The following is a 108,639-nucleotide window of genomic DNA, read 5'->3' as shown; positions in this document are numbered from 1 at the left end:
CGAACAGGCGCAAGCCGCCCCGGAGGAACGCGACGACGACCTGCTCACCCGAGCCGAGGCGTCAGCCTATCTGGCCCGGCTCCAGATCCGTATGAAGCCGACCACCCTCGCGCGAGTCTGGTCCGTCGGCGGCGACGGCCCGCCCTGCACCCACATTCGGAAGAAGCCGTGGTGCCCGCGCGGCGAACTTCGGAAATGGGCCGAGACCCAGAAGACCAGCCTGCGCCGGTCACGACGCCACGGGGAGGGCTGAGGATGCCTCATTGGCGAGACTTCCTGGACGCCGACGCGCCCCGCGGGGCCTTGCTGCCTTGGAAGAAGGTTGAGCCCCGCGTCGGCATCAGCCGCACCACGGCGTGGCGCATGCAGAAGACCGGCGACTTCCCCACGCCCTATGTCGTCTCGCCGGGCCGTGTGGCCTACCGGGAAGCCGAAATCGACGCCTGGAAGGACTCACGCGGCCCGCGGACCGCCGGCGCTCGTCGAACGCAGCGCCCGCGAGCCCACACCCAGGAGAATGTCCAAGCCCGTCCTGAGCCGCTCACCTGGTCGCCGGCGCCGCCGCAGGCCCTCAACCCTGAGCCCGCGCCTCCACCGACGTCCCTGACCCGCTCGGACGGCGCTGGCGTCAGGCGCCACCCCGCTCGGACGCGGCGCAAGGCGCTGGATCGTGACCAGATGACCTTTGAGTTCTAGCCCGTCGGATGCATCAGGTGCTCCTCGCCGTCGCTTCCTCGAGCGGCGGCGCTCGCTAACCGCGCTCGCAACGGACGGGCTTGTTCCGCCGCTCCATTGAGCTTCGCCGCTCGAGGCCCGTTGCTGGCGCGATGCAGAAGTCTTCGGACTAAGTTGAAGGGGAGGGGCGTAGGCCAACGCAGGAGGCGTCCATGGCCAGACGTGACCTCTTCATCCTATCCCGCACACCATGGAATTCAGGCCGTACCATTGGCCCTAAACCGCCCCTGAAGCCGAAGCATATTTGGGCCATCCGCCAGCAGCTCAAGAACACCCGCCGCGTACGGGATCTCGCCCTGTTCAACTGCGCGATCGACGCGAAGCTGCGTGGCTGTGACTTGGTTCGCCTTCGCGTGAGCGACGTCGCGCCTGGTGGGGCCCTCCCGGCGAGAGCGACCGTCATACAGCAGACGACCGGCCGACCCGTGCCATTCGCGATCACGGAGCCGACGAGCGATGCCTTGTGAGCATGGCTTCAGAAGCGCGGCCGCAGAAGTGACGACTGGCTTTTCCCAAGCCGCAGTCGGCCCGGTGCCCACATCAGTACGCGGCAGTACGCACGGCTGGGCGATGAGTGGGTCGGGATGATCGACCTAGAGCCCGCCGCGTTTGGCACCCATAGCCTCAGGCGCACCGAGGTCGCTCTCGTTTACAGGAAGACCGGCAACTTGCGAGCGTGCCAGGTCCTGCTGGGCCATCGCAAGCTCGAAAGCACGGTCCGCTACCTTGGCATCGAGGTGGGCGACGCGCTCGAACTCTCCGAGCAGCTTGACCTCTGACGGTACCCGCCGGGCTCGCGGAGAGCGGGCCCGGCGAACGTGGACGGCTCTCCACCACCCGCGGGAGCATAGCTCTCGCAGATTGGAGGAGGAGAGCGATGGGTCAGGTGGTTACGATTGGTCTGGATCTCGCCAAGTCGGTGTTCCAGGTCCATGGCGTTGATGGGTCTGGTGAGGTGGTGCTGCGGCGGCAGTTGCGCCGGTCCCAAGTGCTTCAGTTCTTTGCCCGGCAGCCGAGCTGCCTCGTCGGCATGGAGGCGTGCGCCTCTTCCCACCACTGGGCGCGGGAGCTGAGCGCGCTGGGGCACGAGGTGAAGCTCATCGCCGCCGCGGTCGGAAATCACCTAGCCGCCAAGCGAACGGAACGGCGCAGACCGCCGGCGGGGCGCTTTGTCACAGTGGACGGGGTTCGCCTGCATTACCAGGAGCGCGGACAGGGGCCGACGCTGGTGCTGATCCACGGAAACGGCGTCAGTTCGGAGGATTACGTGCTGTCCGGCCTGTTCGCGGAGCTGGCGCAACGCTACCGCGTCATCGCCTTCGATCGGCCGGGCTTCGGCTACAGCGAACGGCCGCGGAACCGGCCCTGGACGGCGGAAGACCAGGCGCGGCTGCTTCTCGGCGCAATGGCCGCCCTGAGCGCCGGAGAGGCGGTTCTCGTGGCCCACTCGTGGGGAACGCTCGTCGCCATGCAGGCGCAGCTGACCGCACCGAAGCGGATCCGCGGGCTGGTGCTGATGTCAGGCTACTACTGGCCGACCGTGCGCCTCGACGCGCCCCTGCTGGGCGGTCCCGCAATTCCAGCTCTCGGCGACGTGATGCGGTTCACCGCGTCCCCCCTGCTCGGGCGGCTGATGATGCCCCTCATGTTCAAGCAGATGTTCTCCCCGGCCAAGGTTCCGGAGCACTTCCGGCAGGGCTTTGCGTCCGACATGTCGCTGCGGCCCTCGCAGCTACGGGCGACCGCCGCCGACACGGCCATGATGCCGCTGGAGGCCGGCAAGCTGGCGCCGCAACTGAAGGCCGTCGTCGGCCCAGTCCTGGTGATGAGCGGCGATGGCGACAAGATCGTCAGCTGCGAGCATCAATCCCGGCGGTTGGCCCGCGAACTGCTCGGCGGCGAGATCCAGGTGATCGAGGGCGCGGGCCACATGGTGCACCACACGGCGCCGCAGGTTGTCGCCGAAGCTGTCCTGGGCTTCCTGCGCCAGATCGCGTTCGATACGGGCGGTGGCGGAGAACGCCGGGCGGACCCGGAGCCGCGCCAGCTTGCTGAGCCGCTTCCGGCCTGACCGGGCGCAAGGGTCACCGCTTGAGGACGGCCAGCAGAACGGCCGTCCAGTGCACGGCCGCAGCCGCCACCACGTGGCCGTGCCAGATCGCCCGACGGAACGGGAGCCGCTTGTTGGCGTAGAAGGCGACCCCGAGCGTGTAGAGCAGCCCGCCGACGGCGAGCAGAACCAAGGGCGCGAGGCCGACGCTGCTCAGCAAGGGCTTCACGGCGATCAGCATCAGCCAGCCGAAGATGAGGTAGACGGCCAGCCAGAAGCCTTTGCCGAGACCGGGAAGCAGCAGTTTGGCGGCCGCGCCAAGGCTCGCGATCGTCCAGACGCCGCCCGTCATCGCCCAGGCCCAGGCGCCGGTGAGATGATGGGTCGTGAAGGGGGTGTAGGAGCCGGCGATCATCAGGAAGATGCCCGCATGGTCGAGGCGCCGCAGCAGGGGTTGATGCCGGGAGGTAGAGAAGTTGTAGGCCGTTGAGAGCGCGAGCATCGCCAGTAGCCCCAAGGCGTAGACGCCGACCGCCCAAAGCCGCCCCGCCTGGCTCGTGCCGATGGCGATTCCGGCCAGCATGCCAGCGCCCAGCAAGGACAGGGCGAGGCCCGACAGATGCACGACAAGATCGGCGCGCCGCTCGGCGGGCCGCCCGTAATGGGGCAGGCCTTGGGCGGGTAGGCGCGGCGAAGCGCGACCAAGAGAGCGATCAACACCCACGTGAGGCTCCCGAGCGCGAACGACGAGGCATAGAACGCCAGGTCGGCCTGCGTGGGTTCCGCACTTGGGGCGGGAAGTCCAAGCCCCGAAGCTCGCGATCATTCGGATGCCGCCGTTCGCCGCAATCTATGTTAACATTCTCCATCGTCAGCAACGACCCTCCGGGCGCTGGCGGCTGAGAGACTGGCCCGACGGACTTCATGCTCTCGCCTTCAGGCTGAGGTGAGCTGATGTCCAGATAGTCGATGCGAGCCTACGAGCCGAACGGCTCGTTTGCGTTTGGCGCGACCTTGAACGGCTGGGATGCGGAGACTGCGATCGCGCGGTTCGACCTTCTGCCCTTGAACGGGCGGCGAGCGGAACTCCTGAGGGGCGGCACGGTGATCGCCAGGCGCGGCGTCGGCGATTTTTCTGCACTTCGGAACCGCGGGACGAAAGCTGAACGCGCTAGCGCGCCGAACTTCGAACCGTGCTAAGCTCCCTTATTGTTGGTGTTCTCGCGGTTCCAACGACTGAGAGATCGGGCTGCCGCCCGCGCACTCCCGCCTCCGCGTCGGAGCCATCACCATGTCCCTGTACGTCTTCTACCCGACACGCCCGAACGGCGTCTCTTTGACCTTCTGCGCGGTGGACCTTGAGAACGACCGCGCGGCAGGTGATTACGCCGAAGGTTTGCTGATCGAATATCCCGCGTGCGTGTCGGTCGCCGGATGGCGAGGCGAGCGGAAGGCCTTGCTTACCCGTCGCGACGGCCCTCCCCTGGCGTTGCCGGCGAGCGCAGGCACGACAACGCATTAGACGCTCTGATGAAGGTCGCTGCCCGTCCCTGTGGGCAGGCGGGATGAGCCCTCCCCCTCGCTCATGGCGCGGAGTCGCTTGTCGTGACCAAGCAAGGGCACCGCCTTCAGATCAAGAGCTGTTGGCGCATAGCTGACCTGAATCTCGGCGTCGGGGCGGGCGCGACACTCCTCGTGCTGGCAGCCGTGACCTTGACGGAGGCGGTGCTGCCGCAGCGCCAGGACGCTGATCTCAAGATCCGCTACCGGCGGGACAGGCCCGTAACCCAGAAGGCCTTCCGCGAGATGCTGGCGGGTCACGGACTGCGCCCCCAATCCGTCACCCAACACGTCGAGGCGGAGGTGCTGGAGTACAGCGCCACAGTGGAAGGCTTTGGCGCGAAGGCCGAGGCGCTGAGGGCGGCCCTGCGCCGCGACCCCACCGTGCTGGGATTCGCCTGCCAGCCGCACAAGGCCTGAGCGCGCACAGCAGACTGTCCCGTCATGTAGGGGCGCGGGCCCGCTCCGCTGGAATTCTGGGCGCGCGGAACGCGCCGACAGTGAAGGCGCTCTCCTCTGATGCGGCGACTGCTGACCGGCGTCCGCGCTCCGGCGACCGCAGGCCTTGCTGCTCTGGTTCGCGGCCGGCGCCGCGACGTCCCTCACGGTCTTCCTCGAGATCGCAGAGGAGATCTCCGAAGGCGAGCAGATCTCCATGGATCGTCGATTGATCCTTATGCTCTGGGAGCCGACCGACCTCTCCGATCCTGTCGGACCGCGCTGGTTCGAGGAGGCTGCGCGGGACGTCACCGCCCTGGGCCGCTTCACCTTCCTCAGCTTGCTGACGATCAACGCGGCCCTGTACTGCGCGAGGCGCTGGAGCTTGAGGCGTTGGACCGACAGAGCTGAACCGCCTCGACCGGGAGCGGCAGTCAGGGTCCGCTTTAGGCGCCATGCTAAATTCGCTCCTGGCGCAGGGCTGACCAAGATGCCGAGCAGTGCCGCGCGAACCCAACAACTCGCTAGCGCCTCGCCATGCCGATCAGTGCGGTGGAGGGGATCGGGAGGATGAAGCGGTCGCCCGCCATGCTACGCACGTCCGCGACCACGGCGGCTTTCTCGGCGTCATCGAGGCCGGTCCAGTCCGGCGACATGCTGAATAGGGTGTCAGGGTCCTCGAGCGCGGCCACGTCCAGGTCGTAGTCAAACGTCACCGCCTCGATCTGTGACGCCGGCGGCCCACATCTCGCGCGCAAAAGTCCTGCGGCTCGCTGAGGGCGGCCACCGCCTCAGGCATCTTCATGCCCTCGCGGCCCGGGAACGGTTTGCGGCGCACCTGGTTCAGGAGCAGGAAGGTCGCCGCGCGGCGTCGCGCCAGGTTCCGACGACGCCGTACCCCCGGGCCGGTGACCCGCGCCATCTCGTAGAGGCCCTTCCGCGAGTCCGCGGGAACATGATCACGCCAATGCTCCGGTGCCGGCCGCCACGTCCAGAACCCGGGCGCCGGATGCGCGGTCTTCTCGTCGTGCGCCTGCTGGTCGACAGGATCGGAAGGTCCTCGACTGGCGCGTATCGAACCTGCCGATCGTGTGACTGTGACGGTCACTCGGCCGCCGCGCGATGGAACTCGGGGTCCTCCCGCGCAAGCCGCCGCAGGTGGCTGTGCCATTGCTCCAGGGCGGCCCGCTTCTCCGGGATGTAGGTGTGCCGGTCATAGACGCCGGTGACCGCGGCGCCTTCGCGTGGGGTGTGGCCCAGCAAGAGGCCGGCGACGAGGCGGCTCACGCCGTAGCGGCCGACCAGGGTGGTGGCGCCGGTCCGGCGCACGTCGTGGGGCGATCCGGCGCCGAGCTTGTGCCGAGCCGTGATGCGCGCGAACGCCCGCGTGATCGAGTGCGGGTCCATGTGCTCGGCCGTCGGCCCCGATGACGGGAAAAGGTAGGGCCCCTCCGGATTCAGTTCCCGGATCTGGTCGAGGACCGCCTCCATGTCGTCCGTGATCGGCACCACGTGGATGTGCCTGGCCTTCGCCCGCGCCTCAGGGATGGTCCAAAGGCGCGCGTTGCGGTCGAACTCGTCCCAGCGCGCCCCCGCCACTTCGATGCGTCGGGTCAGGGTGAGCAGGAGCAGCCGGATCGCCAAGCCCATGGCGGGCCCAAGCCGCGCCAGGGGATCGTTCGGCGCCTCGCCGGCCGCGCGCAGACGTGAGGCCTCGAGCGCCGCCCGCAGAATCACAGCCAGGGCCTCGTCGGGGAACATGCGGGTGCGCGAGCTCACGGCGAGCGGTCGCGTCAGTCCCACAGCCGGGTTGGCCTCGAGCCGGTCCTCGTGAACGGCGAAGCCGAGCACCGCATGGATGAGCGCCCCGACGTCGGCGATGCTCGCCGGACTGAGGCCGCTGTCGGTGACGAGGTCGCGCATGAAGGACTTGATGTCCGCGCGCCGAATGTCGGCGAAGCGCCTGTCGCCCAGCTTCGGCTCGATGTGGCGCCACCATCCTCGTTCCTTCGCCAGCGTCGAGGCTCTCTTCGGGCGCTTGCGGCCGCCGTGCAGCCCGACCGCAGCGGCCTTCCAGTAGGCCTCGACAAGCTCGCTCATCGTCTCGCCCGTGCGGGCCCGCTCCTTTTCGGCCGCGCGCTCGGCGGCGGGATCGCCGCCGTCCGCGACCTCCACCCGGAGGGAGGCCGACTTCCCGCGAGCGTCCGAGAGGGAAAGATCCGGATAGGCTCCCAGCACGTGCCGGCGCCGGGCCCCGTTCCGCGCCGTATAGCGGAACTCGAACATCTTCCCGCCGCTCGGGTAGACCCGCAGCGACAGCCCACGGCTGCCCTCGATGCCGACCTCGTAGCGCGCGTCGCCGGGCTTCAGGGCGGCGATCTGACGGTCCGTCGCAACCTGTTTCACGGGCATGGCTCACCTCCACCACCAGGAGTCCTTGCCCTCCGTCCCCCTTTCTCACTGACCCCTACGTGGAAGCCAGTGACCCCTACGAACCAGTGACCCCCGCACACAGTGATTTACGGGTGTCCAGTGACCCCTACGGAGGGGGGTTCATGGGGGCGCTAGGGGGGCGCCGGATGCAGAACTCGGTGCAATGAGGCGACCAAAATGTAACGGTCCCGTCAACCTAAGTTGTTGTTTCATATAGAAAATGAAACGCGGTGAAACCGCTTGGGATGACCCTTGATGGCCTTGACATCGTAGGGGTCGCTGGTTCAATCCCAGCCGCGTCCACCATTCTTTTCTTATAAATTCAAACACTAAGGGGTGGGCGGGTCTCAGGCCGAACGCCCGCGCCTTGCAGGCCTCCGCATATCGGTGGCGGCGCATCCTGGCGCCGGATTCGCCGGGCCTCATCTTCGACGGGGAACGCCGGGGCCTGGGTTCAGCGGGCCGTGCTGCGGATATGCTGCGCCAAGGCTTCGACCGCCGCGCGGGGGTTGGTTTCGTCCACGGGGATTGGGACGTCGGGTAAGACGCCCCGCTCGCAGCCTTCGCCCGACGGCCGTGTGAACGCAGCGCGTGGGGCGAAGGCGTTCAGGCCGGTATGCAGCATCGGCACGGCTTGTGTCTGGCCGGTCTGGCAGGCGAGGGCGCCCGTCTCGACGCCGGCGATCTTCGCCACGCTGAAATCCTGAGCGGCGACGGCGAACTGGATGGCCGCCGAATAGGTGAACGGCCCAACGAGGATATAGACCGGCGCGGACATGCGGTTGGGATTGTCGGCGCTCGGCCGGAAGCGATCCTCGAAGTTCGAACGCCGGATCGCGCCGATCGTCTCGCCCGGCCGGGCGTTGCGCGCGGTGACGCGCACAGCGTAGCGCGAGACGTGGGCGTAGGGGGCGGCCGTGATGTGATCCATCAGACTTTCCTGCCAGGGCGGGTCGTCGCCCCCGTCGTTCTCCCGGATGTCGACGATCAGCGCCTGGACGCCCCGGCCCCGGAATTCCGCGAACGACTCGCGGGCGAAGCGCGCCAGGGCGTCGCGATGTTCGCCGGCGAAGGAGTCGATTCGCAGGTAACCGATGTCTCCAGGCAAGGTTTCGCGACTGTAGAGCTGCGCGGCGGGCGGCGCCGGCTGGGCCGAGACCGGGAGTGCGCGAGCGCCGGGTACGCGGCGCGCAGGCCTAGCTTCGAGGCCGATCTCGTAGTCGCCGGGATCTCCATAGATCTGCCAGTACAGCAAGGGGAACCGGCGACTGACCCAGGCTTGGCGGAAGCGGAGCGTATCGCCGATGGCCAGCGCCAGCAGGCGCTCGACGACCGCCCCCGCCGGCCGCCCCTCGATCGTGCGGATCCGCCGAGGTCCGGCTGGATCCGCATCCAGGGCGTAGAGCTCTCCCGCTTCGGAGATTCGCACCTCGAACGGAAACACCCGCCCGCCGCCGTCCAGGTGGGCCTGCACGCGCCCTCGATAGTCCGCCGGCAGCACGCCATTGTGCCCGTCGCGGAGATAGGGATTGAGGCGGGCGAAGAGCCGCCAGGCCTCGTCTGCGGTCATAGGTTGGCGGATCGCCGCCCGGACTTCCACCTGCGCCCGCCGCAGCTCGGCCAAGTCGACGCGGCCGGCAAGGTCCGGGTGAGTGGCCGCCATTGCGGCTATCCAGCCGTCGAACTCGCGCCGCAGCGTCTCGGGCGACAGGTGGACCTCGGCCGGCGGTGGCGCGGTCGGATCCGCGCCCACAGCGCTCCCCGGCGCGCCCGACAGCGTCGCAGCGACGGCCAGCGCCACGGCGATGCGTCGCCGCCTAGGCATGGGCCCCCTCGCCGACACGCCGGCTGAGCGGCTGGTGCTGCAGGGCCGCCAGAGCTTGGTCGAGGGCGCCGACGAGGTCGACCCCCAGTTCCTTACCGAGCTGCTCGACGGCGCGGCTGAGGTCACGGGTCAGGGACTGGATGCGCGCCGCCTCCCGCCGGCCGGCCGCGGTCAACCGATAGGGCTTGCGCCGCCCGTCTTGCGGATCCTCGGTTCGTTCGATGAGGCCGAGCCGCTCCAGCGGGAGCAGCCGCGAGGCCAGCAACTGATGCGACTGGCCGTCGGTCTGAGCCATCTCCGTCAAGGTCGCAGGGCCGCGCTCCGCCAGGAAGAGGACAGCGGAGTGGGACCGGACCGGGGTGACGATCCCGCGGCTGGCGGCCAGGGGGGCGGTGTCCTCGCAGATCAGGTCGCTCAACCGCGTGGCGAGATGAGCCACGAAGGCGCTCCGCCTGGCGCCCAGGAACCCCAAAGCCGGTTCGGTCATGAACAAGATACTCCAAAATTTGCGCAAATATTTGCGGATATTCCGCGACGCGTCAACGGTTCCACCTGCGCCGATCAATGCCGAGCTGGAGCTGTGCGCCGGCGTAGTGAACCTGGCCGATAAGAAGCCGGCGACGCTCGATCTCCTGGGACGGCGCTTCTTCATCGGCTTGAAGGCGAGATTCTGAGCCTCGGCGGACTGGGGGCGAAGGGCGCGCGCCAACCTCCGGCGGGAGGCGGCTGAACAGGCCGCCGCCCTCTTGCCGCTGTTCAGGCCGGCGGGCGTTCGGCGCTCATGTGACGCGCCCGCGCGCCAGGCCTCGTGCCGTCCGCCCGGGCCAGCGGGCCGGTCAGGCGTCGTAGCCGGGCAGCTCTCGATCCAGCCGGCGCAGGCAGCCAGGCCAGGCCAGGCCGCCGCCGACGCCGCCGGAGGTCTGCATCCTCACCTCGTCCTGGGCGGTCTGCGGCGCGATGAGCACGTTCTCGCGGCCGGCGGCCAGCGCCATCATCTGCTGAAGGCAGGCGCGTTCGAGGAAGAACATCCCCACCCAACAGTCGGCGGCCGTGGCGCCGACCGACAGCGTGCCGTGGTTCCTCAGCAGCATCAGGGTCTTGTCGCCGAGGTCGGCGACCAGACGCTCGCGCTCGTCGAGGTTCAGGGCGATGCCTTCGTAGTCGTGATAGGCCAGGCGCGGCCGGACGATCAGGGCGTGCTGGCTAAGCGGCAGCAGGCCGTCCTTCTGGGCCGCCACGGCGACCCCCTGGTCGCTGTGCAGGTGCATGACGAACCTGGCGTCCTCCCGGGCGGCGTGGATCGCGGAGTGGATGGTGAAGCCTGCCGGATTGATGAAGTCCGCAGTCTCCTGCAGGACATTGCCGTCGAGGTCGATCTTCACCAGCGACGAGGCGGTGATCTCGTCGAACAGCCAACCATAGGGGTTGATCAGGAAGTGGTGTTCAGGCCCGGGAATCCGCGCCGAGATGTGGGTGTAGATCAGGTCGTCCCAGCCGTGCAGGGCGACGAGCCGGTACAGCGCCGCCAGATCGACCCGCGCCTGCCATTCCTCCGGGCTCACCTTGCCCTTGAGCGAAGCCGTCGCCGCCGATCCATCCGTCATCATCGGGTCCCCTGAGCCTAGACCTCCCTCGCTAGCCGCCGTCGCGCGCCGTCTCCAAGATGGCTTTTGCATCGAACGATGCGCCGGATATACCCGCGCCGGCCGATGGCCCAAGCGTGATGCGGCGATCGACCGTGCACACACTATATGTCGGGCCGGTCGTGGATTGTCGGAGGCGTCGTGCGTATCGATCGACGGAGTTTGCTGGTTGGGCTGGCCGGGGGCGCAGCGCTCCATCCCTTCATGCCGGCCTGGGCGCAGAGCGGGCGCGCCTCGTCCGGGCCCGAGGCCCTGACGGGCGATGAAATCGCGCTCACCATCGGCCACTCCCACCTGTCGATCGACGGGCGGCAAGGGCACGCCATCGCCATCAACGGAACGGTTCCGGGGCCGCTGATCCGGCTGAAGGAAGGCCAGAACGTCCGGCTTGCGGTGACCAACCGGCTGGATGAGGACACCTCCATCCACTGGCACGGGCTTCTCGTGCCGTTCCAGATGGACGGCGTGCCAGGCCTTAGCTTCCCCGGGATCAAGCCCGGCGAAACCTTCGTCTACGAGTTCCCGGTCCGGCAGGCTGGCACATACTGGTACCACAGCCATTCGGGGCTGCAGGAGCTGGTCGGCCACTACGCGCCGATGATCATCGACCCGGCGGGTCCGGAGCCTGCGCCCTACGACCGCGAGCACGTGATCGTACTGTCGGACTACAGCTTCATGCACCCGCACCAGCTGATCGCCCGGTTGAAGCAGGAGGCCGGCTTCTTCAACCGCCAGAAGCAGACGGTGGGGGGGCTGCTCTCCGGTCGCGACCAGCCGCTGAAGGATCGGCTGGCCTGGGCGCAGATGCGGATGGACCCGACCGACATCCTCGACGTCACCGCCTCGACCTACAGCTACCTGGCCAACGGCCACGGGCCGAAGGACAACTGGACGGGACTTTTCGCGCTCGGCGAGCGGGTGCGCCTGCGGTTCGTCAACGCCGCGGCCATGACCATCTTCAATGTCCGCATCCCGGGCCTGTCCATGCGGGTCGTCCAGGCCGACGGGATCGACGTGGCGCCGGTGGAGGTCGACGAGTTCCAGATCGCCAACGCCGAGACCTATGACGTCATCGTCCAGCCGGCCGAGGACCGGGCCTTCACCATCGTGGCGGAGGCGGCGGACCGCTCGGGCATGGCGCGCGCCACGCTCGCGCCGCGGCCCGGCATGGCCGCCGCCGTCCCGCCGCTGCGCAAGCGGCCCCTGCTGTCGATGAAGGACATGGGCATGGGGAGCATGGACCACGCCGCCCACGGCGGAGCCATGGATCACGGCTCCATGGGCATGCGCGATCCGGCGAACGCGCCGGGCGTGCCGCTCAATCCCGGTGTCCAGATGATCTCGCCCATGCCCGTGGACCGCGTGGCCGACCGGGGGACGGGGCTGGAGGATGTCGAGCATCGGGTCCTGACCTATGCGGACCTTGTGGCGCTGGAGCCCAATCGCGACACCCGCACGCCGTCACGGTCGCTGGAGATCCACCTGACCGGCAACATGGAACGGTTCATGTGGTCGTTCGACGGGGAGAAGTTCAGCGAGGTGGTCGAGCCGATTCCCTTCCGCTTCAACGAACGGGTGCGGGTGACGCTGGTGAACGACACCATGATGAACCACCCGATCCATCTGCACGGCCATTTCGTGGAACTGGTCAACGGCCATGCCGGCCGCCATCCGCGCAAGCACACGGTGAACGTCATGCCCGGCGGCAAGCTGACCTTCGACCTGACCGCCGACGAGCCGGGCGACTGGGCCTTCCACTGCCACATGCTGCTGCACATGCATGCCGGCATGTTCAAGGTGGTCACCGTGCGGCCGCTGGACGGGGGCGCCGCGTGAGAGCCCTCATCGCGCTGGCCGCCGCCGCGCTCGCCGCCCCCGCCTTCGCCCAGACCGAAGATCCTCATGCCGGTCATGGCGCGCCTTCGCCGGATCCCCATGCCGGGCATGTCGGCCATCCGGCGCCTGCAACGCCGGCGCCGGATCCCCACGCGGGACACCGTACGGCGGCCCCGGCGCCCGGGGCGGATCCCCATGCGGGCCATGGCGCCCACGCCGAACCGGTCGGTTCCGAGCCTCCGCCGGCCCCGCCGACCGACTGGGCGGCCGAGCGCTACTATTCCGCCGAAGCGATGGCCGCCGCCCGCGCCCAGCTGCGCAAGGAGCATGGCGATCTGCGTTGGACCAAGGTCATGCTGGAGACCGCCGAGGTCCGTGTCGCCGACGGCCAGGACGCCTTCGCCTGGGAAGGCTCGGCCTCGTTCGGCGGCGACATCAACCGTTTCGTCCTGAAGACCGAAGGCGAGGTTGAGGACGAGGTTCGCGAGGCCGAGGTCCAGGCCCTCTATTCCCGCGCCATCGATCCCTATTTCAATCTGCAGGCCGGCCTGCGCCACGATTTCGAGCCCGGGCCGGCGCGGACCTACGCTACGGTGGGCGTGGAGGGGCTGGCGCCCTACTGGTTCGAGGTCTCGGCGGCGCTCTTCCTCTCGGAGAAGGGTGACGTCTCTGCGCGACTCGAAGGCTCCTACGACCTCAGGCTCACCCAGCGCCTGATCCTGGAGCCCAGGGCGGAGCTGAACCTCTCTGCGGGCGAGGTGCATGAGCTCGGCTTGGGCTCGGGGCCGACGGACGTCGAGGCGGGGCTTCGCCTGCGCTTCGCCGTTCGGCCGGAGTTCGCGCCCTATGTGGGCGTGCACTGGGAACGCAAGCTCGGGGGCACGGCCGACCTCGCTCGCGCGGCCGGAGAGCATGTGGAGGAAACCCGCTTCGTGGCCGGCCTGCGCGCCTGGTTCTGACGTGGTGTGAAATCTGCACGGCCGCTGCCGGGAGACTTGCGCGGATCCGCGGGTCGAAGCATAGTCTTGCGCAACTTTCGCTAGCGCTCCGCCATTCCAGGTCGTGTGCGCGGCGTTTCCTCGGATCGACGTCAGCCGGGTCATTCTTCCTCCCCGGACGTCGCAACTGAGGATCGCGGGGGGTTTTCACCGCGATCCTCCCTTTATTCGCGATCGGGGCCGTCGGCGATGCGCCGGCGGCCCTTTTTCTTGTTTGGGCCCCATCCGCGGACTCGCCTCGCCGACCATACCGCGAACCCGAAAAAGGCGTCCTCTTGGGTGATGAACGGGGGCTCTTGAGAGTTTTTTCTACGGCGCGGCATGGGCGCCACACCCGCGCTTGCCGCAGAGCGCCTTCCGCAGCGGAAGTGGGTCGAAAATTTGACGGACCGGAATGATCCGTACGGCGTTTGGTTGTTTATGCGTTCAATTTATTCTTGTAGAAACAAAGAGATGTGTGATCTTTGGAGCGGTTGGTTCAGAAAGTTCGATGGGGGTATGTCGCCCAAAATCAAAGATCGATGTTCTGTCGAATTTGTTTCGCTCGGCGTATTCATTTCAATGATGAAACTTCCTCAACATCTTGCTGGCGCCATGGCCGAACCGGCCCGATGATCCACGAACTCGGGCTCCAATAAGCGTCGCATTTCAATCGGGACGCACGCTCGAGGGGGAAAGGAAACACGATGTTGAAAAGCAGATACTTCTGCGGCGGCTCCCTACTGGCCGTCGCCCTGTCGCTCGGTATGGCCGGCCAGGCCGCGGCGCAGAGCGAACCGGCCATGGTGGAGGAAGTGATCGTCACCGGCTCGTTCATCGCCGGCACCCCGGAGGACGCAGCCCTCCCGGTCGACGTGATCGGCTCGCGCGAACTAGAGCAGCGCGGCTCGCCCTCCATGGTCCAGTTCATCAAGACTATCCCGTCCTCCGGCGCCGTGATCGGCGAGAACAACCGGTTCGGCTCGGGCTCCGGCGCGGCCACGATCAACCTGCGCAGCCTCAACTCCGCGGTCACTGGCGCGCGGACCCTGGTGCTGTTCAACGGCCGCCGCGTTCCCGTCTCGCCCCAGGGCCTGAACTCGGTGGACATCAACCTGCTGCCCACAGCGGCTATCGGGCGGGTCGAAGTGCTGAAGGACGGCGCGGCCGCCACCTACGGCTCCGACGCCATCGCCGGCGTCGTCAACTTCATCACCCGCACCGACCTCGACGGGCTGGAACTGGCGGGCCAGTACCAGCTGATCGACGGCTCCAACGGCGACTACGAAGCCTCGGTCGCCTGGGGCAAGAAGTGGGACAGCGCCGATGCGCTGGTCACCCTCGGCTATCGCCGCCGGTCCGAGATGTCGATCTTCGAACGCGACTGGGCCCTGCGTCGCGGCGTCGAAGGCTATCTGCAGAACCCGCTCGGCGGCTGGGCCGGCACCGGGAACCCGGGGCAGTACAATACCGCGACCAGCGCGGCGGCCGCGGCGGCGGGCAGCTTCACCGGCGCTCTGCCCGACATCGGCTGCGCGGTCAATGGCGGCGCGCCCTACATCATCGGCAGCTCCATCGTCAGCCCCACCTCGTGCAACTTCCAGTACACGACCTTCGACAACCTGGTGGAGGACGAGCACCACTACCAAGCCTACGGGAAGTTCAACTTCGACGTGACGGACAACATCACCGCTCACGTCGAGGTGCTCTATGCGATGCACGAAACGCCGCTGCAGAGCTGGGCGATGACCGGCCCGAACCAGTTCCCGGCGCCTCAGATGGCCTCGGGCGGCTCCCCGGGCGGCGGGGTTTCGCCGATCCCGGCGACCGGAACGAGCGAGCAGTCGCGGTTCTACGTCCCCAACACCAACCCGGGCCTGATCGCCCTGGTCCAGCAGATCGGATCGGCGTCCTGCACCAGCGGGCCCCTGCCTTACGGGACCAATCCCACCAACTGCGCGACGGCCCTGGCGCTGGCTCAGAGCCAGGCGGCCAACGCGCTAGCTCACGGCGTGGCGACCAGCCAGACGGCCTGGCGCCCGATCGGCTTCGCCGGCAATCCGTATACCGAAGACCGCCATTCGCACTACACCTACAAGGTCGACACCGCGCGCGTAGCGGGGGGCTTCAAGGGGCGGTTCGAGAACGGGATCGGCTTCGACCTGTCGCTGACCTACCAGAAGCAGGACTACAACTATAATCTCGAAGACACGTCGGTGAACCGGCTGCAGCTGGCCCTGCGCGGCTACGGCAGCCGAGACGGCGACGCCAACCAGTGCACGGCGGCGGAGACCAACAACTTCACCACCGGCGCGGGCAACGCAGCCCTCGGCTGCTACTACTTCAACCCGTTCACCAACGCCTTCGCCGACAGCCTGGCCAATGTTGGGCCCAATCCGTTCCACGTCGCCTCGAGCGCCATTCCAGGCTTCAACGAGGCTGCGGCGGCGCGGGCCGACGTGGTGGCCTGGATGGACGAGAAGCAGCGCAACGAGATCTCTTCTGAGCTCTTCGTCGCCGACCTCGTGCTGAACGGCGAGCTTCCCTGGGAGCTCGGCGGCGGCGCGGTGAAGTGGGCCGCGGGCGCCCAGTACCGCTATGACCGTGTGATCCAGGATCCGGACGTCTTCTACGACGCCAACGCCACGCCCTGCGTGGACTCCCCGCCCTACGGCGACGGACAGCCCTTCTGCCCGACCACGGCGAACGGGCCGTTCCTGTTCAACGCCAACCTGCGGCCCTACGACGTGAACCGGAAGATCAGCTCGACCTTCGCCGAGTTCCTGCTGCCGATCACCGACAACCTCGAACTGACGCTGGCGGGCCGCTACGAGTACTACGAAAGCCAGGGGGAAACCTTCAATCCGAAGGCCTCCGTCCGCTGGCAGGTTCTCGACTGGCTGGCCCTGCGCGGCTCGGTCGGCACCACCTATCGGGCGCCGGCGGCGACGATCACCACCACCAACTTCACCCGCGGGCTGACCAACGCCAGCGGCACCTATCGGGCCAACGACCTCTACGGCAACCCGAACCTGGAGCCGGAAACCGCCTTTACCTACAACGTCGGCGCGGCGGTCAACTTCAGCGGCGTCTTCAAGGCGACGGTGGACTACTGGAGCTTCGACTTCGACGACGCCCTGACCTCCGAGGCGACGGCGGACTTGCTCAATGTGGCCCTGCCGCTGAACTCGCCCAACCAGTGCGCCGCCAATCCCGCCGCGCTCGCCCGCATCACGCTTAGCACGCCGTGTCAGCCGGGGATCAACAACCGGCCCAACATCCTCTCGTACCGCACGCAGTATATCAACGGCGGCAACATCAAGACGAGCGGGATCGACTTCCAGGCCAACCTGAACGTCGGCGAAGTGCTAGGCGGCGACTTCTCGGCGGGCTTCGACGGCACCTACCTGCTGAAGTTCGACGAGACGCCCTACAGCATCGAGGGCACCCCGGTGGCCTCGGGCGTGCAGGAGCGTGCGGGCACTTACCGGGCCTCGCTGTTCACCGGCTACAACCGGCTGCGGGCCAACGCCTATGTGAACTGGTCGCGGGACATCCATAACCTGCGCTGGCAGGTGCGGCACGTCTCCTCGACCACCCAGTCCGAGGCGACGCCGATCGCCATCGCCGCCCAGGTTCAGGGCAGCACCAAGATCGCCGAATACTGGCAGCATGACCTGACCTATCGCGTCGAGCTGCCCTGGGAGACGGTGGTCACGGCGACGGTCATGAACGTCTTCGACGAAGATCCGCCGTTCGCGATCGGCACCCAGTACAACTATGACCCCGGCAGCGGAAACCCGCTGGGCCGCGTCTACTCCCTCGGCGTCAAGAAGCGCTTCTAAGCCGCGCCGAACAGAGCACTGCATTTGCGCCGCCCTCCGATCGGAGGGCGGCGTTTTCTTTGAAGGCTTAAGGCTTAAGGCTTCTGCTTCGGCGACAGGGCGGCCGCTTCTTCCGGCGTAAGCTTGCGGATCGACTTCACCGGGCAGCGTTGCGGCCCAAGCGGGCCGTTCACCACGATGGTGGCGTCCAGGCCGGTGCATATGTGGGACCCGCCGCGGGAAACCAGCCCGATCTGATGGCTCCAGTCCACGTCGGGGCAGATGCCCATCAGCTCCATCCGATAGACGTCGCGGACGCCGACCCGGACGTTCACCGTCTGATCGTCCACCGGCGTGTAGCCGGAGACGTTACGGGTCCAGAAGCACTGGCGGTCGGCCTTTGCGGCGGGCTGGGGATCGGCGGCTTGGGCGGCGGCGGCCCCCGCGGTCGACAGGACGGCCCCCGCGGCCAGGGCGAGGGGAAGCAGGTAACGGCTCATGTGAATGCGCTCCATGCGAATGGCGGCAATCTAGCGGCGCGGTAGGACGGAATCGTGGCCGCGCCGCGCCGCACGCCGGCGGAACCGTTCGGGATCCACGAGGCCGGCCAGCGGCGCGGGCAAGGGGGAGGGCGCGCCCAGAGCCAGAGCCGCCACATGCTCGGCCAACAGAGGCGCCATGGCGAAGCCACGAGAGCCGAAGCCGGTCAGGACGAAGAGCCCAGGCGGCGCGCCGGGCGCAGTCCCGGCGGCCGGCAGCCGGTCGGGCGTCGTCGCCCGCACTGAGGCGCGGGACCGAAGCTCCGCTCCTTCCAACCGCCGCGCCAGGTGCGGCAGGGCCTCGGCGAGGGCGTTCAGGTTGCGCTGGTCGTCGGTCGGCCGGAGTTCGGTCTCCGCATCGCCGCGATCATGGGTGGCCCCGAACAACACGCCCTCGCGCAGCGGCAGCACATAGCCGCCCCAGGCGGCGGCCGGAGGAGCCGGCGGGCTGGACGCCCAGCTCGCCTGGCCACGCACCGGCTCCAGGGCGGGCTCGGGCCAGAGGCTGGCCGCGCGATGGCCGGCGGCGATCACCACGGCGTCGACCTCGGCAAGCAGGCGCTCTTCATCCCCGACCAGCCGCCACCCGCGGTCGGTGAAGTCCAGGCGGTTCACCGCCTCCCGGCGAACCGGCCCGGTCCAGGCGGCGAGGATGCGGGCCGGCTCCACCACCTGGGCCTGGGCCATGTCGAGCGCTGCCGGGACGGGCTCGCCCAGCCGCTCACCGGCGGCCTCCGGCGACAGCAGGGTCAAGGCGCCTGGCTCGAACAGGTCGCCGCCGGCGATCTTCCCGAACCGTTCCGGGTCCCGCGGCCCCTGCGAGAGCTGCAGGACGCCGCGCGCGACCACTGCGCCCGGCACGCTGTCGTACAGGCGCGCCGCGCGCGCCAGCCCCTGGGCGAACAGGGCCGCAAGGGACCCGAGCCCCGCGTCCAGCCGCGGAGTGACCAGGGCGGCCGGATTGCCCGACGCGCCAGCGCCAGGCCCCTCGGCGTCGAAGACCAGCGGCTCGCAGCCCAGGGCGCGCAGCGCTCGCGCCGCCGAAGCGCCCGCGATTCCAGCGCCGATCACCGCAACGCGACGCGCAGGCGGCTCCGGCTGGGCGGCGGCCGGAAGCCAGGCCTCCAGCCGTTCGCGCTTGCGGCCGAAGCCGGGCCGCTTGGCGATCTCGAAACCCGCAGCCTGCAGGCCGCGGCGAACCTCGCCGGCGACGGTGAAGGTGGCCGCCCGCGCACCGGGCGCCGAACGGGCGGCGACCAGGGCCATGATCTCCGGCCGCCACATGGCGGGGTTCAAGGCGGGGGAGAAACCGTCGAGGAACCAGGCGTCGGCGCAGCCCTGCCAGGCCTGCAGCGCCGGTTCGACATCCATGACCGCCAGATCGAGGCTCGCGCCGAGTTCCGGAAACTCGACCCGATGGAAGCCGCGGGCGCGGCCCGGCCAACGCTCGGTCAGCAGCCCGGCAAGGTCGGCGAGTTCCGGCCACCGGGACAGCGCCTGGACGGCGTCATCCGCTTCGATCGGGTGGGCCTCGATGGAGAAGACGTGCAGCCGCGCGTCCGAAGGGCGTGTTCGCCGCCAGAGATCCAGCAGCGCCAGGATGTTCAGCCCCGTGCCGAAACCGAGCTCGCCCACCACGAACCGCCGCCGCCCGGCCCAGGCGCCGGGCAGGCCACAACCATCCAGGAAGACCGCGCGCGATTCGGCCAAGCCGTCCTCGGCGGAGAAGTAGACGTCGTCATAGAGCCGCGAGCGCGGCTGTCCGTCCGGCGTCCAGGCCAGGGGAGAGTTCGGCTTCATGCCGCGAGCTTATAACGCAAACGAAAAGGGCCGCCCCAAGGGGCGGCCCTCGCCATAGGACGCGGATGCGCCCGAAAGGCTTACTTCGTGGCCGGAGCTTCGGCCGGAGCGGCAGCGTCGGCAGCCGGAGCAGCGGCGGCGTCGGCCGGAGCAGCAGCGGCGGCGTCGGCGGCGGCGTCGGCGGCGGTGGCCGCGGCGTCGGCGGCGGTGTCGGCCGCGGCTTCGGCGGTCGCGGCTTCAGCGGAGGCTTCGGCGGCGGCTTCGTCGGCCTTCTCGGCCGGTTGGCCGCAGGCGGCGACGGAGAGGGCGGCGACGGCGGCGCCGGCGACGAGCAGCTTGCGAAGGATGTCGGTGGTCATGTCCCTGGTCCCCTAGAACGGAGGTTGAAGCGCCCCAGGCGGCCCCTGGCGGGGAATTCCGTAAGCGCTGCTCTGGAATATGCCGCGGTTCGCGGGGAGGGCAAGGGTTTAATTCACGGGACCGTGATCACATTTGCAACCTTTAAGCCCGGCCGCAGGCTTGCCGGCCCCGGGGGGAGCGGTGGTTCACTGAGTCAAGAGCTGCGGGAACGCCGCCGAAAAAGGGGATGCTTCATGGATGCGTATGCGACGCGCCCGCTTCGCGAGCGGCGGATTCCGCTGCCAAGCCGGGGCGGAGCCATGGCGGGGATCGAATTCGGCGACCCGGCCCGGCCGATCGACGTCGTGTTCCTGCACGCCAACGGCTTCAACGCCCGCACCTACGCCGCCGTTCTCGAACCGCTGGGCGAACGACTGCATGTCCTGGCGGTGGACCAGCGCGGCCACGGTCGGACCGACCTGCCGGCTGCGATCGAAGGCCGCACCTCCTGGTACGATTTCCGCGACGACCTGCTGGCGCTTCTGGCGGCGCTCGACCTGAAGAACGTGGTGCTCTCCGGCCATTCCATGGGCGGGGCGGTCAGCCTGCTCGCACAGGCCTGCGCGCCGGAGCGCATCAAGGCGCTGGTGCTTTTCGATCCGGTGGTGATGCCGCCCCTGCAGGCGGATTTCGATCCCGCCGCCTTCGCTGAATCGCCGCTCGTCCAGGGGGCGCTGCGGCGGCGGGCGATCTTCCCCGACCGGGCGGGCGCGTTTTCCGCCTATCGCGGTCGCGGGGCCTTTCGCACCTGGCCGGACGAGATGCTGGCGGACTACCTCGCCGATGGCTTGCGGCCGCGCGCCGACGGCCAGCTGGAGCTGGCCTGCGCGCCGGAATGGGAAGCCTCGAACTTCCGCTCCCATGGCCATGATCCCTGGGCCGCATTCGCCGCCGCCCGGGCGCCGATCCGCATCCTGCGGGCCGAGGCGGGCTCCACCACACGTGACGCCCCGGCCCTGGAGGCGCTCGTCGCCGAGGGTCGCGTGCGCATGGAGACCATCCCGGGGACGACGCACTTCCTGCCGATGGAGCGGCCGGACCTGGTGCGCGCGGCCCTCCTGAAAGCCGCGGCTCAGTAGCTCAAGCCCGGCGCCACTCGCGCCTGGAAAGCCGCCATGGCTTCGGGCGTCAGCTCGACCACCTTGCGCGCATCGAGGTCGAAGGAGATCACCACGGCCTCGGAGCTCACCCACGGCTTTCCGGACACCGGATCGACCATCCAGTGGAAGACCCGCCGGGTCTTGGGAGCGCATTCGGCGAAGCCGGAGCGCACCTCCACGGCGTCGCCTGCCCGCGGCCAGTCGGCGAACACTGCGCGATATTCCAGCACCGCCCCGCCGATCCGGGGCTCGGACCCGCCCGGCTTCAGGGCGGGCGGAGGGCGATCGAACAGGCGGGCGACGCCGTCCGACACCTGGCCGATGAAGATCTCCGGCCGCATCCGGCCGAAGGCGTCGAGATCGCCGGGGCCGATCGCCGAAAGTCCGATGCGCATCAGGCCAAGCTCCTCGGCGCGGTTCAGGCTGGCGGCGACCGCCACCGGCGAGAGATCGATGGAGCGGGCTGCGGCGTGGGGCGGAACTTCGACGCGCAGCCCCTCTGCCCGGGACCGCACCCGCTGCGGCCACGGGAAGGCCCGCAGGTCGCGAGGCGTGGCGTGGGCGACCACGCACTGGAAGGTGGCGGCCGGCTCGCCCGACACATGCCGGATCACGAGCAGCAGGCGCGCCTCGCATTCGTCGAGGGAGACCACGCCGCCGGTCATGTCCAGGGCCGCGCCGGGCCGCGCTTCGCGCAGGAAGCGCATGTGTAGGTCGCGCAGGACCAGGGTCGCCTCGGCGTCGGGGGCGAAGGCGTGCGGCATGCCCATCTCGCGCGCCAAGCCAACGAGGCCTTGCAGCGCCTTGGCCACCCAGAACCGTACGTTCAGGTGACCCATCTCATCGCATTCCCAGGTGTTGACGCCGCCGCGCCAGACCTCGATCCCCTCTTGCAAACGCCGTCCCCTCTAAAACGCGGCGGGGACCTTAGGCGAGCGGGGAGCGCAGGGGAACGCCCGCCGCGGCGTCAACCTTCGTCGCGCTTGCCTTCGCTGGGATCGGCGGCCGGGCCGAGCCGGCCCTCGTTGGGCGAAGCGGCCGGCGCGGTCTCGTTGCGGACCTTGGGTTCGAAGCTGCGGTCGAGCCCGTCGTCGGCGCGAGTCGGAGGATAACGCTCGGCTCCGGCGTTGTCCGCGGCCGCATCCAGCGGCTGGGCGGCGTTCTCGTCGCGGCCTTGGGACTGCAGGCGGTCCTTGCCGGTCTCGGCGTCCTGGCGCGGTTCGGCCATGGGAGGGCTCCTCACTTCGGGGTTCGCCTTCAGAACGGTGCGCGCCGGGCGGTGTTCCGCGCGCCGCCGGTGGTTCGCCGCTCGGGCTCGTGGCAGACTTGGCCCTTCGGGAGACGAGATGCCGACAGCCGCGCCCCTTCTGATCCGCCGCCACAGCCTGCTGGTGCGGGTCACCCACTGGGTGAACGCCGTGACCCTGGCCGTGCTTTTGATGAGCGGGCTGCAGATCTTCAATGCCCATCCCTCGCTCTACTGGGGCGAGACCTCCACCTTCGCCACCCCTTGGATCGCCATAGCGCTCGGCGAGCGAGGCGGGGAGCCGGTAGGCGTGCTGAAGGTCGGCGACCGGCTCTACGACACCACCGGCGTGCTGGGCTGGTCGGGCAAGCCTGGCATGCGGGAGCCCCGCGCCTTTCCGGCCTGGGCGACCCTGCCCAGCTATCGCAGCCTCGCGGACGGCCGGCGCTGGCACTTCTTCTTCGCCTGGGTGCTGGTGCTGAACGGGCTCGCATACCTTTCCGCCGGGCTCGTGGGCGGCCATATCCGCCGCGACCTGCTGCCGAGGCGGGGTGAGCTGGGGCCCCGGCATCTCTGGCGGGAAGCCCTCGACCACGCACGCCTGCGTTTCCCCAAGGGCGAGGCGGCCCGGCGCTACAACAGCCTGCAGAAGCTGGCCTACCTCCTGGTGATCTTCATCCTCCTGCCCCTGATGCTGCTGACCGGCCTGTCCATGTCGCCAGGGATGAACGCCGCGTTTCCCTGGCTCGCCGACCTGTTCGGCGGGCGGCAATCGGCGCGCACGATCCATTTCCTCACCGCAGGCGCGCTTGTCCTCTTCACGCTCATCCACGTATCGATGGTCGTGCTCTCCGGACCCTGGAGCGGCCTGCGTTCGATGATCACCGGCCGGTTCGCGATCCGCGCCGAAGGTGGCGCATCATGAGCCTCCGCCGCCGCGACTGGCTGAGAGGGGCGGCGCTTGGCGCGGCCGGGCTCGCGCTGGGCGCCTGCAACCGCGTCACCCTCGATCCGAGCGTGCAGCAGGGCCTGGCCCTGGCCGAGGGGCTGACCCGCCGCGCCCAGCGCCTGATCCTGAACCGCACGGCCCTGGCTAAGGAGTTCCCGGCCAGCGCCATCTCGCCCGACTTCCGCGCCAACGGTTCGACCGCGCCGAACGATCCCGCCTATCTGGCGCATCTGGAGACCGCCTTTGCCGATTGGCGCCTCGTCGTCGACGGCCTGGTCGAGCAGCCCCTGGCCCTGGGCCTGGCCGAGCTGAGGGCGGCGCCGGCGCGGACCCAGATCACTCGCCACGACTGCGTGGAGGGCTGGTCGTCCATCGGCCAGTGGACCGGCGCCCGGCTGGGACCGCTGCTCGACCGCGCGGGCCTGCGCCCCGAGGCGCGCTACGTCGTCTTCCATTGCGCCGACACGCTCGATCCCGGCGCGCGTGACGGGCACGGCGTCTATTATGAGAGCATCGATCTGGTCGACGCCTATCACCCCCAGACCATCCTCGCCTACGAGATGAACGGCCAAGCCCTGCCGGTCGCCCACGGGGCTCCGGTCCGCCTGCGGGTGGAGCGGCAGCTCGGCTACAAGCACGCCAAGTACGTGATGCGCATCGAGGCCGTGGCCGATTTCGCCCATCTGGGCCGCGGCAAGGGCGGGTTCTGGGAGGACCGTGGCTACGAGTGGTACGCCGGGATCTGAGTCACCAGGCCGGCGTGGCGAGGAGTTCGGCCTCTGCCGCGCAGTGCGGGGCCGGCGCGCCTGCGGTGCGGCGCGCGGCCTCCACCTCCGCCCGGGCGGCGTCCAGGTCGAGGCGGAACTGCGGATCGGCGCGCAGAGCCGCGACCATCGCCGCCCCGTTGGTGCGGCCGGCCTCGACGGCGCTCGGGGAGTGCACGCCGCAGACCACACGGCTTTCGCCATAGGCTCGTGCGCGGGTCAGGATCTCCGTGGCGCGGTCCGGAGCGAGCTCGGTGAGGATCAGGCCGATGGCCCATCCCCAGCTGGCGTGGCCGGACGGATAGTCGGGGCTGGCGGCGAGATCCTCGCTCTTGGCCACGCAGATCGGGCCGTCCTCGATCAGGTAGGGGCGCTTGCGCTGGAAAACGTCCTTCACGGACGCGACCTGCCGTCCCACGTCCAGGCCGACGCGGGAGAGCAGGTTGGTCAGGCGCGGCGCATTGTCCGGGGTCAGGTCGGCGCCCACGGCGCAGGCGAAGGTCTTCAGCATGGCCGGCGGCAGGGTGGGCACATCGGCCTCGGCCAGGCTCCAGCGCGGTTGTCCCTGCAGGCTGCGGGTGGCGCGGAACACCGCCTGGTCCTGCGCCTCGCGGACGGATCCGATTTGCGGCGCCGGTGGCAGGATGCGCGCGGCGTCGGGCCAGCGCTCGGCGCCGAGGTAGCCGGTGGGCAGGACAGGCGCGGTCTGAGCCAAGGCCGCCCCCGCCAGAGTCAGCCCGGCCGCCGTCCCGATCAGTATGCGTCGCATCGTCCCCTCCCTTGGAATTTTGCAGGGATCATGCACCGGGGATCGCGCAAAAAGAAAGCGGCCGGGGCGAACCCCGGCCGCTCGATAATTCGGTTTCAGCGCGGTCAGACCGCCTTGTCGAACAGCTTGGCCCAGCGGCGCTTCTCGCGGGTCTTCCACGAGCCGCGGTGCCAGGCGTCGGAGGCGATCAGCGGCACCACCGTGGTGGCTTCGGCGAACACCATCTGCTCCCAGGTGACGTCCACCTTGCCCCAGGAGCAGGCCTCCTTCAGCGTCGAGGACGAGCAGGCGCCGTCGCGCACGTCCGCCACCGTGATCTGGACGGCGTATTTGTGCATGTCGGCCTCTTCGCCAAGAATCTCCGCGCAGACCACGGTGTCCTGGGCGAAGTTCTTCGGCACGCCGCCGCCGACCATGAACAGGCCCGTGGTCCCCGCCGCGATCTTGATGTCGGTCAGCTCGCGGAAATCGGCGATCGCGTCGATCGTCAGGTACGGCTTGCCGGCCTTCATCCGCTCGACCTGATGCTTGACCAGGCCGAAGCCGGCCGAGGAGTCCACGAAGGCGGGGCAGAAGATCGGCACGCCCTCGCGATAGGCGACCTCGATCAGGCTGTCGGGCTTCTTGGCGTTGCCCGCCGCCAGCCACTTGCCCATCTCGTGGATGAACTCGCGGCTGGAATAGGCGCGGGGCTCCAGGGCGTTGGCGATCTCGTAGATCGTCGCATCGCAGGCCTGCAGCTCTTCCTCGTCGATATAGGTGTCGTAGATCCGGTCGATATAGAGGTCGCGCAGGTCGCGGTCGTCGACATTGGACTGCGCCTGGTAGTGCTTGAAGCCCAGGGCTTCGAAGAAATCCATGTCGACGATGGAGGCGCCGGTGGCGACGATCACGTCGATCATCCCGTACTTCACCATGTCGCGGTAGATGTGCATGCAGCCGCCGGCGCTGGTGGAGCCGGCGAGCGTCAGCCAGGTGGAGCAGTCCTTGTCTTCCAGCGACATCGACCAGATGTCGGCCGCGCGCGCAGTGTCGCGGCTGGTGAAGCTCATCTGGCGCATGGCGTCGATCACCGGACGGGCGTCGTACTGGTCGATCGCCACGTGCTCGACGGTGTTGGCCAGCAGTTCGGCCTTGCGGTTCGACTTCTGAACGTCAGCGTTCATTCCCTTGATCCCTTAAGAGTTTGAGCGCCCGTCCAAAGGAAAAGGCGCGGCCGGGACGGAGCGACCGACCGCGCCTATAACTTTTCCGCCGCCGGCTTATTTCCGCCGACGCTTCTTTCCGCGGGCTCGCGACAGCTTCACGACGTTCTGGCTTTCCTGCCGGGGCAGGGGGATGGAACGCCGGGCGAGGCCGAACATGGAGGCCATGGGCGCGTCTTCAACGGCGACCGTTTCGGCGTCGCCGAAGCCGTTGAAGCGCGTGTTCATCGCCACGCCATAGGCGCCCATCATGCCGATCTCCACATAGTCGCCCTCGCGGACGTCCTCCGGCAGCCAGAACGGCCCCGGCATGTGGTCGATGGAATCGCAGGTCGGGCCGTAGAACCGAAAGGGCTTCAGCGGGCCTTCAACCTCGATGGCGCCATCCTCATCCTTGCGGAGGAGCTTGACCGGAAAGGGCCACTTGGTGTGCGCCGCGTCGAACAGCGAGCCATAGGACCCGTCGTTCAGGTAAAGCGCATCGCCCTTGCGCAGCTCGACCTTGGTGAGGATGGAGGAACCTTCCGCCACCAGCGCCCGGCCGGGCTCGCACCACAGCTCGGTCGTCTCGTGGACCATCATCTCGGCGAAGCCGCGCTCGATGGAGTCCGCGTAGTCGGCGAGCGCCGGCGGCACCATGCCCGGATAGACCGACGGGAAGCCCCCGCCCACGTCCACCACGTCGGCGAAGACGCCGGCGCGGACCAGGGCGCGCGAGGCCTGGGTCATCGCCGCCTGGAAGGCGGTCGGCCGCATGCACTGGCTGCCCACGTGGAAGGAGACGCCCATCAGGTCCTGGGTCGCGCGGCGGGCGGCCAGCAGCAGGGCCGGCGCCTGGTGCGGATCGACGCCGAACTTGCCCGACAGCGAATAGGCCGCCCCGTCCGCCGAGACGCCCAGACGCACGATCAGGTTCAGGTCCTTCGCATCGCCGGTGGCCGCGAGGATCTTGGCGAGCTCCTCGTGGGTGTCGAGCGCGAAGGTGCGGACGCCGTGGTCGAAATAGGCGGCGGCGATCGCCGCGCGGCTCTTGACCGGGTGCATGAAGGCCATGCGGGAGCCCGGCGCGTGCTGCGCGACCAGCTCGATCTCAGGGATCGAGGCTACATCGAAGGACGTCACCCCGTTCGCCGCCAGGGTTTCGATCACCCACGGCGAAGGGTTCGCCTTAACGGCGTAGAAGACGTCGCCTTTGAAATTGTCCTGGAACCAGCGCGCCGCTACGGCCACCGCGTCCGGTCGCGCAATTGCGACAGGACGTTCCGGCGCCCGCATGCGGACCAGGTCCAGGGGCGTATGGTACCTTTGCACCTCACGCAACCCCCAACGGATTGTTGAACCCAGACCGGCGTTAGCAGCGCTTTTGAGGACATCGGGTCCGCCGGAGCCGTGCGAAATAGGGTCGATGGTCCCCGATGTAAAGACCCTAATTTCGATCCGCCCGAAACGTCGCGAAACCCTGGCCGGGCCTGGGTTTGATGAAGAAGCCGCTAAGGGCGTCCAGACAGCGTGAATCGCGCCCTCCCGCGCCGCGGAATCTTCGAGCCGTTTCGACGACTTGCCGCAGGCTGCGCGTTAACAGGCGCTGGACCGCGAGACCGTGGCCGTGTCATGAAGCCGTCGCAAGTCTCGGCGAAGACAGCCAGTCCGAACGCTTGCGCGCGCCGACCCTGGGGAATCCACACTATCCATGACTGACGCCGCCGTTCTGTCCGTGCGGAACGCCTCCAAGAGCTTCGGTTCGCGGCGGGCCCTGGATTCGGTCTCCCTGCAAGTCCGCAAGGGCGAGATGATCGCCCTGATCGGCCCGTCCGGCTCGGGCAAGTCGACTCTGCTGCGGTCGATCTCGGGTCTGCAGACCATCGACTCGGGGGCGGGGCGGATCGAGGCCTTCGGCCAGGCGATCCAGTCCGACGGCAAGATCAGCGCCAAGGTGCGCGAGGCGCGCATCCGCATCGGCTTCATCTTCCAGCAGTTCAACCTAGTCGGCCGGCTGACCCTGTTCTCCAACGTCGCGCTGGGGTCGCTGGGGCGGATCCCCTTCGTGCGCGGCGTCTTCGGGCTTTGGCCGCAGGAGACCAAGTCCGCGGCCATGGCGGCCCTGGCCCGCGTAGGCGTCGCCGAATACGCCGGCCAGCGGGCCAACACCCTTTCCGGCGGTCAGCAGCAGCGTGGCGCCATCGCCCGCGCCCTGGTCCAGAAGGCCAAGATCATCCTGGCCGACGAACCCGTGGCCTCGCTAGACCCTGTGTCGGCCCGGCGGGTGATGGAAATCCTCCGTGAACTGAACAATGTCGACGGCCTGACCGTCGTCGTCACCCTGCACCAGGTGGACTACGCCCTGCGCTATTGCGACCGCGTCGTGGCCCTCAAGGCGGGGAAGGTCGTCTATGATGGGGCCGCGGCGAATCTCGACCGCAAACAGCTCATCGACATCTATGGTCCCGAATTCGAAGACGTATTCTGGGAAGGAGCGCCCAAGTGATCGACCGTCGAATGCTCCTGGCCGGCGCCGGCGCCGCCCTCGGCCTCGCCGGCTGCGGATCTCCGGAACAGACCGCGCCGGGCGGCCCGCCCCAGGTGTTGAACTTCTCCATCCTGGCCACGGAGAACGCCTCCAGCCTCGAAACCTTCTGGAAGCCGATCCTGGCCGATATGGAGAAATCCATCGGCATTCCGGTGAAACCCTTCTACGGCACCAACTACACCGCCCTGATCGAAGCCCTGCGCTTCAAGCAGACCGATGCGGGCTGGTTCTCCAACCAGTCGGGCCTGGAGGCGGTGCGCCGATCCAACGGCGAAGTCTTCGCCCGCACCTTCGATCCGTCGGAGGAGGACGGTTACCGTTCCCTGCTGATCGTGCCGGCAAATTCCACCACCACGCTGGAAGATGTTCTGCGCTGCGACCGGACGCTGACCTTCGGCATCGGCGACGCCAAGTCGACCTCCGGCACGCTGGCGCCCATGACCTATCTGTTCGCCCCGCGCGGCATCGAGCCCGACCGCTGCTTCAAGCAGGTCCGGGCCGCCAACCACCAGGCCAATCTCTTCGCCACCGCCCGCGGGGTGCTGGACGTGGCGACGAACAACTCTACGGCCATCCGCCTGCAGCGCGAGCGCGGTTCGCCGGTCGCCGACCAGGTCCGGGTGATCTGGGAGAGCCCCAAGCTGCCGGAAGACCCGATCATCTGGCGCAAGGATCTCGATCCCGCCGTGAAGGAGAAGCTGCGGCAGTTCTTCCTCACCTACGGCAAGGGCGACGGCCCCGAGGCCCAGCGCCAGCGCAAGCTTGTCGAGGCGCTCTCCATCGGCGGGTTCATGCCGGCCGACGACACCCACCTCCTGCCGGTGCGCGAGATGGAGGCGACCCAGGCGCTGCTGCAGGCCCGCAATTCCGGCGACCAGGCGCGGATCGCCAAGGCGCAGCAGGAACTCGACGCCATCCGCGCCGAGCGCGCCGCCATCGAGGCGCGCGCCGGCCAACCGCTCGCCGCCCAGTAAGGTTCGAAAGACCCCGTGACCGCCGCCGCGCCCGCGACCGACACCCTGAAGCCGCCGAGCCGGCCGCTCGGACAACAGCTTTTCGACCTCATCCTCTGGGGCGGGATCTTCATCCTGCTGGTGGCGAGCTTCGGACCGGCGGAGATGCGCAAGCTGCCGCTGCTGTTCCAGAATTCCGAGAACATGCGCCAGTTCGGGCGCGAGTTCCTGCATCCGGATTTCAGCGACTGGCGCCTGCTGGTGGCCCAGATGTGGCTGACCATCCAGATCGCCATGTGGGGTACGGCCATCGCGGTGCTGCTGGCCATTCCGCTCGGCCTGCTGGGCGCCCGCAACGTGACGCCGGCCTATATCCAGTTGCCGATTCGCCGGCTGATGGACGGCCTGCGCTCGATCCCTGACCTGGTGATCGGCACCATCTTCGTGGTGGCGGTCGGCCTTGGCCCCTTCGCCGGGGTCATGGCGCTCGCCTTGAACACCGGCGGGGTGCTGGGAAAGCTGTTTTCCGAGGCCGTCGAGGCGATCGACAAGGGCCCCGTCGAGGGCGTCCGCGCCACCGGCGCCGCGCCGCTGCAGGAGGTGGTCTGGGGCGTCATTCCGCAGGTGGCGCCGCTCTGGACCTCCTACGCCCTCTACCGCTTCGAATCGAACAGCCGCGCGGCCACGGTGCTGGGCCTGATCGGGGCCGGCGGCATCGGCCAGATCCTGTTCGATTCGCTGAACAGCTTCGCCTATTCACGCGTGGCGGCCATCGCCATCGTGATCGTCGTGGCGGTCACCCTCATCGACATGCTTTCCCAGACCATCCGCTCGCGGCTGCTCTGAGGCGAGCGCCTACGCCGCCTCGGGACGTCGCCGCCGCACTCGCGCGAGCCGGCGCAGACGGCGCCAGAAGCGGGTCTTCTCCGGCTCTGGATAGGGCTGCAGGTTGCGCACGAAATCCTCAGCGCAGGCCTTCCAGGAGAAGGTCTCGGCGAAGGCGCGCACCGCCTTGCGGTCGAGCTTCAGGCACTCCAGGCATGCTTCGCGCAGGCCTTCGGTGGCGCTGGCCGCCAGCACGCCGGCGCCCGACCCCGGAACGATATCGATCGGCCCCGGCGCCGGATAGGCGGCGACCGGCGTGCCCGCCGCCATGGCCTCCAGGATCACCAGGCCGAAGGTGTCGGTGAGCGAGGGGAAGACGAAGACGTCAGCGCAGGCGAAATGCGCCGCCAGTTCCTCGCCGAACTTGGCGCCGGTGAAGACCGCCTTCGGATATTTCGCGATCAGCTCTTCGCGCTGCGGCCCATCGCCCACCACCACCTTGGTCCCGGGCAGGTCCAGGCCCAGGAACGCCTCGATGTTCTTCTCCACCGCCACCCGGCCGACATAGAGGAAGATCGGGCGCGCCAGGCCTTCGAACACATCGGGCTCGCCATCCTTCCGTGGGCGGAACATCTGTGTGTCGACGCCGCGCGACCAGGAGGAGATATTGCGAAAGCCGTGGCGCGAAAGCTCGTCGCGCATGGTGGGCGTCGCCACCATCAGGCGGCCCGACGGCTTGTGGAACCACTTCATATAGGCGTAGCCGGCGGCCAGCGGCACGGGCAGGCGCGCCGAGACATATTCGGGGAACCGCGTGTGATAGCTGGTGGTGAAGGGCAGCTTCCACTCCACGCAGATCCGCCGCGCGGCGAGGCCCAGCGGGCCTTCGGTGGCGATATGGATCGCCTCCGGCTCGAACGCCTTGAACCGCTCCTGCACGGGCTCGTGGGCGGCCAGCGCCACCTTGATCTCCGGATAGGTCGGCAGGGGGAAGGTCTTGAACTGATCGGGGCTGATCACCTCCACGGCGTGGCCCAGGTCCTTAAGCTCCCTCACCACCCGGGTCAGGGTGCGGACCACGCCGTTCACCTGCGGCTCCCAGGCGTCGGTGACCAGCATGATGCGCATCGGCTTCTGCCCGTCGGCGCGCGGCGCGGTGATCGCGTCGCGGATGCGCGAGGCCGGGCGCACCGGAGTGGCCGCCTGCGACTGCAGCCAGGCCCAGAAGGCGCCCAGCAGGGCTTCCTTGGTGGGGAAATGCCGGTAGACGGTGCGCTCGCCCACCTCCGCCTCGGCGGCGATCTCGGCGAAGCTCAGGTCCTCCAGCGGACCGGACTCCAGCTTCCGGGCCACCGCCTGCATGATCTGGGCCTGGGTCTCGGCCTTCTGTCGATCGCGCAGGCTCGACGAATAGCGCTCGGGCGTTTTCATGACAGTGGCACTGTCACCAAAACCGGCGCCCTGTCAACATAACGCCGGATTCAGGCCGCTTCGGGAAGGGCGGTCGCCGGCTCGTCCCGGCGGGTGCGGTCGATGGCCGACCAGGACCGCAGCCTGGCCCACTCCAGGATCTCCATCCGGCCGTCCGGATGCTCCACGAGGGCCGAACAGCTCTCCACCCAGTCCCCGTCGTTGATATAGACGATGCCGTCGATGTCGCGCATCTCGGCCTTGTGGATGTGGCCGCAGATCACCCCGTCCACGCCGCGCCGGCGGGCCTCCTCGGCGACGGCGGCCTCGAAGTTTTCGACAAATTGCAGGGCGTTCTTCACCCGCGTCTTCAGATAAGCCGATAGGCTCCAGTAGCCGAAGCCCAGGCGGCGGCGCACGCGGTTGAAGAGCGTGTTGGCGGTCAGCAGCGCCCGGTAGGCGTAATCGCCCAGGAAGGCCAGCCACTTGGCGTGCTGCACCACGCCGTCGAACTCGTCGCCGTGGGTCACCAGATACCGCCGCCCGTCGGCCGCCTCATGGATCGCGTCGCGCGCCACCAGCACCCCGCCGAAGTGGACGCCGACGAAGTCGCGCACCCGGTCGTCGTGATTGCCGGGGACGTAGACCACCTTCACGCCCTTGCGGGCCATGCGCAGGATCTTCTGGACCACGTCGTTGTGCGACTGCGGCCAGTGCCAGCCGGAGCGCAGCTTCCACCCGTCGACGATGTCGCCGACCAGATAGAGCGTGTCGCATTCGATGTGCCGGATGAAGTCCAGCAGGATCTCCGCCTGGCACCCGCGGGTGCCCAGATGGATGTCGGATATGAACACCGTTCGATAACGGCGTACCGCGAAACCAGCCATGGGCGCCCCCCAGATGTGCGGCCAATTGCCCGCGCGATAGGCTGATTGCATGTCATTCTCATGAAACCGTGATCGGCCCTTTTGTCGCGCCGCCTTTCGGCGTAAGGGATTCGCCAAGGCCGACCCTCCCCAGGTCTTCCTCGTACAAGGTCCCGATGGACGCCCGAACCTATCCTGCGAAGGAGACGCCGAAGTCTCGGCGGACCCGCGCGCGCATCCTGGACGCCGCCATGCGGCTGTTCGCTCAGTTGGGCTATCACGCCGCCACCAACGCGGTGATCGCCGACGCGGCCAATCTCACCCGCGGCGCGATGCTCTACCATTTCGCCAGCCGCGAGGAGCTGGTGGAGGCCGCCGTCGCCTTCATCGACCTCGAACGGGCTCGGCTGTTCGAACAGTACGCCTCGGCTCCGCCGCCGGGCGTGGACGCCGCCGAGCACGCCATCGACGCCTATTGGGCGCTGCTGCACGAGATCCCCTTTCTCGCCTTCGCCGAATTGGAATCGGCCGCTCGCACCGATCCCATGCTGAAGGCGCGCCTGGCGTCGGCGCAGAGCGCCTTCGACCGCAACCAGATCGGCGACCGTTTCCTGGCCATCGCGCAGGCGGGCGGCGATCCGCGCTTCCAGACCAGCCGCGACCTTGGCCGGTTCCTGCTCGAGGGGATGGCCCGGGGGGCCATGACCTTCGACGAAAAGGCCCGCAAGGAACGCCTGCTGGCCGTGGTCAAACGCGCGGTCCGGGTGCTGAACCGCAAGGGCGACGTCCAGGAGCTCTGGCCGGAATAGCCGGCCTCTCGCGACGCGCCTAAGCTCGGCCCGTGATCCAGACCGAGCGCCTGATCCTTCGTCCCTATCGCGAGAGCGACCGCGATCCGTTCGCCGCGCTCAACGGCGACCCGCGCGTGGGCGAATGGCTGGGCGGCGTGCTCGACCGTGTGGCCAGCGACGCCCTGATGGATCGGATTCAGGCCCACATCGCCGAGCGCGGCTGGGGGCTGTGGGCGGCCGAGCGCCGCGCCGACGCAAGGCTCGTGGGGTTCATCGGGCTTTCCACGGTCGCGGAGGGCGCCCTGCCGATCGGCCCTGCGGTGGAGATGGGCTGGCGTCTGGCTCCCGACGCCTGGGGCGGCGGGCTCGCCACTGAGGGAGCAAGGGCGGCGCTCGCCTGGGGCCTCGCGCACATCGACACGCCCGAGATCGTCGCTTTCACCGGGGCGACGAATCTGAACTCCCAGGCCGTCATGCGCCGCATCGGCATGACGCCGGATCCGGCGCGGGACTTCGACCATCCCCGCCTGGCGCCGGACCATCCCTTGCGCCGGCACGTGGTCTATGTGGCGCGGAGGCCGCCGGGGAGTTAGGCCTCGTTCGGGATCGAGGAGAGCGCCTCTTCCAGCTCCAGGAAGCTCGGCTGGGCGCCGGAGGGGACGTTGCCGCGGCCGATCTCGACCGAAATCTGTGCGGCGTTGCCGTGCAGGTGCGCCACAAGCACCGACTGGATGATCTTATAGTAGGAGTGCTCCTCCTCGATCAGCTCCTTCAGCCGGTTGGCCATCGGGCCGACCAGGCCATAGGCCAGGAACACGCCAAGGAAAGTGCCGACCAGGGCGCCGCCGATCATGCCGCCCAGCACCTCCGGCGGCTCGGTGATCGAGCCCATGGTCTTGATGACCCCCAGCACGGCCGCGACGATGCCCAAGGCGGGCAAGGCGTCGGCCATGTTCTGCAGGGCGCCGGCCGGGGCCATGGCCTCGTGGTGATGCTTCTCCAGCTGTTTCTCCATGGCGTCCTCGACCTGATGCGGGTCTTCGAGGTTCATGGTCATCATCCGCAGGGTGTCGCAGATGAAGTCGACGGCGAAGTGGTCCTTCATCACCTTCGGGAAGCGCGAGAAGATCGTGCTCTCCTTGGGGTTTTCGATGTGGCTCTCCAGGGCGATCACGCCCTTGGACTTCATCGTCTTGGTCAGCAGGAACAGCAGCGAGAGCAGGTCGCGATAGTCGGAGGCCTTCCATTTGGCGCCGGAGAACACCTTCCCCAGACCCGACAGCGTGCCTTTGATCACCGGAATCGAGTTGCCGATCAGGAAGGCTGCAATCCCCGCGCCGCCGATGGCCATCATCTCGTGGGGCAGGGCGTGCAGGATCACGCCCATCTTGCCGCCGGCCAGGATGTAGCTGCCGAACACCAACGCAAACAGCAGCACGATGCCGATGATCTGAAACATGGCTTAGGCTTTGCGTCCCCCGCGTGAGGCGCCAGATTCGCGATTAATGCTTAATTCGAGGTGAGCATCTTCCGGGTTTGCGCAGCGTCGCGGCGCGGCTTAACAGCTCAACCCATGCCCAGGATCGCGCCACCGCCGGACGGCCTGCCAAAGGGGTCGTTCGCGATCATCTTCAGCGTCTCGCTGGTCACGGCGATGGGCAATACGGGCATGATCTCGGTGCTGCCCGCCATCGGGCGGTCCATCGGCATCCCCGATCCCATGGTGGCGGCGATCTTCTCGCTCTCGGCCCTGCTCTGGGCCTTCTCCTCGCCCTTCTGGGCGCGCGCGTCGGACAAGTACGGCCGCAAGCCGCTGATGCTGATCGGCCTGACGGGCTTCATGGTCTCGATGATCGCCTGCGGCCTGGTGGTCGGCGCCGGCCTGGCGCACCTGGCCACGCCGATGGTGATCTTCGGCCTGTTTCTCCTGGCGCGGGCGCTGTTCGGCCTGTTCGGCGCCGCCTCGAACCCCGCCACCCAGGCCTATGTCGCCGAGCATACGCCGCCTGAGCAGCGGACCCAGTCGATGTCGGCCCTGGCCGGCGCATTCGGCCTGGGCACCGTGATCGGCCCCTTTCTGGCGCCGGTCTTCGTCCTGCCGATCATAGGGCTGGCCGGCCCGATGTACGGCTTCGCGCTGCTGGCCGGCGCCATGCTGTTCGTGGTCTGGAAATACCTGCCCGAGAGCCAGCACATGGTGCGCGAGGACGAGGCGCCGAAGGCGGACGGCGTCCCTGCGGTGAAGGCCAGGCCGATGTGGCGCGACCCCCGGGTCACGCCGTTCCTGATCTACGGCTTCATCGTCGCCGTCTGCCAGACGGCCCAGGCCCAGACGCTCGGCTTCCTGATCATCGACAAGCTGAAGCTCTCGCCCATGCAGGCCCAGGGCTTCATCGCCATCGCCATGATGTTCGGGGCCGTGGCCGGCCTGCTGGCCCAATGGGGCATCATCCGCATGTTCGAGATGACGCCGCGCCAGCTCCTGCGGTGGGGCGTGGCGGTGGCGGCGCTCGGCAACGTCATCGTCGCGCTGCAGCCGACCTACGCCGCGGTGGTGGCGGGCTACGCCATATCGAGTCTCGGCTTCGGCCTGGCGCGTCCCGGCTTCACGGCGGGCTCGTCGCTCGCGGTGGATATGCACGAACAGGCCCGCGTCGCAGGCGCTATCGCCGCTGTCAACGGCGTCAACGTGGTGCTCGCCCCGGCCTTCGTCTGGCTCTATCAGGCGATCGCCCCGGCGCCCTTCGTGCTCAGCGCCCTCTTGATGCTGGCCATGCTGGCCTACGCCTTCCGCAATCCGCAGCTGCGCAACGCTCATCCCCAACCGGCCACTCGCGCCGACGCCGCCAAGGCGACGCTGGAGAAGCGCGACGAGGGCGGGGTCTAGATCGCGCCTGCCTGGTCGGCCTCGACGTTCAGGCGGCGCACCATCTCGGCGTTCAGATAGCCGTCGGCCGTCAGGCCCCGCGACTTCTGCCAGGCCCGCAGCGCCTGGCGGGTATTGACGCCCACCACCCCGTCCGGCTCGCCCGGATTAAAGCCGAGCTTGGTCAGCGCCACCTGGGCGGATATCCGATCGGACAGCGAAAGCGGCGTCTCAGTCGGCCAGGACCTGACCAGCGGCGCGGCGCCGGCCATGCGGTCGGCCAGCAGACCGACGGCCAGGGCATAGGCGGTGGAGTTGTTGTACTTGCGGATCGAGAAGTGGTTGGGCAGCAGCAGGAAGGCCGGTCCGCCCGCGCCGGCCGGCGCGACCAGCTGGGCCGGGGCGGCCGCATCGGCTGCGCTCCAGGACCGTCCGTCGGCTCGGCGCACGCCACGCTCGCTCCACCAGCCGGACGGCTCGCGCGGCCCCTCGGTCAGGGAATAGTCGAAGCCCGGCGGCAGGGCGACTTCCTGCGCCCAGCCCACCCCCCGCGCCCAGCCGCCCTTGGCCAGCAGGTTGGCGGCCGAAGCCAGGGCGTCGGCCCGCGAGCCCCAGATATCGCGCTTGCCATCCCCGTCGGCGTCTACGGCGGTGGAGAGATAGTTGGAGGGCAGGAACTGGGTCTGGCCCATGGCGCCCGCCCAGGAGCCCTTCAGCTGGGCCCGGGCGGCCTCGCCCGAGCCGATGATCCGCAGGGCGGCGATCAGCTCGCCTTCGGCCCAAGCGCGGCGGCGGCCATGATAGGCCAGGCTCGCCATGGAGCGGACAACGTCGAAGTCGCCCTGGACCGCGCCAAAGGCGCTCTCCATCGCCCAGATGGCGATCAGGATCTCACGGGGCACGCCATAGCGCGCCTCGATCTGCGGCCAGAAGGAAAGCTCGGTGCGGAACCGCTGGCCCCGCGCAATCCGGTCGTCGGAGACGGCGCCGCGGATGTAGTCGCCGATGGGGCGGGAGAACTCCGGCTGGGCCGAATCCAGCGACATCACCCGCGGATTGGGCGTCAGCCCCGCCAATTCCCGGTCCAGAACCGGCGCGCCGATTCCCCCCTGCAAGGCCTTGCGATAGAAGTCCCGCGCCCAGGCGTCGAAGCCGGCGTCGCCCGAACTGACCGTAGGCGCTGGGGGCGGGGGGGCCTGGGGCGTGGGCTGACCGGCGGCCGGCACAAAATTGGCCGAAGGATCGGCGCAACCCGCCGCGAGCAGAACGATGAATGACCGGCGGTCCATTTGGAGGAATCTAAAGGCGTCGGGCGCTGGGCGTCCATCACAAGCCCGTCAGCCGGCTGCGCCGCAGAGACGCCGCCCACGGCATTGACTCCACGGCCAGGCCCCCTTATACGCGCCGGCTCCTGTAAGACATCGACGCCCTCGCGGGCGCCCATGAGATCACGGTCATGAAGGTCAGAAGCTCGCTCAAGTCGCTCAAGACTCGCCACCGCGACTGCAAGCTCGTGCGCCGTAAGGGCCGGGTTTACGTCATCAACAAGACCGATCCGCGCTTCAAGGCCAAGCAGGGCTGAGGACGCGAAGGTCCCGGAGATGCCGAAAGCGGTTCTCTGGGACGTCGGCAACGTCATCGTGCGCTGGAACCCGCGCACGCTCTACGAAAAGTTCTTCGAGGAACCGGCCGAATGCGACCGGTTCCTTTCGCATGTCTGCACCATGGAATGGCACGTCCGGCACGACCTGGGCGTGACCTTCGAAGAGAACCGCAAGCCGCTGCTGGACGAGTTCCCGGAGTACGCCGAGGCGATCCTGGCCTGGGAGCAGCGGTGGTGGGAGATGTTCTCCGGAACGATCGCCGAGGCCGAGGCCGCCATCGAGGCCCTGCACGCCCGCGGCGTGCCGCAGTTCGTGCTCTCCAACATGTCCCACGAGGTGTTCGACGGGATCACCGCCATGAGTCCGGCGTTTCGGCGGATCGAAGGCTTCGTCATCTCGGCGAACGAGAAGCTGATGAAGCCGCAGCCGGAAATCTATCAGCGCGCCTGCGAGCGGTTCGGCTGCGCGCCGGAAGACTTCCTCTTCGTCGACGACAGCGCCTGGAACATCGCCGCGGCGGCGGAGCTGGGCTTCGACACCCTGCACTTCACCGATCCGGCGGCGCTGCGCCCGGCGCTGGAGTCGCGGGGGCTGCTGTAACCCCGAGTGTCATCCCGGTTTGCGAAGCAAGACCGGGACCCATTCGCGCCCGATCTGATCGGATGGAACGACGCGCGAGCCGCATCCTGGGCCATCCGGTGTTCATAGGTCCCGGTCTTCGGCTGCGCCGAAACCGGGATGACACGCTGGCCTCATCCGTTCCGCACCAGCTCGAAGAACTCCTGCCGCGTCCGCGGATCGTCGCGCACCTCGCCCAGCAGGTGGCTGGTGGTCAGGCGCGAGCCGGGGGTGTTGACCCCACGCATGGTCATGCAGCTGTGCTCGGAGACCACCACCACGCCAACGCCCTTGGGGTCGAGGATGTCCTGGATGGCCTCGGCGATCTCGGCGGTCAGCTTCTCCTGGATCTGCAGGCGCCGGGCGAAGCCGTGGACCACGCGCGCCAGCTTCGAGATCCCGACCACCCGGTTGCGCGGCAGATAACCCACATGCGCCTTGCCGAGGAAAGGCAGCATATGGTGCTCGCAGAAGCTGACCACGCGGATGTCGCGCAGCACCACCAGCTCGTCATAGCCGCCGACCTCGTCGAAGGTGCGCTCGAGATACTCGCGCGGATCGGCCTCATAGCCGGAGAACAGCTCGCGGTAGGACTTGGCCACCCGCTTGGGCGTGTCCAGCAGGCCTTCGCGGTCAGGATCGTCGCCCGCCCATTCGATGAGCGTGCGGACCGCGGCTTCGGCCTCTTCCTGGGTGGGGCGGGGCTTGGTTTCGGGCATGGGAAACTCCGCGTCGATCCGCCTCAACGGACGGCGTGCGGCGAAGGTTCAGCGCCCTGGTGACAGCGCCGGGGCGCGCCGCTAGTTTCCGCGCCTTTCCGACACCCCCGACTCGCGAGAGCCTGCCTCCATGTCCGACGACAACCCCCACGGCGACATCCTGAACCAGGCCGCCCAGGGCCAGCTGAAGAGCATCATCGAGCGCGTCGAGCGGCTGGAGCAGGAGAAGGCCGAGATCGCCGAACAGATCAAGGAAGTCTTCGCCGAGGCCAAGGGCAACGGCTTCGACGTCAAGGTGCTGCGCAAGGTCGTCCGCATCCGCAAGCAGGACCGGGCCAAGCGGATGGAGGAGGAGGCGATCCTCGACCTCTATCTCTCGGCGATCGGAGAGATTTGAAGCGGGGGCCGCCCGACCGGAAGGCGCAGGCCAAGCGGGCCGCGCTGAACGCCCTCAAGCGTGCCCGCCGCCAGGCCGACCGGGCGGGCGTCAAGCTCTCCGACTGGGAGGGCGAGTTCCTCGGCTCGGTCGAGGAGCGGGTCAAGACCTACGGCCGCGCCTTCGGCGATCCCGAGAAGGGCGCGCCCGGCGAGGCGCTGTCGGCCATGCAGGCGGTGAAGCTCAAGGAGATCGCCGCCAAGGCCAAGGGCGAGAAGAAGGAGCTGGCGCGCAAGCCCTTCCGCCGTCGCGCCAAGCCTTATTCAGAAGACTAATCCAATACCGATCACCCCGGCGAAAGCTGAGGTCCAGGCAGCCTTTCCGCTACTCCAACTCAGCTTGGGTCCCGGCCTTCGTCGGGATGAGCTGAGGAGCGCCTTGCTTAGGCCGCCGCCGTGTCGCCCTCGTTGGAGGCTTCCTTGATCACCCCTTCCAGCCCTTGCTCGCGAACCTTGCGATAGAGGGTGGAGCGGCCGATGCCGAGGCGGCGGGCGACCTCGCTCATATGGCCGGCATAGATCTCGATGGCCAGCTGGATCAGATCGCGTTCGATCTCCTCCAGCGTCCGCAGGTGTCCCCGATGGTCAAGGATCCGCACCGGCGCCTCGGCGGCGGGCGTCTCGCCGCCCGCGGCCGGGACAGGCGCCGGAACCGCAACGGCGGCAGGCAACGCTTCGGGCGGCGGGGCCGCGATCCCGGAAATGGCGGGGAAGTCGTAGGGCTGCAGATAGGGCGCGTCGGCCAGCACGATGGCGCGATAGACCGCGTTCTCCAACTGGCGCACGTTGCCGGGCCAGTCATAGCCGGTCAGCAGGGCGAGGGTCTCGGGCGAGGCGCCCACCACCGACTTGCCTTCCTCCACATTGAAACGGCGGATGAAGTGATCGAGGAGGGCCGGGATGTCCTCGCGCCGCTCGCGCAAGGCCGGCGCTTCGATGGGGAAGACGTTCAGGCGATAGAACAGGTCCTCGCGGAAGGCGCCGTCCTTCACCGCCTGTGTCAGGTCGCGATTGGTGGCCGAGACGATGCGCACGTCCACCTTGACCGAGCGCTTCGCGCCGACCGGGTCGATCTCGCTCTCCTGCAGGGCGCGCAGCAGCTTGACCTGGATGTCCAGGGGCAGCTCGCCCACCTCGTCGAGGAAGAGCGTTCCGCCGTTGGCTTCCTGGAACTTGCCCAGATGCTTGTCGGTAGCGCCGGTGAAGCTGCCCTTCTCATGGCCGAAGAGGATGCTCTCGACCAGGTTCTCCGGAATGGCGCCGCAGTTCACCGCCACGAACGGCTTGCCGGCCCGGTCGGACGAGCCGTGCAGGGCGCGCGCGATGACCTCCTTGCCGACGCCGCTCTCCCCGGTGATCAAGATGGGAATGGACGACTTGGCCGCCCGCTCGCCCATGCGCTTGACCATGGTCATGGCCGGCGAGGTTCCCACCATGTCGGCGAAGGTCATGCGCCCGGTGGCGTGCTTCTTCAGCCGTTCCACCTCACCCTTCAGGGCGCCCATCGAAAGCGCGTTGCGGATCGAGACGATGATCCGCTCGGGGCTGGCCGGCTTGACGAAGAAGTCGACGGCGCCGGCCTGCATGGCCTGGACAACCGTATCGATGCCGCCGGTGGCGGTGAGCACCACCACGGGCTGGGCGAACCCACGGGCGCGCATCTCCTTCAGGGTTTCCTGACCGGAGAGGCCGGGCATGTTCAGGTCGAGCAGGACAAGGTCGCAGGGCGCGCCCGACTGCAGCCGCGCGATGGCCTGGTCGCCGTTCTCGGCATGTGCCACGGCGAAGCCTTCGCGCTCCAGGACCGCCTGGATCAGCCGGCGTTGCGTCGGGTCGTCATCGACGACGAGGACCGTCTTGGACATCTGAAAACACCCACACCTGAAACGGACGCTGACCTCTTCGGGCCAGGCTCTTCTTGACCCGGATTGGTACAGGGCCGGGGTAAAGGCGGGGTTTCGGACTCCTGAGTCGGGGGTTAACGGACGAGGGGCCGCCGGCTGCATTTCCGAATGGCTGAAGTTCGGAAAACGGCGGTTGCGCCGCGCGTCCGCCAAGCTCAACCATGGCGGTCGAGAGGGAAGGACGCCGCCATGTTCGTGGGCCACTACGCCGCCGCCGTCGCCGCCAAGGCCGCCGAGCCGCGCGCACCGCTCTGGACCTATGTCATCGCCGCTCAGCTGGTCGACATCGGCTGGGGCGGCCTGGTCATGGCCGGCGTCGAGAAGGTCCGGATCGATCCCACCCTGCCGGGCAGCGCGCTCGACCTCTACCATATGCCCTGGACGCACAGCCTGCCGGCGGCGCTTGCCTGGTCGCTGGCCGGCGCGCTGCTCGCCCGCCATGCGCTCAGGCTCTCCTGGCGGCCGGCGGTGTTCGTCGGGCTGGTGGTCTTCTCCCACTGGCTGCTCGACCTCCTGGTGCACCGGCCGGATCTCGAGCTGTGGTTCGGCGGGCCGAAGGCGGGGTTCGGGCTCTGGAACTATCCGGTCCCCGAACAGGCGGTGGAGATCGGTCTTTTGGGGCTGGGAGCCGCCGCCTGGGCCTGGGTCCGCGGCCGGGCCGGCCGCAGCCTCTGGCCGGTGCTGGTGTTCCTGGCGGCGCTTGTGGCGGTGCAGATCGTGGCCATGCTGATGCCCGGCGGCGGCGATATGGTCGGCCTCGGCGCGACGGCCATCGCCGTCTACCTGGTCCTGGCGGCGCTCGCCTGGGCGCTGGACCGGCCCGGCGGCACCGCCTGACGCGGCGGAAATCTTGCCGGTTCCACGGATCGGCCGCACAGTCGCCCGCGAAGGCCGCGCTTGAACGGCCAAGAGGGAGGCGTGATCCATGAAGACCCTGAAACTGGCGGCCGCCTTGGCGGCTGCGGCGCTCTTGGCGGCATGCGGCCAGGGCGGCGGCGGGGCCGCCAATGTGGATGGATCGCGGATCGCCGCCGGCGCGCCGGGTGAATGGCTCTCCTACGGCCGGACCTATGACGAGCAGCGGCACAGCCCGCTCGACAAGATCAACGCGTCCAATGTCGGCCAACTCGGCTTGGCCTGGTTCTATGAGTTCGACACCGACCGCGGGCAGGAAGCCACCCCGCTGATGGTCGACGGCGTGCTCTACACCACCACCGCCTGGTCCAAGGTCTACGCCTTCGACGCCAAGACAGGCGCGCTGAAGTGGTCCTACGATCCGAAAGTCGAGGGCGCCAAGGGCTTCGACGCCTGCTGCGACGTGGTCAACCGCGGCGTGGCGGTGTGGAAGGGCCGCGTCTATGTGGGCGCGCTGGATGGGCGGCTGATCGCGCTCGACGCGGCCACCGGACGCGAGGTCTGGTCCGTCCAGACCACCGACACCTCAAGGCCCTACACCATCACCGGCGCCCCGCGGGTCATCAAGGACAAGGTCCTGATCGGCAACGGCGGGGCCGAGTACGGGGTGCGCGGCTACCTCTCGGCCTATGACGCGGCCACGGGCAAGCTCGTCTGGCGCTTCTACACCACGCCGAACCCGAACGGGCAGCCCGACAACGCCGCCTCCGACAAGGCGATGAGCGAGAAGGGCGCGGCCACCTGGTTCGGCGAGGGCTGGAAGGCGACCGGCGGCGGCGGCACAGTCTGGGACGCCATGGCCTACGACCCCGAGCTCGACATCCTCTATGCGGGTGTCGGCAACGGCACGCCCTGGAACCATCAGAAACGCTCCGACGGCAAGGGCGACAATCTCTTCCTGTCCTCGATCCTGGCCCTCAAGCCGGACACCGGCGAATATGTCTGGCACTACCAGACGACCCCGGGCGAGAGCTGGGACTACACCGCCACCCAGCACATCATCCTGGCCGACCTGACGCTCGACGGGCAGCCGCGCAAGGTGCTCATGCAGGCGCCCAAGAACGGCTTCTTCTATGTGCTCGACCGGGCGACGGGGCAGCTCCTCTCGGCCAAACCCTATGTGCCCATCACCTGGGCCACGGGCGTCGACATGGCGACCGGCCGACCTATCGAGACGCCCGGGGCGCGCTATACCGATGCGCCTTCCTTGCAGGTGCCCGCGCCGTTCGGCGCCCACAACTGGCATCCGATGGCGTTCAATCCCACCGAAGGCCTGGTCTATATTCCGGCCCAGGTGCTGCCTTTCGGCTATGTCGATGACGCCGGCTATCAGCATCGTCCCGGCGCCTGGAACGTCGGCACCGACTTCCTCGCCAACGCCCTGCCCGACGACCAGGCCCAGATCGCCGCCGTCAAGGCCATGGTGAAGGGCCAGCTCATCGCCTGGGACCCGGTGGCCCAGCAGGCCCGCTTCACCATCGAGCATCCGTTCTTCTGGAACGCCGGCGTGCTGTCGACGGCCGGCGGCCTGGTGTTCCAGGGTGCGGCCCAGGGCGAGTTCGCCGCCTACAGCGCCGCCGACGGCAAGAAGCTCTGGAGCTATCCCACCCAGAACGGGGTGATCGCCGCGCCGTCCACCTACGAGATCGACGGCGAGCAGTATGTGGCGCTGATGGTCGGCTATGGCGGCGCCGGGGCCCTGTCCGCGCCGGCCTTCCTGCCCGACCGCCCGCGCCTGCCAGGGCGCCTTATGGTCTTCAAGCTGGGCGGGACGGCCCAGGCGCCGGCCTATGAGATCCCCGAGCCGCCGACCATCGACCTGACGGGCGTCAGCTCCCGCGGCGACCTGCGTCGTGGTTTCGAGCTCTACCATCAGAACTGCCAGGTCTGTCATGGGCCGAACGCGGGCGGAGCCTTCCTGCCCGACCTGAAGCGTTCGCAGATGCTGCTGGGCGAGGAGAGCTGGAAGTCGGTGTTGATCGACGGCGCCCTGGCGCCCCGCGGCATGGCCAGCTTCTCGCGCTTCATCGATGCCCGGGGCGCGGAGGATCTGCGGGCCTATGTCCTGTCGGAAGCGCGCAAGACGTCCCGGGCTCCGACGGTCGAAGGGGCGAGGGGGCCGGCGCCGAAGACTTGAGGCGGGGTGGCGGTCGGGCGGTGGCGGCGGGCCGCCCGAACCGCTAAATCCTCCCCCATGAACGCGCTTGTAAAGCCCGAGACCCTGCCGCAGTGGCGGCTCGACGACCTCTATTCCGGCCGAGAGGATCCCCGGATCGAGGCCGACCTGACCGCGGCCGCGGCGACCAACCAGGAGCTGACGGCCCTGAAGGGCCGGTTCCTGGAGCTGCGGAGCCAGCCGCGCGAGCTGGGTGAACTCCTCGACCGCGGCGTGTCGCTCTATGAGCAGGCCACCAACGGGCTCTGGAGCGTCGGCGCCTTCGCCTCCCTGGCCGCCTCCACCGCCCGCGACGATCCGGCCTGGGCGAAGTTCGAGGCCGACTTCCGCGCCCGCGCCGCCCAGATCGCCGCCGAGAGCCTCTTTTTCACCCTCGAGCTCAACCAGCTGGAGGACGCCGAACTCGAGGCCGCGCTTTCCGCCCATCCGCCCGCCGCCCGGTGGCGGCCCTGGCTGCGGCGCCTGCGGCTGACCCGTCCGCATGAGCTTTCTCAGGACCTGGAGCGGCTGCTGATCGACCGCGGCCCGGCGGTGGCCAACTGGATGCGGCTCTGGGACGAGACCCTGGCCCGTCTGACCGTCAAGGCGGGGCGCGACACGCTCACCCTGTCCGAGGCGCTGAACCGCCTCTCCGATCCAGACGCCGGTCGCCGGCGGCAGGCGGCGCAAGGCTTGGCCAAATCGCTGGAGGAGCGGACGCCGGTGCTGTCCCTGGCGCTCGACACGCTGGCCTTCGAAAAGCAGGTTGAGGACCGCTGGCGGAGCTATCCCACTCCGGCGGCCTCGCGCCATATCGCCAACGAGGTCGACGCCGACGCCGTGGAGGCGCTGGAGGCGGCGGTGGTCGAGTCCTACCCTGCGGTCAGCCATCGCTACTATGCGCTCAAGGCCAAGGTCATGGGGCGCAAGACCCTCGACTACTGGGACCGCAACGCCCCGCTCGACGCCGCCCAGCCTCGCACCTACGGCTGGGATGAGGCCAAGGGCATCGTTCTGGAGAGCTTCTCGGCCCTGGCCCCCAAGTTCGCCGACACCGCGCGGGTCTTCTTCGATCAGCCCTGGATCGACGCGCGCCCCCGGCCGGGCAAGCAGTCAGGCGCCTATTCGCATCCGGTGAACGCCGATCGGCACCCCTATGTGTTCCTGAACTATATGGGCGAGCGGCGGGACGTGCTGACCTTGGCCCACGAGCTCGGCCACGCCGTGCACCAGACGCTCTGCGCGCCGCTGGGCACGCTGCTGGCCGATACGCCTCTCACCCTGGCCGAGACCGCCTCCATCTTCGGCGAGGGGCTGGTGTTCGAGCGGCTGCTGGCCCAGGCGACGCCGGAGGAGCGCCGCGGCCTGCTGGCCGGGAAGATCGAGGATGGCCTCAACACGGTCGTGCGCCAGATCGCCTTCCATCGCTTCGAAACCCGGTTCCACGCCGCACGGCAGGAAGGCGAGCTGTCGGCCGAGCAGATCGGCGACCTATGGCTGGAGATCATGGCCGAAAGCCTGGGCCCCGCGGTCAAGCTCAATTCCGGCTACGAGCACTATTGGGCCTATGTCAGCCACTTCGTGCATGCGCCCTTCTACGTCTACGCCTACGCCTTCGGCGACCTCCTGGTCCGTGGCCTGATGGAGAAGCGGCGGGAGGATCCGGAAGGCTTCGCCCCGCTCTATGAGGACCTGCTCGCGGCCGGCGGCGCCCGCACCTATGTGGAGGCGCTCGCGCCTTTCGGGCTCAATCCGCGGGAAAAGGCGTTCTGGGCGGCCGGCATGCGCCAGATCGAGCGCCTCGTCGACGAGTTCGAAACGCTCGTCTAATCGCGCAGCAGCAGGGAGAGCAGGGCCTCGGCATGGGCCTCGATCTCGGCTTCCTGCGAGGTGTCGACGCCGTAGGCCGCCTTCACCTCGCCGGCCAGGGTGAAGGGGGCCTGGGCGCCGGCCGAGAGGATGTAGATCAGTGAGCGCACCGGCATGCGCGGCAGGCGGCCCTCGTCCATAAGGGTCTCCAGCACCCGCGCCGTACGGCGGTGCTGAGGCTTGACGATCTCTTCTGCGATCCAGGCGACGCGGTCGTTCTCACCCGCCGCCTCCTGCACCATGATCCGTGCATGCTCCGGATTGCGGGCGCAGTAGCGCACATAGTCCCGCACGGCCTGGCGGAAACGCGCCTCGGCGGTCTGGCCGCGGCTGGCGCGCCAGCTCTGCGCCATTTCCTCGTCCATATGGTCGATCAGCCGCCGCAGGGCGGCGCGCCATAGCGCTCCCTTGTCCCCGAAGTGGTAGCGCAGCAGGCTGTGCTCCACCCCGGCCAGGGCGGCGATGTCGCGCATGGCCGCGCCCTCGAACCCCCGCTGCGAGAAAAGCGTCAGAGCCGCCTGCAGGATGGCCGCGCGCGTCTCTTCCACCGGACGCGCGGCGCGCCCCGGACGGCCCCTCCTGCGTGGCGCGGTCGCGGTCATGGCCGCATTATTGCCCAGTTGTGCAAAAATGGATAGCGTTCTCCCAAACTGGAGGAAGCGCAATGTCTCTCGCCACGCAGCCTTGGATGGACGCCAGCCTTTCACCCGACGAGCGGGCCGAGCGGCTGGTGGAGGCGCTGACCCTCGACGAGATGATTTCGCTGGTGCACGGGCCGGGCCCCCATTTGATGAAGCCCGAGGAGATCCCCGCCGACTGCCGCCACGGCGCCGGCTATATCCCCGGTGTGCCGCGGCTGGGCATACCGGCGCTGAACGAGACCGACGCCAGCCTGGGGGTGGCCAACCTGCGCGGCGTTCCGGCGGGCGACGGGTCGACCGCCCTGCCCAGCGGGCTGGCGCTCGCCTCTGGCTGGGATCCGCAGATCGCCTATGACGCCGGAGCGATGGTGGGGGCCGAGGCCCGCGCCCGGGGGTTCAACGTGCTGCTGGGCGGCGGCGCCAATCTCACTCGCGAGCCTCGTTGCGGGCGCAACTTCGAGTACCTGGGCGAGGATCCGCTGCTGACGGGCGTGCTCGCGGGCGAAGCGATCCGCGGCGCCCAGTCCAACCGCATCGTCTGCACCCTCAAGCACTTCGCCCTCAACGACCAGGAGACCTGCCGCCACGTTGTGGACGCCCGGATCGACGAGGCGGCCCTTCGGGAGAGCGACCTGCTGGCCTTCCAGATCGCCATCGAGCGTGGCGAGCCCGGTTCGGTGATGAGCGCCTACAACCGGGTGAACGGCGAATGGTGCGGCGAGAACGACTTCCTGCTGAACAGCGTGCTGAAGGGCGACTGGGGCTATCGCGGCTGGGTGATGAGCGACTGGGGCGGCTGCCACTCGGGCGCCAAGGCCGCGCTCGCCGGCCTCGACCAGCAAAGCGGCGAGCAGCATGACAAGCAGGTCTGGTTCGGTGACCCGCTGAAGGCGGCGATCCGGGAGGGGGAGGTTCCCTTCGAGCGGCTCTGCGACATGGTCCGCCGCATCCTGCGCAGCCTGATCGCCTCGGGCGCGTTCGACGATCCGCCGGAGCCCGGCCCCATCGACTTCGACGCCCATGCGGAGATCGCCCAGACCGCGGCCGAGGCGGGGATCGTGCTGCTGAAGAACGACGGCGTCCTGCCGCTCCCCAGAGGCCTGAAGCATATCGCCGTGATCGGCGGCCACGCCGATGTAGGCGTGCTTTCCGGCGGCGGCTCCTCCCAGGTGCTGCCCTACGGCGGTCCGGCCCTGCAGATCCCCGTCGGCGGTCTGTCGGGAACCTTCGCCAAGGTGACCTATCACCCCTCCTCGCCGCTGCTGGCGATCCGGGAGTTGGCGGGCGAGGCCGAGGTGATGTTCGACGATGGGCGCGATCCCGCGGCCGCTGCGGCGCTTGCGGCGAGGGCCGACGTGGCGATCGTCTTCGCCGAGCAGTGGACGACCGAGGCCGAGGACCTGCCCGGCCTCGCCCTGCCGGACAGCCAGGACGCCCTGATCGCCGCCGTCGCAGCGGCCAATCCGAAGACGGTGGTGGTGCTGGAGACCGGCGGGCCTGTGACCATGCCCTGGCTCGACCAGGTCGCGGGCGTCCTTGAAGCCTGGTACGGCGGCTCACGCGGCGGCGAGGCCATCGCCCGCATACTCTTCGGCGAGGCGAACCCCTCCGGCCGTTTGCCCATCAGCTTCCCAAGGGGAGCCGAAGATCTGGTGCGGCCGGAAATCCCCGGACAGATCTTCGGCCCGCCGGTGGAGGGGCGAACCATCCCCACCTCGCGGCCGGACGTGCAGCAGCACAAGGGCCGGTTCTCGGTGGAGCATCCGGAAGGCGCCGATGTCGGCTACCGCTGGTTCGCGCGCGCCGGTAAGCCGCCCCTGTTCCCCTTCGGCTTCGGTCTTTCCTACACGCGGTTCGCCCATTCGGCCCTGCAGCTTTCCGGCGGCGAAACGGTGCGCGTGAGCTTGGAGGTGGCCAACACGGGCGACCGCGCCGGCGTCGACACGCCCCAGCTCTATGCGGTGGTGGACGGCGTTCCGCGCCTGGTCGGCTGGGCGCGGGTGAGCCTGGCGCCGGGGGAGGCGAAGCGCGTGGAGATCGAGGCCGATCCCCGGCTTCTGGCCCGCTACGACGTGAACCTCCCCGGCTGGCGCATCGAAGCCGGCCCCGTCGAGGTGTTCGTCGGGTCCGACGCGCGCACGCGAACCTTGGAGGGTCGAACCGAACTGGCCGCCAAGTCGATTCGACCCTAAGCCCGATCAGCGCGGATAGGCCACGGGATATGCGCCGGACAGGTCCTTGTAGCGATCGCGCAGGTCGAGCTGGCGCGACGTCATCGGTTGGGCCTCGCCTCGGATGAAGACCGCCGTAGGCTGCGAAAGCGGTTCGAACGGGTCGCCCGTCCAGATCACCACATCGGCTTCCTTGCCCGGCTCCAGCGAGCCGATGCGGTCGGCCACGCCGAACACCCGTGCGGGATTGATCGTCACTGCGGCCAGGGCGGCGGCGTAGGGCAGGCCATAGGCCGCCGCATTGCCGGCGTTGTAGCGCATCTCCCGCACCCGGTGGGCGCCGCCCTGGCCTTCGATGACCACGGTGACGCCGGCGGCGTGCAGGCGCGCGGCGTTCTCCAGGGTGGCGCCCAGCATCTCGAAGTTCTCGGGCCGGTCGGTCAGGGGATTGAGGATCACCGGAACCCCCGCCTGGGCGATCTCGGCGGCGGCCATCCAGCCTTCCTCGGCGCCATTGAGGATCAGCTTCACCCGCTCCTCGCGGGCGAACTTGAGCACCATGCGGATGTCGGAGAGCTTCGAGACCCGCGCGATGATCGGCGTGCGTCCCTCGATCACCGGGATCAGCGCTTCCAAGTCCGACTTCGAGAGCGCCAGATCCCGCAGGCCTGCCCGGTCGTAGGCGGTGCGATTGCGCATGTAGTCGCGGACGTCGCGGAACACCGCCTTCAGCGCCACGATCTGGGCGCCGCGGGCGCCGCCGGCGACCCGCGCCCCGCCGCCGCCGAACGGAACCACCATGCCGACTTTCGGCTGCATCAGGATGTCGGCGCCTTCGCCCAGGTGGATCACCGCCGCCTGCCCGCCGAACAGGGCGTGGGATCGCGAGTCGTCCCCGCCTCCGGCGGTGAGATCCTCGCCCTCGTCGCCGTGCATGTGGTCGCCCGTTCCGCCGCCCGCCGCGCGGGGCGTTACGATGGCGCGGGTGATGCCGGCCAGCCGGGCGACGGGGATCAGGGTCGACTGCGGATCGAGCCCGTATTGCACGTCGAAGGCCGCGCCGATCGCAGTGTTGCTGACCGCCACGTCGTCGCCGAGCGCACGGACTTCCACCGCGCCCAGATGGGCGTTGGCGGCCACGAGGCCGGGGGTCACCGTCAGGCCGCGGGCGTCGATGATCCGGGCTCCGGCCGGCGGAGAGAGGTTCGCGCCGACGGCGGCGATCTTGCCGTCGCGGATCACCACCGTGCCTTGCGGGATCTCTCCGGCGGGGCCGGCGGTCAGGATGCGGCCGCCGACAATGGCGACGGTTTCGGCGGCGGCCGGGGCCGCCAGGGTGAGCGAAAGGGCGAGGCCAAGGGCGAGCTTGCGCATCAGCGATTGGCCCCCTGGCCCAGTTCGAAGTCCGATTTCGGTTGATAGCGCGGGTCGCGCCGGTCGTAGGCGATCCCGCCGTCCACATAGACCCTCTCGGCCCGGGCGTAGACCGAGAAGGGATTGCGGTCCCACAGCACCACGTCCGCACGCTTGCCGGGCTCCAGCGCCCCGGTGTCGGTCAGGCCCAGCGCCTTGGCGGCGTTGGAGGTGATCCACTTGATGGCCTCGGCCTCGGAGATGTCGAGACCGGCGGCGCGGCCGGCGGCCAGGGCCTCGGCGGCTTCCTGGTTCAGGCGCTGGATCAGGTCGGGATCGTCGGACTTGATGACCGCGCAGCCGCCGGCGGCGTGCACCAGGGCGGCGTTGGCCTCGATCCCGTCCCAGACCTCCAGCTTGGCGCCCCACCAGTTGGCCCAGGTAGCCGCGCAGATGTCGCGGGCGGCCAGCAGATCGGCGATCTTGTAGGCCTCGGAGGTGTGGTGGAAGGTCGTGATGCGATAGCCGAACTCGTCGGCCACCCCGATCATCTGGGCCATCTCGTCGGCCCGGTAGCAGTGGTTCTGCACCAGGATCTCGCCCTTCAGCACGCCGGCCAGGGTGTCGAGCTGCAGGTCGCGCTTGGGCGGATCGGCCTTCTCGCCCCGGTCGGCCTTGGCGCGATAGTCGTCCCACTTGCGCATGTAGTCGGCGGCGTTGATCCAGGCGGTCCGATAGCCGGCCACATTGCCCATGCGGGTGGAGGGCGCGCGGTTGCGGCCGCCATAGACCCGCTTGGGGTTCTCGCCGCAGGCCATCTTCAGGCCGTACGGCGCCCCGGGATATTTCATCTCCTGCACCGTCCGCGCCGGGATGTTGCGCAGGGTGACCGAACGGCCGCCGATCAGGTTGCCAGAGCCCGGCAGCACCAGGATGGTGGTTACGCCGCCCGCGCGGGCGAGATTGAATCCCGGATCCTGCGGCCAGACCGAATGCTCGGCCCAGACGCCGGCGGTGTTGGGATCGGTGAGCTCATTGCCGTCGGAATGGGCGGGTGCCGAGGGCGAAGGATAGACGCCCAGGTGCGAGTGCGCGTCGATCAGGCCGGGGGTTACGTACTTGCCCCGCGCATCGACCACCTCATAGCCGGCCGGCGCGGCGAGGCCCGCCTCCACGCGCTCGACCTTGCCATCGCGCAGCAGCACCGTGCCGTTCTCGACCAGGGCGCCGGTTCCGGTGAAGACGCTGGCGCCGATCAGCGCCGTGGGACGGCTGGGCAGCGGCCGATAGGTGGAGGCGAAGGGATCATGTCCCACGGGGTCGAGCCCCTTGGGCAGCGCCTTGCCGCGAGAGGCGGCGGCCGACGGCTGGCCGCCGGACGCCGACGGTTCGGACTTGGTCGGCGCGGCGGTCGCGCAGGCCCCCAAGGCGGTCGCCGCAAGCAGAGCGACCGTCGTGCCCAATCTCCTCATTCGCCCCCCGTTGAACTCTGGTGAGCGGCGATAAGACACCGGCTTTCGTCCCCTGAACAAGCCGCTTCGGGGAATATTTTGCGCAGGCCCTCAGCCGGCCGCGGCCAGGGCGCGGCGGAGGCTTTCCTCGAGCGGCGGGGCGTCTTCGATGGAGAGCACCGGGCAGGGCAGGCTTGCGAGCCAGGCGCGATGCAGGGCGAGGCTGCGCCCCCGGAAGCTCGGGTCTTCATAGCTGCGCGCCCAGTCTAGGAACGCCCGACTCGCTTCATGCATCCGACCGCCGGGCTCGATCCCCGCCCCATACCTGCTCCGCTCGCGCGCTCGCAGCCGTTCCAGGCGCAGGACCGGCGGCACATAGAGGAAGATCACAAGGTCGAAGCGCGGGGTCAGCGCATCGCCCCAACCCATCAGGGAGCCGGAAATCACCCAGGCGTCGCGGCCGTGGAGTTCGCTCTCGATCCGCCGCAGCCGTTCGGCGGCCGGACGAGGGGTGGTGAAGGGCGGGTCGGTCGCCTCCCAGTAATAGGCGTCGGTGTCCAGGTGCGCGGCGCCGAGGGCCGGGGCCAGCGCCGCGCCCAGGGTCGTGGTTCCGGCGCCCGAAGGGCCGGTGATGTGGATGCGTCGGCGAGGCGGCGGCATGGCCAGGGCGTCTCCGTGCTTGCCATTTTTCAAACGGGCGTTAGTCAGCTTGCCCGATGTCCGACGATCTGACCGAAGTCCAGGCCGCCGTCGTGCCCGACGGCTATGTGATCAACCTGTGGCAGCGCGGCTTCGGCCGCACGGTCGGCCCGTTCTATTCCAAGCGCGACCCGGCCACCCAGGACGAGATCATGGCCTTCCGGGTCGAGGAGCACCACGCCAACGGCATGAACAACTGCCACGGCGGCATGCTGATGAGCTTCGCCGACATGGCCTGGGGGCGGGTGATCTCCAACAAGCGGCAGATCGGCTGGGTGACCGTGCGGCTGACCACCGATTTCCTTTCGGGCGCCCACATGGGCGACTGGGTGGAGGGAACCAGCGAGATCGTCGCCGAACAGGACGACATCTTCACCGTCCGGGGCCGGATCTGGTGCGGCGAGCGCACCCTGATGACCGGCACGGGCGTCTTCAAGGGAATCCGGTCGATCGTGCGCAAGCCGGGCGAGCGGGAAGTGCAGGGGGTAGGCTGATGGCTCTGGATCCGGCGATCAAGGAAGGTGCGCCTGTCGGCTACGAGGACCAGCCGATCCACACCGAGCCCGGCGCCCTGCCGCCCGAGGTGCAGGCGCCGCTGGCGCCCTTCCGCGGCCGCGAGCCGGATGCGCCCAAGTGGTTCCAGGACGCCGTCGCCAAGGCTCCGGAGCGCAGCTTCGTCACCTCGAAGGGTACGAAGCTGGAACTGCTCACCTGGGGCGAGGTGGGCAAGCCGGGCCTCCTCTTCGTGCACGGCAATTCGGCCCACGCCGACTGGTGGAGCTTCATCGCGCCGTTCTTCGCCGAGGACTATCGCGTGGCCTCCATGTCGCTGGCCGGCATGGGCGCTTCGGACTGGCGCGACACCTACGCCTTCCAGGACTTCGCCGAGGACGCCGAGGCCTGCGCACAGGCGGCCGGGCTCTACGAAGGCGGCCGCAAACCGGTCTATGTCGGCCACTCCTTCGGCGGCTCGCAGGTGTTCTACGCCGCCGCCAACCATCCGGACCGGATGCACGCCGCCATCCTCGTGGACGTGGGCTTCGGCGGCCCGCCGCCCGACTCGCCGGAAGGCAAGCGCATGCTGGAGGAGCAGCGCCAGCGCGAGGTGCGCAACATCCCGACCCCTGACCGGGCCCAGCGGGTCTATCCGGACATCGCTTCGGCCCTGGCGCGTTTCCGCCTGATGCCGCCGCAGGTGGCCGGCAACCTGTTCGTGGCCGACTTCATCGCCCGCCGCTCGCTCAAGCGCGCCCCGCTGGAGGACGGCTCGGGGGAGGGCTGGTCCTGGCGGTTCGATCCCAACATGTGGACCAAGCTGGACCGCTCGGCGATGATGGGGCTGACGGCTGGCGGCAAGCCGACCGTGACCACCCCCATGGCCCACATCTATGGCGACCGCTCGGTGGTGATGTCGCGGCGGGCGAGCAGCCAGCCTTCGCCCCTGCCGGACGACATCCTGGAGATCGCGATCCCGGACTCGGCCCACCACATCATGATCGACCAGCCCCTGGCCCTGGTGGCCGCCCTGCGCGCATTGCTCGCAGTCTGGCCGGCTTGAGCGGCCGCCCGGCTTCGTGTAGTCGCAGACCCGCTTCCTTCAAGATTTTCCAGAGAGACGGCGACCTCATGGCCTCCGAATATCACCGCGGCGACATGGACATCCAAGAGCAGGTCTCGACCTTCAAGCTCTTCATGGGCCTGACCAAGTGGGGCTCGCTGGCCCTGTCGGCCCTGCTGGTCCTGCTGGTCCTGTGGTTCTGCACGCCGGCCGGCTTCTTCTCCGGCTTCGTCGCGGCCGTGGTCATGACCGCTCTCGGCGTCCTGGTCCTGCGCGAAAAGGCGCCGGCCCACTAAGGCCCCATCTCTTCTCGGTCTGATCTCCCCCGGCGCCGCCCTGCGCCGGGGGATTTCGCGCGCCTGAACACTGCGCCAGCTCATTCAAACGTTTGTTCGAAAACCTCTGGTCGCTCGCTGGACAAGCGTGCGCGGGCGCCCCTATGGTCGCGCCGTTCACAAGGGCAGGAAGGGGATAGGGGCGCATGCCGGTCATCGCCGTCACGAAGGAACGCCGCGCCGGGGAGACGCGCGTGGCCGCCACTCCTGAGACGGTCAAGAAGCTGATCGGGGCGGGCTTCTCGGTGGTTGTGGAGGCGGGCGCCGGCGGCGCGGCGAACTTCGTCGACGCCGATTACGAGGCCGCCGGGGCCACTCTGGCCAGGGACCTGAAGGAGGCCGTCGGCCAGGCCGACATCCTCTTCAAGGTCCGCGCGCCCGTCGACGAGGAGATCGCGGCCCTGAAGACCGGCGCCATCGTCGCCGCCACGCTCAATCCCTATCAGGAGAAGGACGCCCTGCAGGCGCTCGCCGCCCAGGGCGCGACCGCCTTCGCCATGGAATTCGTGCCGCGGATCACCCGGGCCCAGGTGATGGACGTCTTGTCCTCCCAGGCCAACCTCGCCGGCTATCGAGCGGTGATCGAGGCGGCGGAGGCCTACGGCAAGGCCCTGCCGATGATGATGACCGCCGCCGGCACCGTGGCGGCCGCCAAGGTCTTCATCATGGGTGTGGGGGTGGCCGGACTGCAGGCCATCGCCACCGCCCGGCGTATGGGCGCTGTGGTTACAGCCACCGACGTGCGGCCGGCGACCAAGGAACAGGTGGAGAGCCTGGGAGCGAAGTTCCTGGCGGTGGAGGACGAGGAGTTCAAGAACGCTCAGACCGAGGGCGGCTACGCCAAGGAGATGAGCGCCGAATACCAGGCCAAGCAGGCCGAGCTGGTCTCCAGCCACATCGCCAAACAGGACATCGTCATCACCACCGCCCTGATCCCCGGCCGGCCGGCGCCGCGCCTGGTCTCGGCGGCGCACGTCGCCTCGATGAAGCCGGGCTCGGTGATCGTCGATCTGGCGGTCGAGCAGGGCGGCAATGTGGAAGGCGCGAAACTGGGCGAAGTGGCGCAGACCGCCAACGGCGTGAAGATCCTGGGCCGGCCGAACCTGCCCGGCCGCATCGCCGCCGACGCTTCGGCGCTCTACGCCCGCAACCTCTTCGCCTTCGCCGGCCTCTTCCTCGACAAGGAGGGCAAGCTCGCCCCCGACTACGAGGACGAGATCCTGAAGGCCGCGCTGGTGACCAAGGACGGCGCGGTCGTCCATCCCAACCTCAAGTCCTGACCGGAGCTCAAGAGATGGAAGCCGTCGATCCCACCATCTTCCGCCTGGCGATCTTCGTGCTCGCGATCTTCGTGGGTTACTATGTCGTCTGGAGCGTCACGCCCGCCCTGCACACGCCGCTGATGGCGGTGACCAACGCCATCTCCTCGGTGATCGTGGTCGGCGCCCTGCTGGCCGCCGCCGCGCATGGCGCGGGCGGAGAACTCACCGGAAACGTGATGATCTCCAAGGTCTCCGGCGCGGTCGCCGCAGCCTTCGCGGCGGTCAACATCTTTGGCGGGTTCCTCGTCACCCAGCGCATGCTGGCCATGTATAAGAAGAAGGACAAGCCGAAGTGAGCGAGCCGGGGGACCTGCTCGCCCGCACCCTCGAGGCGATCCGCGCGGAGCGGCCCGAAGCCGAGGCTCGCGGCGTCGAGCTTATCGGGGTCGTGGGGTCGGTCGCTCGCGGCGAGGCCCGGTCCGACAGCGACGTGGACATCGCCTACGACGTCGTGGGGCGCGCGTCCCTGTTCGATATCGGCGCGGTGCTGATGGACCTGCAGGATCGGCTGGAGCGGTCCGTCGACCTCGTCGACCTCAGCGCCGTCAAGCCGCGTCTTCGTGCGGCGCTCGAACGCGACCTCGTGCGGGCATGATCGACCGGGATCCGAGCTACCTTGAAGACATGCTCGCCTACGCCAAGGTGTCGCCGGAGGGCCGGGCTCGGCTCCCGGCGCTGCCGTGGCGTCAGATCGTCGGTATGCGCAACGTGCTGATCCATGGGTATCGCGGGCTGGACGCAGGCTTGGTCGTGGAGACCGTTCGCGACCACTTTCCGCCTCTCATCGAACGCCTGAAGAAAGCCCTGGGGGAAGGCTAGACATGAACGCCAATCTCGCCGCCGTCGCCTATCTGGTTTCGGGCGTCCTCTTCATCCTGGCCCTGCGCGGGCTCTCCAGCCCCGAGACCAGCCGGGCGGGCAACCGCAACGGCATGATCGGCATGGCCATCGCCGTGGGCGTGACCCTGCTGACCCTGTGGGGGCAGGGGGCGCTGGACGCCCTGACCCTGGCCCTGATCGTCGGCGGTGTGGCCGTGGGCGGGACCGTGGGCGCGGTGATCGCCCGTCGGGTGGCCATGACCTCCATGCCCCAACTGGTGGCGGCCTTCCACAGCCTCGTCGGCCTGGCGGCCTGCCTGGTCGCCGTCGCCGCCATCCACACCCCGGAAGCCTACGGCATCGCCGCGGCCGACGGACAGGTGCACACCCTCTCGCTGGTGGAACTGTCGGTGGGCCTGGCGATCGGGGCGATCACCTTCACCGGCTCGGTGATCGCTTTCGCCAAGCTGAACGGAAACATGAGCGGGGCGCCGATCCTGTTGCCGGCGCGGCACCTGCTGAACATCGCCATCGCCGTGGCCATCGTCGCCCTGGTCGTGGTGCTGGTGATGAGCGGCGGCCAGGCGCTCTGGGCCTTCTGGGCGATCTTCGCCCTTTCGCTGCTGATCGGCGTCACGCTGATCATCCCCATCGGCGGGGCCGACATGCCCGTCGTGGTCTCGATGCTGAACTCCTATTCGGGGTGGGCGGCCGCAGCCCTGGGCTTCACGCTCGAGAACATCACCCTGATCATCACCGGCGCCCTGGTGGGCTCCTCGGGCGCCATCCTCTCCTACATCATGTGCAAGGGGATGAACCGGTCCTTCGTCTCGGTGATCCTGGGCGGCTTCGGGGGCGAGGATTCCGCCGCGGCGGCGGGCGGCCGCGTGGAGACCCGCCCGGTCAAGCAGGGCTCGGCCGACGACGCGGCCTTCATCATGAAGAACGCCAGCAAGGTGATCATCGTGCCGGGCTACGGCATGGCCGTCTCCCAGGCCCAGCACGCCCTGCGCGAAATGGCCGACGTTCTGAAGGAAGAGGGCGTGGACGTGAAGTACGCCATCCACCCCGTCGCCGGCCGCATGCCCGGCCACATGAACGTCCTGCTGGCCGAGGCCAACGTGCCTTATGACGAGGTGTTCGAACTGGAGGACATCAACTCCGAATTCTCCACCGCCGACGTCGCCTTCGTCATCGGCGCCAACGACGTCACCAACCCGGCCGCCAAGACCGACCCGCAGTCGCCGATCTTCGGCATGCCGATCCTGGACGTGGAGAAGGCCCGCACGGTGCTTTTCGTGAAACGCGGCATGTCGTCCGGTTATGCGGGCGTGGAGAACGAGCTCTTCTTCCGCGACAACACCATGATGCTGTTCGGCGACGCCAAGAAGATGGTCGAAGGTATCCTCAAAGGGCTCTGATCGAAGCGAGACCAGAGTTCTAATGCTGCAGCTCGTGCAGGGCGCGAGACTCCCGAAACCGGCGTCACGCGCCTTGTTTTCGTCCAGATATCCCGTCTATTAACCCCGCTTCGACTGACGGGACACTGTCGGGACGCGGCCGCTCTACCTCTGGCGGATCGCAGAAAGCTCGACCGTAGCGAAGAGGTTTGCGTTTGGATTTCAAATTGCTGGCTGCGGCCGGCCGGCTGGGCGCCATGCGCCCAGACGCCGCCCTCGCCGCCTTCGTGGGACTAAGCGCCGTGACGGCGGCCTACGCCGTCCAGACCCTGGCCGCCGCGCCGCAGATCACCTTGACGGCGGCACCTGCATCCGCGCCCGCTGCCACTGCGCCACCCCCGGCGACGACATCCCCGCCGGCGGAGCCCGAACCTTTCCTGATCTTCGGCGAGCCGCTGCCCGGTCATGCGGTGAACTCTCCGTTCGGCTTACGCCGCATGCCCTGGGAGGCCCATGGCCGCCTGCATGAGGGCGTCGACATCGCAGCCCCAGGCGGCACGCCGGTTCGCGCCGCCGCCTCCGGCGTGGTGACTCGCGCCGGCGTCAGCTTCGGCTATGGGCGCTTCGTGGAGGTTCGTCACGCCGCCGACCTCGTCACCCTCTACGCTCACCTCGGCAAGGTCGAACGTCACCTCAAGCCGGGCGTCGCCGTGGAAGGCGGGTCGGTCCTGGGGCGGGTGGGTTCGACTGGAACCTCCACCGGCCCGCACCTGCACTTCGAGGTGCGCCGGGACGGCCGGCCTCTCGATCCCGCGGCCTTCATGGGTCGCCGCTTCGCCACCGTCGACGACCTGCCGCTGAAGACCGCCGCCCGCTATTCCCGCCGGGTGCGCGTCGCCCAGGTGTCGGTGATCCCGAAACAGAAGCAGATCGAGATGGCGGCGCGCGAGGCCGGAGCCAAGGCCGCGAAGGCCGCGAAGGCCGGGGACCCGAAACCCGCCGCGGAAGCCAGGGCGTCCGAGGCCGCCCGCCCGCGCGCGATCCTCCAGTTCGCCGCCAGGCCGCCGGTCGAAGCTCCGCCGCCGGCCATGGCGGCCTCCGCCGAGAGCCAGGCCGTCGACGCCGTTGCGGAACTGGTCGCGGAGGCCGAGAGCTGAACGCCTGCCTCCCCCGCCGCGAATTCCGGTTTAGACTGCAGCGATGACGAACAGGTTGGGGCGGACGCCTTGCGGGGGGAACTGATCGATATCGGCGGGCGGCGTCTGCGGGTCGTGCGCGCAGGCCCCGTCGAAAGCAACGTGCTGGCGGTGCTGGAGTGCGGCTCCTTCGGCTGCGCGGCCGATTGGGCCGTCGTGCAATCGCGCCTGGCCGCCCAGGGGGTGGCGAGCCTGGCCTATGACCGCGCCGGCCTCGGCTATTCCGACCCCGGCCCGGCGCCGCGGGACGGCGTGGCCATCGCCGCCGACCTGGAGGCCCTTCTTGCGCGGCTGGGCGAGGGGCGGCCGCTCGTGGCCGTGGGCCATTCGATGGCCGGGCTCTTCCTGCGGGTGTTCGCGCCGCGTAACCGCGAGCGGCTGCTGGGGCTCGTGCTGGTGGACGCGGTGACGCCCGAGCTGAGCGAACACCGGGCGGGGGCGGCGGCCGTCCGCGCCTACCGCACCGCCATGCGGGTGGTGCGACGCACCGCCGGGCTCGGCTACATGGGGCCGGTTGCGCGGGTGATCGGCGACCTGATCGGCCTGGAGGGCGAGGCCTCGCTGGAGAAGCGGCGGATCTACGGCTCGGCGGTCCATGCGCGATGGGCTGCCGAAGAAGTGGTCGCCTGGCCGACCACCTCCGCCCAGGGCGCGGCGGCCGGCGCGTTCGATCCGGCCCTGCCGGTGGCGGTGGTCACGGCAGGCGACGGGGCGAGCGTCTTGAAAACCCTGCAGTCCGCGCCCGCCGTCGCCTCGCGCGCCGGCCGGGTGGAGCACGTGGCCGGCGCCAGTCACGCCAGCCTGCTCGGCCGCAGGTTCGCCGATCCCATCGTCGCAGCCGTACGGCACGTGCTGGAGGCGGCCGGGGATTATGTCTCTCGCGGCGCCGCGCCGCAGGCGGCCAGCAGCCGTTCATAGGCGAGGGGGCGGATCGAGACTCCGGGCAGGGGCGCAAGCACAGGGCAGGCGACGCCGCCAGCCTCCTCGATCGCCGGTAGGCTGCGGCGGGCCTTGGGGGGGAGGGCGGCCAGAGCCGCGTGGGAGGACGGCGCCAGGCGGGTGATCTGGCCATCGAGCGGCGCCACGGTCAAGGGTCGGTCGGCGGCGATCTCGAAGCGCCCGTCCCACACGGCCTCGCCCGGGACCATCGTGAGGGGGGCGAGGCCGCCCCGCCTGGCCTCGCCTGGCTCGCGCATGATCCGAACCTCGGCCATGTCGGCTTCGATGTGAGCGCCGGCCAAGGTCGCGGCGACGGGCCCGGCCTCCCTCAGGCGTGCGGCCAGGCGTTCGACGGCGTCCCGGCGAGGCGGACGCACCGTCCCGGCCGCGCAGAGACAGGCCATCGCCAGGAGCGGCCCGGCCGCATCGTCCTGCAGAAGGACGCGGGGCAGGCGCAGCACGCCGGCGTCGTTCGTCCTGACCCGGCGCGCGAGCGGCGCAAGGTTCGGCCGCTCGTCGGATGGCGGACCAGGAGCCGGCGCCGCTCGCCGAGCGCGGGCGCGGGCGAATCTCGGGTCGTCATTGGCCGGATCCTCGATCCATGGCTCACCGCGGCCGGCCAGCCAGGCGCGAATCTCCGCGCGCCGGGCCGACAGCAGGGGGCGCAGCAGGAAGACGTCGCGCCCCTCGGGCCAGGCCGGAGAGGGCGCCCACTCCCGAACGAGCGGGATGGTGGAGCCCTCGGCGCGCATGCGTCGGCTCTCGGCCAGATCGTCGGCTGTGTGTCCCAGCATCAGCACCGACGCCCCGGCTTGCCGCGCCGCCTCGGCCAGCAGCCGGTGACGGGCGGTGCGCGCCGCCGCCGGCAGGCCGTTGGCCGGCTTCTCACCCTGCCACGCCAGAGCGCGGAAATCGGCGTCCAGCCGTTTGGCGAGGGCGCGGCACGTCTGGGTCCAGGCGGTGCTCAGCGGCGACAATCCGTGGTCGACGGTAAGAAGCAGCAGCGGCCGGCCGTGGTCGGCCGCCCATCGGCGCGCCAGGAGGGCGAGGGCTACGGAATCGCCGCCGCCAGAGACGCCGACGGCCATCGGCCGGGTGGAGTCAATCCGCAGCCGCGCGTCCATGCACCTGAGGGCGTTCGCCGCCCAGGCCGGATCGGCGGGTCTGGAAAGCGCGTCCGTGGCCGTCAGGCCGCGCACTTGGCCTGGGTGCGGGCCGCCGTGGCCCGGGTCTTCACCGCCGCCGGGGCGCGGGGATAGCGCTTGTCGAACTCCGCCAGCGTCTGGCAGGCGTCGGTGGTGCGCCGCAAGGCGATCAGGGAACGGGCGAGCTCCACCGTGCCGTCCGGCGCCCAGGTGGTCTGGGGCCAGCCGCGCACGGCCGCCACATAGGCGCCCGCCGCTTCGGTGTGGGCGCCGCGGGCGGTGAGCGTCTTGCCCAGCCAGTAGCGCGCCTCCGGCGCGCGCTGGGTGTCGCCGTAACGGGCGACATAGTCGCGGAACGCCGCCTCTGCGGCCGAATAGTCGCCGGCCAGCATCAGCTGGCGCGCCTGATCGAAAGCTTCGGCCGAGGTGGTGGGCGCAGCGCTGACCGGAGCGGGAGGAGCCTCCTCCGCAGGGCCGGCGCCGACCATTTGCTGTTCGAGGGTGGTCACCTTGTCGGCCAGGCGCTGGTTTTCCCGGCGCAGGGTCTCGTTGTCCCGTCGGGCCAGGTCGAGGTCGCGGGTGACCAGCTCCAGGTCGCCGTTGGTGCGCATCAGCGACTGTTCGAGATCGGCGATGCGGCGGCCGATCTCCTGCAGCTGGTAGTCGGTCTCCGCCGGCTGGACCACAACCGGACGGCCGGAGTCGCGGCCCTGGAAGACGATGGCGCGCAGCTCGCGCACCACCTGCTCCATGCGGTCCAGGCGACGTGCGTCGCGAGCGTCCAGCGGATCCATCGGAATCTGGGCTGCGGCGGTTCCCGCCACCAGGGCCAGGGCGAGGGGTAGGGCGAATGGGCGAAGCTTCATGGGCGCATCTTGGTTGCGATCAGGCGCTAAAATGCGGCGCGCCGAGCCGAACGAAAAGGGGCGGCGCACACGGCGCCGCCCATTCGGGAGCCCCCGCGGCGGCGCGCCGCAGGGGCTTGGTCCAGATCCGCGTTCAGCGGGCGCCGCTCACGATGGCCGTGTGGGCGTTCCGGTTCCGCTGATAGGCTTCCTCGCTGGTGCCCGGATCGATCGGGCGCTCCTTGCCGTAGGAGATGGTGTTGATCCGCGATGGCGCGACGCCGCGGGAGACCAGGTGCTCGCGCACCGAGTTGGCGCGGCGGGCGCCGAGCGCCAGGTTGTATTCGCGGGTGCCGCGTTCGTCGGCGTTGCCCTCGATCCGCACCTGCACGTTCGGATAGCGCACCAGCCAGTCGGCCTGGGCGTTCAGCACGGGGATCGCGTCGGCGCGGATGTCGTAGCGATCGAAGTCGAAATAGATCCGGTCGCCGACATTGATCGAGAAGTCCTGGGCCGAACCCGGCAGGATGCTGGTGGTCGGCGCCGGCGCCGGCGGCGCGGGCTGGGTGGTCGACGGCGGCGGGGGCGGCGGGGGCGGGGCCTCCGGCGCGGGCTTGGGCCGCGAGGCGCAGGCGGTCACGGACACGGCGGCGGCGGCGACAAGCGCCAGTCGGACGGCGCCCTTGGTGTTGAAGCTTCGCACCTCGACTTCTCCTTGTTTGTGTTTGCGAATGGACACCTGAGTTCCTCGCTTTAGTCGGCTTTTTGGGCCGCGAAAACTTGCCTGTTCACTAATGCGCGGCTTCTGACTGGAATGTGATCAGTTCAGAAGCGGCGACCACGCAGGGTCCGACGCCGCGCCCGGATAGGGGGCCGGTCGTTGGATCCGCCCGGTGATGTCCACCGTCCACAAACGCGGAGCTGCGCCGGGCGTTTCACGGCTGAACATCAAAACGCGGCCGTTGGGCGCCCAGGTGGGGCCTTCATCCAGGTAGCTGGAGGTCAGGATCCGCTCCTCGGAGCCATCGGCGCGCATGACGCCGATGTGGAATTCGCCCCCGGTCTGCTTGGTGAAGGCGATGTGGTCGCCGGTCGGGCTCCACACCGGCGTGGTGTAGCGGCCAGAGCCGTAGGAGATGCGCCGCACGCCCGAACCATCGGCGTTCATCACATAAAGCTGCGGACTGCCGCCGCGGTCGGAATTGAACACAATCCGCGTGCCGTCGGGCGAGAAGGAGGGCGAGGTTTCGATGGAGGGGCCGGAGGTCAGGCGCGTGGTCGTGCGGTTGCGCAGGTCCATCACGTAGATGTCGGAATTGCCGGCGCGCTCCACCGAGAAGGCGACGCGCCCCCCGTCCGGCGAGAACCTGGGCGCGTAGACCATGCCGGGGAAGTTGCCGAGCGTCTCCCGGCGGCCGGTCTCCAGGTTGAAGAGATAGATCGCCGAGCCCTCGGGCCGCAGCGACATGTAGGTGATCTCCTGGCTGCTGGAGGAGAACCGCGGGGTCATGACGATGTAGGAGCCGTCGGTCAGATAGGACGGGTTGGCCCCGTCCTGGTCCATGATCCCCAGGCGCTTGACCCGGTTCAGCCGGTCGCCGCCCTCGGAGACAAAGACGATGCGGGTGTCGAAATAGCCCTTCTCGCCGGTCAGGCGCTCATAGACCGCGTCGGAAATCTTGTGGGCCACCCGCCGCCAGTTCTCCGGGGTGGAGGTGAACTGCAGGCCGAGCAGCTGCTGTTCGGCGAAGGGGTCCCAGAGGCGGAAGTCCACCTGCAGCCGGCCGTCCACCACGCTGACTTGGCCGTTCACCAGGGCCTGGGCGTTGATCGCCTTCCAGTCGGCGAAGCGCGGCTGGACGTTGACGTTCAGGTTCCGCTCGATAAAGGCCGCCGGGCTGATCGGCGCGAAGAGGCCCGAGCGATCCAGATTGGCGGAGATCACCTGGGCGATGTCGCCGCCGCGCTCGCCCCCAAAGGCGGGAATCGCGATGGGCAGGGGCTTGATGTCGCCGCGGTTGACGTCGACCTCGATCTGGGCGCGCGCCGGCGGGGCTATCGCGGCCGTCGAGACGAACGCAGCCAGGGCGGCCAGGATGACGAGCTTCATGCGCATCGAAGGTGAACTCCCAAGGGTTCGCATCATGAACACGCCTCGCGGGCGTTAAAGTTCACGACGATCTGATTTCCATAGAATTCCCGCGGCAGCCGGTCGAAGGGCGCGGCCTGGTGAACGGCGCGCACCGCCCGTTCGGCCGCGGCGCGCACCACGGGGTTGGAGGAATTCTCCTGGCCGCCCGCGGAGACCTCGCCGACGACGCGCCCCCCCGGACCGAGCCGGAAGGTCACGCGCACGCGTACGTCGCGCCCGCCCTCGACCTCACAATTCGGATTCCAGCGGCGCTGCAGTTCGTCGGCAAGGCCCGCCATCGCGCTGGCCGAGAGGCCTTGCCCTGCGCCCTGGCGCGCGTCCGGCGCGGTTTCCGGGCGGCTGGCGCCCTGCTGGGCGGAGGACTTGGGCGCGCCGCCCGACCTCGGCGCCGACTTGGCGAGGTCCGCGGCGAGGGACTCCAGGAAGTCGTCGCTGGACTTAGCGGGCGGCGTTTTTGGTTGCGCCTTCTGCGGCGGCGCCTTTGGCGCGGGCGTCGGCGCCTTCTGGGGCGGAGGCGGCGCCGGCTGCGGCGCGGCTTTCGGCTGAGGCGGCGTCGGCTCCGGCTGGGGTGTGGGTTCCGGCGCCGCCGGCTCCGGCGGAGCGGCGGGTGTCGGTTCCTCGGTCTGAGCCGGCAGGGCCTCGTCGGCCTGGATGGCCGGGCGCAGGTCGGCCGACGGGGCGCTGGCGACGATGTTGACCGGCACGGCCGAGCCGATCTTCAGCTCACGGCTCCACGGCCAGGAGATCAGGGTCGCGACCACGACGCCCGCATGCAACAGGGCCGAGGCGACGAGGGCGCGTGACCGCTCCCGCTCCATGGGCGCCTCAGGGCCGCTCGGGCCCGCCGCCCGAGGAAGGCCCGCCCGTGTCGGTGATGAGGTTGATCGAGGTGAAGCCGGAGGTCGACAGCGCGGCCATGACCTGGGCCACGGTCTCGTAGGTCGCCTGGCCGTCGGCGCGGACATAGATCGGCTGGCTCTCGCCCGTCGCCATGGCCTGCAGTCGCGGCGCCATGGCCTCGAAGGCCACCGGATCCTCCTGCACGAAGATTCCGCCGTTGGCGCGGATCGAGACGGTGAGCGGCTCGGACTGGTCCTCCAGGGCGCCGGCTTCGGTCTTCGGCAGCTCCAGCGGCACGCCGACGGTGAGCAGCGGGGCCGAGACCATGAAGATAATCAGCAGCACCAGCATGACGTCGACGAGCGGGGTCACGTTGATCTCGGACAGCGCCCCGCGGCGGGCGCGGCCGCGCCGACGTCGGGAGCCGCCGCCGGCGGAAAAGGCGTCGTGGGCGGAAAGCGCCATGGGTCAGGCCCGCTCCGCCAGGCGGCGCTGGATGGCGGTGGAGAGCTCGTCGGCGAACCCTTCCAGGCGCGCGGAGAACCGCCCTGCGTCGGTGGAGAACTTGTTGTAGGCGATATAGGCGGGAATGGCCGCGGCCAGGCCGATGGCGGTGGCGAACAGGGCCTCGGCGATGGAAGGGGCCACGACCGCGAGGTTGGTCGAGCGCTCGACGGCGATGGCCTGGAAGGCCTTCATGATCCCCCAGACCGTCCCGAACAGGCCGATGAACGGCGAGGCGGTGGCGACGATGGCCAGCAGCCCCAGGCCGTCTTCGACCTTCGCGCTCTCTCGCGAGATGGTGGTGTCGAGAACCCGGTCGATCCGCTGGACCAGCATGGCCGTCTGGGTCTCGGAGGTTTGACCCTTGGCGCGCGCCTCGCGCCACTCCTTGAGCGCCCCCTGCAGCATCCGGGGCAGGGCGTGGGCCGGCTGGGCGCCGGCTTCCTGGGCGACCTCCTCCAGGCTGCGGCCCGAGGACACCTCGGCCTCGAAGCGGTCGGCCTCGGCGTTCAGCGACCGGATCCGCAGGAATTTCTCGATGATCACGGCCCAGGACCAGATCGAGGCGAAGGCCAGGCCGATCATCACCCCTTTCACGACCCAGTCGGCGCGAAGGAAAAGATTGAGGGCGGAAAAACTGTCGGCGGTGATCGGAGCGGATTCCATGGACTCTCCGGGCTGTCGGCGGCGTGAGGCTTGGCGCGTCCAGGTGGCGAACTTGTGGCGGCCAGGCTTACCGGGCCGACCTAACCCGGCCCGGCTATTTTTTGGTTAATGGCGTGCTAACGCAGATACAGGCGCGTCGTTTCTCAGGAACTCGCGAAGTAAGGCGAGATGAGGTCGAGCATCCCCGGCGGCGGCTTGCGGGGCCGGCCGGCGAGATCGATGCAGGCCGCCTCCACCGCGGCGGTGGCGATCAACTCCTCGCCGCGGGTGATGCGCTGGGCCACGTACAACCGCGGGCCGCGGGCGGCTTCGTAGGTGGTGCGGACGGCGAGCGCGTCGTCGATGCGCGCGGCGCGCTTGAAGGCTATGTCCAGCCGCGTGACGGTGAAGGCCGCCGGGTCGGGGCGGTCCAGCAGGTCGGCGTGCCGGACCCCGATCGCTCGCAGGAAGTCCGAGCGACCGCGTTCGAAAAACCGCACATAAGCGCCGTGATAGACCACGCCGGTGAAGTCGGTGTCCTCGTAATAGACCCGCACGGGCAAGACGTGTTCTCGGCCCTGGATGACGCCGGCGGACGGGATCGGAGCTTCCATGCCGCCCCTTTAGCGTCCCTATTCCTCGTCGAACAGGCTGGCCTGGCCGGCCCCCGGCGGCTGGGGCGGTGGCGTCAGGCCGAGATGGGCGTACGCCTTGGCGCAGGCCATCCGGCCGCGCGGCGTGCGCTGGATGAAACCCTGCTGCAGCAGGAAAGGCTCGATCACGTCCTCCACCGCGTCGCGCGCCTCGGCGATGGCGTAGGCCAGGGTCTCCACTCCGGCCGGTCCGCCGCCGTAGTTCTCGATCAGGGCCCGCAGGTATCGGCGGTCGAGCGCGTCCAGCCCGGCGGGATCGACGTCGAGGCGGGCGAGCGCCCGCGCCGCCGCAGCGCGGTCGATGGTCGCCGCACCTTCGGCCTCCGCGAAGTCCCGCACCCGACGCAGCAGCCGGCCGGCCACGCGGGGGGTGCCCCGCGAGCGGGCGGCGATCTCGGCGGCCCCGTCCTCGGCCAAGTCCAGCGACAGCTTGCGGGCGGCGCCGGTGAGCACCTGAGACAGCTCCGCATGGGTGTAGAACTCCAGCCGGATCGGAATGCCGAACCGGTCGCGCAGCGGCGTCGCCAGCAGCCCCGCCCGGGTGGTGGCCGCCACCAGGGTGAAGGGCGCCAGGTCGATGCGGATCGAGCGCGCCGAGGGACCTTCGCCGATCACCAGGTCCAGCACGTGGTCCTCCATGGCCGGATAGAGGATCTCCTCCACATTGGCGGCCAGGCGGTGGATCTCGTCGATGAAGAGGACGTCGCGCGGCTCGAGATTGGTGAGGATCGCCGCCAGGTCGCCGGCCTTGGCGAGCACCGGACCGGAGGTGGCGCGGAAGTTCACCCCCAGCTCCCGGGCCACGATCTGGGCCAGCGTCGTCTTGCCCAGGCCTGGGGGGCCGAACAGCAGCACGTGATCCAGCGCCTCGCCCCGGCCCTTGGCCGCGTCGATGAACACCGAGAGATTGGCCTTGGCCTGCTGCTGGCCGACGAATTCGGCCAGCGTCTGCGGCCGCAGGGCGCGGTCGGAGGCCTCGAACGGGGCCGGTTCGCCGGAGACGAGGCGGCTCATGGCCGCTCGCCTCTCACCGGCCCAACTCCTGGAGGCCGGCCTTCACCAGCGCCGGGACCTCGGCGGCCTCGCCCAGGCGCAGGGCGGCCTGCTCAACCACGCGTCGCGCGTTCACCTCGGCCACGCCCAGGCCCATGAGCGCCGCCACGGCGTCGCCCACCGCCGAGTGGGCGGGCGGGGCGGCGGGCGCCTCGACAGAGGCGTGGAAGGCCGCGGCCGGCGCGTCGGAGATCGGCTTGTCCTTCAGCTCCACCACGATGCGCAGGGCGAGTTTCGGCCCAACTCCGTTGGCGCGGACGACGGCCGCCTTATCCTGCCGCGCCACCGCGGCGGCGAGTTCGGGCGGTGAGAGGACGTCCAGGACGCCCAGCGCGGCCTTCGGCCCTACGCCCTGGATCGCCTGCAGGATCACGAAGGCGCGCCGCTCGTCGCGGCCGAGGAAGCCGTAGAGCCGCATCCCTCCCTGTTCCGACCAGTGGCTCTCGATGTGCAGCACCGTCTCCTCGCCCACCGGCGGCAAGCGGCCGAGCGTGCGCGAGCCGCAGCGAACCACGTAACCCACTCCGCCCACGTCGATCAGGGCGTCCTCCTCGCCGATCTCGGCCACCAGACCGCGCAGGCGGCCGATCATGCGGCGGCTCCCATCCGGCGGACTTTCCGCGCGTGGGCGTGGGCGATGGCGACGGCCAGGGCGTCGGCGGCGTCGGCGGCGGTTTCGCCGGCGGTCGGCAGGAGGCGGCGGATCATGAAACCCACCTGACCCTTGTCGGCGGAGCCGGTGCCGACCACCGACTTCTTGACGACCGTGGCGGCGTATTCGGCGACCGGCAGGCCTGCGCGCGCCGGAACGACCAGGGCCATGGCCCGTGCATGGCCGAGCTTCAAGGCCGAGGCGGCGTTGTTGTTCATGAAGGTCTCTTCCACCGCCGCCTCGTGCGGAGTGTGGGCCGCCACCACTTCCGAGAGGGCGTTGAAGAGGACGAGCAGGCGTTCGGCGAAGGGCAGGCTGTCCTTGGGCGCGATCACCCCATGCGCGATGTGCGCCAGCCGCGCCCCGTCGATCGTGATCACGCCCCAGCCGGTGCGGCGGAGGCCGGGGTCGAGGCCAAGGATGCGGAGCGGGGCGGACATGGGCGACTCGAGATGGACCGGAGAAGCTTACGCGACGGTTCGGTGTTCGGGAATTGTTCTGCCCTGATACAGCGGGTCGCAGGGTTAAGGAAGGGTGGAGCCTCCGGACCGGCGCGGACTTGATCTGCGTCATTTCCGGCGCCGCGGGCGGGGCTCACTGTCGGCGGCGGCGACACGACAGGAGACAAGCTCAATGGACTTCACCCTTTCCGACCGCCAGCGCGTCTGGCGCGACCGCGTGCGCGCCTTCATGGCCGAGCATGTCTATCCGGCGATCCCCGCTTATCAGGCCCACATGGCGCAGCAGGGGCCGGAGCGCTGGTCGGTCATTCCGGTCATCGAGACCTTGAAGGCCAAGGCCTATGCGGAAGGCCTCTGGAACCTGTTCCTGCCGCCGTCCGAACACGATGAGGATGACTATCGCGGCGCCGGTCTGTCCAACCTCGAATACGCTCTTTGCGCCGAGGAGATGGGACGCGTCGGCTTCGCCTCGGAGGTCTTCAACTGCTCGGCGCCCGACACCGGCAACATGGAGGTCCTGCACCGCTACGGATCGGCGCACCAGAAGGCGAAGTGGCTGAGGCCGCTGATGGACGGCGAGATCCGCTCGGCCTTCCTGATGACCGAGCCGGACGTAGCCTCCTCCGACGCCACCAACATCCAGACCTCCATCCGGCGCGACGGCGACGAGTACGTGATCGACGGGCGCAAATGGTGGTCTTCGGGCGTGGGCGACCCGCGCTGCAAGGTCGCCATCGTCATGGGCAAGACCGACCCCGACGGCGCCCGCCACGCCCAGCAGTCGCAGATCCTCGTGCCGCTCGACGCGCCCGGCGTGGAAGTCGTGCGGATGTTGCCGGTGTTCGGCTATGACGACGCCCCTCACGGCCACGCCGAGGTGGTGCTGCGCGGGGTGCGCGTGCCGGCCGAGAACCTGATCCTGGGCGAAGGCCGCGGGTTCGAGATCGCGCAGGGGCGCCTGGGCCCGGGCCGCATCCACCACTGCATGCGCACCATCGGCGCGGCCGAAGTGGCTCTGGAGAAGATGGTCGACCGCCTGCTGTCCCGCGTCGCCTTCGGCAAGCGTCTGGCCGACCAGTCGGTCTGGGAGCAGCGTGTGGGCGAGGCGCGGATGGACATCGAGATGACCCGCCTGCTCTGCCTGAAGGCCGCCGACATGATGGACAAGGCCGGCAACAAGACCGCCCAGCAGGAGATCGCCATGATCAAGGTGGCGGCGCCGCGCACAGCCCTGAAGGTGATCGACGACGCCATCCAGGCCCACGGCGGCGGCGGCCTTTCCGAAGACTTCGGCCTGGCCAAGGCCTATGCCGGCATGCGCGCCCTGCGCCTGGCCGACGGGCCCGACGAGGTGCACCTGCGCGCCATCGCCCGCCTGGAATTCGGCCGCCACGGCGAACGCATGCGCGCCTGGCGCGAGGGCGCGGCCGTCGTCGGCTGAAGCGCGATCCCGTTGAGATAGCTTTGACTATCTTACCTCTGCGAGGCTAAGTCTCCTGCGGGATTGGAGGACCCGCATGGAACGAACGCTGCTGGCGATCGGGCTCACCACTCTGGACGTGACGGTTCGGCCGATCGACGCCCTGCCGCGGGCGGAGACGACCACGCTGGTGGAGGGGATCGCGCTGTCGCCGGCCGGCACCGCGGGCGGCGCGGCCTATGTCGCGGCGCGCCTGGGAATGCCGACCAAGCTGGCCTCCGCCGTCGGCGACGATCTGGCGGGGCGCCTCGTGCGGCTGGCCCTGGAGGAGGGGGGCGTCGATACCGGCCTCCTGACGCGGATGGAGGGGCGGCCGACCTCGACCACGGTGCTCGCCATCGATTCCGGCGGCCGGCGGCCGAACTTCCATGCCCTGGGCGCCGGCATGCTGGCGGGTGCGGATGCGGCGGTCGTCGAGGCGGCGCAGCGCGCGGATTTCGTCCACTATGGCGGGGTCGGCGGCCCCCGGCTCGACGGCGGTGCGGGCGCCGAGGCGCTCCGGGCGGCCAAGGCGGGCGGCGCGGTGACCACCCTGGACCTGATCGCCCTCAACGCTCGGGTGAGGGAGGAGCTTCAGCTTCTCCTGCCGCACGTCGACTACTTCATGCCGAGCGCGGCCGAGGCCCAGGCGCTCGCCGGAACCGAGGATCTGGATGCAGCCGCCGACGCCTTCCTGGGCTGGGGCGTCAAGGCCTGCATCATCAAGAACGGCGCGCGTGGAGCCTACGCCGTGCTGCCGACCGGGCGTCACGCCCTGCCCGCCCACGACATCGTACCGGTGGACACCACGAGCTGTGGCGATTCCTATTGTGCGGGCTTCATCGCCGCCCTCGCCTGCGGTTGGGAGCCCCTGGAAGCCTGCCGTTTCGCCGGCGCGGCGGCGGCCCTGGTCGCTCAGGGCTTGGGCACGCTCGGCCGGCTGGAAGGTTTCGAGGCCGCCGAGCAGGCTATGCGCAACCTGCCCCTGCGTGCGAAGGAGTAACCAAGTGCCGAGCGAAGCCGAACTGCGCCAGGAAATGGTGGAGATCATGGTCGCGCTGGAGGCGCGCGGCCTCAACCGCGGGACCTCCGGCAATCTGGCCGTGCGCATGGGGGCTGACATGCTGGTCACCCCCAGCGGCGTGACGCCCGCCAGGCTCTCCGCCGGCCAGATGGTGCGGGTCCGCCCGGATGGGACCACCGATCCGGGCGCGCTTAAGCCTTCCAGCGAGTGGCGGATGCACCGGGGCCTGCTCGACCGCCGACCGGAAGCGAACGCGGTGGTCCACTGCCATTCACGCCACGCCACCATCCTCGCCTGCGCGGGCAAGGAGATTCCGCCCCTCCACTACATGGTCGCCGTCGGCGGCGGCGCCTCCATCCCCCTGGCGCCCTACGCCACCTTCGGCTCCGAAGAGCTCGCCGAGGCGGTGGCCACCGCCCTGGACGGCCGCTCGGCGGCGCTCATGGCCAATCACGGCCAGGTGGTGGTGGCCCGTAGCCTGCGCGCGGCGCTGGCCATCGCCGAGGAGGTGGAGGAGCAGGCGGCGGTCTATTGGGGAACCCTCGCCATCGGCGGGCCGACCCTGCTCGACGCGGCGGAGATGGACCGGATCCTCGAGCGGTTCGGGACCTACGGCCAGAAGCGGTGATCTCCGTCAGGCCGCGGCCCCGCGGCCGACGCCGAACCGCTTGAGCACATTGTGGGTGACGATCTCCACAAAGGGGTCCTTCGCCTTCAGGCCGTGCGCCCACTCCGTCGTGCCGCTGTTGAACACCTCGCCCTCGCCGCGCCGGAAGCTCGCCAGCACCGCGTGGCCGCGCAGGACCCGCGCCTGGTTCTCCGCGCTGGCGTCGCCGAACATCACGTTCGCAACGACGTCCAGCTTCTCCGGCGGAATGATCGGAGCGTAGCCGCGGTCCGGCTCCTCGCCGAAGGCGCAAGGGGCGATGCCGATGATCTCCAGGTTTGCCGGCACGCCCAGCATGGGGACCGGCCGCAGCCGGCCGTCGGGCGCGAACTCGAACCGGCAGCCGTCGCTCTCATAGCCGATCAGCGGCAGGTCGCCGCCCAGCACGTCGCCATAGAAGAGGTCCGACCCCTCCAGCGCCCAGTGCCGGTCGTCGTAGATGGTGTAGCCGCCCTGGCCGCGCGAGACGCACATGCCGAGCCGGTGATAGCCGCCGAACAGGAAGCTCAAGCCCGTCAGCGCCGCCTCCGGGCGTCCGAACGCCGGATGGGACCAGAGGTGGGTGGCGCGGTCCGGCTCCACGTCCTCGGCCTCGAAGCCGCGCCACTTGTGGCAGACGAAGGTCTTGCCGTCGTCCTCGAACCGCACTTTCCAGAAGCAGCTGTTGCCCGAGAATATCGCCAGCTTGCCGCCGCGGTCGACGAACCGCTCGACCTGATCGCGTTCCGCCCCCGACCAATACTCGCTGTGGCCGACCATCAGGCAGGCGCCGTAGCCCTCCAGCAGGTCCGGCTCCGCGTCCAGGTCGTAGTCGGTGACGTAGTCGAGCCGGTAGCCTTCGCCCTCGGCCCAGGCGACGAAGGCGTGCTCCCACTTGTTCAGGAAGCCGGCCGAGCCGTCATAGGGCGAAGGCCGGTAGCCGGGCAGCCGCGCGCCCACGCCTGGCGGCGCCTTGAAGCCGCGTTTCTCCAGCGTCACCAGCCGCGGCGCCCCTTCGGGAGCTGCGACGATCAGGGGCGCGAAGGGGCGCTGGGTGGAGAGCACGCCGATGGCGCCTTCCATCGCTTCGGCCAAGGGCGCCTTGCGCGACATCAGGGCGGTGACGTCGGCATAGGCGTTGGCCCCGCCCCACCAGTTGTAGGCGAGGTAGGTGTTGGTCGCGAGCACCATGACCGCGCGGGCGCTGGGCCGGTTCCGCGCCGGCTTCACGCAGACGAAGTGGCGCGCCTCGGCGCCGGCCGCGTCGATCAGCCGGATGTCGTAATAGCCCGACCGCCAAGCCTCTCCGATGGGGATCTCCAAAGCGACCGGCCAGCCGCAGCCGTCGCGGTCGACGTTCGGCGGGACCGGATGGTCGCCGATTTGGAGGCCGTCCAGCCGCAGCACCGGCTCGACCGTCGCGCCCACGCGGGCGATCTCCAGCCGGCAGGGGCCGTCGGCGGCGCTGGCGTGCAGGGCGATGCGCTCTCCGGGCCGGGCGCTCAGGCGGTCGGTGTAGCAGGCCAGCATGAAGCGCCCCCCGATGCTCGATCTTTAAGATAGCAAAACCTATCCTAGCGATCCGCAAGCGGGCGTGGCAATCGCCCTTTGCTTCGCCTTCAGCCTATCGACGGGCGGCGAGGCCCTGGAAGTAGTGCGTCGCCATCCAGGCCAGCTCCTCGGCCACCAGATCCTCCTCGAGGTCGGGATCGTCCGCCATCATTTCGATGGCGGCGTAGGTCATCAGCTCCGACAGCCGCATGGCCGTGCGCAGCCGCCGCTCGCTCACCTCCGGAAACCGGACGCGGCGGCTTTCGATCAGGCGGGCGAGCACCGCTTCGCGCGAGGCGGCGCGGACCTCCTGAAGCGCCGGAATCGCCCGGATCGCCCGCAGGATCCAGGCGCCGCCCGGAAAGTCCCGCGTCACCGCCCGCAGGCGCTTTCGGAGTTCAAGGTTGTTGCGCACCGCCTCCTCGACGCTGGAGGCCTCGTCGAGGCCGGCGTCCAGCCAGGCGAAGACCGCCTCGTCCTGAGCCGCCATCAGCCGGCGGGCGAGCTCGGAGAGCAGGGCGTACTTGTTCGGGAAATAGCGATAGAGGGCGGGTGGCGTCAGGCCGGCGCGCTCGCAGACCAGATTGGTGGTCAGGCGCTCGAACCCGACCTCGGCCAGAACCTCGCCCGCCGTGGCCAGGATGGTCTCATAGGTGGTGACGCCGTTGCGGCGCGAGGGGCGGGACTTGGCGCGCAGATCCGGCCCGGGGCGCTTGGCCGCCGCCGTGCGCCGCTGCGTCTTCGCGCTTCCCATGCCCAACTCCGAGATCCGCCCCGTACGCATCCATATCAGCCGGCGCCGGATGGGTGAATGTTGGGGGCTGGAGGGGCCGTCCCGCGCAGGCAGCCTCGCCGATCTGTCGGCTGGACGAACGGCGATGTGGCGGTGAGAGAGGGATTCGAACCCTCGATAGGCTTTCACCTATACACGCGTTCCAGGCGTGCGCCTTCAACCACTCGGCCACCTCACCACGCACCGTTCGGGAGCAGGCCCCCGGCGGAAGGCGCGCAATATAGCGATGACGCTTCGCGGGGCAAGCGGCGTCAGGTCGCGGGCGAAATGCGGTCCGGGACGAAGAGGGAAAGGCCCTTCCGGCGCTGCAGCCGCGCCTCCAGGGCGGGGGCTGCGGCGAGCCATCGGCGGAGGGTTTCGGCAAGGCGCGGATCGCCGGCGCGGGCTTGGGCGGCGGCCTGGGCGAGCCTTCGGTCGGCCTGGCGCAGGGCCTGGCGTTCGGCGGCCAGCCCTGGGCCTGCGAAGCGTTCGTCGATCAGGCCCAGCCGCGCGCGGGCCGCGGCGACCATCAGGGCCGAAGTGGCCGAATCGGGCGCGGCTTGAGCGGCGGCGATCGCGCGGCGGACGTCCGACATCAAGGCCGCCGCGGTGATGGGAACAGCGGGCTCCGCCGGGCAGGCCGCCGGCGTCAGCGCCTTCAGGTAATCGACCACGCCGGCCAGCACGGCCGGCGGCGGCTCGGGGCCGTCGAATTCCTCCACGATCAGGCCGTGGACGAAGCCGGGCAGCGCCTCGGGCGACACCTTCCGCGCAGCCTCGCCGGTCGAAAGGTCGGGGATCGGCACGGGGTTGTCACGGCCGTCGCCGCGACGGGCGGAGAACAGCGAGTGGGTGACGTCGGCGGCGCCCGGCGCGCCGGAAACGCCGGGAAAGCGGAACTCGGGGTTGTCGCGCCCGGCGCGGTGGCAGCTCTCGCAGGAGAGGCCCGCGCGCGCCGCTTGGCCGCCCAGCAGCACCGGCGTGCGGAAGGCCGCGCGACCGATCTCCACCGAACGCCGCCGCGCGGGATCGGCGGGCAAGGCCAGGCATTCGGCCGGCTCGGTGGTCAGGGCGGCGATGCGGTCGGCGCCCGGCGCCAGCCAGCCGGCGGCGCGGATCGTCAGGTCCCCGGCGTCCGATCCTCCGGCGGCGAAGGGCAGGAGCAGGGCGAGGCCTAGGAGGCCGGCGCGCTTGCGGCCTCGATCCACCGGCGCAGCTCCTCGGCCTCGGCGCAGCCATAGGCGCAGGTCCGCTCCAGCCGCGCCAGCATCCTGCGCGCGCCGGCCAGGTCGCCGCGCTCCACCTTCAGTTCGCCATAGTATTCGGTCGCGCCCCGATGTTGCGGGGCGACCGCGAGCGCCTGGCGGTAATAGCTTTCCGCCCGGTCGAACGCCCCCTTCTTGCGCCAGGCGAAGCCCTGATAGGTGAGGATGTCGGGGTGGGGCCCGAACGCCGCCCGGGCGCGGTCGAGGCTTTCCAGGGCCTCGTCGTAGCGCTGCTCGTTGATCAGGGCGACGGCCGCCAGATAGGCGCTGTCGCCTTCGTCTGCACTAGCGAAGACCAGCGGGTGGTCCAGGATCGCGGCGGGGCCGGCGCCGGTCGCCGCCTCCACCGCCCGCACCGCCGTCTGGAGGGCCGCGGCCTCGGCGCAGCCGCCGCAGGCCTCCGCGCGGGCGCGCAGCCAGTCGAGCTGTTCCGCGGCCTTGGCGTCCTTCAGGGCGCCCAGGGCCACGCCCAGGCCCTGGCGCCCTTGGATGTCGTCGGGCTCGATCTTCAGCGCCCGTTCATAGGCGCGGCGGGCGCCCTTGTGGTCGTCCTGGGCGGCGTTGGCCGCGCCCAGCAGCCGCCAGGCCTCGGCGTTGCGCGGCAGGGCCTGGACCACCCGGGTGAAGGCGCGTTCGGCCTCGCGCGCCTGGCCGGCGTTCAGGGCCGCCACGCCCTTGGCGTATTCGGCGGCGGGGTCGTAGCTGGGGCCCGAGGCCGACGGCAGGTCGCCGCCCCCGCCCCCGCCGCTGCCCGCGCTCCAGGCGGGACCTGCCAGCAGGGCCAGCATGGCGCCGGCCAGAAGGATGTTGCGAACAGGGATCATGGGCGCCTCCTCCCTGGAAGCTTTTCAGCAAGCTTGACACAAGAACGCCGTTCGGTCAGCCGCCGCCATCGTGCAATCGGCGCCGCGTGCGCCTATCTTCGGGAGGTTCCGCAAACATCAGGTCCGCTCCCATGCTCTTCGCCAAGAAGACCCTCGACCTTCCCACGCCCGAGGAAGCCCTGCCGGGCCGGCAGGCGCCGATCCCCACCGCCGCGACCCACTTCGTCAACGGCCGGCCGCTGAAAGGCCCCTATCCGGAAGGCCTGGCGCTGGCCCAGTTCGCCATGGGCTGCTTCTGGGGCGTGGAGCGCAAGTTCTGGCAGGTTCCGGGCGTCTGGGTGACGGCGGTGGGCTATTCCAACGGCGTCACCCCCAATCCGACCTATGAGGAGGTCTGCAGCGGCCGCACGGGCCATGCGGAGGTGGTGCTGGTGGTCTTCGACCCCAAGGCGGTCACCTACGAGGAGCTCCTGAAGGTGTTCTGGGAAGGCCATGACCCCACCCAGGGCATGCGTCAGGGGAACGACATCGGCACACAGTACCGGTCCGGGATCTACGTCTATGACGACGCCCAGGCCCAGGCTGCCGCGGCCTCGAAGATGGCCTATCAGCAGGCGCTGTCCGAACGCGGCTACGGCGCGGTCACCACGGAGATCGCCGCGGCGCCGGAGTTCTATTTCGCCGAGGACTACCACCAGCAGTACCTGGCCAAGAACCCGAACGGCTATTGCGGCGTCGGCGGCACGGGCGTCAGCTGCCCCATCGGGGTGGGCGTCAGGGCGTGACGCGCGAGGAGGTGGAGGCGATCGCCCTGGCCCTGCCGGCGACGGATAAGGTCGTCCAGTGGGGCGGCTCCGACGTCTACAAGGTCGGCGGCAAGGTGTTCGCCATCTGCGGGCTGTCCGGCGGGCTGTCGTTCAAGGTCACCGACATCGGCTTCGTGGTCCTGACGGAGGACGGCGGTCCGGGGCGTCAGGCGCCCTATCTCGCCAAGGGTCAGTGGGTGCTGGTCGACCTCGACGACGCCGAGGCCGAGGATGCGGCCGGCTGGCTCTCCGTCTCCCACCAGCTGATCGCCGCCAAGCTGACCCGCAAGGCGCGGGCCGAGCTCGGGCTTTAAGGCTCCTCGATCAAGCGACGTAGGGTGTTCACCGCCTTGGCGGCGGGCGAGCGGCGCTGGCGGTACAGGAGCAGGGCCACGGCCGAAAGGGTGGCGACGGCGAAGGCGATGGGACCGAACAGCCAGGCCGCCGCAGCCAGGGCGAAGTAATAGCCGCGGACCCCGGCGTTGAAGGCCGAGAGCGCCGGGTTCATCAGCTGGGCGGCGGCTTCGCCATAGGCCTGCTGGCGGGCCTTGTCCTCGGTGTCGGGGGCCGCCCCGATCACAGCGATGCAGTAGTTCATCTGCCGGATCGACCAGATGAAATCGAGCAGCCCGCGGGCGAGCGCCAGCACCACCAGGGCGATCTGGGTCTCGAACAGCAGGCGCGAGGAGGTCTTCAGCACGATCAGGCTGGAGGCCGAGCGGAAGGTCGCCTCGCCGCCGAACAGCACGCCCGCCGCCGCGGCGATCAGGATCAGGTTGGAGGAGGCGAAGAAGGAGGCCGAGTTGAGGGTGTGGCCCAGAAGCTGGCCGTCCATGAACCGGTTCTCGCGCACCGCCATGTTGCGCATCCAGGCGAGCCTCAGCACCGTCATGTCCGTGTTGATCGCGCCGCGGCCTCGCGCGATGGCCTTCAGCAGAGGTTCATAGGCGAACCAGCACACGACGAAGATCGCCAGGGCGGCGAAATCGGCGGCCGAGAAGACGCGGGTGAGGTCCATCGGCCGTCAGTCCTCCCGGATCAGGCTCTCGCGGTTGGTGTTGCGCAGGCGCAGCGCCACCAGGAAGGCCACGGTCATGATCGCCGAGACATAGATGTAATAGCCGCTCTCGATCCCCTCGGCCTTGAACCACAGGGCGGCGTATTCCGAGGTGCCGCCGAAGATGGCGTTGGCGATGGCGTAGGGCAGGGCCACGCCCAGGGCGCGTACATGCGCGGGGAAAAGCTCGGCCTTCACCACGGCGCTGACCGAGGTGTAGCCCGAGAGGATCAGCATCAGCAGCGTCATCAGGACGAAGGCCGTGAAGGCGTCGCTGGTCCCGGCCAGGGCCGACATGACCGGATAGGTGGCGAGCGCCCCCCCGCCGAAGGCGAAGGCGATAGTCCGGTGTCGGCCCAGATGGTCCGACAGCCAGCCGAACAGGGGCTGGGCGAACATGTAGATGGTCAGAGCCGCGGCGGTGATCGCCGTGGCGGTCTCCTTGGCGAAGCCCGCCGTATTGACCAGGAATTTCTGCATGTAGGTGGTGTAGGCGTAGAAGGCGAGCGAGCCGCCGGCGGTCAGCGCGAAGATGATGGCGCTCTCCCGCGGGAACTTCAGGAACAGCATCATGGTGGTGGAGCGGGGCCCGCCCTCCGCCTGCGCCGCCATGAAGGAGGCGCTCTCCTCCAGCCCGCGGCGGATGAAGAACACCACCACGGCCAGGGCTGCGCCGATGAAGAACGGGATGCGCCAGCCCCAGGCCGCCAGGTCGGCGGGATCCATGACGGCTTGCAGCAGGATCAGGACGCCCAGCGCCAGCAGCTGGCCGAGGATCAGGGTCACGTACTGGAACGACGACCAGAAGCCCCGCCGCTGGCGGCTGGCCATTTCCGACATGTAGGTGGCGCTGGCGCCGTACTCGCCGCCGACCGAAAGCCCCTGCAGGATGCGCGCAACGAGCAGGATGGCCGGCGCCGCCGCCCCGATGGCGGCGTAGTCGGGGGTGAGGGCGATGATCAGCGATCCGGCGCACATCATCGCCACCGCCAGGGTGAGAGCCGTCTTCCGCCCGGCCCGATCGGCGTAGAGCCCCATCAGCCAGGCGCCCACCGGACGCGCCAGGAAGCCGACCGCAAAGATCGCCGCCGTCTGCAGCAATTGAACGGTCGGGTCCCCCTGGGGAAAGAAGTGGGGCGCGAAATAAAGGGCGAAGGACGAATAGGCGAACCAGTCGTACCACTCGACCAGGTTGCCGGCCGATCCGCCCAGGATCGCCTTGGCGCGGGCCAGCGGGGTAAGCCCCGGCGTCAGGATGTCCTTGGGCGCCTGGGTGTCGACCCCCGTTTCCGTCGCCGTCATGCATCCTCCCCCGGCCTGGCGTTCGAGGCGCGGATGCTAGAGGAGTTTCGCCCCCCGACGGAAGGGGGCGGCCGCTACACGCGGCCCATCAGCACCAGGATCAGGACGATCACCAGAACGAGGCCCAGGCCGCCGCTCGGGAAATAGCCCCAGCTGCGCGAGTAGCCCCAGGTGGGCAGGGCGCCGATCAGCAGCAGCACCAGGATGATCAGCAGGATGGTTCCGAGCGACATGCGTTTCGTCTCCCAAGCCCCGGCTCAAGGTCTGGCGGGGGACGAACGTATGCTGAAGCCGCCGGTTCCGCTCAGCGCGGGTCGGCGACGTCGGCCGTGTGCAGCTTGGCGTCGGAGTCCTTGACGCCCAGGGCGTACATGGCGCCCACGAAGCCGCCCTTCACCACGTGCAGCAGCGCCAGCGTCGCAGCGCCCAGCGGGATCAGCACGGTGGGCAGGACGATGGCCGGCGGCGCCTCCCAGATGAAGGGGAAGAACAGGGCCGGGGCGATGATCAGGTGGCCGACGATCAGGATGGTGAAGTAGGCCGGGCCGTCGTCGGCCGGATAGCGGGCGAGGTCGTGGCCGCAGGCCTGGCAGTGCGGCTCCACCTTCAGGTAGCGCCAGAACAGCCGCCCTTCCGCGCAATGCGGGCAGCGGCCTTTCAGTCCGCGCAGGACCGATTGGAGGAACGGGGCGTGGGGCTGCGAACTCATGCTTGGCCATATGCGCGCAGGCCCCGCCGAAGAAAAGGCGCCCCGCCGCCGCAGGCATGGACAATTTGCGGCGAAAGGCCTGAACGGCCTTGGGATTCAACGTGAATCGCGGCGAATTGTCCTAAACTCTCATAGGTTTAGGGGTTCGTGCGGTGGCGGTTCATGGGTGTGGGGGCGCCCGTCGCATCGGCGTCGTTCTGGACGTCGCCCTCGGAGGTGTTCTCGCCTTCGATGATGTGCGGATCCTCGCCCGCCATGGTGGTTCCACGTGACGCGCCGATGTGCGGATTGTCTTCCAGGTCGTCGCGGGGCGGCGGGTTGGGGGTGTGGCCGGAAAGCGGGTGCTTGGACGTGCTCATGCGATACTCCCTGTTCGCCTTCCCAACCGCTCGGACCGGGAGGCGTTCCCTTCATCGCCCGACCGGAGCGAGCACCAGGGTCACATGCGACGGGCGCCCGAAGGCGAGCGCCGGCGGCTCGGGCGCGGCGGCCCAGATGCGGCGGCCGGATGGCTCGATCACCTGGCCCGCCACGCGATAGCGCGCTGCCGGATTCAGGTGCTCGACGGGAATGGCCAGGGCGAAGGGAACCGCATCCTGGCGATACAGCGGCAGGCGGACCAGGTCGGCGGTGCGGACGCCGAGCCTGGGATCCTCCTCCAGGAGGAAGACCTCCAGCATGGCGCCGGCCGCCAACTCGGCCGGTTCGGCCCAGACGGCCTCGCCCGTCACCCGCGCTTCCGGCGGCGGTCCTGGCAGGGTCTCGCAGGCGGCGAGTGCGAGCGCCGCGGCCAGAGCGGCGGAACGGCGAAGCGGCATGGCGGGGAAACGCGCGAACGCGTCTCCCGTGCCGGCTCAGCGCTTGGCGTCGTTGGCTGCGCCGGTCACCGCTGCGCCGGCGGCCTGGACGTCGCGCCCGACGCCGGCGACGGTGTTGCAGGCCGCCGTGGTCAATGCGGCCGCGACGGCCGCCAGGATGACGAGCTTGCGCAAGGTCTTTCCCCCTCTGGCTGGTCGGCGACGAATGGCCGAGCTCGATGTCGGGATTTAGGCGAGGCCGCGAGCGGGATCAATCGTCGCCGGCCAGCGTCGCCAGCCGTTCGGCCAGCCGCTTGACATGGCTGCCGGGCCAATAGGCGCGGCCGCAGATCGGGCAGGCGCGGAAGGGCCCGGGGCCGGCCTGGGCCTCCGGCGGCATGGCGGCCAGCGCCGAGGGGCCGGCCAGGACCAGCCGGGCGTTGTCGACCAGGCAGCGGGTGAAGGGCGCGCAGCGCCAGTCCACCGCCGCGGCGCGCGATAGGCTGCGCGCCTGGTCCATGGCGCTTCGCCCCTCCACCAGGGCGGCGAAGGGGGCGGCGCGGGCCGCCAGCCGGCGATCCTGGGTCAGAAGCAGGCGATGTTCCCACCGCGCCAGGCCGAGCAGCAGGCTGTCGGGCGCGCCGCCCGTGGCCAACAGGGTGTCGTGGCCTGCGGCCCTCAGCAGCCGGGCCAGCCGCGCAAGCATTTCGTCGCAGAGGAAACCCATGGCGGCGAAACGCGCAGGACTTAAGTTCCGGTCATGGACCCCGCCCTCGCCGCCGCGGCGGTGCTGGCCGCCCACGTGGCCGTCATCGCCTTCAATGTCTTCGGCCTGATCGCCATTCCCGTCGGCGCCTGGCGCGGCTGGTCCTGGGTGCGGGCCCGCGGCTGGCGGATCCTGCACCTGGCCTCGCTCGGCGTAGTGGCGCTGCAGGCCCTGTTCGGCCAGGCCTGCTTCCTCACCATCTGGCAGGACGAGCTGACCGGCGCAGGCGCGCAGGACCCCCTCGTCATGCGCACGGTCAACCGCCTGATCTACTGGGACTTGCCGATGTGGGCGTTCACCGCGGCCTATCTGGCGGTGTTCGCCTATGTGGTCGGGCTGTGGATCTGGGTGAAGCCTAGTCGGCGTCCATCTTCAGGGCGGCGATGAAGGCTTCCTGCGGGATCTCCACCTTGCCGAACTGGCGCATGCGCTTCTTGCCCTCCTTCTGCTTCTCGAGGAGCTTGCGCTTGCGGGTGATGTCGCCGCCGTAGCACTTGGCCGTCACGTCCTTGCGCAGCGCGCGCACCGTCTCGCGGGCGATGATCCGCCCGCCGATCGCCGCCTGGATCGGGATCTGGAACATGTGCTGCGGGATCAGTTCCTTCATCTTCTCGACCATGCCCCGGCCGCGGCTTTCGGCGCGGTTGCGGTGGACCAGCATGGAGAGCGCATCCACCGGCTCTGCGTTGACCAGGATCGACATCTTCACGAGGTCGCCCTCGCGATAGCCCTCGATCGAATAGTCGAAGCTGGCATAGCCCTTCGAGATCGACTTCAGCCGATCATAGAAGTCGAACACCACCTCGTTCAGCGGCAGGTCGTAGACCACCATGGCGCGGCTGCCGACATAGGAGAGCTCGCGCTGCTCGCCGCGGCGGTCCTGGCAGAGCTTGATGATCGAGCCGAGATATTCGTCCGGGGTGAAGATGGTGGCCTTGATCCAGGGCTCGGAAATGCTCTCGATCTTCACCGGGTCGGGCAGGTCGGCCGGATTGTGCAGTTCGATCTCGTCGCCGTTGGTCAGCTTGATCTTGTAGACCACCGAAGGCGCCGTCGCGATCAGGTCGAGGTCGAACTCCCGGCTCAGCCGCTCCTGGATGATTTCCAGGTGCAGGAGGCCCAGGAACCCGCAGCGGAAGCCGAAGCCCAGCGCCGCGCTGGTCTCCATCTCGTAGGTGAAGCTGGCGTCGTTCAGGCGCAGGCGGCCGATGGCCGCGCGCAGGTCCTCGAAATCGGCGGCGTCGACGGGGAAGAGGCCGCAGAACACCACCGGCTGCACCTCGCGGAAGCCGGGCAGGGGCTTGTCCGTGGGCTTGCGCTCGTCGGTGATGGTGTCGCCGACGGCGGCGTGGGCCACTTCCTTTATCGAGGCGGTGATGAAGCCGACCTCGCCGGGGCCGAGCTCGGCCACGTCGGTCTGCTTGGGCCGGAACACGCCCAGCCGGTCGATCTGGTACTGGGCGCCGGTCTGCATCATCTTGACCTTCTGGCCGACGCGCAGGGTTCCGTCGAAGACGCGGACAAGAACCACCACGCCCAGGTACTGGTCGTACCAGGCGTCGACCAGCAGCGCCTTCAGCGGCGCGTCGCGGTCGCCCTTCGGCGGCGGCAGACGGGTGACGACGGCCTCCAGCACGTCGGCGATGCCGACCCCGGTCTTGGCGGAGCACTCGACCGCGTCCGAGGCGTCGATGCCGATCACGTCCTCGATCTGCTGGCGCACCCGCTCGGGGTCGGCGGCCGGCAAGTCGATCTTGTTCAGGACCGGGACGATCTCGTGATTGTTGTCGATGGCCTGGTAGACGTTGGCGAGCGTCTGGGCCTCGACCCCTTGCGAGGCGTCCACCACCAGGATCGAGCCCTCGCAGGCGGCCAGCGAGCGGGAGACCTCGTAGGCGAAATCGACGTGACCGGGCGTGTCCATCAGGTTCAGGACATAGGTCTCGCCGTCCTTGGCCTTGTAGTGCAGGCGGACGGTCTGGGCCTTGATGGTGATCCCCCGCTCGCGCTCGATGTCCATGTTGTCGAGGACCTGCTCGGTCATCTCGCGCTGGGTCAGCGCGCCGGTCTCCTGGATCAGGCGATCGGACAGGGTCGACTTGCCGTGGTCGATGTGGGCCACGATGGAGAAGTTGCGGATGCGCGAGAGCGGCGTCGTCATGGTGGCGAGCCTCTAGCACATCCGCCGGCTTAAGCGAGCGCGACGGTTCGCGCCGGCATGGTTAATCGGCCATTAAGCTTGGCGGCCGCATTCATGCCCTCGGGGGATGGGAGCCTTCGGCAGTTTTCTCGAGGAATCACGCGCACATGGATCGCCGCACGCTCATCGCTTCGGGCCTCGCCACCTTGGGGAGCGCCGGTTGCGCGACCGCTCAGCAGCGCGAGTACAGCCCCGGCCCCCCGCCGCCCTCGCCCAGCGCCACGGCCAACCCCAGCTATCCGGCCCAGACCGAGACCTATTCGCGCGACGAACTGGTCAACACTGTCTCGGACTTCCTGGGGGTGACGGCCGAGGCCGCCGGCGGCGCCATCGAGCGGATCTTCAAGGACAATGGCCGGCCCACCGCCTACATCGCCGGCGAAGAGGCCTCGGGCGCCTTCACGGTCGGCGCGCGCTACGGCCGCGGCCTGCTCTACATGAAGAACAAGGAAGCGATGGAGGTCTTCTGGCAGGGCCCCTCCATCGGCTGGGACCTGGGCGGCAACGCCAGCCGGGTCTTCACCCTGTGCTATAATCTCCACTATCCGGAAGTGATCTTCCAGCGCTTCCCCGGCGTGGAGGGGTCGGCCTATCTGGTGGCCGGGCTCGGCGTGAACTACCTGCGCACGGACGATATCACCCTGGCGCCCATCCGGGCCGGCGTGGGCCTGCGCCTGGGCGCCAATGTCGGCTATCTGGGCTTCTCTCGCACCCGGCGGGTCCTGCCCTTCTAGACCTTTCCCGTCGCCGGAGGGGCGAGGATCTGGCGCAGGCGCGAGAGGCGGTCGGCCTCCCCCAGCCCTTGCGCGCCGTCCAGCACGCGCTCGCGGCCGGCGCGGTTGGCCAGGGCGTGTTCGGGCAGGTGCGGCGCCTCCAGCAGCAGACCCCCAAAGGCCAGCGGCGTCCGCAACTGCGGCCACCGCAGCTGAGCCAGGCGGCGGGCGTGCTGCAGCCGGGCGCGGGGGGTCTCGACCCGCTCCGCCGGAATTCGGGCGCCGAACAGCCGCCGGGCGGCGAGCAGCTGGGCTGCGACGGCGTGGCGCGCCAGCCGCGTGCCGGCGAGATCGTGCAAGGCCTCCCAGTCCACGCCCTCCGGCCGTCCGGCGAGCACGGCCACGTCGTGCAGGTGGCGCAGGTCGAACGCGCCGCGCCAGAAGTCGCCGTCATGGAAGAGGTCGTGCAGGATCGTCAGGAACACCTGGAAGGCCGGGTCGGGAACGCGCGCCGAGACGCCGGCCCAGTTCACCCGCCGGCAACGGGCGGAGAAGTCGCGCGGCTGGGCCAGCCCCGGCGGCCCGGGCGCGCGCTGGTGCAGGTCGATGGCCGCAGCGTCCTGCGGACGGGCGAGCTCGGCCACGGCGTGGACGTCGGCACCGTCCTTCTCCGCCATCACCGAATAGCCGTGCAGGGTCAGGGCGGCGCGGGCGCGGGCCGCTTCGTGCGGCGCCACCAGCAGGTCGAGGTCGGCCAGCAGGCGGTCGAAGGGTTCGTCGGGGCTGCGGCCCGCCCAAAGCGCCGCACCTTTCAGCAGCACCGGTTCGACGCCCGCGCGGTTCAGCACGCCCACCGCCTCGGTCAGCTGGTCGGCGAGACGGGCGTTGCGGGCGGCGTTGCGGGCGCGCACATCGGCCAGGAAGGCGCGGACGTCGTCGGGCAAGGCTGCGGCAGGAAGCAGCGCGCCGGCCACGGCGGGCGTCATCAGGGCGTCGTTGGCGAGCTTGATCAAGGCCAGCCAGTCGACGTCGGGCGGCAGGCGCCCCTGCATCGCCTCGCCGAGCTGGCCCAGGGCGGCGTAGGGCGCGGTCATCGCGCCAGGGCCTCGACGGCGGCGACGGCGGCGTCCAGGTCGGAATAGACGAAGGTTCCGCAGGCGGCGTGCTCCAGGCGCTGGGCGAAGCCGGTCAGGCCGTCCGGATCGGCCGCGCCACGCCGGGCGAAGGCGGAGTCCAGCAGCACGCAGAGCGCGTCGAGGGGATGCATCGGCTCAAGCCGCGGCGCGGCGCCGGCCTCACGCCTCAGGACCAGCACGAGGTCCGGCGCAGCGGGCGCGAAGGCGGCGGCGGTCGGCGGCAGGACATAGCGCACCTCCTGGCCGTCGGCGCGGCGATGCGTGGGCGCATGATCGACCTGGGGCAGGCGGCCGCTCAGCAGCGGCCAGGCGCCGGCCTTCACCGCCGCGGCGAAGGGGGCGGGACGCGCCAGGCCGTCGGGCGAGATGCGGACGATGTCGTCCCCGCCATAGGTCATGCCGGCGGCGGCGAGCGCCAGGGTCAGGGTCGTCTTGCCCGCGCCCGGCTCGCCGGTGAGCAGCAGGGTGCGTTCGCCGGCCTTCAATAGCGCCGCATGGACCAGGAAGCCCTCGTCCACGGCGCCGGCATAGAGGTCGGTGAGGATCGCCTTGAGACCGGGAACCAGCGCCTCCGGCGCCAGGCGCCCGTGGCTGGCGCCGTTCACGAACAGCATCCAGCCGCCGGCATAGGGCGCCAGCGCCAGCTCCCCCGTCGGCAGGGCGTCGGTCGCCTCCAGATGGCCGAAGGCGGAGTCCACCGCATCGAGCGCGCCGGAGCCGTGCAGCGAGAGCCGGACCGCCAGGCCGTCGAGGCGATAGACGCGCTCGGTGAGCGGTGGGCGCGCCAGGCCTTGTTGGACGGCGGCAGGGACGAGCAGGCCCAGATCCGTCCAGTCCAGCGCAGCCTGGGCGACATAGGCGCAGGCTTCGTCGCGTGAAGCGCCCAGCCGCCGCAGACCCTCGCCGGCCTCGGATGTCGACGCGCCCGCGGCCAGCCCGCGCCAGATCTCGGCGGCGGTGGCGTTGAGTTCGAACAGCTGCTGGCGGCGGCCGCAGAACAGGGCGGAGCGTCCCGCCAGTTTCAGAATCCGGACAGCCGGCGAGACGGCGAACCGCTCCTCTTCGAGCCCGGCGTCAGGCGCTACACGGCTCACGACGCCGAGCCTCCGGCGTCACTTCCGGCGCTTGGGCTTGGGCCAGCCGCCGCCATGCCCGCCGCCGTGACCGGGCTTATGCCCGCCATGGCCCGGCTTGGGATGGTTGTGCTTGGGATCCTTGCAGTCGGGATCGTGCGGCGTGTCGCCGCCGTTCGACTTGGCGATGGCCGGCGAGCTCATCGAGGTGGAGAGCAGCAGCGTCATCGCCGGCGGCGTCACCGCGGCGAAGCGCCCGGCGGTCTTGAGAAAGGCGCGCCGGTCGGCCTCGGCCGCCAGCGGCTTGTCTTGATCGGACATCGTAAACCCCAACAGCCCTGGCGCCCACGCGGAGCGAGCGCAACCTGGGCCGCACGGAACGCGCATGCGGCGATCCCGTCAACGCCGATCAACCGGCGGGTGAGCGGCGACTCGCCCGGCGTCAGGCCCGCAGGGTCGCGCCCACCGCCTTCTTGGCGGCGGCCACCAGCCGGGTCGACAGGGCCTCGATCTCCGCGTCGGTCAAGGTCTTCTCGCGCGGCTGCACGAGCACCTCGACGGCCACCGACTTGGCGCCCTCGGGCACGCCCTGGCCGCGATAGACGTCGAAGACCCGCACCTCGGAGACCAGCTGCTTGTCAGCGCCGGCCAAGGCGCGGACGAGATCGCCGGCCGGCACCGCTTCGTCCACCACGAAGGCGAAATCGCGCGAGAGCGGCATGAGCGGCGAGAGCGCCAGGGCCGGCTTAGTCTTGGTGGGCTTCTTCTTGGGCTCCGGAATGGCGTCCAGCACCAGTTCGAAGCCATAGACCGGCCCCTCCACGTCCAGCGCCTTCAGAATGCGCGGGTGGATTTCGCCGAACTCCGCCACGGTGGCCTTGCCGAGCCGCAGAGCCGCCGCTCGGCCGGGGTGCCACCATGGGGACAGCCCGGACTGCGCCGTCTGCAGGCTGGCCGGCGCGCCGAGCTCGGCCAGCAGGGCGAGAAGGTCGCCTTTCAGCTGGAAGAGCGCGTCTTCCCTGGCTCCGTCCCACCGGCGGGGCGGGTGCGGCGCGACGACCGCCGCAACGGCCGTCACCTGATCTTCTGGCCGATCGCCCCGATAGAACGGCCCAACCTCGAACAGGGCCGCGTCGGGGAAGCCGCGGCGCGCATTGCGCGCGGCCGCCTCGATCAGGTTGGGCAGGATCGACGGGCGCATGCAGTCGAGGTCCGAGGCGATGGGATTGGTCACGACCAATTCGTCCTGGCCGCCGCCGAACAGGCGGGCGGTCTCGCGCTTCATGAAGCTCCAGGTGATGGTCTCCGCATAACCCAGCGCCGCCATGGCGCGGCGGCCGGCGCGCATGCGGTTCTGGCGCACGGTCAGCACGCCGCCGGCCCGCGCCGGCGCGGGCGGCAGGGGCTCGGCCGGCAGGGCGTCATAGCCCTCGATCCGCGCCACCTCCTCGACCAGGTCGGCCTTGCCTTCCACGTCGCGCCGCCAGGAGGGCGGCGTCACCCGGTCGCCTTCGACGGCGAAGCCCAGGTCGCGCAGGATGTCGTCGATGCGCCCAGGCTGCAGGTCCAGGCCCGCCAGCTGCTTCACATAGGACCGGTCGAAGGCGATCGGCTGCGGATGCGGCAGGCTTTCGCCCACCACCGTCAGCTCCGACGGCTCGCCGCCGCACAGCTCCAGGATCAGGCGGGTGGCGAGCTCCACCCCGGGGACCTGGCTCTCCGGATCCACCCCGCGGGCGAAGCGGTACTGGGCGTCGGAGACGATGCCCGTCGTCCGCCCCGTCTGGGCGGTGCGGATCGGGTCGAACCAGGCGGCTTCCACGAAGACGTCCGTGGTCTCCTCGGAGCAGCCCGTGGATTCTCCACCCATCACGCCGCCCAGGCCGATGACCCCGGAGGCGTCGGCGATGACGCACATCTCGGGCGTAAGGGCGTAGGTCTTGCCGTCCAACGCCTCCACGCTCTCGCCTTCGCGGCCGAGGCGCGCCTCGATGAAGCCGCCGGAAAGCTTGGCCGCGTCATAGACGTGCAGCGGCCGCGCGCGGTCGTAGGAGATCAGGTTGGTCACGTCGACCAGGGCGTTGATCGGCCGAAGCCCGATGGAGGTCAGCCGCTGCTGCAGCCAGGCCGGCGAGGGGCCGTTCTTCACCCCGCGGATCAGCCGACCGGCGAACTGGCGGCAGGCGCCCGAGGCGTCGATGCGGATCTCTATCGGGTTGGCGAACTTGCCGGGCACGGCCTCGACGCCCGCATCCTTCAGCACGCCCAGGCCGGCGGCGGCCAGGTCGCGGGCGATGCCGACCACGCCCAGCCAGTCCGGACGATTGGGAGTGACCTCGAAGTCGATCACCGCCTCCAGGCCCAGCGCCTCGGTCGCCGAGGTCCCGACCGCGAGATCGCCCGGCAGCTCCATGATGCCGTCGGACTCGGTGGCGACTTCCAGCTCGGCGGCCGAGCAGAGCATGCCGTTGGAGACGACGCCGCGCACCGGCCGCGCCTCCAGGGTGATCCCTGACCCGGGAACATAGGCGCCGAGCGGGGCGTAGATGGTGGTCAGGCCCGGCCGCGCGTTCGGCGCCCCGCAGACGATCTCCTTGCGGCCGTCCTTGGTGTCCACCTGACAGACGCGCAGCCGGTCGGCGTTCGGATGCTGGACGGCCTCGACGATCCTGGCGACGGAGAAGGCGGCGAGCTTGGCGGCCGGATCTTCCACGTGCTCGACCTCGAGGCCGGCCATGGTCATGGCCTCGACCACCTCGGCGACCGTGGCCTCGGTTTCCAGGTGATCCTTCAACCAGGACAGGGTGAACTTCATCTTCTCGTCTTCCTAGATCCTCCCCCTCGGGGGGAGGTGGCGTTCGGGACGAAGCGACGGACGACGGAGGGGGCGGCGACCGCTGGGACCTCCGTCCCCCTCAATCCGCTTCGCGGACAGCTCCCCCGGGAGGGGGAGCCTCTGGTGTGGGTGGGCGGTCAGGACAGCCCCGTAGCCGGGTTCGGCGCGGCGAAGGCCGAGAAGCCGTAATGCTCCAGCCACCGCACGTCCGAGGCGAACATGTCGCGCAGGTCGGGCATGCCGTATTTCAGCACGCCCAGCCGGTCGACGCCGGCCCCGAAGGCGAAGCCCTGCCAGACATCCGGATCGAGCCCGCAATTGCGCAGCACGTTGGGATGAACCATCCCGCAGCCCAGGATCTCCAGCCAGTCGGAGCCCTGGCCGATCTTCACCTCGCCGCCGGAGCGGTCGCAGCGCACGTCCATCTCCGCCGAAGGCTCGGTGAAGGGGAAGTGGTGCGGCCGGAACCGGGTCTCCACCGCGTCGGTCTCGAAGAACTTGGCGATGAAGGTCTCCAGCGTCCATTTCAGGTGGCCCATGTGGATGCCCTTGTCGATCACCAGCCCCTCGATCTGGTGGAACATCGGGGTGTGGGTCTGGTCCGAGTCCTTCCGGAAGGTGCGGCCCGGCACGATGACGCGGATCGGCGGCTCCTGACCGTTGGCGATCCAGGCCGGCAACTGCTCGTTCGTGGCGCGCATCACCCGCACCTGGACGGGGCTGGTGTGCGTGCGCAGCACCTTGCGCTCGCCCTTGGCGTCTTCCTGGAGGAAGAAGGTGTCGTGCATCTCCCGCGCCGGATGCTTCTCCGGGAAGTTCAGCGCGGTGAAGTTGTTGAAGTCGGTCTCGATGTCCGGGCCTTCGGCCACCGAGAAGCCCATCTCGGCGAAGACGGCGATCATCTCGTCCATCACCTGCATCGTGGGATGGACCGAACCGCGGCGGCGCGGCGGCGGGGGCAGGGTGAGGTCGACGCGCTCGGAGGCCAGCTTGGCGTCGAGCTCGGCGGCCTCCAGGGCGGCCTTCTTCTCGGCGATCAGGCCGGCGACGCGGTCGCGCAGGCCGTTGATCTGCGGCCCCTGCTCGCGGCGCTCCTCCGGGCTCATCTTGCCTAGGGACTTCAGGAGTTCGGAGATGGAGCCGGACTTGCCGAGCGCGGCGACGCGGACGGCTTCCAGGGCGGCGGGGTCGTTCGCGGCCTCGATGGCGGCGAGGATTTCGGCTTCGAGTTGGGCGATCATGGCTGGGCTCGTCTAAGGGATCGGACCGGGTGCGGGAAGAGGGCAGCAAAAAGCCCTCCGGCGGTTCGGCCGGAGGGCTTCGAATGCTTCAGGAGCGGGATGCTCCCAGGCCTCAAGCCAGCGCGGCGCGAACCTTGTCGGCGATGGCCTTGAAACCGGTCGGGTCGCTGCCTGCGATGTCCGCCAGGACCTTGCGGTCCATCTGGATCCCGGCCTTCTCAAGGCCGTGGATAAATCGGGCGTAGGTCAGGCCTTCCAGACGCGCAGCGGCGTTGATGCGCTGGATCCACAGCGAGCGGAAGTTGCGCTTGCGGACCTTGCGGTCGCGGTAGGCGTACTGGCCGGCCTTGTCGACTGCGGCCTTGGCGGCGCGGATGGTGTTCTTGCGGCGGCCGTAGAAGCCCTTGGCCTGCTCCAGAACCTTCTTGTGCTTGGCGTGGGCGACAACGCCCCGTTTCACGCGAGCCATCTGTCAGATCTCCTTCGCGCTTAAAGGCCGTTGGGCAGGAACGACTTGATGATCTTGGCGTCGGCCTCGCTCATCACCTTGGTCCCGCGGTTCTGACGGATGTACTTGCCATTGTGGCTGATCAGGCGGTGGCGCTTGCCCGCGACGCCGGCCTTGATCTTGCCGGTGGCGGTCATCTTGAAGCGCTTTTTGGCGCCCGAATGGGTCTTCAGTTTCGGCATTTCTCTTGCGGAACCTTGCGGTCCCGTCCTCTGGCGTATTGACGAACCGCCCTGGCATGCCTTTGGCCAGGCGGCTCCGAAGGGGCGGCTCAATACGCGAAAGCCCGCGCAAAGGCAAGGGCGGCGGGTCAGGCGCGGGCCGGGAGGCGGCGCATGATCTGTACGGCGAGGATCGTCGCCGGAACGATCAGGATCGCGGTCACCAGGAAGGCCGCGCCTGGATGGACGTGGGAGAAGAGCTGGCCGGCGTAGATCGGCCCCCCGATCCGGGCGAGCGCCATGTTCGACATGTTGAGGCCCAGCATCTCGCCCTGGCGGTCCGGCGGCGTGGCCTGAGAGATCAGGGCGGCGATGTTGGGGAAGCAGATCGACTGCCCGACGCAGACGAAGGCGAATCCGACCATGGCGACCTGCCAGTTGGGCGAGCCGAACTGGAAGATCATCCCGAACCACATCAGCACCAGGCCCGCCGTCAGGACGCGCGGCTCGCTGAACCGGCGGACGAGGAAGCCGGTCAGCACGCCCTGGCAATAGGCGCCCAGCACGCCGATGGCCATGAAGGCGAAGCCGATCTCGCGCGGGCCCCAGCCGAACCGATGCTCGGTCCACAGGCCGTAGGTGGCTTCGATGCCGGCGAAGCCCGCCACGGTGATGAAGCTGATCGCCAGGATGCGCGAGACCACCGGATGAGCGAAGGCCTCGCGCAGGGCCGCACGGCGGCCCGGGGGACGCATGTCGGGCGTGCCCGGCCGGCTCTCCTTGACGAAGAAGACCACGCCCAGCGCCGCCAGCAGGCCGAAGCCGGCGGCCGCGAAGAGCGGGATCTGGAAGCCGAGGGTTCCGAGTTCGGGCCGCGCCAGGAGGCCGCCCAGCCCTGGCCCCACCATGAAGCCGAGCGAAAAGGCCGAGCCCATGATCCCCATCTTGGCGGCTCGCTCCTCCGGCGGGGTGATGTCGGCGAGGCACCCCTGCAGGGTCGAGATGTTGCCCGACAGAAAACCGCCCGCGAACCGGGCCAGGAAGGCGAGCCAGATGGTCGGGGCGAAGGCGAGGGCGACATAGGCCAGCGCGCTGGCGGCGATGGTGGCCAGCAGCACCGGCCGCCGTCCGACCCGGTCCGATAGCCGGCCCCAGAACGGCTCGCCCAGGAACTGCCCGAAGGAGAAGGCGGAGAAGAGCAGCGCGATCTGCCAGGGCGGGGCGTCCAGGGCCCTGCCGAAGAAGGGCAGCAGCGGGATGACCAGGCCGAAGCCGGCGATGTTGAGGAACACCACCGACAGGAGGATGACGAGCGCGCGCCGGTCCGGGGGCGGCGTGCTCATGGCCGCGCGGCGGCGTGACGGCTGGCCGACAGGGCCAGCGCGATGGCGGGGGCGACCACCAGGGCGCCCAGGAAGAATGGACCGTTGACGCTGATCCCGGCGAAGGCGAGGCCGGCGCAGAATGGTCCGACGACGCGGGCCAGCGCGCTGGTGGCGTTGTTCAGGCCCAGGATCTGGCCCTGGCGGTGCGGGTCGGCGCTGCGCGAGATCAGGGCGCTGACATTGGGCCAGGCGACCGACTGGCCGATGGCGGTCAGGCACATCAGGATCACGACCATCACCCCGTTCACCGAGAACGGCTGCAGGGCCGAGCAGACCATGGTGAGCGCCATGCCGACCGCCAACATCCGCCCTTCGCCATAGCGCTCGGCCAGGGGGCCGGTGACGAACATCTGGGTTCCGGCTGCGGCGATGCCGACGAAGGCGAAGCAGACGCCGATCTCCCGCGGCCCCCAGTCGAACCGGGCCTGGGCCCAGAGGCCGAATGTGGATTCGATGCCGGTGAAGGCGAAGCCCACCAGGAAGGTCAGCAGCATCAGACGCCCGATGGCCGGATGGCGGACCGCTTCTCCAAGGGCCGACCAGCGGGCCGGCCGTTGGCTTATGGTCTGCTCCCGCTGGTGGCTCTCGCGGATGAAGAGGGCGATGGCGACCACGCAGACCAGCGCGAGGCCTGACGCAACGAAGAGCGGAATCTGGAACCCGGCGGGACCGGCCTCGGGATGCGCCAGCAGGCCGCCGACCGAGGGGCCGACGATCAGGCCGACATTCCAGGCCGCCCCCTGATAGGACATCTGCCGCGCACGCTTCTCCGGCGGCGTCACGTCGGCGATGTAGCCCTGCACCACCGCGCCGTTGCCGGCCGCCAGCCCGCCGATCAGGCGGATGAAGAAGGCGGCCCATATGTTGGGCGCGAAGGCCAGCGCCAGATAGCAAAGGCAATTGCCCATGATCGTCGAGATCAGCAGCGGCTTGCGACCGTACTTGTCCGACAGCCGGCCCCAGAAGGGCTCGCCGAAGAAGGCCCCGACCGAATAGGCCGAGAAGATCAACGCGATCTGCCAGGCCTCGGCGTTGAACGACTTGGCATAGAAGGGCAGCAACGGGACGATGATCCCGAAGCCCAGCATGTTGATGAAGATGACGGCGATCAGCGACGGCGCCGCGAGAGCGGACGGAGTCGCCCTCTGCGGTTCGGTATGGGCCATGTGAACGCTGTTAAGCGGCGTCGGCGAACCCGGCAAGCCCGAGTGCGACGGTCGGATTTTTCACCGTTCAGGTGTGTTCCGCGCGCCGCGGAGCGGCCCCGGCGGCGCGACGAGGGCCTCACGTTCGGCGGGTGTCAGCGGCCGCCAGCGCCCCTCCGGCAGGTCGCCGAGCCGCAAGGTCCCGATCCGCACGCGCAGCAGGTCGACCACCTTCAGCCCCACAAGGTCGCACATGCGGCGGATCTGGCGATTGCGGCCTTCCTTCAGCACGAAGCACAGGCGCTGGTCGCCGATCACGTCGACGCGGGCGCGCTTGAGCTGCCGCCCGTCCAACTGCAGGCCATACCGCAGAAGCCCCATCTTCTTCTCGTCGAGCGGGCCGGCTACGCGGACGCGGTACTCCTTCTCGAGGTCGGAGTCGGGGCCGATGATAGCTTTGGCCAGAACGCCGTCCTCGGAGAGGATCAAGAGGCCGCGGCTATCCATGTCGAGCCGCCCGAGCGGGGCAAGGCTGGCCTTCGGGCCGGGCGCTTCGCCGTCGCCCATCAGGTTCTTCGCCGTCAGCAGGCGGGCGGCGGGAGTCTGACCCGGCTCCGGCTGTCCGGAGACATAGCCCACAGGCTTGTTCAGCACGGCCGTGAAATGGCCGGCGAGCTTCTGCTGCGCGCGGTCGGCCAGGACGAGGGTCTGGCCCCTCTCGATCTTCCGGCCCGGATCCTCGACCCTTGCGCCGTCGATGGAGACCAGGCCCTCGGCGATCAGGGCCTCGGCTTCGCGACGGGAACAGACGCCGCTCTGGGCCAGCCAGCGGTTCACCCGCTGGGGTTCGGCTTCCTCATAGCGGCGCGTCCAGGGCATTGGGGGCTCCACGGGGCGCGGAGGTTCGGCGGCGCCCCCGCGCCGGAAATGCAAACGGCCGCCGGGAGAGGCGGCCGTTCAACCTCGTTTCGACGGCGCCTTAGCGCGGCGCCAGGATCATGATCATCTGGCGGCCTTCCATCTTCGGCTCGTACTCGACCTTGGCCACCGGCTCGAAGTCGGCCTTAACCTGCTGGAGCAGCTTCATGCCGAGTTCGGGGTGAGCCAGTTCGCGGCCGCGGAAGCGCAGGGTGACCTTCACCTTGTCGCCTTCCTCGAAGAAGCGGTGCATCGAGCGGGCTTTGACGTCGTAGTCGTGCTTGTCGATGTTGGGACGGAGCTTGATCTCCTTGATCTCCACCACCTTCTGCCGCTTGCGCGCCTCGTTCTTCTTCTTCTGCTCTTGGAACTTGAACTTGCCATAGTCCAGGATCTTGCAAACCGGCGGATCGGCGTTGGGCACGATCTCCACCAGGTCGAGCCCGGCTTCCTCGGCGGCCTCCAGGGCGGAGGAAGTCGGCATCACGCCCTGCTTCTCACCGTGCTGGTCGATGAGGAGGACGCGGGGAACGCGGATGTCGTCGTTGATGCGCGGACCGTCTTTGACGGGCGGCGCCTGCATGGGGCGGCGAATAGGCTTTTGCTCCGGATTTGTTCGAACGGCGAACGCGCCGGCCGCAGTTAAGCTCCGGAGCGTTCACAGCCAGTATATGACGAAGGGCCGGTGCGCGATCAAGGCGGCCGGCGTCTCAGGGTAGAAGAGCGTTCACCGCCTGCATCACTTCGGACACAGCCAGATCCGCCAGCCGGTCGGCCTGGAGGACGGCCACATGCCCGCGGGGCGCCGAGAGCGCCGGATCGGACGCCTTGGAGAAAAGCACCACGGTCGGCGCGCCGGCCGCGGCCGCCAGATGCAGCGGCCCGGTGTCGTTGCCGACCGCCAACGCCGCCTTGGCCCCCAACACGGCGATGCGGGCGAAGTCGGTGCGGCCGGTCAGGTCGCGGGCCTGGCCGACGTGCTTCTGGATCGCGCGGGCCACCGCGCTTTCCTGCGGGCCGCCGATGATGACGATGTCGAAACCGCGGTCGTAGAGCGTCCGCCCCAGCTGGCCGAAATGGTCGGCGGGCCAGCGCTTGTCCAGCCGGTGGGCTGAGCCGCCGGGCACGAACAGCACATAGGGCCGGGGCGTCACGCCGCCCGAGACCGGCGGCGGCTTCGGCTGGCGCGCCAGGATCCAGGAGAGGTCCGGCGGCGGGGCCGATCCGGGCTCCGTCGGCGCGTCGGGCCAGATTCCGGCGTACTTCAGCTGGTCGGCGTGGCGCTCCAGCGTGTGCATCCGGTCGCGGTCGGGATTGGCGTGGCGCAGGGCGCAGCCGAACGCGTTGCCGGACCACTCTGGGGGGAAGGGCCAGAGGGAATAGAAGATCCGCGCCGACTGGGCCGAGGTCTGCAGATCGTAGACCCGGTCGTACCGCGCCGCCTTCAAGCGCCGCCGCAACTCGAGCCAGCCGGAAAGGCCTTCCGGCCGCCCGTCGATCTCCACGGCGTTGAAATAGGGGCAGGACCTGGCCAGCGCCTCGAAGGGCGGCGTGGTGAGCAGGGTGATGTGCGCCTTCCGGTGGGCCTCGCGGATCTTGCGCATGGCCGCCAGCGCCAGGACGAAGTCGCCCAGCGCCGACAGCTTGATCACCAGCACCTTGCGGATCTGGCCGCTCATCTGGCGCGGGCTTCCAGCACCCGGGCGTAGGCGGCGAGCGTCGCTTCGCACATGGCGTCGACGGAATAGAGCCGTCGGGCACGGTTGGCGGCCGCCTGGCCCATGGCCGCAAGCCGCGCATGGCCGACGTCGATCGCCTTGGCGATGGCGAGCGCCCACGCCTCGGGATCATCCACCGGGACGAGCCACCCAGTCTCGCCCGACACCACCGTCTCAGTCGTCCCGCCGTGGTCGGAGGCGAGCACCGGCTTGCCCATCACCTGGGGCTCCACGGCGGCGCGGCCGAAGCTCTCCGGCTTGGTGGTCGGCAGCATGGCGATGTCGCAGACGAGATAGGCGGCCGGCATGTCGTCGCAGTGGCCCACGAGCTTGACCTGCTCTTCCAGCCCCGCCGCGACGATGGCGCGCTCCACCTCGTGGCGGTACTCGATCCGGCCTTGGTCGTCGCCGGCGAAGAGGATCAGGAAGTCGCGGCGGCCTCGCGCCTTCAGCCGCGTGGCCGCCTCCACGATCATCAGATGGCCCTTGATCCGCGTCAGGCGGCCGGCGAGCAGCAGCTTCATCCGCCGGTCGGCGGGGTCGAGTCCCCAGGCGGCGCGCAGGTTGTCCACCCGATCGGGCGTCACCCAGCTTGGGGTGAAGCGTTCGAGGTCGACGCCCCGGGGAATGGTGACTAGCTTGTCGGGGTCGACCCCGTGCTCGGCCAGGATGTGATCGCGGGTGTAGTCGGAATTGGCGATCACCAGGTCGCCGCGGGTCATGACCGCGTTGTACCAGCGCTTCAGCCCGCTCTTCGCATTGTAGACGCCGTGATAGGTGGCCACGAACGGCGTGCCGGTGGTCTGGGCCGCCCAGAGCGCGGAAAAGGCCGGGGCCCGCGACCGGGCATGGACGATGGACACCTTCTCCCGCCGGATCAGGTCGACAAGCCGGGCGGCGTTGCCCAGCATCACCAGCGGATTCTTCGTCTGCACCGGCATCTGGGCCAGGCGCCCGCCGTCGGCCTCCAGCCGCGCGGCCATGCGTCCCCCCCGGGTGGCCACCAGCGCCTTGCCGCCGGCGCGGACGACGGCTTGCGCCACGTCGATGGTGGTCTGTTCGGCGCCGCCGGTGTCGAGCTCCGGCACCACCTGCAGGAGCGTGAAGTCTGGGGGCAAGGTCACGCGCCCTCATTAGCGTACATCAAAATTTGGTAAAGGCGCCTCGCGGCTGACGCGAACCACGCGGGCGCGTATGAGCGTTCGAATGACTGAGGCGAACGGATTCCTGGCGCGCCCAGACGGCGCGCGGCTGGCCTGGCGCGCGACGCCCGGCGTCGGCCCTGCGGTGGTGTGGCTGGGCGGCTTCCGCTCTGACATGGCCGGGACCAAGGCCCAGGCGCTCGCCGACTGGGCGCTGGCGGCGGGACGGTCGTATGTGCGCTTCGACTATTTCGGCCACGGCGAATCGGAGGGCGCCTTCGAGGCCGGCACGATCACCCGTTGGCGGGAGGACGCGCTGGCGGTGATCGACGAGCTCACGGAGGGGCCAGTAGTCCTGGTCGGTTCCTCCATGGGCGGCTGGATCGCGTGCCTGGCGGCCATGGCGCGGGCCGAAAGGGTGAAGGCCATGGTGCTGATCGCGCCAGCCCCCGACTTCACCGAAAAGCTGATGGCGCCGGAGATGTCGGATGAGGCCAAGGCTGAAATGGCGCGCACCGGCGTGTGGATGCGGCCGTCGGACTATGGCGATCCCTATCCGATCACCCGCGAGCTCCTGGAGGACGGCGCCCGCTGGTCGATCCTCGATGCGCCCGTGAACGTGACGGCGCCCGTACGCATCCTGCAGGGCGGCGCCGATCCGGACGTGCCCTGGCGCCACGCGCTCGAGCTCGCCCAGAGTCTGAAAGGCGAGGACGTGGTCTTCACCCTGGTGAAGGATGGCGACCATCGGCTGTCCCGGCCGCAGGACATCGCCCGCCTGATCGCAGCCCTGGAAGAGGTTCTTTGACGTGACGGGCCGACCGGAAGCGCGGGGCGATCTCGCCTTACCCAGCTTCTGGCAGGCGACGCGCGTCTGGGCGCGGATCGGGCTTTTGAGCTTTGGCGGCCCGGCCGGCCAGATCGCCCTGATGCACAGGGTCCTGGTGGAGGAAACCGGCTGGATCGGCGAGCGGCGGTTCCTGCACGCCCTCAACTACTGCATGCTCCTGCCCGGGCCGGAGGCCCAGCAGCTGGCGACCTATATGGGCTGGCTGATGCATCGCACGGCCGGCGGGCTGGTGGCGGGCGGGCTCTTCGTCCTGCCGGGCGCCCTCGTCATGCTGGCCCTGAGCGCCGGATACGCGCTCTACGGCGCCACGCCGATCGCCGCTTCGCTATTCCTGGGGGTGAAGTGCGCGGTGCTGGCCATTGTGGCGCAAGCCCTGATCCGCGTCGGAAGCCGCGCCTTGAAGACCCGCGCGGCCCTCTGGCTGGCGGTGGCGGCCTTCGTGGCTCTCTACGCGCTCGACATCCCCTTTCCCCTGGTCATCGCGGCTGCCGCGCTGCTGGGCTGGCGCGCGCCGCACCTTGTGGGTCAGGCCGGTCACGGCGGCGAGGCCGACACCGACCAACGGGGGCTGGTGGACCGGGTGATCGCGACCGGAGGGGCGCGGCACCTCAAGCCTTCCCGCGGTCGGTCCCTGCGGATCCTGGCGGTGTGGCTGGTCCTCTGGCTCGCGCCCTTCGCCGCACTCCTCGCCGCGCTGGGGCCAGGCAGCATCTGGACGCAGCTCGCCGGCTTCTTCTCCACCATGGGCGTGGTGACCTTCGGCGGCGCATATGCGGTGCTTGCCTATGTGGCCCAGGCGGCGGTGGAGGCTTTCGGATGGCTCGCGCCCGGCGAGATGGCCGATGGCCTGGGCCTGGCCGAGACGACGCCCGGGCCTCTGATCCTGGTCTTGCAGTTCGTCGGCTTCCTGGCGGCCTATCGCGAGGCGGGGCCGCTGGATCCGCTCGTCGCCGGCGCCCTCGGCGCGCTCCTGACCACCTGGGTGACCTTCGCGCCTTGCTTCCTCTGGATCTTCCTGGGCGCGCCCTATGTGGAGGCGCTGCGCGGCCACCAGGCCGCCTCCGGCGCGCTTGCCGCGATCACGGCGGCCGTCGTGGGGGTGATCGCCAACCTCGCCCTCTGGTTCGCCCTCCACGTGCTGTTCCTAGAGGTGCGTGAGGTTTCCGTGCTCGGGATCGGGCCAGAGATTCCGGTGCTGGCCAGCCTCGACTGGCGCGCAGCGCTCCTGGCGACGGGCGCACTGGTCGCCATGCTGCGGTTCAAGGTCGGGTTGATCCCGACGCTGGCGGCCTGTGCGGCGGGCGGGCTGCTGCTAGGTCAGCTCTGAGCCGCGCGCTCGGCCTCCAGCACGGCCGCCAGTCCTTCGCGATAGGTGGGATAGGCTGGCCGCCAGCCCAGCTCGGCCTTGGCGCGGGCGTTCGAGACCCGCTTCGTCTCCGCATAGAACCTGCGGGCGGAGGGGGCGAGGGCGTCGAGGTTCAGCGGCTCTTCCGGCGGCGCGGGAAGGCCCAGCAGCTGCGCGGCATAGGCGATCACCTCGCCGTTCGGCGCCGGCTCGTCGTCGCACAGGTTATAGATCCCGCCCGCGCGTGGCCTGGCGATGGACGCCGCGAGCCCGGCCGCCAGATCCTCGACATGGACGCGGCTGAACACCTGGCCCGGCGCGGCGTAGCGGCGCGCGCGGCCCTCTCGTAGACGATCGAACGCCGAACGGCCCGGCCCGTAGATGCCCGGCAGGCGGTGGATCGTGACGGTCAGGCCCATGCCGCGACCGACCTCCAGCCAGTCGCGCTCGGCCGCGACGCGGCGGGCGCCTTCCAGCGAGACGGCCGCCAGGCGGCTCTCCTCGAACACCCAACCGCCGCCGCGGTCGCCATAAACCCCGGTGGTCGAGAGATAGCCGATCCAGTCGGGAAAGGCGCCGGCCCGCGCCAGGGCCGAGACGACCAGGGGCAGGGCGGGGCAGCCTTCCGGCCCCGGCGGCGCCGTGGCCAGCACCGCTTGGGCGTCCGCCAGGGCCTCCACCAGGCCGTCCCTGTCCGACGGGTCGACGGCGCGGCCGCCTTCGGCTTCGACGGCGGCGCGGGCCTGGGGATTGCGCGCCGCGGCGGCGAAGCTCCAGCCTTCCGCCCGCAGGCGCCGGGCGAGCGCCCCGCCGGAAAAGCCGTAGCCGAACACGAACAGCTTCAAGGTCTACTCCGCCGCCACGTCCAGCCCTGCGCCGGCGGCCCGGGCGCGCTCGGCGTTCCAGTGGGAGACGCAAGGGATCTTCGAGCGGTCGACCCGGTCGGCGTAGCGGCCGGCCACCTCGGCGATCTCCATCAGCAGGCCCTCGGCCAGGGTGATCGGCTCAAGGCCGAAGGCGAGCAGCCGCCGGTTCTCCACGGCCAGCTCGTTCTCGTCGGCCTCGGCGCGCGGATTGGGCAGGTGGGCGACCTCGGCGCCGGTGAGGCCGGCGACCAGGGCGGCCAGGTCGCGGACGCGATGACACTCGGTCATCTGGTTCATCACCATCACCCGATCGCCCCGGGCCGGCGGGTGGAGCAGGGCGAGCTCCACGCAGCGCACCGTGTCCTGGATGTTGATGAAGGCCCGGGTCTGCCCGCCCGCCCCATGCACGGTCAGCGGGTGGCCCAGGGCGGCCTGGATCAGGAAGCGGTTCAGGACCGTGCCGTAGTCCCCGTCATAGTCGAACCGGTTGACCAGCCGCGGGTCGAGCCGGGTCTCGGCCGTCTGGCAGCCCCAGACGATCCCCTGGTGCAGATCGGTGATCCTTAGGCCGTCATTCTTGGCGTAGAACTGGAAAAGCAGGGCGTCCTGGGTCTTGGTCAGGTGGTAGATCGAGCCGGGATTGGGCGGGTACAGAATCTCCTGCTCGGTCCAGCCGCCTGGCGTCTCCACCTTCACCGTCAGATAGCCCTCGGGTATCGCCGCGCCCGCCGTTCCGTAGCCATAGACGCCCATGGTGCCCAGATGCGCCAGGTGGATATCGAACCCGCTCTCCACGATCGCCGCCAGGACGTCGTTGGTGGCGTTCAGGTTGTTGTCGATGGTGTAGCGCTTGTGCTGCGCCGACTTCATCGAATAGGGCGCGGCCCGCTGCTCGGCGAAGTGGACAACGGCGTCGGGCCGGAACGTCTTCAGCAGCGCCAGCAGGCCCCCATAGTCCTTTCCGACGGTCAGCTCGTGAAAGCCGATCTCCCGGCCGGAGACCTCCCGCCAGGCCGCCAGCCGATCCGGCAGCTCCTGGATCGGCGTCAAGGACTGGACCCCGAGCTCGACGTCGATCCGCCGCCGGGACAGGTTGTCGGCCACGGCCACCTCGTGGCCGCGCGCTGAAAGATGCAGGGCGGTCGGCCAGCCGCAGAAGCCGTCGCCGCCCAGGACCAGCACCCGCATCGTGCTCTCCCTGGAGGAACCCCCCGATCGTTAGGGCTAACCCAGGCGCAAGCGTTTGCGAAGCCGTCCCGTTGCTAAAGCAGGGCTTCGATCGCCGAACGAGCGGCGTCGGCCAGGTCCGGCCGGCGTAGAGCAAAGGCGACGTTGGCGCGGAGCAGGCCGATCTTGTCCCCGCAGTCGTAGGTGGTCCCCTCGTACTCAAGGGCGTGGAAATCCTGGACTTTCATCAGCTCGGCCATCGCGTCGGTCAGCTGGATCTCGCCCCCGGCGCCTTTTCCCTGCCGCTCCAGAAGATCGAAAATCTCGGGCCGCAGGATATAGCGACCGGAGATGAACAGGTTCGAGGGCTCGGTCCCCGGGGCCGGCTTTTCGACCATGCCGGTCATGCGATTGAGCCGTCCCTCCTGGCCCTCGAGCGCGACGATGCCGTACTTGTGCGCTTCGCCTTCGGGGGCGGGCTCCACCACAACGATGTTGCCGCCGGTCTTCTCATGGGCGGCGATGGCCTGGGCGAGGGCGGGGGGCTCGGCCGCCATCAGCATGTCGGGCAGCATGACGGCGAAGGGCTCGTCGCCGACGATGTGCCGGGCGCACCAGACCGCGTGGCCCAGCCCCAGCGGCGCCATCTGCCGCACGAAGCTCATCTCGCCGGGCTTCGCCAGGTCCTTGCGCACCTCGGCCAGGATGTCGGCCTTGCCCTTGGCCTCAAGCGCGCCCTCCACCTCGGGATTGGCGTCGAAATAGTCCTCGATGGCGCCCTGGCCGCGCCCGACGATGAAGACGAAGTGCTCGATGCCCGCCGCGCGCGCCTCCTCCACCACATAGGAGAGGATCGGCCGGTCGACCACGTTCAGCAGGTTCTTGGGCGTGGTCTTGGCGCCGGGCAGCACCCGCGTCCCCAGACCCGCCACCGGCAGCACAGCTTTGCGCACGCGTTTCGTCATTCGGAACCTCCGTCGCGCCCGGCCTTAGCGGGCAAATGTTCGAATTGGATTACGGCGCGGCGCAAGCGCCCGCCCCCCGCATCGCGATCACGGGAATGGGAACTCACGGCGGCGTGAAGGGTTCACATCCCGCGGACGACAACCCGGAGGGACTTCCGAATGCGACTTCAACTTTTCGCCGCCGTCGGTGCGGCCACGCTTGCGCTCGGCCTGACCGCTTGCGGACAACCGGAGGAAACCACGCCGGCCGCCGACACCGCGGCGGCCGACGCGACGACCACCGATTCCATGGCCACCGTGCCGCCGGCCGATCCGATGGCGGCGCCCCCCGTCGATGGAACGGTCGTCCCGGCCGACCCGATGGCGCCGCCGGCCACCACCCCGCCGGCCACGGACACCACGACCACCCCGCCGTCGCCGTAAGCTACTCGACGGTCACCGACTTCGCGAGATTGCGCGGCTGGTCGACGTCCGCGCCCTTCTGGACGGCCACGTAGTAGGCCAGCAACTGGACGGGCGCGGAAAACACCAGCGGCGCGATCAGCGGGTCGCAGGTCGGCGCGACCACCACCTTGGCCCCTGCCGGGGCGTGGCGCGCGCCGGCCGCGTCGGTGACCAGCAGGATCGGCCCGCCACGGGCCATGACCTCGCTCATGTTCGACATGGTCTTCTCGAAGAGCGGGTCGGACGGCGCGATCACGATCACCGGCGTGGCTTCGTCGATCAGGGCAATCGGTCCGTGCTTCAGCTCGCCGGCGGCGTAGCCCTCGGCATGGATGTAGCTGATCTCCTTAAGTTTCAGCGCCCCTTCGAGCGCCAGGGCCGACATGGCGCCGCGGCCGAAGTAGAGCACGTCGCGGGCCTTGGCCAATTCGGGCGCCAGGGCGCGGATCTCGTCCTCGCTCTGGATGGATTCGGCGATCAGGCGCGGCGCTTCCAGCAGCACCTTCGAAAGCCTGGCCTCCTCGGCCGCGTCGATATGGCCGCGGGCGGCCGCGGCGGCGACGGCGAGCGCCGTCAGCGCGGCCACCTGGCTGGTGAAGGCCTTGGTCGAGGCCACCCCGATCTCCGGCCCGGCATGGGTCGGGAACAGCACGTCGGCTTCCCGGGCCATGGTGGACTCGTGCACGTTCACGATGGCCGCCGTCGTCAGACCCTGGGCCTTGCACCAGCGCAGGGCGGCCAGGGTGTCCGCCGTCTCGCCGGACTGGGAGACAGCGATGGCGAGCGTGCCCGGCGTCACCGGCGGCTCGCGGTAGCGGAATTCCGAGGCCACCTCGATGTCCACCGGCAGCCGCGCCAGGCGCTCGAACAGGTAGCGGCTGATCAGACCGGCGTAATAGGCGGTGCCGCAGGCGACGATCTGCAGGCGGTCGACCTTGGCGAAGTCGATTCCCCCGGGCGCCGTGGCGCGGCCTGAGACCGGGTCGATATAGGCCGAGAGCGTGTGCTGGCAGGCGTCCGGCTGGTCATGGATCTCCTTCTCCATGAAGTGCCGGTAGTTGCCCTTCTCCACCAGGGCGGCGGAGGCGGCGATGGTCTGGACCCGCCGCTCGGCGGGCCGGCCCGTCTCGTCGAAGATCCGGGCGCTCGCGTGGTCGATAGCGACATAGTCGCCCTCTTCCAGATAGGCGATCCGGTTGGTGAAGGGGCCGACCGCCAGCGCGTCGGAGCCGATGAACATCTCGCCGTCGCCGTAGCCGACCACCAGGGGGCTGCCCCGCCGCGCGCCCATGACGAGCTGGTCCTCGCCCTCGATCAGCACCGCCAGGGCGTAGGCGCCTGTCAGGCGGTCGAGGGTCGCCTTCAGGGCGGCCAGGGGGTCGGCGCCCTTGGCGAGTTCGGAGTCCATGAGCTGCGCGATGACCTCGGTGTCGGTGTCGCTTTCGAAGGTGCGGCCTTGCGCCTGCAGCTCCTTCTTCAGCTCGGCGAAGTTTTCGATGATGCCGTTGTGCACCAGGGTCACGCGCCCGGCCCTGTGCGGGTGAGCGTTGCGTTCCGAGGGCGCGCCATGGGTGGCCCAGCGGGTGTGGCCGATCCCCACCGTGCCGCGCAGGGGATCGGCGCTGAGCACCTCCTCCAAGGCGCGGATCTTGCCCTGGGCCCGGCGGCGGGCGACGCCCGCCCCGTCGTAACCCGCCACGCCGGCCGAATCGTAGCCGCGGTATTCCAGCCGCTTCAGGCTTTCGAGCAGGCGGTCCTGGACCTGGGTCTTCCCAACGATGCCGATGATGCCGCACATGGAGGATGGCCGTCCTTTGTGGAATGTCACGCCCGCGGCTAAACTTCCGCGCAGCGCGCCTTTAGCATTCGCAAACGCGGCGTCGACTAAATTGGGGTTTCGGATCGTTTCGCGGCTCCAGAAGGACCTTCGAGAACGCATATGACCAAGCGCGCCTATTTCGGCACCGACGGCATCCGTGGCCGGGCCAACAGCCATCCGATGACCGCGGAGGTCGCCCTCCGCGTCGGCATGGCCGCCGGCAAGCTCTTCATGTCCCAGGACGACCGCCGCCACCTGGTGGTGATCGGCAAGGATACGCGGCTTTCCGGCTATATGATCGAGCCGGCCCTTGTGGCGGGTTTCACCAGCGTCGGCATGGACGTGCGCACCCTCGGGCCGCTCCCCACCCCCGGCGTGGCCATGATGACCCGCTCGCTGCGGGCCGACCTGGGGGTGATGATCTCGGCCTCGCACAACGCCTATTCCGACAACGGCATCAAGCTGTTCGGCCCCGACGGCTTCAAGCTGTCCGACGCGCGCGAGGCGGAGATCGAGGCGCTGATGGATCAGGGGCTGCAGGAAGGCCTGGCCGGTCCCACCGACCTGGGCCGGGTGCGCCGCATCGACGATTCCCAGGCGCGCTACGTGGAGATCGCCAAGGCCACCTTCCCCAAGCGGCTGAACCTGTCGGGCATGCGGGTGGTGGTCGATTGCGCCAACGGCGCGGCCTACAAGGTCGCTCCCACCGCCCTCTACGAGCTGGGGGCGGAGGTGATCCCCGTGGGGGTGGCGCCCAACGGCTTCAACATCAACGAGGAGTGCGGCTCCACTCATCCGGAGGCGATGAGCCGGGCGGTGAAGGAATATCGCGCCGACGTCGGCGTGGCCCTGGACGGCGACGCCGACCGCCTCGTCCTCTGCGACGAGAAGGGCCAGATCGTCGACGGCGACCAGATCATGGCCCTGATCGCCGGCCACTGGGCCGAGCACGATCGGCTGACCGGCGGCGGGGTGGTCGCCACGGTGATGTCGAACCTGGGGCTCGAGCGGTTCCTCGCCGCTCGCGGTCTCAAGCTGGAGCGCACCCAGGTCGGCGACCGCTACGTCATGGCCCGCATGCGCGAGGGCGGCTTCAATCTCGGCGGCGAGCAGTCGGGGCACCTGATCCTGTCCGACTTCTCCACCACCGGCGACGGACTCCTGGCGGCCCTGCAGGTCCTGGCGGTGCTGAAGGAGTCGGGCCGTCCGATGAGCGAACTCGCCCGTCAGTTCGAACCCGTGCCGCAGAAGCTGGAGAACGTCCGTTTCGCCGGCGGCAAGCCGCTGGAGGCGGAAAAGGTGAAGGGCGCCATCGCCGAGGCCGAGCAGCGGCTGAACGGCTCGGGCCGCATACTGGTCCGCGCCTCCGGCACCGAGCCTCTGATCCGTATCATGGCCGAAGGCGACGACGAGAAGCTGGTCAACCAGGTGGTCCGCGAGATCGCCGGGGCGGTGAAGGCGGCAGCGGCGGCTTGACGATTCAGACGCCCAGCGCGCTCAGCTGGGCGAGGATCGTCTGGTAGTAGCCGGACGTGTAGTGGAAGGGGCTCAAGCCCCAGCGGTGCCCTTCGTCGGCGACCCGCAGCTCAGGCGCGGAGACCACGTGCACGCCCGGCACGGTGGCGACGAAACGGGCCTGATAGTCCTGCAGCATCGCGTTGTGTTCGCTTCGCCGGGCGGGGCGCCCTCCCCAGATTTCGGTTTCCTCGGGCAGCTCCCGGCGCCGCCCCCGGGCGTCCACATAGCGGTCGGCCCACTGGGCCTCGTGCAGGATGAGCTTCGCCTTGCGCAGGGGCGTCGCGAGGATGAAGTCCGCCAGTTCGCGCACGGCGTCCGCCCACAGTCGGCCGCAGGCCTGAGACAGCCGCGGGACGGGACGCGCCCGTCTCAGGCGAGGCGCCTCCAGATAGCCCGAAGCCTCCAACTCCCAGCTGTGGGCGACGAAGCCCCCGTCGGTCCGCAGGAGGTCGAAGCGCTCGTCGATGAAGTCGAAGACGATGTGGGTCGGCCGGTGGGCGACCAGCGCCGGCAGCGCGGTCTTGGTCAGGTCCGCGACCAACGCCCGGTGCTGTCCGGGCCGGAGGCCCGCGGGCGGCGCGGCCCGCGGGCGCAGGCCCTCGACCGACGGAGAGAACAGGCTGGGCAGGCTCGTACGCGATATATAGAGCAGGTTTTCCGGCGCCTCGCCGGCGAGCGGCCAGAGGTCGCGGGTGATGCAGCTCCCGACGATGGCGATCCTGGACAAGCCGCCTCCTTCGGCGCGCAAAGCGGTTCCGGCCTTCGCCTAGCACCGTCGGCCCGCCGCCGTCGAATCAACGCACGCGCGAATCGGCGTGGCCGATTGGGCCATTGACTTCGGGGCGCGCGGCAAGCATCTCTCGCACCCTTCGCGGAGGGTCCGGAGCGGCTCCGCCGCACAAACGTCAAAGTCGTAAGTCCTAGGGCTGGCGTGACTTTCCAGCCTCCGCGAGCGGAACGATCCCCACCGATGAAGATCTACAACCCGCTGGCGGCGCAACCGGACAATGTGCTGACGCGCGCGATCAAGGAAGGTTACGGCCCGCTGGGCGCCGCAGCCGTGTTCAGCCTGATCAGCAACCTGCTCTACCTCGCCCTGCCGATCTTCACCTTCCAGATCTACGGCCG

The 108,639-nt window shown here is 69.6% G+C and carries 114 protein-coding genes, 1 tRNA gene and 3 pseudogenes (2 of these 118 cut by a window edge); 50 read left to right on the top strand and 68 right to left on the bottom strand.

The annotated features are described in order from the left end of the window. The 5 genes and pseudogenes from ACK41C_RS02325 to ACK41C_RS02305 form a co-directional block, all read left to right on the top strand. Positions 1-253 carry the 3' portion of a hypothetical protein gene (locus tag ACK41C_RS02325; RefSeq protein WP_409649988.1) on the top strand. Its footprint begins 11 nt before the window's first position, so the window shows 253 of its 264 coding nt (coding positions 12-264); the start codon falls outside the window, past its left edge; it ends in the stop codon at positions 251-253. Between the two features lie 2 nt (positions 254-255). After that, the gene (locus tag ACK41C_RS02320) at positions 256-696 is read left to right on the top strand and encodes a helix-turn-helix transcriptional regulator (RefSeq protein WP_409649986.1); all 441 of its coding nucleotides are present in this window, start codon (positions 256-258) and stop codon (positions 694-696) included. 191 nt (positions 697-887) lie between these two features. Then, positions 888-1,514, top strand: a pseudogene (locus tag ACK41C_RS02315) (tyrosine-type recombinase/integrase). Positions 1,515-1,612: 98 nt separating this feature from the next. Continuing rightward, positions 1,613-1,846 (top strand): annotated as a pseudogene (locus ACK41C_RS02310) (IS110 family transposase); the annotation flags it as partial. After that, positions 1,826-2,806, top strand: a complete 981-nt coding sequence (locus tag ACK41C_RS02305; protein WP_409653877.1) for an alpha/beta fold hydrolase — start codon at positions 1,826-1,828, stop codon at positions 2,804-2,806. The pseudogene ACK41C_RS02310 and the gene ACK41C_RS02305, both read left to right, overlap by 21 nt. 13 nt (positions 2,807-2,819) lie before the next feature. On the opposite strand, the gene trhA is transcribed toward ACK41C_RS02305, so the two are convergent. Next, positions 2,820-3,509: a PAQR family membrane homeostasis protein TrhA gene (gene trhA / locus ACK41C_RS02300; RefSeq protein ID WP_409649984.1), complete on the bottom strand. Its 690-nt coding sequence runs from the start codon at positions 3,507-3,509 to the stop codon at positions 2,820-2,822. A gap of 567 nt (positions 3,510-4,076) precedes the next feature. On the opposite strand from trhA, the gene ACK41C_RS02295 reads away from it, so the two are divergent. Next, positions 4,077-4,307: a hypothetical protein gene (locus ACK41C_RS02295; protein ID WP_409649981.1), complete on the top strand. Its 231-nt coding sequence runs from the start codon at positions 4,077-4,079 to the stop codon at positions 4,305-4,307. Between the two features lie 83 nt (positions 4,308-4,390). Next, entirely contained in the window at positions 4,391-4,765 is a 375-nt protein-coding gene (locus ACK41C_RS02290) for a hypothetical protein (RefSeq protein ID WP_409649978.1), read from the top strand. Between the two features lie 542 nt (positions 4,766-5,307). Here ACK41C_RS02290 and ACK41C_RS02285 read toward each other — a convergent pair. The 4 genes from ACK41C_RS02285 to ACK41C_RS02270 form a co-directional block, all read right to left on the bottom strand. After that, a complete protein-coding gene (locus tag ACK41C_RS02285; protein ID WP_409649975.1) occupies positions 5,308-5,499 on the bottom strand; it encodes a hypothetical protein in 192 nt (63 codons plus the stop codon). Positions 5,500-5,887: 388 nt separating this feature from the next. Continuing rightward, complete coding sequence (locus tag ACK41C_RS02280) at positions 5,888-7,195, bottom strand: tyrosine-type recombinase/integrase (RefSeq protein ID WP_409649973.1); 1,308 nt, start codon at positions 7,193-7,195, stop codon at positions 5,888-5,890. Between the two features lie 475 nt (positions 7,196-7,670). After that, the gene (locus tag ACK41C_RS02275) at positions 7,671-9,041 is read right to left on the bottom strand and encodes a S41 family peptidase (protein WP_409649971.1); all 1,371 of its coding nucleotides are present in this window, start codon (positions 9,039-9,041) and stop codon (positions 7,671-7,673) included. Further along, positions 9,034-9,528 (bottom strand): MarR family winged helix-turn-helix transcriptional regulator, encoded by a 495-nt coding sequence (locus ACK41C_RS02270; protein WP_409649968.1) that lies wholly within the window; start codon positions 9,526-9,528, stop codon positions 9,034-9,036. The genes ACK41C_RS02275 and ACK41C_RS02270 overlap by 8 nt, the downstream gene beginning before the upstream one ends. Here ACK41C_RS02270 and ACK41C_RS02265 point away from each other — a divergent pair. Beyond that, positions 9,527-9,715 carry a hypothetical protein gene (locus ACK41C_RS02265; protein ID WP_409649965.1) on the top strand — a complete coding sequence of 63 codons (189 nt, stop codon included), beginning with the start codon at positions 9,527-9,529 and terminating at the stop codon, positions 9,713-9,715. The two genes, ACK41C_RS02270 and ACK41C_RS02265, sit on opposite strands and share 2 nt — an antisense overlap. A 162-nt stretch (positions 9,716-9,877) precedes the next feature. Here ACK41C_RS02265 and ACK41C_RS02260 read toward each other — a convergent pair whose 3' ends face one another. Then, positions 9,878-10,645: a class II aldolase/adducin family protein gene (locus tag ACK41C_RS02260; RefSeq protein WP_409653874.1), complete on the bottom strand. Its 768-nt coding sequence runs from the start codon at positions 10,643-10,645 to the stop codon at positions 9,878-9,880. Between the two features lie 147 nt (positions 10,646-10,792). On the opposite strand from ACK41C_RS02260, the gene ACK41C_RS02255 reads away from it, so the two are divergent. From ACK41C_RS02255 to ACK41C_RS02245, 3 genes are all read left to right on the top strand, one after another. Then, a complete protein-coding gene (locus ACK41C_RS02255) occupies positions 10,793-12,520 on the top strand; it encodes a copper resistance system multicopper oxidase (RefSeq protein ID WP_409649962.1) in 1,728 nt (575 codons plus the stop codon). Continuing rightward, positions 12,517-13,479, top strand: coding sequence for a copper resistance protein B (locus tag ACK41C_RS02250; protein ID WP_409649960.1), 963 nt, complete (start codon positions 12,517-12,519; stop codon positions 13,477-13,479). The genes ACK41C_RS02255 and ACK41C_RS02250 overlap by 4 nt, the downstream gene beginning before the upstream one ends. Before the next feature lie 725 nt (positions 13,480-14,204). After that, positions 14,205-17,342, top strand: a complete 3,138-nt coding sequence (locus ACK41C_RS02245) for a TonB-dependent receptor domain-containing protein (RefSeq protein ID WP_409649957.1) — start codon at positions 14,205-14,207, stop codon at positions 17,340-17,342. A gap of 74 nt (positions 17,343-17,416) precedes the next feature. Here ACK41C_RS02245 and ACK41C_RS02240 read toward each other — a convergent pair whose 3' ends face one another. The 3 genes from ACK41C_RS02240 to ACK41C_RS02230 form a co-directional block, all read right to left on the bottom strand. Next, positions 17,417-17,821 carry a DUF6491 family protein gene (locus tag ACK41C_RS02240; protein ID WP_409649954.1) on the bottom strand — a complete coding sequence of 135 codons (405 nt, stop codon included), beginning with the start codon at positions 17,819-17,821 and terminating at the stop codon, positions 17,417-17,419. Positions 17,822-17,851: 30 nt separating this feature from the next. After that, positions 17,852-19,660 carry a tRNA (5-methylaminomethyl-2-thiouridine)(34)-methyltransferase MnmD gene (gene mnmD, locus ACK41C_RS02235; RefSeq protein ID WP_409649951.1) on the bottom strand — a complete coding sequence of 603 codons (1,809 nt, stop codon included), beginning with the start codon at positions 19,658-19,660 and terminating at the stop codon, positions 17,852-17,854. Between the two features lie 80 nt (positions 19,661-19,740). Then, on the bottom strand, positions 19,741-20,019 hold the full coding sequence (locus ACK41C_RS02230) for a hypothetical protein (protein ID WP_409649949.1): 279 nt from the start codon (positions 20,017-20,019) through the stop codon (positions 19,741-19,743). 300 nt (positions 20,020-20,319) lie between these two features. Here ACK41C_RS02230 and ACK41C_RS02225 point away from each other — a divergent pair, with 300 nt between their 5' ends. After that, entirely contained in the window at positions 20,320-21,138 is an 819-nt protein-coding gene (locus tag ACK41C_RS02225; protein WP_409649946.1) for an alpha/beta fold hydrolase, read from the top strand. Here ACK41C_RS02225 and ACK41C_RS02220 read toward each other — a convergent pair. Both ACK41C_RS02220 and ACK41C_RS02215 read right to left on the bottom strand, forming a co-directional pair. Next, positions 21,132-22,055 (bottom strand): thioesterase family protein, encoded by a 924-nt coding sequence (locus tag ACK41C_RS02220; RefSeq protein ID WP_409649943.1) that lies wholly within the window; start codon positions 22,053-22,055, stop codon positions 21,132-21,134. The genes ACK41C_RS02225 and ACK41C_RS02220 overlap by 7 nt on opposite strands. 71 nt (positions 22,056-22,126) lie before the next feature. After that, the gene (locus tag ACK41C_RS02215; RefSeq protein ID WP_409649940.1) at positions 22,127-22,387 is read right to left on the bottom strand and encodes a hypothetical protein; all 261 of its coding nucleotides are present in this window, start codon (positions 22,385-22,387) and stop codon (positions 22,127-22,129) included. A 118-nt stretch (positions 22,388-22,505) separates the two neighbouring features. Here ACK41C_RS02215 and ACK41C_RS02210 point away from each other — a divergent pair, with 118 nt between their 5' ends. Both ACK41C_RS02210 and ACK41C_RS02205 read left to right on the top strand, forming a co-directional pair. Continuing rightward, positions 22,506-23,330: a cytochrome b/b6 domain-containing protein gene (locus ACK41C_RS02210; protein WP_409649937.1), complete on the top strand. Its 825-nt coding sequence runs from the start codon at positions 22,506-22,508 to the stop codon at positions 23,328-23,330. Further along, on the top strand, positions 23,327-24,100 hold the full coding sequence (locus tag ACK41C_RS02205; RefSeq protein ID WP_409649934.1) for a molybdopterin-binding protein: 774 nt from the start codon (positions 23,327-23,329) through the stop codon (positions 24,098-24,100). The genes ACK41C_RS02210 and ACK41C_RS02205 overlap by 4 nt, the downstream gene beginning before the upstream one ends. A 1-nt stretch (position 24,101) precedes the next feature. On the opposite strand, the gene ACK41C_RS02200 is transcribed toward ACK41C_RS02205, so the two are convergent. The 3 genes from ACK41C_RS02200 to ACK41C_RS02190 form a co-directional block, all read right to left on the bottom strand. Continuing rightward, on the bottom strand, positions 24,102-24,887 hold the full coding sequence (locus tag ACK41C_RS02200) for an acid phosphatase (protein WP_409649931.1): 786 nt from the start codon (positions 24,885-24,887) through the stop codon (positions 24,102-24,104). A 104-nt stretch (positions 24,888-24,991) separates the two neighbouring features. Beyond that, a complete protein-coding gene (locus ACK41C_RS02195) occupies positions 24,992-26,053 on the bottom strand; it encodes a 1,9-bis(guanidino)-5-aza-nonane synthase (RefSeq protein ID WP_409649928.1) in 1,062 nt (353 codons plus the stop codon). Between the two features lie 96 nt (positions 26,054-26,149). Next, positions 26,150-27,403, bottom strand: a complete 1,254-nt coding sequence (locus tag ACK41C_RS02190) for a type III PLP-dependent enzyme (protein ID WP_409649925.1) — start codon at positions 27,401-27,403, stop codon at positions 26,150-26,152. Positions 27,404-27,782: 379 nt separating this feature from the next. On the opposite strand from ACK41C_RS02190, the gene phnC reads away from it, so the two are divergent. From phnC to phnE, 3 genes are read left to right on the top strand one after another with little or no spacing between them, the layout of a single operon-like run. Further along, positions 27,783-28,577 (top strand): phosphonate ABC transporter ATP-binding protein, encoded by a 795-nt coding sequence (gene phnC / locus ACK41C_RS02185; RefSeq protein WP_409649922.1) that lies wholly within the window; start codon positions 27,783-27,785, stop codon positions 28,575-28,577. Next, positions 28,574-29,593 (top strand): phosphate/phosphite/phosphonate ABC transporter substrate-binding protein, encoded by a 1,020-nt coding sequence (gene phnD / locus ACK41C_RS02180; protein ID WP_409649919.1) that lies wholly within the window; start codon positions 28,574-28,576, stop codon positions 29,591-29,593. The genes phnC and phnD overlap by 4 nt, the downstream gene beginning before the upstream one ends. A 15-nt stretch (positions 29,594-29,608) precedes the next feature. Beyond that, positions 29,609-30,418 carry a phosphonate ABC transporter, permease protein PhnE gene (gene phnE / locus ACK41C_RS02175; protein ID WP_409649916.1) on the top strand — a complete coding sequence of 270 codons (810 nt, stop codon included), beginning with the start codon at positions 29,609-29,611 and terminating at the stop codon, positions 30,416-30,418. 9 nt (positions 30,419-30,427) lie between these two features. Here phnE and ACK41C_RS02170 read toward each other — a convergent pair whose 3' ends face one another. The 3 genes and pseudogenes from ACK41C_RS02170 to ACK41C_RS02160 form a co-directional block, all read right to left on the bottom strand. Continuing rightward, positions 30,428-31,525 (bottom strand): glycosyltransferase family 4 protein, encoded by a 1,098-nt coding sequence (locus ACK41C_RS02170; protein WP_409653871.1) that lies wholly within the window; start codon positions 31,523-31,525, stop codon positions 30,428-30,430. A gap of 111 nt (positions 31,526-31,636) precedes the next feature. Further along, positions 31,637-31,759 (bottom strand): annotated as a pseudogene (locus ACK41C_RS02165) (TetR family transcriptional regulator); the annotation flags it as partial. A 119-nt stretch (positions 31,760-31,878) separates the two neighbouring features. Then, positions 31,879-32,694: a UDP-2,3-diacylglucosamine diphosphatase gene (locus ACK41C_RS02160; protein WP_409653869.1), complete on the bottom strand. Its 816-nt coding sequence runs from the start codon at positions 32,692-32,694 to the stop codon at positions 31,879-31,881. 155 nt (positions 32,695-32,849) lie between these two features. Here ACK41C_RS02160 and ACK41C_RS02155 point away from each other — a divergent pair, with 155 nt between their 5' ends. Continuing rightward, the gene (locus tag ACK41C_RS02155; protein WP_409649913.1) at positions 32,850-33,482 is read left to right on the top strand and encodes a TetR family transcriptional regulator; all 633 of its coding nucleotides are present in this window, start codon (positions 32,850-32,852) and stop codon (positions 33,480-33,482) included. A gap of 32 nt (positions 33,483-33,514) precedes the next feature. Further along, complete coding sequence (locus ACK41C_RS02150) at positions 33,515-34,057, top strand: GNAT family N-acetyltransferase (protein ID WP_409649911.1); 543 nt, start codon at positions 33,515-33,517, stop codon at positions 34,055-34,057. Here the strand turns inward: ACK41C_RS02150 and motA are convergent. After that, positions 34,054-34,923, bottom strand: a complete 870-nt coding sequence (gene motA / locus ACK41C_RS02145; RefSeq protein WP_409649908.1) for a flagellar motor stator protein MotA — start codon at positions 34,921-34,923, stop codon at positions 34,054-34,056. The two genes, ACK41C_RS02150 and motA, sit on opposite strands and share 4 nt — an antisense overlap. 114 nt (positions 34,924-35,037) lie before the next feature. Here motA and ACK41C_RS02140 point away from each other — a divergent pair, with 114 nt between their 5' ends. Then, positions 35,038-36,351 (top strand): MFS transporter, encoded by a 1,314-nt coding sequence (locus ACK41C_RS02140; RefSeq protein ID WP_409649905.1) that lies wholly within the window; start codon positions 35,038-35,040, stop codon positions 36,349-36,351. Here ACK41C_RS02140 and ACK41C_RS02135 read toward each other — a convergent pair. Next, a complete protein-coding gene (locus ACK41C_RS02135; RefSeq protein WP_409649901.1) occupies positions 36,348-37,619 on the bottom strand; it encodes a lytic murein transglycosylase in 1,272 nt (423 codons plus the stop codon). The genes ACK41C_RS02140 and ACK41C_RS02135 overlap by 4 nt on opposite strands. 167 nt (positions 37,620-37,786) lie before the next feature. Between ACK41C_RS02135 and ykgO the strand changes: the two genes are divergently transcribed. Then, entirely contained in the window at positions 37,787-37,912 is a 126-nt protein-coding gene (gene ykgO, locus ACK41C_RS02130; protein ID WP_012523667.1) for a type B 50S ribosomal protein L36, read from the top strand. A 19-nt stretch (positions 37,913-37,931) separates the two neighbouring features. Further along, positions 37,932-38,534 carry an HAD family hydrolase gene (locus tag ACK41C_RS02125; protein ID WP_409649898.1) on the top strand — a complete coding sequence of 201 codons (603 nt, stop codon included), beginning with the start codon at positions 37,932-37,934 and terminating at the stop codon, positions 38,532-38,534. Between the two features lie 152 nt (positions 38,535-38,686). On the opposite strand, the gene folE is transcribed toward ACK41C_RS02125, so the two are convergent. After that, positions 38,687-39,271, bottom strand: a complete 585-nt coding sequence (gene folE / locus ACK41C_RS02120; RefSeq protein WP_409649895.1) for a GTP cyclohydrolase I FolE — start codon at positions 39,269-39,271, stop codon at positions 38,687-38,689. Positions 39,272-39,401: 130 nt separating this feature from the next. On the opposite strand from folE, the gene ACK41C_RS02115 reads away from it, so the two are divergent. Next, positions 39,402-39,668, top strand: a complete 267-nt coding sequence (locus ACK41C_RS02115) for a DUF2312 domain-containing protein (RefSeq protein WP_409649892.1) — start codon at positions 39,402-39,404, stop codon at positions 39,666-39,668. Continuing rightward, entirely contained in the window at positions 39,665-39,982 is a 318-nt protein-coding gene (locus ACK41C_RS02110; protein WP_409649889.1) for a hypothetical protein, read from the top strand. Before ACK41C_RS02115 ends, ACK41C_RS02110 begins: the two co-directional genes overlap by 4 nt. A gap of 107 nt (positions 39,983-40,089) precedes the next feature. Here the strand turns inward: ACK41C_RS02110 and ACK41C_RS02105 are convergent, their stop codons facing one another. Next, positions 40,090-41,571, bottom strand: a complete 1,482-nt coding sequence (locus ACK41C_RS02105; RefSeq protein ID WP_409649886.1) for a sigma-54-dependent transcriptional regulator — start codon at positions 41,569-41,571, stop codon at positions 40,090-40,092. Positions 41,572-41,799: 228 nt separating this feature from the next. Here ACK41C_RS02105 and ACK41C_RS02100 point away from each other — a divergent pair, with 228 nt between their 5' ends. From ACK41C_RS02100 to ACK41C_RS02090, 3 genes are all read left to right on the top strand, one after another. Next, positions 41,800-42,447 carry a metal-dependent hydrolase gene (locus ACK41C_RS02100; protein ID WP_409649883.1) on the top strand — a complete coding sequence of 216 codons (648 nt, stop codon included), beginning with the start codon at positions 41,800-41,802 and terminating at the stop codon, positions 42,445-42,447. 88 nt (positions 42,448-42,535) lie between these two features. Continuing rightward, on the top strand, positions 42,536-44,662 hold the full coding sequence (locus ACK41C_RS02095; RefSeq protein ID WP_409649880.1) for a PQQ-dependent dehydrogenase, methanol/ethanol family: 2,127 nt from the start codon (positions 42,536-42,538) through the stop codon (positions 44,660-44,662). 57 nt (positions 44,663-44,719) lie between these two features. Then, positions 44,720-46,510 (top strand): M3 family oligoendopeptidase, encoded by a 1,791-nt coding sequence (locus tag ACK41C_RS02090; RefSeq protein ID WP_409649878.1) that lies wholly within the window; start codon positions 44,720-44,722, stop codon positions 46,508-46,510. Here ACK41C_RS02090 and ACK41C_RS02085 read toward each other — a convergent pair. Beyond that, entirely contained in the window at positions 46,507-47,151 is a 645-nt protein-coding gene (locus ACK41C_RS02085; RefSeq protein WP_409649875.1) for a TetR/AcrR family transcriptional regulator, read from the bottom strand. The genes ACK41C_RS02090 and ACK41C_RS02085 overlap by 4 nt on opposite strands. A 62-nt stretch (positions 47,152-47,213) precedes the next feature. Here ACK41C_RS02085 and ACK41C_RS02080 point away from each other — a divergent pair, with 62 nt between their 5' ends. Next, positions 47,214-49,382 (top strand): beta-glucosidase, encoded by a 2,169-nt coding sequence (locus ACK41C_RS02080; protein ID WP_409649872.1) that lies wholly within the window; start codon positions 47,214-47,216, stop codon positions 49,380-49,382. Between the two features lie 6 nt (positions 49,383-49,388). Here ACK41C_RS02080 and ACK41C_RS02075 read toward each other — a convergent pair whose 3' ends face one another. The 3 genes from ACK41C_RS02075 to ACK41C_RS02065 form a co-directional block, all read right to left on the bottom strand. Further along, a complete protein-coding gene (locus tag ACK41C_RS02075; protein WP_409649869.1) occupies positions 49,389-50,735 on the bottom strand; it encodes an amidohydrolase family protein in 1,347 nt (448 codons plus the stop codon). Beyond that, positions 50,735-52,186, bottom strand: coding sequence for an amidohydrolase (locus ACK41C_RS02070; protein ID WP_409649866.1), 1,452 nt, complete (start codon positions 52,184-52,186; stop codon positions 50,735-50,737). Before ACK41C_RS02070 ends, ACK41C_RS02075 begins: the two co-directional genes overlap by 1 nt. Before the next feature lie 90 nt (positions 52,187-52,276). Beyond that, positions 52,277-52,825, bottom strand: coding sequence for an AAA family ATPase (locus ACK41C_RS02065; RefSeq protein WP_409649864.1), 549 nt, complete (start codon positions 52,823-52,825; stop codon positions 52,277-52,279). Between the two features lie 56 nt (positions 52,826-52,881). Here ACK41C_RS02065 and ACK41C_RS02060 point away from each other — a divergent pair, with 56 nt between their 5' ends. The 10 genes from ACK41C_RS02060 to ACK41C_RS02015 all read left to right on the top strand — a co-directional run bounded on the left by ACK41C_RS02060 (position 52,882) and on the right by ACK41C_RS02015 (position 60,412). Then, on the top strand, positions 52,882-53,358 hold the full coding sequence (locus ACK41C_RS02060; RefSeq protein ID WP_409649861.1) for a PaaI family thioesterase: 477 nt from the start codon (positions 52,882-52,884) through the stop codon (positions 53,356-53,358). Next, positions 53,358-54,422, top strand: a complete 1,065-nt coding sequence (locus ACK41C_RS02055; protein ID WP_409649858.1) for an alpha/beta hydrolase — start codon at positions 53,358-53,360, stop codon at positions 54,420-54,422. The genes ACK41C_RS02060 and ACK41C_RS02055 overlap by 1 nt, the downstream gene beginning before the upstream one ends. Positions 54,423-54,490: 68 nt before the next feature. Beyond that, positions 54,491-54,718, top strand: coding sequence for an aa3-type cytochrome c oxidase subunit IV (locus ACK41C_RS02050; RefSeq protein ID WP_409649855.1), 228 nt, complete (start codon positions 54,491-54,493; stop codon positions 54,716-54,718). Positions 54,719-54,903: 185 nt separating this feature from the next. After that, the gene (locus ACK41C_RS02045; protein ID WP_409649852.1) at positions 54,904-56,037 is read left to right on the top strand and encodes a Re/Si-specific NAD(P)(+) transhydrogenase subunit alpha; all 1,134 of its coding nucleotides are present in this window, start codon (positions 54,904-54,906) and stop codon (positions 56,035-56,037) included. A 14-nt stretch (positions 56,038-56,051) separates the two neighbouring features. Further along, positions 56,052-56,375 carry a proton-translocating transhydrogenase family protein gene (locus ACK41C_RS02040; protein WP_409649849.1) on the top strand — a complete coding sequence of 108 codons (324 nt, stop codon included), beginning with the start codon at positions 56,052-56,054 and terminating at the stop codon, positions 56,373-56,375. Then, a complete protein-coding gene (locus tag ACK41C_RS02035) occupies positions 56,372-56,674 on the top strand; it encodes a nucleotidyltransferase family protein (RefSeq protein ID WP_409649847.1) in 303 nt (100 codons plus the stop codon). Before ACK41C_RS02040 ends, ACK41C_RS02035 begins: the two co-directional genes overlap by 4 nt. Beyond that, positions 56,671-56,898, top strand: coding sequence for a DUF86 domain-containing protein (locus ACK41C_RS02030; protein ID WP_409649844.1), 228 nt, complete (start codon positions 56,671-56,673; stop codon positions 56,896-56,898). Before ACK41C_RS02035 ends, ACK41C_RS02030 begins: the two co-directional genes overlap by 4 nt. 2 nt (positions 56,899-56,900) lie before the next feature. Further along, the gene (locus ACK41C_RS02025; RefSeq protein ID WP_409649841.1) at positions 56,901-58,319 is read left to right on the top strand and encodes an NAD(P)(+) transhydrogenase (Re/Si-specific) subunit beta; all 1,419 of its coding nucleotides are present in this window, start codon (positions 56,901-56,903) and stop codon (positions 58,317-58,319) included. A 194-nt stretch (positions 58,320-58,513) separates the two neighbouring features. Next, entirely contained in the window at positions 58,514-59,455 is a 942-nt protein-coding gene (locus ACK41C_RS02020; protein ID WP_409649839.1) for a M23 family metallopeptidase, read from the top strand. A 69-nt stretch (positions 59,456-59,524) separates the two neighbouring features. After that, entirely contained in the window at positions 59,525-60,412 is an 888-nt protein-coding gene (locus ACK41C_RS02015; protein WP_409649837.1) for an alpha/beta fold hydrolase, read from the top strand. Here the strand turns inward: ACK41C_RS02015 and tilS are convergent. The 11 genes from tilS to ruvC all read right to left on the bottom strand — a co-directional run bounded on the left by tilS (position 60,364) and on the right by ruvC (position 69,362). Then, positions 60,364-61,557 carry a tRNA lysidine(34) synthetase TilS gene (tilS, locus tag ACK41C_RS02010; RefSeq protein WP_409653867.1) on the bottom strand — a complete coding sequence of 398 codons (1,194 nt, stop codon included), beginning with the start codon at positions 61,555-61,557 and terminating at the stop codon, positions 60,364-60,366. The two genes, ACK41C_RS02015 and tilS, sit on opposite strands and share 49 nt — an antisense overlap. A 62-nt stretch (positions 61,558-61,619) precedes the next feature. After that, a complete protein-coding gene (ybgF, locus tag ACK41C_RS02005; RefSeq protein ID WP_409649834.1) occupies positions 61,620-62,444 on the bottom strand; it encodes a tol-pal system protein YbgF in 825 nt (274 codons plus the stop codon). Between the two features lie 133 nt (positions 62,445-62,577). Beyond that, positions 62,578-63,126, bottom strand: a complete 549-nt coding sequence (pal, locus tag ACK41C_RS02000) for a peptidoglycan-associated lipoprotein Pal (protein WP_409649831.1) — start codon at positions 63,124-63,126, stop codon at positions 62,578-62,580. 117 nt (positions 63,127-63,243) lie between these two features. After that, positions 63,244-64,533 carry a Tol-Pal system beta propeller repeat protein TolB gene (gene tolB, locus ACK41C_RS01995; RefSeq protein WP_409653864.1) on the bottom strand — a complete coding sequence of 430 codons (1,290 nt, stop codon included), beginning with the start codon at positions 64,531-64,533 and terminating at the stop codon, positions 63,244-63,246. Between the two features lie 32 nt (positions 64,534-64,565). Beyond that, positions 64,566-65,393: an energy transducer TonB gene (locus ACK41C_RS01990; RefSeq protein WP_409649828.1), complete on the bottom strand. Its 828-nt coding sequence runs from the start codon at positions 65,391-65,393 to the stop codon at positions 64,566-64,568. Between the two features lie 7 nt (positions 65,394-65,400). After that, positions 65,401-65,880: an ExbD/TolR family protein gene (locus ACK41C_RS01985; RefSeq protein ID WP_409649826.1), complete on the bottom strand. Its 480-nt coding sequence runs from the start codon at positions 65,878-65,880 to the stop codon at positions 65,401-65,403. Positions 65,881-65,883: 3 nt separating this feature from the next. Next, on the bottom strand, positions 65,884-66,585 hold the full coding sequence (tolQ, locus tag ACK41C_RS01980) for a protein TolQ (RefSeq protein ID WP_409649823.1): 702 nt from the start codon (positions 66,583-66,585) through the stop codon (positions 65,884-65,886). Positions 66,586-66,728: 143 nt separating this feature from the next. Beyond that, a complete protein-coding gene (locus ACK41C_RS01975; protein WP_409649820.1) occupies positions 66,729-67,178 on the bottom strand; it encodes a YbgC/FadM family acyl-CoA thioesterase in 450 nt (149 codons plus the stop codon). A gap of 18 nt (positions 67,179-67,196) precedes the next feature. Then, entirely contained in the window at positions 67,197-68,231 is a 1,035-nt protein-coding gene (gene ruvB, locus ACK41C_RS01970; protein ID WP_409649817.1) for a Holliday junction branch migration DNA helicase RuvB, read from the bottom strand. Between the two features lie 13 nt (positions 68,232-68,244). After that, positions 68,245-68,862, bottom strand: a complete 618-nt coding sequence (gene ruvA / locus ACK41C_RS01965; RefSeq protein ID WP_409649815.1) for a Holliday junction branch migration protein RuvA — start codon at positions 68,860-68,862, stop codon at positions 68,245-68,247. Beyond that, a complete protein-coding gene (gene ruvC / locus ACK41C_RS01960) occupies positions 68,859-69,362 on the bottom strand; it encodes a crossover junction endodeoxyribonuclease RuvC (RefSeq protein WP_409649812.1) in 504 nt (167 codons plus the stop codon). The genes ruvA and ruvC overlap by 4 nt, the downstream gene beginning before the upstream one ends. 193 nt (positions 69,363-69,555) lie before the next feature. Here ruvC and ACK41C_RS01955 point away from each other — a divergent pair, with 193 nt between their 5' ends. The 3 genes from ACK41C_RS01955 to ACK41C_RS01945 all read left to right on the top strand — a co-directional run bounded on the left by ACK41C_RS01955 (position 69,556) and on the right by ACK41C_RS01945 (position 72,494). Beyond that, entirely contained in the window at positions 69,556-70,824 is a 1,269-nt protein-coding gene (locus ACK41C_RS01955; protein ID WP_409649810.1) for an acyl-CoA dehydrogenase family protein, read from the top strand. Positions 70,825-70,900: 76 nt separating this feature from the next. Continuing rightward, on the top strand, positions 70,901-71,845 hold the full coding sequence (locus ACK41C_RS01950) for a carbohydrate kinase family protein (RefSeq protein WP_409649808.1): 945 nt from the start codon (positions 70,901-70,903) through the stop codon (positions 71,843-71,845). A 4-nt stretch (positions 71,846-71,849) separates the two neighbouring features. Then, a complete protein-coding gene (locus ACK41C_RS01945) occupies positions 71,850-72,494 on the top strand; it encodes a class II aldolase/adducin family protein (RefSeq protein WP_409649805.1) in 645 nt (214 codons plus the stop codon). A 6-nt stretch (positions 72,495-72,500) separates the two neighbouring features. On the opposite strand, the gene ACK41C_RS01940 is transcribed toward ACK41C_RS01945, so the two are convergent. The 5 genes from ACK41C_RS01940 to ACK41C_RS01920 all read right to left on the bottom strand — a co-directional run bounded on the left by ACK41C_RS01940 (position 72,501) and on the right by ACK41C_RS01920 (position 76,924). After that, a complete protein-coding gene (locus ACK41C_RS01940; protein ID WP_409649802.1) occupies positions 72,501-74,042 on the bottom strand; it encodes a N,N-dimethylformamidase beta subunit family domain-containing protein in 1,542 nt (513 codons plus the stop codon). A 94-nt stretch (positions 74,043-74,136) separates the two neighbouring features. After that, positions 74,137-74,817: a TetR/AcrR family transcriptional regulator gene (locus ACK41C_RS01935; protein WP_409649800.1), complete on the bottom strand. Its 681-nt coding sequence runs from the start codon at positions 74,815-74,817 to the stop codon at positions 74,137-74,139. 127 nt (positions 74,818-74,944) lie between these two features. Beyond that, positions 74,945-75,034, bottom strand: a tRNA-Ser gene (locus ACK41C_RS01930). A 73-nt stretch (positions 75,035-75,107) separates the two neighbouring features. Next, a complete protein-coding gene (locus ACK41C_RS01925; protein ID WP_409649798.1) occupies positions 75,108-76,043 on the bottom strand; it encodes a hypothetical protein in 936 nt (311 codons plus the stop codon). Next, on the bottom strand, positions 76,010-76,924 hold the full coding sequence (locus tag ACK41C_RS01920; RefSeq protein ID WP_409649795.1) for a tetratricopeptide repeat protein: 915 nt from the start codon (positions 76,922-76,924) through the stop codon (positions 76,010-76,012). Before ACK41C_RS01920 ends, ACK41C_RS01925 begins: the two co-directional genes overlap by 34 nt. Positions 76,925-77,055: 131 nt before the next feature. On the opposite strand from ACK41C_RS01920, the gene msrA reads away from it, so the two are divergent. Together msrA and ACK41C_RS01910 are read left to right on the top strand one after the other, a co-directional pair. Continuing rightward, positions 77,056-77,709, top strand: a complete 654-nt coding sequence (gene msrA, locus ACK41C_RS01915; protein ID WP_409649792.1) for a peptide-methionine (S)-S-oxide reductase MsrA — start codon at positions 77,056-77,058, stop codon at positions 77,707-77,709. Next, complete coding sequence (locus ACK41C_RS01910; protein WP_409649790.1) at positions 77,706-78,044, top strand: MmcQ/YjbR family DNA-binding protein; 339 nt, start codon at positions 77,706-77,708, stop codon at positions 78,042-78,044. Before msrA ends, ACK41C_RS01910 begins: the two co-directional genes overlap by 4 nt. Here the strand turns inward: ACK41C_RS01910 and ACK41C_RS01905 are convergent. From ACK41C_RS01905 to ACK41C_RS01870, 8 genes are all read right to left on the bottom strand, one after another. Then, complete coding sequence (locus ACK41C_RS01905) at positions 78,041-78,748, bottom strand: DUF599 domain-containing protein (protein WP_409649788.1); 708 nt, start codon at positions 78,746-78,748, stop codon at positions 78,041-78,043. The two genes, ACK41C_RS01910 and ACK41C_RS01905, sit on opposite strands and share 4 nt — an antisense overlap. A gap of 6 nt (positions 78,749-78,754) precedes the next feature. Continuing rightward, the gene (locus ACK41C_RS01900) at positions 78,755-80,089 is read right to left on the bottom strand and encodes an MFS transporter (protein ID WP_409649786.1); all 1,335 of its coding nucleotides are present in this window, start codon (positions 80,087-80,089) and stop codon (positions 78,755-78,757) included. Positions 80,090-80,163: 74 nt separating this feature from the next. After that, positions 80,164-80,322 carry a DUF3309 family protein gene (locus ACK41C_RS01895; RefSeq protein ID WP_409649784.1) on the bottom strand — a complete coding sequence of 53 codons (159 nt, stop codon included), beginning with the start codon at positions 80,320-80,322 and terminating at the stop codon, positions 80,164-80,166. A 71-nt stretch (positions 80,323-80,393) separates the two neighbouring features. After that, positions 80,394-80,798 (bottom strand): DUF983 domain-containing protein, encoded by a 405-nt coding sequence (locus ACK41C_RS01890; protein WP_409649782.1) that lies wholly within the window; start codon positions 80,796-80,798, stop codon positions 80,394-80,396. Positions 80,799-80,935: 137 nt separating this feature from the next. Next, complete coding sequence (locus ACK41C_RS01885; protein ID WP_409649780.1) at positions 80,936-81,157, bottom strand: hypothetical protein; 222 nt, start codon at positions 81,155-81,157, stop codon at positions 80,936-80,938. Positions 81,158-81,208: 51 nt separating this feature from the next. Next, entirely contained in the window at positions 81,209-81,616 is a 408-nt protein-coding gene (locus ACK41C_RS01880; RefSeq protein WP_409649778.1) for a YbaY family lipoprotein, read from the bottom strand. Between the two features lie 36 nt (positions 81,617-81,652). Continuing rightward, positions 81,653-81,790, bottom strand: a complete 138-nt coding sequence (locus tag ACK41C_RS01875; RefSeq protein WP_409649776.1) for an entericidin A/B family lipoprotein — start codon at positions 81,788-81,790, stop codon at positions 81,653-81,655. A gap of 76 nt (positions 81,791-81,866) precedes the next feature. Then, positions 81,867-82,322, bottom strand: a complete 456-nt coding sequence (locus ACK41C_RS01870; RefSeq protein WP_409649773.1) for a Mut7-C RNAse domain-containing protein — start codon at positions 82,320-82,322, stop codon at positions 81,867-81,869. Between the two features lie 33 nt (positions 82,323-82,355). Here ACK41C_RS01870 and ACK41C_RS01865 point away from each other — a divergent pair, with 33 nt between their 5' ends. Further along, positions 82,356-82,748: a DUF2784 domain-containing protein gene (locus tag ACK41C_RS01865; protein WP_409649771.1), complete on the top strand. Its 393-nt coding sequence runs from the start codon at positions 82,356-82,358 to the stop codon at positions 82,746-82,748. Here ACK41C_RS01865 and lepA read toward each other — a convergent pair. Then, positions 82,717-84,522, bottom strand: coding sequence for a translation elongation factor 4 (gene lepA, locus ACK41C_RS01860; RefSeq protein ID WP_409649769.1), 1,806 nt, complete (start codon positions 84,520-84,522; stop codon positions 82,717-82,719). The two genes, ACK41C_RS01865 and lepA, sit on opposite strands and share 32 nt — an antisense overlap. Before the next feature lie 146 nt (positions 84,523-84,668). Between lepA and ACK41C_RS01855 the strand changes: the two genes are divergently transcribed. Beyond that, positions 84,669-85,295, top strand: coding sequence for a DUF1134 domain-containing protein (locus ACK41C_RS01855; protein ID WP_409649766.1), 627 nt, complete (start codon positions 84,669-84,671; stop codon positions 85,293-85,295). On the opposite strand, the gene ACK41C_RS01850 is transcribed toward ACK41C_RS01855, so the two are convergent. From ACK41C_RS01850 to ACK41C_RS01790, 13 genes are all read right to left on the bottom strand, one after another. Further along, positions 85,292-86,368, bottom strand: coding sequence for a nucleotidyltransferase family protein (locus ACK41C_RS01850; protein WP_409649763.1), 1,077 nt, complete (start codon positions 86,366-86,368; stop codon positions 85,292-85,294). The two genes, ACK41C_RS01855 and ACK41C_RS01850, sit on opposite strands and share 4 nt — an antisense overlap. Then, positions 86,365-87,504, bottom strand: coding sequence for a hypothetical protein (locus ACK41C_RS01845; RefSeq protein ID WP_409649761.1), 1,140 nt, complete (start codon positions 87,502-87,504; stop codon positions 86,365-86,367). Before ACK41C_RS01845 ends, ACK41C_RS01850 begins: the two co-directional genes overlap by 4 nt. Positions 87,505-87,522: 18 nt before the next feature. Next, positions 87,523-87,804 carry a hypothetical protein gene (locus tag ACK41C_RS01840; RefSeq protein ID WP_409649758.1) on the bottom strand — a complete coding sequence of 94 codons (282 nt, stop codon included), beginning with the start codon at positions 87,802-87,804 and terminating at the stop codon, positions 87,523-87,525. A 121-nt stretch (positions 87,805-87,925) separates the two neighbouring features. After that, positions 87,926-90,298 carry a phenylalanine--tRNA ligase subunit beta gene (pheT, locus tag ACK41C_RS01835; RefSeq protein WP_409649756.1) on the bottom strand — a complete coding sequence of 791 codons (2,373 nt, stop codon included), beginning with the start codon at positions 90,296-90,298 and terminating at the stop codon, positions 87,926-87,928. 158 nt (positions 90,299-90,456) lie between these two features. Beyond that, the gene (pheS, locus tag ACK41C_RS01830) at positions 90,457-91,560 is read right to left on the bottom strand and encodes a phenylalanine--tRNA ligase subunit alpha (RefSeq protein WP_409649753.1); all 1,104 of its coding nucleotides are present in this window, start codon (positions 91,558-91,560) and stop codon (positions 90,457-90,459) included. A 112-nt stretch (positions 91,561-91,672) separates the two neighbouring features. Further along, positions 91,673-92,029 carry a 50S ribosomal protein L20 gene (gene rplT, locus ACK41C_RS01825; protein WP_409649749.1) on the bottom strand — a complete coding sequence of 119 codons (357 nt, stop codon included), beginning with the start codon at positions 92,027-92,029 and terminating at the stop codon, positions 91,673-91,675. A 20-nt stretch (positions 92,030-92,049) separates the two neighbouring features. Then, positions 92,050-92,250, bottom strand: coding sequence for a 50S ribosomal protein L35 (rpmI, locus tag ACK41C_RS01820; protein ID WP_409649747.1), 201 nt, complete (start codon positions 92,248-92,250; stop codon positions 92,050-92,052). 128 nt (positions 92,251-92,378) lie between these two features. Beyond that, positions 92,379-93,572, bottom strand: coding sequence for an MFS transporter (locus ACK41C_RS01815; RefSeq protein ID WP_409649744.1), 1,194 nt, complete (start codon positions 93,570-93,572; stop codon positions 92,379-92,381). Further along, on the bottom strand, positions 93,569-94,780 hold the full coding sequence (locus tag ACK41C_RS01810; RefSeq protein WP_409649742.1) for an MFS transporter: 1,212 nt from the start codon (positions 94,778-94,780) through the stop codon (positions 93,569-93,571). Before ACK41C_RS01810 ends, ACK41C_RS01815 begins: the two co-directional genes overlap by 4 nt. 60 nt (positions 94,781-94,840) lie before the next feature. After that, a complete protein-coding gene (locus ACK41C_RS01805; protein ID WP_409649739.1) occupies positions 94,841-95,638 on the bottom strand; it encodes a pseudouridine synthase in 798 nt (265 codons plus the stop codon). Between the two features lie 100 nt (positions 95,639-95,738). Continuing rightward, a complete protein-coding gene (gene infC, locus ACK41C_RS01800; protein ID WP_409649737.1) occupies positions 95,739-96,260 on the bottom strand; it encodes a translation initiation factor IF-3 in 522 nt (173 codons plus the stop codon). Between the two features lie 127 nt (positions 96,261-96,387). After that, positions 96,388-97,356, bottom strand: coding sequence for a glycosyltransferase family 9 protein (locus ACK41C_RS01795; RefSeq protein ID WP_409649733.1), 969 nt, complete (start codon positions 97,354-97,356; stop codon positions 96,388-96,390). After that, a complete protein-coding gene (locus ACK41C_RS01790; RefSeq protein WP_409649730.1) occupies positions 97,353-98,519 on the bottom strand; it encodes a glycosyltransferase family 4 protein in 1,167 nt (388 codons plus the stop codon). Before ACK41C_RS01790 ends, ACK41C_RS01795 begins: the two co-directional genes overlap by 4 nt. A gap of 82 nt (positions 98,520-98,601) precedes the next feature. Here ACK41C_RS01790 and ACK41C_RS01785 point away from each other — a divergent pair, with 82 nt between their 5' ends. Together ACK41C_RS01785 and chrA are read left to right on the top strand one after the other, a co-directional pair. Then, positions 98,602-99,345: an alpha/beta fold hydrolase gene (locus ACK41C_RS01785; protein WP_409649727.1), complete on the top strand. Its 744-nt coding sequence runs from the start codon at positions 98,602-98,604 to the stop codon at positions 99,343-99,345. 1 nt (position 99,346) lies between these two features. After that, positions 99,347-100,714, top strand: a complete 1,368-nt coding sequence (chrA, locus tag ACK41C_RS01780) for a chromate efflux transporter (RefSeq protein WP_409649724.1) — start codon at positions 99,347-99,349, stop codon at positions 100,712-100,714. Here the strand turns inward: chrA and ACK41C_RS01775 are convergent. The 3 genes from ACK41C_RS01775 to ACK41C_RS01765 all read right to left on the bottom strand — a co-directional run bounded on the left by ACK41C_RS01775 (position 100,705) and on the right by ACK41C_RS01765 (position 103,730). Further along, positions 100,705-101,577, bottom strand: coding sequence for an SDR family oxidoreductase (locus ACK41C_RS01775; protein WP_409649721.1), 873 nt, complete (start codon positions 101,575-101,577; stop codon positions 100,705-100,707). The two genes, chrA and ACK41C_RS01775, sit on opposite strands and share 10 nt — an antisense overlap. Before the next feature lie 3 nt (positions 101,578-101,580). Further along, complete coding sequence (locus tag ACK41C_RS01770) at positions 101,581-102,786, bottom strand: NAD-dependent epimerase/dehydratase family protein (protein ID WP_409649718.1); 1,206 nt, start codon at positions 102,784-102,786, stop codon at positions 101,581-101,583. Between the two features lie 74 nt (positions 102,787-102,860). Then, entirely contained in the window at positions 102,861-103,730 is an 870-nt protein-coding gene (locus ACK41C_RS01765; RefSeq protein WP_409649715.1) for a UTP--glucose-1-phosphate uridylyltransferase, read from the bottom strand. A gap of 159 nt (positions 103,731-103,889) precedes the next feature. On the opposite strand from ACK41C_RS01765, the gene ACK41C_RS01760 reads away from it, so the two are divergent. Further along, the gene (locus ACK41C_RS01760; protein WP_409649712.1) at positions 103,890-104,153 is read left to right on the top strand and encodes a hypothetical protein; all 264 of its coding nucleotides are present in this window, start codon (positions 103,890-103,892) and stop codon (positions 104,151-104,153) included. 1 nt (position 104,154) lies between these two features. Here the strand turns inward: ACK41C_RS01760 and glmS are convergent, their stop codons facing one another. Next, positions 104,155-105,972: a glutamine--fructose-6-phosphate transaminase (isomerizing) gene (gene glmS / locus ACK41C_RS01755; protein ID WP_409649709.1), complete on the bottom strand. Its 1,818-nt coding sequence runs from the start codon at positions 105,970-105,972 to the stop codon at positions 104,155-104,157. Positions 105,973-106,113: 141 nt separating this feature from the next. On the opposite strand from glmS, the gene glmM reads away from it, so the two are divergent. Beyond that, complete coding sequence (glmM, locus tag ACK41C_RS01750; protein WP_409649707.1) at positions 106,114-107,469, top strand: phosphoglucosamine mutase; 1,356 nt, start codon at positions 106,114-106,116, stop codon at positions 107,467-107,469. A 4-nt stretch (positions 107,470-107,473) separates the two neighbouring features. On the opposite strand, the gene ACK41C_RS01745 is transcribed toward glmM, so the two are convergent. Beyond that, positions 107,474-108,238, bottom strand: a complete 765-nt coding sequence (locus tag ACK41C_RS01745) for a DUF6270 domain-containing protein (RefSeq protein ID WP_409649704.1) — start codon at positions 108,236-108,238, stop codon at positions 107,474-107,476. A 243-nt stretch (positions 108,239-108,481) separates the two neighbouring features. Between ACK41C_RS01745 and ACK41C_RS01740 the strand changes: the two genes are divergently transcribed. Further along, positions 108,482-108,639, top strand: the beginning of a protein-coding gene (locus tag ACK41C_RS01740) for a type I secretion system permease/ATPase (RefSeq protein ID WP_409649701.1). The gene runs 1,570 nt beyond the window's last position; the window shows 158 of its 1,728 coding nt (coding positions 1-158); the start codon lies at positions 108,482-108,484; its stop codon lies beyond the right edge, outside the window.

It is taken from the genome of Phenylobacterium sp. (genome assembly GCF_046290725.1).
Lineage (GTDB): Bacteria > Pseudomonadota > Alphaproteobacteria > Caulobacterales > Caulobacteraceae > Phenylobacterium.
Note: the sequence above shows the minus strand (reverse complement) of the source record. Positions and strands in the feature narration are given on the sequence as shown.

Bases quoted from the DNA above. Each gene is read 5' to 3' on its own strand.
- ACK41C_RS02100 (WP_409649883.1), top strand. From the start codon at position 41,800: ATGTTCGTGGGCCACTACGCCGCCGCCGTCGCCGCCAAGGCCGCCGAG.
- ACK41C_RS02140 (WP_409649905.1), top strand. From the start codon at position 35,038: ATGCCCAGGATCGCGCCACCGCCGGACGGCCTGCCAAAGGGGTCGTTC.
- glmS (WP_409649709.1), bottom strand. From the start codon at position 105,972: ATGTGCGGCATCATCGGCATCGTTGGGAAGACCCAGGTCCAGGACCGC.
- ACK41C_RS01955 (WP_409649810.1), top strand. From the start codon at position 69,556: ATGGACTTCACCCTTTCCGACCGCCAGCGCGTCTGGCGCGACCGCGTG.
- ACK41C_RS02085 (WP_409649875.1), bottom strand. From the start codon at position 47,151: ATGACCGCGACCGCGCCACGCAGGAGGGGCCGTCCGGGGCGCGCCGCG.
- ACK41C_RS02195 (WP_409649928.1), bottom strand. From the start codon at position 26,053: ATGAACGCTGACGTTCAGAAGTCGAACCGCAAGGCCGAACTGCTGGCC.
- ACK41C_RS02245 (WP_409649957.1), top strand. From the start codon at position 14,205: ATGTTGAAAAGCAGATACTTCTGCGGCGGCTCCCTACTGGCCGTCGCC.
- tolB (WP_409653864.1), bottom strand. From the start codon at position 64,533: ATGAAGCTCGTCATCCTGGCCGCCCTGGCTGCGTTCGTCTCGACGGCC.
- ACK41C_RS01935 (WP_409649800.1), bottom strand. From the start codon at position 74,817: ATGGGAAGCGCGAAGACGCAGCGGCGCACGGCGGCGGCCAAGCGCCCC.
- ACK41C_RS01850 (WP_409649763.1), bottom strand. From the start codon at position 86,368: ATGACCGCGCCCTACGCCGCCCTGGGCCAGCTCGGCGAGGCGATGCAG.
- rplT (WP_409649749.1), bottom strand. From the start codon at position 92,029: ATGGCTCGCGTGAAACGGGGCGTTGTCGCCCACGCCAAGCACAAGAAG.
- ACK41C_RS01920 (WP_409649795.1), bottom strand. From the start codon at position 76,924: ATGATCCCTGTTCGCAACATCCTTCTGGCCGGCGCCATGCTGGCCCTG.
- ykgO (WP_012523667.1), top strand. From the start codon at position 37,787: ATGAAGGTCAGAAGCTCGCTCAAGTCGCTCAAGACTCGCCACCGCGAC.
- ACK41C_RS02115 (WP_409649892.1), top strand. From the start codon at position 39,402: ATGTCCGACGACAACCCCCACGGCGACATCCTGAACCAGGCCGCCCAG.
- ACK41C_RS01770 (WP_409649718.1), bottom strand. From the start codon at position 102,786: ATGCGGGTGCTGGTCCTGGGCGGCGACGGCTTCTGCGGCTGGCCGACC.
- ruvB (WP_409649817.1), bottom strand. From the start codon at position 68,231: ATGAGCCGCCTCGTCTCCGGCGAACCGGCCCCGTTCGAGGCCTCCGAC.
- infC (WP_409649737.1), bottom strand. From the start codon at position 96,260: ATGCAGGCGCCGCCCGTCAAAGACGGTCCGCGCATCAACGACGACATC.
- ACK41C_RS02125 (WP_409649898.1), top strand. From the start codon at position 37,932: ATGCCGAAAGCGGTTCTCTGGGACGTCGGCAACGTCATCGTGCGCTGG.
- pheS (WP_409649753.1), bottom strand. From the start codon at position 91,560: ATGATCGCCCAACTCGAAGCCGAAATCCTCGCCGCCATCGAGGCCGCG.
- ACK41C_RS02240 (WP_409649954.1), bottom strand. From the start codon at position 17,821: ATGAGCCGTTACCTGCTTCCCCTCGCCCTGGCCGCGGGGGCCGTCCTG.
- ACK41C_RS02050 (WP_409649855.1), top strand. From the start codon at position 54,491: ATGGCCTCCGAATATCACCGCGGCGACATGGACATCCAAGAGCAGGTC.
- tolQ (WP_409649823.1), bottom strand. From the start codon at position 66,585: ATGGAATCCGCTCCGATCACCGCCGACAGTTTTTCCGCCCTCAATCTT.
- ruvC (WP_409649812.1), bottom strand. From the start codon at position 69,362: ATGTCCGCCCCGCTCCGCATCCTTGGCCTCGACCCCGGCCTCCGCCGC.
- rpmI (WP_409649747.1), bottom strand. From the start codon at position 92,250: ATGCCGAAACTGAAGACCCATTCGGGCGCCAAAAAGCGCTTCAAGATG.
- ACK41C_RS02090 (WP_409649878.1), top strand. From the start codon at position 44,720: ATGAACGCGCTTGTAAAGCCCGAGACCCTGCCGCAGTGGCGGCTCGAC.
- ACK41C_RS02255 (WP_409649962.1), top strand. From the start codon at position 10,793: ATGTCGGGCCGGTCGTGGATTGTCGGAGGCGTCGTGCGTATCGATCGA.
- ACK41C_RS02070 (WP_409649866.1), bottom strand. From the start codon at position 52,186: ATGAGGAGATTGGGCACGACGGTCGCTCTGCTTGCGGCGACCGCCTTG.
- tilS (WP_409653867.1), bottom strand. From the start codon at position 61,557: ATGGACGCGCGGCTGCGGATTGACTCCACCCGGCCGATGGCCGTCGGC.
- ACK41C_RS01905 (WP_409649788.1), bottom strand. From the start codon at position 78,748: ATGGACCTCACCCGCGTCTTCTCGGCCGCCGATTTCGCCGCCCTGGCG.
- ACK41C_RS01865 (WP_409649771.1), top strand. From the start codon at position 82,356: ATGGACCCCGCCCTCGCCGCCGCGGCGGTGCTGGCCGCCCACGTGGCC.
- ACK41C_RS02265 (WP_409649965.1), top strand. From the start codon at position 9,527: ATGAACAAGATACTCCAAAATTTGCGCAAATATTTGCGGATATTCCGC.
- ACK41C_RS01810 (WP_409649742.1), bottom strand. From the start codon at position 94,780: ATGGCCCATACCGAACCGCAGAGGGCGACTCCGTCCGCTCTCGCGGCG.
- ACK41C_RS02095 (WP_409649880.1), top strand. From the start codon at position 42,536: ATGAAGACCCTGAAACTGGCGGCCGCCTTGGCGGCTGCGGCGCTCTTG.
- ACK41C_RS02025 (WP_409649841.1), top strand. From the start codon at position 56,901: ATGAACGCCAATCTCGCCGCCGTCGCCTATCTGGTTTCGGGCGTCCTC.
- phnC (WP_409649922.1), top strand. From the start codon at position 27,783: ATGACTGACGCCGCCGTTCTGTCCGTGCGGAACGCCTCCAAGAGCTTC.
- ybgF (WP_409649834.1), bottom strand. From the start codon at position 62,444: ATGAAGCTTCGCCCATTCGCCCTACCCCTCGCCCTGGCCCTGGTGGCG.
- ACK41C_RS02080 (WP_409649872.1), top strand. From the start codon at position 47,214: ATGTCTCTCGCCACGCAGCCTTGGATGGACGCCAGCCTTTCACCCGAC.
- ACK41C_RS01940 (WP_409649802.1), bottom strand. From the start codon at position 74,042: ATGCTGGCCTGCTACACCGACCGCCTGAGCGCCCGGCCCGGAGAGCGC.
- ACK41C_RS01795 (WP_409649733.1), bottom strand. From the start codon at position 97,356: ATGAGCGGCCAGATCCGCAAGGTGCTGGTGATCAAGCTGTCGGCGCTG.
- ACK41C_RS02105 (WP_409649886.1), bottom strand. From the start codon at position 41,571: ATGTCCAAGACGGTCCTCGTCGTCGATGACGACCCGACGCAACGCCGG.
- glmM (WP_409649707.1), top strand. From the start codon at position 106,114: ATGACCAAGCGCGCCTATTTCGGCACCGACGGCATCCGTGGCCGGGCC.
- ACK41C_RS02230 (WP_409649949.1), bottom strand. From the start codon at position 20,019: ATGACCACCGACATCCTTCGCAAGCTGCTCGTCGCCGGCGCCGCCGTC.
- ACK41C_RS01870 (WP_409649773.1), bottom strand. From the start codon at position 82,322: ATGGGTTTCCTCTGCGACGAAATGCTTGCGCGGCTGGCCCGGCTGCTG.
- ACK41C_RS02055 (WP_409649858.1), top strand. From the start codon at position 53,358: ATGGCTCTGGATCCGGCGATCAAGGAAGGTGCGCCTGTCGGCTACGAG.
- ACK41C_RS02160 (WP_409653869.1), bottom strand. From the start codon at position 32,694: ATGGCTGGTTTCGCGGTACGCCGTTATCGAACGGTGTTCATATCCGAC.
- ACK41C_RS01785 (WP_409649727.1), top strand. From the start codon at position 98,602: ATGACTGAGGCGAACGGATTCCTGGCGCGCCCAGACGGCGCGCGGCTG.
- ACK41C_RS02275 (WP_409649971.1), bottom strand. From the start codon at position 9,041: ATGCCTAGGCGGCGACGCATCGCCGTGGCGCTGGCCGTCGCTGCGACG.
- ACK41C_RS02135 (WP_409649901.1), bottom strand. From the start codon at position 37,619: ATGGACCGCCGGTCATTCATCGTTCTGCTCGCGGCGGGTTGCGCCGAT.
- ACK41C_RS02320 (WP_409649986.1), top strand. From the start codon at position 256: ATGCCTCATTGGCGAGACTTCCTGGACGCCGACGCGCCCCGCGGGGCC.
- ACK41C_RS02295 (WP_409649981.1), top strand. From the start codon at position 4,077: ATGTCCCTGTACGTCTTCTACCCGACACGCCCGAACGGCGTCTCTTTG.
- motA (WP_409649908.1), bottom strand. From the start codon at position 34,923: ATGTTTCAGATCATCGGCATCGTGCTGCTGTTTGCGTTGGTGTTCGGC.
- ACK41C_RS02225 (WP_409649946.1), top strand. From the start codon at position 20,320: ATGGCGGGGATCGAATTCGGCGACCCGGCCCGGCCGATCGACGTCGTG.
- pheT (WP_409649756.1), bottom strand. From the start codon at position 90,298: ATGAAGTTCACCCTGTCCTGGTTGAAGGATCACCTGGAAACCGAGGCC.
- ACK41C_RS02205 (WP_409649934.1), top strand. From the start codon at position 23,327: ATGAGCCTCCGCCGCCGCGACTGGCTGAGAGGGGCGGCGCTTGGCGCG.
- ACK41C_RS01840 (WP_409649758.1), bottom strand. From the start codon at position 87,804: ATGTCCGATCAAGACAAGCCGCTGGCGGCCGAGGCCGACCGGCGCGCC.
- ACK41C_RS02065 (WP_409649864.1), bottom strand. From the start codon at position 52,825: ATGCCGCCGCCTCGCCGACGCATCCACATCACCGGCCCTTCGGGCGCC.
- lepA (WP_409649769.1), bottom strand. From the start codon at position 84,522: ATGACGACGCCGCTCTCGCGCATCCGCAACTTCTCCATCGTGGCCCAC.
- ACK41C_RS02155 (WP_409649913.1), top strand. From the start codon at position 32,850: ATGGACGCCCGAACCTATCCTGCGAAGGAGACGCCGAAGTCTCGGCGG.
- ruvA (WP_409649815.1), bottom strand. From the start codon at position 68,862: ATGATCGGCCGCCTGCGCGGTCTGGTGGCCGAGATCGGCGAGGAGGAC.
- ACK41C_RS02260 (WP_409653874.1), bottom strand. From the start codon at position 10,645: ATGACGGATGGATCGGCGGCGACGGCTTCGCTCAAGGGCAAGGTGAGC.
- ACK41C_RS01885 (WP_409649780.1), bottom strand. From the start codon at position 81,157: ATGAGCACGTCCAAGCACCCGCTTTCCGGCCACACCCCCAACCCGCCG.
- ACK41C_RS02030 (WP_409649844.1), top strand. From the start codon at position 56,671: ATGATCGACCGGGATCCGAGCTACCTTGAAGACATGCTCGCCTACGCC.
- ACK41C_RS02210 (WP_409649937.1), top strand. From the start codon at position 22,506: ATGCCGACAGCCGCGCCCCTTCTGATCCGCCGCCACAGCCTGCTGGTG.
- folE (WP_409649895.1), bottom strand. From the start codon at position 39,271: ATGCCCGAAACCAAGCCCCGCCCCACCCAGGAAGAGGCCGAAGCCGCG.
- ACK41C_RS02200 (WP_409649931.1), bottom strand. From the start codon at position 24,887: ATGCGACGCATACTGATCGGGACGGCGGCCGGGCTGACTCTGGCGGGG.
- ACK41C_RS01855 (WP_409649766.1), top strand. From the start codon at position 84,669: ATGGATCGCCGCACGCTCATCGCTTCGGGCCTCGCCACCTTGGGGAGC.
- ACK41C_RS01990 (WP_409649828.1), bottom strand. From the start codon at position 65,393: ATGGAGCGGGAGCGGTCACGCGCCCTCGTCGCCTCGGCCCTGTTGCAT.
- ACK41C_RS01815 (WP_409649744.1), bottom strand. From the start codon at position 93,572: ATGAGCACGCCGCCCCCGGACCGGCGCGCGCTCGTCATCCTCCTGTCG.
- ACK41C_RS01880 (WP_409649778.1), bottom strand. From the start codon at position 81,616: ATGCCGCTTCGCCGTTCCGCCGCTCTGGCCGCGGCGCTCGCACTCGCC.
- ACK41C_RS02040 (WP_409649849.1), top strand. From the start codon at position 56,052: ATGGAAGCCGTCGATCCCACCATCTTCCGCCTGGCGATCTTCGTGCTC.
- ACK41C_RS02170 (WP_409653871.1), bottom strand. From the start codon at position 31,525: ATGCGCATCATGCTGGTCACCGACGCCTGGGAGCCGCAGGTGAACGGC.
- ACK41C_RS01975 (WP_409649820.1), bottom strand. From the start codon at position 67,178: ATGGAAGCTCCGATCCCGTCCGCCGGCGTCATCCAGGGCCGAGAACAC.
- ACK41C_RS01900 (WP_409649786.1), bottom strand. From the start codon at position 80,089: ATGACGGCGACGGAAACGGGGGTCGACACCCAGGCGCCCAAGGACATC.
- ACK41C_RS01760 (WP_409649712.1), top strand. From the start codon at position 103,890: ATGCGACTTCAACTTTTCGCCGCCGTCGGTGCGGCCACGCTTGCGCTC.
- msrA (WP_409649792.1), top strand. From the start codon at position 77,056: ATGCTCTTCGCCAAGAAGACCCTCGACCTTCCCACGCCCGAGGAAGCC.
- ACK41C_RS02045 (WP_409649852.1), top strand. From the start codon at position 54,904: ATGCCGGTCATCGCCGTCACGAAGGAACGCCGCGCCGGGGAGACGCGC.
- ACK41C_RS02215 (WP_409649940.1), bottom strand. From the start codon at position 22,387: ATGGCCGAACCGCGCCAGGACGCCGAGACCGGCAAGGACCGCCTGCAG.
- ACK41C_RS01950 (WP_409649808.1), top strand. From the start codon at position 70,901: ATGGAACGAACGCTGCTGGCGATCGGGCTCACCACTCTGGACGTGACG.
- ACK41C_RS01805 (WP_409649739.1), bottom strand. From the start codon at position 95,638: ATGCCCTGGACGCGCCGCTATGAGGAAGCCGAACCCCAGCGGGTGAAC.
- ACK41C_RS01985 (WP_409649826.1), bottom strand. From the start codon at position 65,880: ATGGCGCTTTCCGCCCACGACGCCTTTTCCGCCGGCGGCGGCTCCCGA.
- ACK41C_RS02270 (WP_409649968.1), bottom strand. From the start codon at position 9,528: ATGACCGAACCGGCTTTGGGGTTCCTGGGCGCCAGGCGGAGCGCCTTC.
- ACK41C_RS02075 (WP_409649869.1), bottom strand. From the start codon at position 50,735: ATGCGCAAGCTCGCCCTTGGCCTCGCCCTTTCGCTCACCCTGGCGGCC.
- ACK41C_RS02280 (WP_409649973.1), bottom strand. From the start codon at position 7,195: ATGCCCGTGAAACAGGTTGCGACGGACCGTCAGATCGCCGCCCTGAAG.
- mnmD (WP_409649951.1), bottom strand. From the start codon at position 19,660: ATGAAGCCGAACTCTCCCCTGGCCTGGACGCCGGACGGACAGCCGCGC.
- ACK41C_RS02060 (WP_409649861.1), top strand. From the start codon at position 52,882: ATGTCCGACGATCTGACCGAAGTCCAGGCCGCCGTCGTGCCCGACGGC.
- ACK41C_RS01895 (WP_409649784.1), bottom strand. From the start codon at position 80,322: ATGTCGCTCGGAACCATCCTGCTGATCATCCTGGTGCTGCTGCTGATC.
- ACK41C_RS01890 (WP_409649782.1), bottom strand. From the start codon at position 80,798: ATGAGTTCGCAGCCCCACGCCCCGTTCCTCCAATCGGTCCTGCGCGGA.
- ACK41C_RS01765 (WP_409649715.1), bottom strand. From the start codon at position 103,730: ATGACGAAACGCGTGCGCAAAGCTGTGCTGCCGGTGGCGGGTCTGGGG.